Origin of the sequence: Acinetobacter pittii (assembly GCF_022449185.1) — a bacterium.
Taxonomy (GTDB): domain Bacteria; phylum Pseudomonadota; class Gammaproteobacteria; order Pseudomonadales; family Moraxellaceae; genus Acinetobacter; species Acinetobacter pittii_I.
Genome location: NZ_JAKUKO010000003.1, coordinates 1 through 115,343, shown reverse-complemented (window position 1 = coordinate 115,343; position 115,343 = coordinate 1). Strand labels below are relative to the sequence as shown.

General features: G+C 39.3%; 113 protein-coding genes, 1 other RNA gene and 1 pseudogene (1 of these 115 running past the window's edge). 39 read left to right on the top strand and 76 right to left on the bottom strand.

Features of this window, described 5'->3' with window-relative positions:
* The 9 genes in view from catD to ndoA are tightly spaced (at most 43 nt apart) and all read right to left on the bottom strand, a layout consistent with a single transcriptional unit that may run on beyond the window.
* Positions 1 to 790, bottom strand: partial view of an alpha/beta fold hydrolase gene (gene catD / locus MKX14_RS09260; protein ID WP_108008682.1) — the 5' portion only. Its footprint begins 35 nt before the window's first position; only the first 790 of its 825 coding nucleotides appear in the window; it begins with the start codon at positions 788 to 790; its stop codon lies off the left edge, out of view.
* A gap of 35 nt (positions 791 to 825) precedes the next feature.
* Positions 826 to 1,347, bottom strand: a complete 522-nt coding sequence (locus MKX14_RS09255) for a cupin domain-containing protein (protein ID WP_108008684.1) — start codon at positions 1,345 to 1,347, stop codon at positions 826 to 828.
* A 23-nt stretch (positions 1,348 to 1,370) separates the two neighbouring features.
* Positions 1,371 to 2,594 (bottom strand): MFS transporter, encoded by a 1,224-nt coding sequence (gene gudP, locus MKX14_RS09250; RefSeq protein ID WP_005803015.1) that lies wholly within the window; start codon positions 2,592 to 2,594, stop codon positions 1,371 to 1,373.
* A gap of 43 nt (positions 2,595 to 2,637) precedes the next feature.
* Positions 2,638 to 3,849 carry an NAD(P)/FAD-dependent oxidoreductase gene (gene thcD / locus MKX14_RS09245; RefSeq protein WP_240282306.1) on the bottom strand — a complete coding sequence of 404 codons (1,212 nt, stop codon included), beginning with the start codon at positions 3,847 to 3,849 and terminating at the stop codon, positions 2,638 to 2,640.
* 28 nt (positions 3,850 to 3,877) lie between these two features.
* The gene (gene mcpII, locus MKX14_RS09240; RefSeq protein WP_108008688.1) at positions 3,878 to 4,807 is read right to left on the bottom strand and encodes a VOC family protein; all 930 of its coding nucleotides are present in this window, start codon (positions 4,805 to 4,807) and stop codon (positions 3,878 to 3,880) included.
* A gap of 11 nt (positions 4,808 to 4,818) precedes the next feature.
* The gene (locus MKX14_RS09235) at positions 4,819 to 5,583 is read right to left on the bottom strand and encodes an SDR family oxidoreductase (RefSeq protein WP_161281796.1); all 765 of its coding nucleotides are present in this window, start codon (positions 5,581 to 5,583) and stop codon (positions 4,819 to 4,821) included.
* On the bottom strand, positions 5,576 to 6,643 hold the full coding sequence (locus MKX14_RS09230; RefSeq protein ID WP_240282305.1) for an aromatic ring-hydroxylating oxygenase subunit alpha: 1,068 nt from the start codon (positions 6,641 to 6,643) through the stop codon (positions 5,576 to 5,578). The genes MKX14_RS09235 and MKX14_RS09230 overlap by 8 nt, the downstream gene beginning before the upstream one ends.
* A gap of 16 nt (positions 6,644 to 6,659) precedes the next feature.
* Positions 6,660 to 6,959 carry a recombinase-like helix-turn-helix domain-containing protein gene (locus MKX14_RS09225; protein WP_005070730.1) on the bottom strand — a complete coding sequence of 100 codons (300 nt, stop codon included), beginning with the start codon at positions 6,957 to 6,959 and terminating at the stop codon, positions 6,660 to 6,662.
* A gap of 27 nt (positions 6,960 to 6,986) precedes the next feature.
* Positions 6,987 to 7,292, bottom strand: a complete 306-nt coding sequence (ndoA, locus tag MKX14_RS09220; protein ID WP_002117586.1) for a non-heme iron oxygenase ferredoxin subunit — start codon at positions 7,290 to 7,292, stop codon at positions 6,987 to 6,989.
* A 273-nt stretch (positions 7,293 to 7,565) separates the two neighbouring features.
* On the opposite strand from ndoA, the gene MKX14_RS09215 reads away from it, so the two are divergent.
* Entirely contained in the window at positions 7,566 to 8,378 is an 813-nt protein-coding gene (locus MKX14_RS09215; RefSeq protein ID WP_240282304.1) for an IclR family transcriptional regulator, read from the top strand.
* Positions 8,379 to 8,423: 45 nt separating this feature from the next.
* Here the strand turns inward: MKX14_RS09215 and MKX14_RS09210 are convergent, their stop codons facing one another.
* Together MKX14_RS09210 and pnuC are read right to left on the bottom strand one after the other, a co-directional pair.
* Positions 8,424 to 8,723: a hypothetical protein gene (locus tag MKX14_RS09210; RefSeq protein WP_240282303.1), complete on the bottom strand. Its 300-nt coding sequence runs from the start codon at positions 8,721 to 8,723 to the stop codon at positions 8,424 to 8,426.
* Positions 8,724 to 8,737: 14 nt separating this feature from the next.
* Entirely contained in the window at positions 8,738 to 9,319 is a 582-nt protein-coding gene (gene pnuC / locus MKX14_RS09205) for a nicotinamide riboside transporter PnuC (protein ID WP_005075405.1), read from the bottom strand.
* Between the two features lie 248 nt (positions 9,320 to 9,567).
* Between pnuC and MKX14_RS09200 the strand changes: the two genes are divergently transcribed.
* Complete coding sequence (locus MKX14_RS09200; RefSeq protein WP_240282302.1) at positions 9,568 to 10,356, top strand: crotonase/enoyl-CoA hydratase family protein; 789 nt, start codon at positions 9,568 to 9,570, stop codon at positions 10,354 to 10,356.
* A 104-nt stretch (positions 10,357 to 10,460) separates the two neighbouring features.
* Here the strand turns inward: MKX14_RS09200 and pgaD are convergent, their stop codons facing one another.
* The 5 genes from pgaD to yaeQ form a co-directional block, all read right to left on the bottom strand.
* Positions 10,461 to 10,880: a poly-beta-1,6-N-acetyl-D-glucosamine biosynthesis protein PgaD gene (gene pgaD / locus MKX14_RS09195; protein ID WP_002117522.1), complete on the bottom strand. Its 420-nt coding sequence runs from the start codon at positions 10,878 to 10,880 to the stop codon at positions 10,461 to 10,463.
* An 83-nt stretch (positions 10,881 to 10,963) separates the two neighbouring features.
* Complete coding sequence (pgaC, locus tag MKX14_RS09190) at positions 10,964 to 12,223, bottom strand: poly-beta-1,6-N-acetyl-D-glucosamine synthase (RefSeq protein WP_002117710.1); 1,260 nt, start codon at positions 12,221 to 12,223, stop codon at positions 10,964 to 10,966.
* Positions 12,224 to 12,236: 13 nt separating this feature from the next.
* A complete protein-coding gene (gene pgaB, locus MKX14_RS09185) occupies positions 12,237 to 14,231 on the bottom strand; it encodes a poly-beta-1,6-N-acetyl-D-glucosamine N-deacetylase PgaB (RefSeq protein WP_240282301.1) in 1,995 nt (664 codons plus the stop codon).
* Between the two features lie 242 nt (positions 14,232 to 14,473).
* A complete protein-coding gene (gene fbp, locus MKX14_RS09180; protein ID WP_002117532.1) occupies positions 14,474 to 14,812 on the bottom strand; it encodes an FKBP-type peptidyl-prolyl cis-trans isomerase in 339 nt (112 codons plus the stop codon).
* Positions 14,813 to 14,899: 87 nt separating this feature from the next.
* The gene (yaeQ, locus tag MKX14_RS09175) at positions 14,900 to 15,430 is read right to left on the bottom strand and encodes a YaeQ family protein (protein ID WP_108008704.1); all 531 of its coding nucleotides are present in this window, start codon (positions 15,428 to 15,430) and stop codon (positions 14,900 to 14,902) included.
* Between the two features lie 189 nt (positions 15,431 to 15,619).
* On the opposite strand from yaeQ, the gene dctA reads away from it, so the two are divergent.
* Positions 15,620 to 16,882, top strand: a complete 1,263-nt coding sequence (gene dctA / locus MKX14_RS09170; RefSeq protein WP_240282300.1) for a C4-dicarboxylate transporter DctA — start codon at positions 15,620 to 15,622, stop codon at positions 16,880 to 16,882.
* Positions 16,883 to 16,927: 45 nt separating this feature from the next.
* Here the strand turns inward: dctA and MKX14_RS09165 are convergent, their stop codons facing one another.
* Positions 16,928 to 17,926 (bottom strand): CobW family GTP-binding protein, encoded by a 999-nt coding sequence (locus MKX14_RS09165; protein WP_240282299.1) that lies wholly within the window; start codon positions 17,924 to 17,926, stop codon positions 16,928 to 16,930.
* A 500-nt stretch (positions 17,927 to 18,426) separates the two neighbouring features.
* On the opposite strand from MKX14_RS09165, the gene MKX14_RS09160 reads away from it, so the two are divergent.
* Complete coding sequence (locus MKX14_RS09160; protein ID WP_000761577.1) at positions 18,427 to 18,627, top strand: hypothetical protein; 201 nt, start codon at positions 18,427 to 18,429, stop codon at positions 18,625 to 18,627.
* Between the two features lie 131 nt (positions 18,628 to 18,758).
* On the opposite strand, the gene vdlD is transcribed toward MKX14_RS09160, so the two are convergent.
* The 4 genes from vdlD to MKX14_RS09140 all read right to left on the bottom strand — a co-directional run bounded on the left by vdlD (position 18,759) and on the right by MKX14_RS09140 (position 23,958).
* Positions 18,759 to 19,274, bottom strand: a complete 516-nt coding sequence (gene vdlD, locus MKX14_RS09155; RefSeq protein ID WP_005070756.1) for an acyl-CoA thioesterase — start codon at positions 19,272 to 19,274, stop codon at positions 18,759 to 18,761.
* 250 nt (positions 19,275 to 19,524) lie between these two features.
* Positions 19,525 to 20,139: a MarC family protein gene (locus MKX14_RS09150; RefSeq protein WP_002117499.1), complete on the bottom strand. Its 615-nt coding sequence runs from the start codon at positions 20,137 to 20,139 to the stop codon at positions 19,525 to 19,527.
* Positions 20,140 to 20,150: 11 nt separating this feature from the next.
* Complete coding sequence (locus tag MKX14_RS09145) at positions 20,151 to 22,217, bottom strand: choline transporter (RefSeq protein ID WP_240282298.1); 2,067 nt, start codon at positions 22,215 to 22,217, stop codon at positions 20,151 to 20,153.
* A gap of 118 nt (positions 22,218 to 22,335) precedes the next feature.
* A complete protein-coding gene (locus MKX14_RS09140) occupies positions 22,336 to 23,958 on the bottom strand; it encodes a BCCT family transporter (protein WP_240282297.1) in 1,623 nt (540 codons plus the stop codon).
* 264 nt (positions 23,959 to 24,222) lie between these two features.
* Here MKX14_RS09140 and betI point away from each other — a divergent pair, with 264 nt between their 5' ends.
* The 7 genes from betI (at position 24,223) to arcD (ending at position 33,214) form a co-directional block, all read left to right on the top strand.
* On the top strand, positions 24,223 to 24,846 hold the full coding sequence (gene betI / locus MKX14_RS09135) for a transcriptional regulator BetI (protein ID WP_213067234.1): 624 nt from the start codon (positions 24,223 to 24,225) through the stop codon (positions 24,844 to 24,846).
* A complete protein-coding gene (betB, locus tag MKX14_RS09130) occupies positions 24,839 to 26,311 on the top strand; it encodes a betaine-aldehyde dehydrogenase (protein ID WP_240282296.1) in 1,473 nt (490 codons plus the stop codon). The genes betI and betB overlap by 8 nt, the downstream gene beginning before the upstream one ends.
* Before the next feature lie 95 nt (positions 26,312 to 26,406).
* Positions 26,407 to 28,065: a choline dehydrogenase gene (gene betA, locus MKX14_RS09125; protein ID WP_240282295.1), complete on the top strand. Its 1,659-nt coding sequence runs from the start codon at positions 26,407 to 26,409 to the stop codon at positions 28,063 to 28,065.
* A 510-nt stretch (positions 28,066 to 28,575) separates the two neighbouring features.
* A complete protein-coding gene (gene mqo, locus MKX14_RS09120; RefSeq protein WP_240282294.1) occupies positions 28,576 to 30,216 on the top strand; it encodes a malate dehydrogenase (quinone) in 1,641 nt (546 codons plus the stop codon).
* Between the two features lie 91 nt (positions 30,217 to 30,307).
* Positions 30,308 to 30,778: a hypothetical protein gene (locus tag MKX14_RS09115; protein ID WP_240282293.1), complete on the top strand. Its 471-nt coding sequence runs from the start codon at positions 30,308 to 30,310 to the stop codon at positions 30,776 to 30,778.
* Positions 30,779 to 30,995: 217 nt separating this feature from the next.
* Positions 30,996 to 31,874, top strand: coding sequence for a homocysteine S-methyltransferase family protein (locus MKX14_RS09110; protein ID WP_014206015.1), 879 nt, complete (start codon positions 30,996 to 30,998; stop codon positions 31,872 to 31,874).
* Between the two features lie 5 nt (positions 31,875 to 31,879).
* Positions 31,880 to 33,214, top strand: coding sequence for a basic amino acid/polyamine antiporter (gene arcD, locus MKX14_RS09105; protein ID WP_002117544.1), 1,335 nt, complete (start codon positions 31,880 to 31,882; stop codon positions 33,212 to 33,214).
* Positions 33,215 to 33,269: 55 nt separating this feature from the next.
* On the opposite strand, the gene MKX14_RS09100 is transcribed toward arcD, so the two are convergent.
* Together MKX14_RS09100 and MKX14_RS09095 are read right to left on the bottom strand one after the other, a co-directional pair.
* Positions 33,270 to 35,183 carry an alpha/beta fold hydrolase gene (locus MKX14_RS09100; protein WP_240282292.1) on the bottom strand — a complete coding sequence of 638 codons (1,914 nt, stop codon included), beginning with the start codon at positions 35,181 to 35,183 and terminating at the stop codon, positions 33,270 to 33,272.
* 149 nt (positions 35,184 to 35,332) lie between these two features.
* Complete coding sequence (locus tag MKX14_RS09095) at positions 35,333 to 36,040, bottom strand: YoaK family protein (RefSeq protein ID WP_014206013.1); 708 nt, start codon at positions 36,038 to 36,040, stop codon at positions 35,333 to 35,335.
* A gap of 321 nt (positions 36,041 to 36,361) precedes the next feature.
* On the opposite strand from MKX14_RS09095, the gene MKX14_RS09090 reads away from it, so the two are divergent.
* Positions 36,362 to 36,637: a hypothetical protein gene (locus MKX14_RS09090; protein WP_000061143.1), complete on the top strand. Its 276-nt coding sequence runs from the start codon at positions 36,362 to 36,364 to the stop codon at positions 36,635 to 36,637.
* Between the two features lie 2 nt (positions 36,638 to 36,639).
* Here MKX14_RS09090 and MKX14_RS09085 read toward each other — a convergent pair whose 3' ends face one another.
* The 9 genes from MKX14_RS09085 to cynR all read right to left on the bottom strand — a co-directional run bounded on the left by MKX14_RS09085 (position 36,640) and on the right by cynR (position 47,123).
* Positions 36,640 to 37,080, bottom strand: a complete 441-nt coding sequence (locus MKX14_RS09085; protein WP_064784303.1) for a YbaN family protein — start codon at positions 37,078 to 37,080, stop codon at positions 36,640 to 36,642.
* Positions 37,081 to 37,107: 27 nt separating this feature from the next.
* Positions 37,108 to 37,707 (bottom strand): biliverdin-producing heme oxygenase, encoded by a 600-nt coding sequence (locus MKX14_RS09080; protein ID WP_080759544.1) that lies wholly within the window; start codon positions 37,705 to 37,707, stop codon positions 37,108 to 37,110.
* A 32-nt stretch (positions 37,708 to 37,739) separates the two neighbouring features.
* Positions 37,740 to 38,660 carry an energy transducer TonB gene (locus MKX14_RS09075; RefSeq protein ID WP_240282291.1) on the bottom strand — a complete coding sequence of 307 codons (921 nt, stop codon included), beginning with the start codon at positions 38,658 to 38,660 and terminating at the stop codon, positions 37,740 to 37,742.
* A 10-nt stretch (positions 38,661 to 38,670) separates the two neighbouring features.
* The gene (locus tag MKX14_RS09070) at positions 38,671 to 40,161 is read right to left on the bottom strand and encodes a surface lipoprotein assembly modifier (RefSeq protein ID WP_430622874.1); all 1,491 of its coding nucleotides are present in this window, start codon (positions 40,159 to 40,161) and stop codon (positions 38,671 to 38,673) included.
* 78 nt (positions 40,162 to 40,239) lie between these two features.
* Entirely contained in the window at positions 40,240 to 41,031 is a 792-nt protein-coding gene (locus MKX14_RS09065) for a Slam-dependent surface lipoprotein (RefSeq protein WP_002041986.1), read from the bottom strand.
* Between the two features lie 190 nt (positions 41,032 to 41,221).
* Positions 41,222 to 44,395, bottom strand: a complete 3,174-nt coding sequence (locus tag MKX14_RS09060) for a TonB-dependent receptor domain-containing protein (protein ID WP_275891836.1) — start codon at positions 44,393 to 44,395, stop codon at positions 41,222 to 41,224.
* Between the two features lie 138 nt (positions 44,396 to 44,533).
* Entirely contained in the window at positions 44,534 to 45,550 is a 1,017-nt protein-coding gene (gene fecR, locus MKX14_RS09055) for a FecR family protein (protein ID WP_240282290.1), read from the bottom strand.
* On the bottom strand, positions 45,551 to 46,072 hold the full coding sequence (gene fecI / locus MKX14_RS09050) for a sigma-70 family RNA polymerase sigma factor (RefSeq protein ID WP_081404649.1): 522 nt from the start codon (positions 46,070 to 46,072) through the stop codon (positions 45,551 to 45,553). It lies immediately after the preceding gene.
* A 136-nt stretch (positions 46,073 to 46,208) separates the two neighbouring features.
* Positions 46,209 to 47,123, bottom strand: a complete 915-nt coding sequence (gene cynR / locus MKX14_RS09045) for a LysR family transcriptional regulator (RefSeq protein ID WP_240282392.1) — start codon at positions 47,121 to 47,123, stop codon at positions 46,209 to 46,211.
* A gap of 156 nt (positions 47,124 to 47,279) precedes the next feature.
* On the opposite strand from cynR, the gene MKX14_RS09040 reads away from it, so the two are divergent.
* From MKX14_RS09040 to MKX14_RS09025, 4 genes are all read left to right on the top strand, one after another.
* Positions 47,280 to 48,224: a dihydrodipicolinate synthase family protein gene (locus MKX14_RS09040; RefSeq protein ID WP_240282289.1), complete on the top strand. Its 945-nt coding sequence runs from the start codon at positions 47,280 to 47,282 to the stop codon at positions 48,222 to 48,224.
* A 172-nt stretch (positions 48,225 to 48,396) separates the two neighbouring features.
* Positions 48,397 to 49,782, top strand: a complete 1,386-nt coding sequence (locus MKX14_RS09035; protein WP_240282288.1) for an MFS transporter — start codon at positions 48,397 to 48,399, stop codon at positions 49,780 to 49,782.
* Between the two features lie 79 nt (positions 49,783 to 49,861).
* On the top strand, positions 49,862 to 51,208 hold the full coding sequence (locus tag MKX14_RS09030; RefSeq protein WP_240282287.1) for an OprD family outer membrane porin: 1,347 nt from the start codon (positions 49,862 to 49,864) through the stop codon (positions 51,206 to 51,208).
* Between the two features lie 636 nt (positions 51,209 to 51,844).
* On the top strand, positions 51,845 to 52,129 hold the full coding sequence (locus MKX14_RS09025) for a hypothetical protein (protein ID WP_240282286.1): 285 nt from the start codon (positions 51,845 to 51,847) through the stop codon (positions 52,127 to 52,129).
* Between the two features lie 272 nt (positions 52,130 to 52,401).
* On the opposite strand, the gene MKX14_RS09020 is transcribed toward MKX14_RS09025, so the two are convergent.
* The 7 genes from MKX14_RS09020 to MKX14_RS08990 all read right to left on the bottom strand — a co-directional run bounded on the left by MKX14_RS09020 (position 52,402) and on the right by MKX14_RS08990 (position 56,046).
* Entirely contained in the window at positions 52,402 to 52,887 is a 486-nt protein-coding gene (locus MKX14_RS09020; protein WP_032052509.1) for an NF045616 family extracytoplasmic (lipo)protein, read from the bottom strand.
* 73 nt (positions 52,888 to 52,960) lie between these two features.
* Positions 52,961 to 53,404, bottom strand: a complete 444-nt coding sequence (locus MKX14_RS09015) for a hypothetical protein (protein ID WP_032013107.1) — start codon at positions 53,402 to 53,404, stop codon at positions 52,961 to 52,963.
* Positions 53,405 to 53,429: 25 nt separating this feature from the next.
* Positions 53,430 to 53,912, bottom strand: coding sequence for an NF045616 family extracytoplasmic (lipo)protein (locus MKX14_RS09010; protein ID WP_125518748.1), 483 nt, complete (start codon positions 53,910 to 53,912; stop codon positions 53,430 to 53,432).
* A gap of 49 nt (positions 53,913 to 53,961) precedes the next feature.
* The gene (locus MKX14_RS09005; protein ID WP_240282285.1) at positions 53,962 to 54,420 is read right to left on the bottom strand and encodes a hypothetical protein; all 459 of its coding nucleotides are present in this window, start codon (positions 54,418 to 54,420) and stop codon (positions 53,962 to 53,964) included.
* Positions 54,421 to 54,426: 6 nt separating this feature from the next.
* The gene (locus MKX14_RS09000) at positions 54,427 to 55,059 is read right to left on the bottom strand and encodes a hypothetical protein (protein WP_000506972.1); all 633 of its coding nucleotides are present in this window, start codon (positions 55,057 to 55,059) and stop codon (positions 54,427 to 54,429) included.
* A gap of 1 nt (position 55,060) precedes the next feature.
* Positions 55,061 to 55,600 (bottom strand): PAAR domain-containing protein, encoded by a 540-nt coding sequence (locus tag MKX14_RS08995; RefSeq protein ID WP_005803094.1) that lies wholly within the window; start codon positions 55,598 to 55,600, stop codon positions 55,061 to 55,063.
* 17 nt (positions 55,601 to 55,617) lie between these two features.
* Positions 55,618 to 56,046 carry a PAAR domain-containing protein gene (locus MKX14_RS08990; protein WP_016141971.1) on the bottom strand — a complete coding sequence of 143 codons (429 nt, stop codon included), beginning with the start codon at positions 56,044 to 56,046 and terminating at the stop codon, positions 55,618 to 55,620.
* 341 nt (positions 56,047 to 56,387) lie between these two features.
* Between MKX14_RS08990 and MKX14_RS08985 the strand changes: the two genes are divergently transcribed.
* The 3 genes from MKX14_RS08985 (at position 56,388) to MKX14_RS08975 (ending at position 58,562) form a co-directional block, all read left to right on the top strand.
* Entirely contained in the window at positions 56,388 to 56,876 is a 489-nt protein-coding gene (locus MKX14_RS08985) for a hypothetical protein (RefSeq protein WP_068561986.1), read from the top strand.
* Between the two features lie 128 nt (positions 56,877 to 57,004).
* On the top strand, positions 57,005 to 57,532 hold the full coding sequence (locus tag MKX14_RS08980; protein ID WP_240282284.1) for a hypothetical protein: 528 nt from the start codon (positions 57,005 to 57,007) through the stop codon (positions 57,530 to 57,532).
* 205 nt (positions 57,533 to 57,737) lie between these two features.
* Positions 57,738 to 58,562: a TIGR02391 family protein gene (locus MKX14_RS08975; protein ID WP_240282283.1), complete on the top strand. Its 825-nt coding sequence runs from the start codon at positions 57,738 to 57,740 to the stop codon at positions 58,560 to 58,562.
* Between the two features lie 18 nt (positions 58,563 to 58,580).
* Here MKX14_RS08975 and MKX14_RS08970 read toward each other — a convergent pair whose 3' ends face one another.
* The 5 genes from MKX14_RS08970 to MKX14_RS08955 are packed head-to-tail and all read right to left on the bottom strand — an operon-like array spanning position 58,581 to position 61,976.
* On the bottom strand, positions 58,581 to 59,144 hold the full coding sequence (locus MKX14_RS08970) for a hypothetical protein (RefSeq protein WP_240282282.1): 564 nt from the start codon (positions 59,142 to 59,144) through the stop codon (positions 58,581 to 58,583).
* Between the two features lie 21 nt (positions 59,145 to 59,165).
* A complete protein-coding gene (locus MKX14_RS08965) occupies positions 59,166 to 60,215 on the bottom strand; it encodes an RES domain-containing protein (protein WP_240282281.1) in 1,050 nt (349 codons plus the stop codon).
* Between the two features lie 12 nt (positions 60,216 to 60,227).
* On the bottom strand, positions 60,228 to 60,962 hold the full coding sequence (locus MKX14_RS08960) for a sce7725 family protein (RefSeq protein ID WP_275891834.1): 735 nt from the start codon (positions 60,960 to 60,962) through the stop codon (positions 60,228 to 60,230).
* Positions 60,959 to 61,138 carry a sce7725 family protein gene (locus MKX14_RS18240; protein ID WP_275891833.1) on the bottom strand — a complete coding sequence of 60 codons (180 nt, stop codon included), beginning with the start codon at positions 61,136 to 61,138 and terminating at the stop codon, positions 60,959 to 60,961. The genes MKX14_RS08960 and MKX14_RS18240 overlap by 4 nt, the downstream gene beginning before the upstream one ends.
* A complete protein-coding gene (locus tag MKX14_RS08955; protein ID WP_240282280.1) occupies positions 61,104 to 61,976 on the bottom strand; it encodes a sce7726 family protein in 873 nt (290 codons plus the stop codon). The genes MKX14_RS18240 and MKX14_RS08955 overlap by 35 nt, the downstream gene beginning before the upstream one ends.
* A 562-nt stretch (positions 61,977 to 62,538) precedes the next feature.
* On the opposite strand from MKX14_RS08955, the gene MKX14_RS08950 reads away from it, so the two are divergent.
* The 3 genes from MKX14_RS08950 to MKX14_RS08940 all read left to right on the top strand — a co-directional run bounded on the left by MKX14_RS08950 (position 62,539) and on the right by MKX14_RS08940 (position 64,285).
* Positions 62,539 to 62,994: a hypothetical protein gene (locus tag MKX14_RS08950; RefSeq protein ID WP_240282279.1), complete on the top strand. Its 456-nt coding sequence runs from the start codon at positions 62,539 to 62,541 to the stop codon at positions 62,992 to 62,994.
* Positions 62,995 to 63,101: 107 nt separating this feature from the next.
* Positions 63,102 to 63,440, top strand: coding sequence for a hypothetical protein (locus MKX14_RS08945; RefSeq protein ID WP_240282278.1), 339 nt, complete (start codon positions 63,102 to 63,104; stop codon positions 63,438 to 63,440).
* Positions 63,441 to 63,580: 140 nt separating this feature from the next.
* Positions 63,581 to 64,285, top strand: coding sequence for a hypothetical protein (locus tag MKX14_RS08940; protein WP_240282277.1), 705 nt, complete (start codon positions 63,581 to 63,583; stop codon positions 64,283 to 64,285).
* Between the two features lie 145 nt (positions 64,286 to 64,430).
* Here the strand turns inward: MKX14_RS08940 and MKX14_RS08935 are convergent, their stop codons facing one another.
* The 11 genes from MKX14_RS08935 to MKX14_RS08885 all read right to left on the bottom strand — a co-directional run bounded on the left by MKX14_RS08935 (position 64,431) and on the right by MKX14_RS08885 (position 76,784).
* Entirely contained in the window at positions 64,431 to 64,736 is a 306-nt protein-coding gene (locus MKX14_RS08935) for a hypothetical protein (RefSeq protein ID WP_240282276.1), read from the bottom strand.
* Between the two features lie 259 nt (positions 64,737 to 64,995).
* Positions 64,996 to 67,215 carry a DUF3631 domain-containing protein gene (locus tag MKX14_RS08930; protein ID WP_240282275.1) on the bottom strand — a complete coding sequence of 740 codons (2,220 nt, stop codon included), beginning with the start codon at positions 67,213 to 67,215 and terminating at the stop codon, positions 64,996 to 64,998.
* Between the two features lie 145 nt (positions 67,216 to 67,360).
* On the bottom strand, positions 67,361 to 67,726 hold the full coding sequence (locus MKX14_RS08925) for a hypothetical protein (RefSeq protein WP_240282274.1): 366 nt from the start codon (positions 67,724 to 67,726) through the stop codon (positions 67,361 to 67,363).
* Positions 67,727 to 67,988: 262 nt separating this feature from the next.
* Positions 67,989 to 68,207, bottom strand: a complete 219-nt coding sequence (locus MKX14_RS08920; RefSeq protein ID WP_240282273.1) for a transcriptional regulator — start codon at positions 68,205 to 68,207, stop codon at positions 67,989 to 67,991.
* A gap of 119 nt (positions 68,208 to 68,326) precedes the next feature.
* Positions 68,327 to 69,121, bottom strand: coding sequence for a hypothetical protein (locus MKX14_RS08915; protein WP_240282272.1), 795 nt, complete (start codon positions 69,119 to 69,121; stop codon positions 68,327 to 68,329).
* A gap of 1 nt (position 69,122) precedes the next feature.
* On the bottom strand, positions 69,123 to 70,349 hold the full coding sequence (locus MKX14_RS08910; RefSeq protein ID WP_240282271.1) for a tyrosine-type recombinase/integrase: 1,227 nt from the start codon (positions 70,347 to 70,349) through the stop codon (positions 69,123 to 69,125).
* Between the two features lie 178 nt (positions 70,350 to 70,527).
* Positions 70,528 to 70,887, bottom strand: a transfer-messenger RNA (tmRNA) gene (ssrA, locus tag MKX14_RS08905).
* A 160-nt stretch (positions 70,888 to 71,047) separates the two neighbouring features.
* On the bottom strand, positions 71,048 to 73,033 hold the full coding sequence (gene ggt / locus MKX14_RS08900; protein WP_240282270.1) for a gamma-glutamyltransferase: 1,986 nt from the start codon (positions 73,031 to 73,033) through the stop codon (positions 71,048 to 71,050).
* Between the two features lie 304 nt (positions 73,034 to 73,337).
* Positions 73,338 to 74,861 (bottom strand): DHA2 family efflux MFS transporter permease subunit, encoded by a 1,524-nt coding sequence (locus tag MKX14_RS08895; protein WP_240282269.1) that lies wholly within the window; start codon positions 74,859 to 74,861, stop codon positions 73,338 to 73,340.
* Between the two features lie 6 nt (positions 74,862 to 74,867).
* Positions 74,868 to 76,019 (bottom strand): EmrA/EmrK family multidrug efflux transporter periplasmic adaptor subunit, encoded by a 1,152-nt coding sequence (locus MKX14_RS08890; protein WP_086400205.1) that lies wholly within the window; start codon positions 76,017 to 76,019, stop codon positions 74,868 to 74,870.
* A 267-nt stretch (positions 76,020 to 76,286) separates the two neighbouring features.
* Positions 76,287 to 76,784, bottom strand: a complete 498-nt coding sequence (locus tag MKX14_RS08885) for a thioesterase family protein (RefSeq protein ID WP_002121786.1) — start codon at positions 76,782 to 76,784, stop codon at positions 76,287 to 76,289.
* 142 nt (positions 76,785 to 76,926) lie between these two features.
* On the opposite strand from MKX14_RS08885, the gene hemB reads away from it, so the two are divergent.
* Both hemB and MKX14_RS08875 read left to right on the top strand, forming a co-directional pair.
* Complete coding sequence (hemB, locus tag MKX14_RS08880; protein WP_004794101.1) at positions 76,927 to 77,940, top strand: porphobilinogen synthase; 1,014 nt, start codon at positions 76,927 to 76,929, stop codon at positions 77,938 to 77,940.
* 25 nt (positions 77,941 to 77,965) lie between these two features.
* Positions 77,966 to 79,099, top strand: a complete 1,134-nt coding sequence (locus tag MKX14_RS08875; protein ID WP_240282268.1) for an NAD(P)/FAD-dependent oxidoreductase — start codon at positions 77,966 to 77,968, stop codon at positions 79,097 to 79,099.
* On the opposite strand, the gene yfcH is transcribed toward MKX14_RS08875, so the two are convergent.
* Together yfcH and MKX14_RS08865 are read right to left on the bottom strand one after the other, a co-directional pair.
* Positions 79,073 to 79,978 (bottom strand): TIGR01777 family oxidoreductase, encoded by a 906-nt coding sequence (gene yfcH, locus MKX14_RS08870; RefSeq protein ID WP_240282267.1) that lies wholly within the window; start codon positions 79,976 to 79,978, stop codon positions 79,073 to 79,075. The two genes, MKX14_RS08875 and yfcH, sit on opposite strands and share 27 nt — an antisense overlap.
* Positions 79,979 to 80,064: 86 nt before the next feature.
* Positions 80,065 to 80,514, bottom strand: coding sequence for an ABZJ_00895 family protein (locus MKX14_RS08865; RefSeq protein ID WP_002121708.1), 450 nt, complete (start codon positions 80,512 to 80,514; stop codon positions 80,065 to 80,067).
* 380 nt (positions 80,515 to 80,894) lie between these two features.
* Here MKX14_RS08865 and MKX14_RS08860 point away from each other — a divergent pair, with 380 nt between their 5' ends.
* Entirely contained in the window at positions 80,895 to 81,272 is a 378-nt protein-coding gene (locus MKX14_RS08860; protein ID WP_001091952.1) for a VOC family protein, read from the top strand.
* A gap of 61 nt (positions 81,273 to 81,333) precedes the next feature.
* On the opposite strand, the gene MKX14_RS08855 is transcribed toward MKX14_RS08860, so the two are convergent.
* Positions 81,334 to 81,807 (bottom strand): OsmC family protein, encoded by a 474-nt coding sequence (locus MKX14_RS08855; RefSeq protein ID WP_240282266.1) that lies wholly within the window; start codon positions 81,805 to 81,807, stop codon positions 81,334 to 81,336.
* Between the two features lie 164 nt (positions 81,808 to 81,971).
* Here MKX14_RS08855 and sbcD point away from each other — a divergent pair, with 164 nt between their 5' ends.
* Positions 81,972 to 83,240 (top strand): exonuclease SbcCD subunit D, encoded by a 1,269-nt coding sequence (gene sbcD / locus MKX14_RS08850; RefSeq protein ID WP_240282265.1) that lies wholly within the window; start codon positions 81,972 to 81,974, stop codon positions 83,238 to 83,240.
* 9 nt (positions 83,241 to 83,249) lie between these two features.
* Positions 83,250 to 86,846 (top strand): AAA family ATPase, encoded by a 3,597-nt coding sequence (gene sbcC, locus MKX14_RS08845; RefSeq protein ID WP_240282264.1) that lies wholly within the window; start codon positions 83,250 to 83,252, stop codon positions 86,844 to 86,846.
* A gap of 200 nt (positions 86,847 to 87,046) precedes the next feature.
* On the opposite strand, the gene yggS is transcribed toward sbcC, so the two are convergent.
* The gene (yggS, locus tag MKX14_RS08840) at positions 87,047 to 87,739 is read right to left on the bottom strand and encodes a YggS family pyridoxal phosphate-dependent enzyme (protein WP_240282263.1); all 693 of its coding nucleotides are present in this window, start codon (positions 87,737 to 87,739) and stop codon (positions 87,047 to 87,049) included.
* Positions 87,740 to 87,865: 126 nt separating this feature from the next.
* Between yggS and pilT the strand changes: the two genes are divergently transcribed.
* On the top strand, positions 87,866 to 88,903 hold the full coding sequence (gene pilT, locus MKX14_RS08835; protein ID WP_002121749.1) for a type IV pilus twitching motility protein PilT: 1,038 nt from the start codon (positions 87,866 to 87,868) through the stop codon (positions 88,901 to 88,903).
* A gap of 19 nt (positions 88,904 to 88,922) precedes the next feature.
* Entirely contained in the window at positions 88,923 to 90,041 is a 1,119-nt protein-coding gene (gene pilU, locus MKX14_RS08830; protein ID WP_060465360.1) for a PilT/PilU family type 4a pilus ATPase, read from the top strand.
* A gap of 69 nt (positions 90,042 to 90,110) precedes the next feature.
* Here the strand turns inward: pilU and fur are convergent, their stop codons facing one another.
* Positions 90,111 to 90,548 carry a ferric iron uptake transcriptional regulator gene (fur, locus tag MKX14_RS08825; RefSeq protein WP_016141990.1) on the bottom strand — a complete coding sequence of 146 codons (438 nt, stop codon included), beginning with the start codon at positions 90,546 to 90,548 and terminating at the stop codon, positions 90,111 to 90,113.
* A gap of 111 nt (positions 90,549 to 90,659) precedes the next feature.
* On the opposite strand from fur, the gene omlA reads away from it, so the two are divergent.
* The gene (gene omlA / locus MKX14_RS08820; RefSeq protein WP_002121740.1) at positions 90,660 to 91,058 is read left to right on the top strand and encodes an outer membrane protein assembly factor BamE; all 399 of its coding nucleotides are present in this window, start codon (positions 90,660 to 90,662) and stop codon (positions 91,056 to 91,058) included.
* A gap of 64 nt (positions 91,059 to 91,122) precedes the next feature.
* On the opposite strand, the gene MKX14_RS08815 is transcribed toward omlA, so the two are convergent.
* The 10 genes from MKX14_RS08815 to yiaD all read right to left on the bottom strand — a co-directional run bounded on the left by MKX14_RS08815 (position 91,123) and on the right by yiaD (position 101,118).
* Complete coding sequence (locus tag MKX14_RS08815; protein WP_240282262.1) at positions 91,123 to 91,437, bottom strand: RnfH family protein; 315 nt, start codon at positions 91,435 to 91,437, stop codon at positions 91,123 to 91,125.
* Positions 91,437 to 92,504 (bottom strand): hypothetical protein, encoded by a 1,068-nt coding sequence (locus MKX14_RS08810; protein ID WP_240282261.1) that lies wholly within the window; start codon positions 92,502 to 92,504, stop codon positions 91,437 to 91,439. Before MKX14_RS08810 ends, MKX14_RS08815 begins: the two co-directional genes overlap by 1 nt.
* 153 nt (positions 92,505 to 92,657) lie before the next feature.
* The gene (locus MKX14_RS08805; RefSeq protein WP_002121698.1) at positions 92,658 to 93,113 is read right to left on the bottom strand and encodes a bacteriohemerythrin; all 456 of its coding nucleotides are present in this window, start codon (positions 93,111 to 93,113) and stop codon (positions 92,658 to 92,660) included.
* Between the two features lie 241 nt (positions 93,114 to 93,354).
* Positions 93,355 to 94,203 (bottom strand): class II glutamine amidotransferase, encoded by an 849-nt coding sequence (locus tag MKX14_RS08800; RefSeq protein ID WP_133482292.1) that lies wholly within the window; start codon positions 94,201 to 94,203, stop codon positions 93,355 to 93,357.
* Between the two features lie 107 nt (positions 94,204 to 94,310).
* Positions 94,311 to 95,093, bottom strand: coding sequence for a GNAT family N-acetyltransferase (locus MKX14_RS08795; RefSeq protein ID WP_016144532.1), 783 nt, complete (start codon positions 95,091 to 95,093; stop codon positions 94,311 to 94,313).
* A 122-nt stretch (positions 95,094 to 95,215) separates the two neighbouring features.
* Entirely contained in the window at positions 95,216 to 96,121 is a 906-nt protein-coding gene (argB, locus tag MKX14_RS08790; RefSeq protein WP_002121716.1) for an acetylglutamate kinase, read from the bottom strand.
* A 15-nt stretch (positions 96,122 to 96,136) separates the two neighbouring features.
* The gene (gene algC, locus MKX14_RS08785) at positions 96,137 to 97,555 is read right to left on the bottom strand and encodes a phosphomannomutase/phosphoglucomutase (RefSeq protein WP_240282260.1); all 1,419 of its coding nucleotides are present in this window, start codon (positions 97,553 to 97,555) and stop codon (positions 96,137 to 96,139) included.
* 200 nt (positions 97,556 to 97,755) lie between these two features.
* Positions 97,756 to 98,208 (bottom strand): dUTP diphosphatase, encoded by a 453-nt coding sequence (dut, locus tag MKX14_RS08780; RefSeq protein ID WP_002121799.1) that lies wholly within the window; start codon positions 98,206 to 98,208, stop codon positions 97,756 to 97,758.
* Positions 98,209 to 98,231: 23 nt separating this feature from the next.
* Positions 98,232 to 100,271: a UvrD-helicase domain-containing protein gene (gene rep, locus MKX14_RS08775; RefSeq protein WP_005070868.1), complete on the bottom strand. Its 2,040-nt coding sequence runs from the start codon at positions 100,269 to 100,271 to the stop codon at positions 98,232 to 98,234.
* Positions 100,272 to 100,464: 193 nt separating this feature from the next.
* Positions 100,465 to 101,118: an OmpA family protein gene (gene yiaD, locus MKX14_RS08770; protein WP_009390536.1), complete on the bottom strand. Its 654-nt coding sequence runs from the start codon at positions 101,116 to 101,118 to the stop codon at positions 100,465 to 100,467.
* A gap of 246 nt (positions 101,119 to 101,364) precedes the next feature.
* On the opposite strand from yiaD, the gene yihG reads away from it, so the two are divergent.
* The 6 genes from yihG to MKX14_RS08740 all read left to right on the top strand — a co-directional run bounded on the left by yihG (position 101,365) and on the right by MKX14_RS08740 (position 105,728).
* On the top strand, positions 101,365 to 102,291 hold the full coding sequence (yihG, locus tag MKX14_RS08765; RefSeq protein WP_005803140.1) for an acyltransferase: 927 nt from the start codon (positions 101,365 to 101,367) through the stop codon (positions 102,289 to 102,291).
* Positions 102,292 to 102,307: 16 nt separating this feature from the next.
* Complete coding sequence (locus tag MKX14_RS08760) at positions 102,308 to 103,354, top strand: hypothetical protein (RefSeq protein WP_016802722.1); 1,047 nt, start codon at positions 102,308 to 102,310, stop codon at positions 103,352 to 103,354.
* A 120-nt stretch (positions 103,355 to 103,474) separates the two neighbouring features.
* The gene (gene minC / locus MKX14_RS08755; RefSeq protein ID WP_240282259.1) at positions 103,475 to 104,203 is read left to right on the top strand and encodes a septum site-determining protein MinC; all 729 of its coding nucleotides are present in this window, start codon (positions 103,475 to 103,477) and stop codon (positions 104,201 to 104,203) included.
* A gap of 66 nt (positions 104,204 to 104,269) precedes the next feature.
* Positions 104,270 to 105,082: a septum site-determining protein MinD gene (gene minD / locus MKX14_RS08750; RefSeq protein ID WP_002121719.1), complete on the top strand. Its 813-nt coding sequence runs from the start codon at positions 104,270 to 104,272 to the stop codon at positions 105,080 to 105,082.
* Between the two features lie 2 nt (positions 105,083 to 105,084).
* Positions 105,085 to 105,357 (top strand): cell division topological specificity factor MinE, encoded by a 273-nt coding sequence (gene minE / locus MKX14_RS08745; protein ID WP_000896934.1) that lies wholly within the window; start codon positions 105,085 to 105,087, stop codon positions 105,355 to 105,357.
* 83 nt (positions 105,358 to 105,440) lie between these two features.
* Positions 105,441 to 105,728, top strand: a complete 288-nt coding sequence (locus MKX14_RS08740) for a PA4642 family protein (protein ID WP_002121755.1) — start codon at positions 105,441 to 105,443, stop codon at positions 105,726 to 105,728.
* 41 nt (positions 105,729 to 105,769) lie between these two features.
* Here the strand turns inward: MKX14_RS08740 and rhtC are convergent, their stop codons facing one another.
* On the bottom strand, positions 105,770 to 106,390 hold the full coding sequence (gene rhtC / locus MKX14_RS08735; protein WP_240282258.1) for a threonine export protein RhtC: 621 nt from the start codon (positions 106,388 to 106,390) through the stop codon (positions 105,770 to 105,772).
* Positions 106,391 to 106,541: 151 nt separating this feature from the next.
* Entirely contained in the window at positions 106,542 to 109,595 is a 3,054-nt protein-coding gene (gene ftsK / locus MKX14_RS08730; protein ID WP_240282257.1) for a DNA translocase FtsK, read from the bottom strand.
* A gap of 269 nt (positions 109,596 to 109,864) precedes the next feature.
* Between ftsK and trxB the strand changes: the two genes are divergently transcribed.
* The 3 genes from trxB (at position 109,865) to MKX14_RS08715 (ending at position 112,500) form a co-directional block, all read left to right on the top strand.
* Entirely contained in the window at positions 109,865 to 110,812 is a 948-nt protein-coding gene (gene trxB / locus MKX14_RS08725) for a thioredoxin-disulfide reductase (protein ID WP_002121722.1), read from the top strand.
* Between the two features lie 122 nt (positions 110,813 to 110,934).
* On the top strand, positions 110,935 to 111,666 hold the full coding sequence (aat, locus tag MKX14_RS08720; RefSeq protein ID WP_005070905.1) for a leucyl/phenylalanyl-tRNA--protein transferase: 732 nt from the start codon (positions 110,935 to 110,937) through the stop codon (positions 111,664 to 111,666).
* Positions 111,667 to 111,684: 18 nt separating this feature from the next.
* Complete coding sequence (locus tag MKX14_RS08715) at positions 111,685 to 112,500, top strand: arginyltransferase (protein WP_004703325.1); 816 nt, start codon at positions 111,685 to 111,687, stop codon at positions 112,498 to 112,500.
* On the opposite strand, the gene rimI is transcribed toward MKX14_RS08715, so the two are convergent.
* From rimI to MKX14_RS08695, 4 genes and pseudogenes are all read right to left on the bottom strand, one after another.
* Positions 112,486 to 112,947, bottom strand: a complete 462-nt coding sequence (gene rimI / locus MKX14_RS08710; RefSeq protein ID WP_141314916.1) for a ribosomal protein S18-alanine N-acetyltransferase — start codon at positions 112,945 to 112,947, stop codon at positions 112,486 to 112,488. The two genes, MKX14_RS08715 and rimI, sit on opposite strands and share 15 nt — an antisense overlap.
* A 107-nt stretch (positions 112,948 to 113,054) precedes the next feature.
* The gene (locus MKX14_RS08705; protein ID WP_002121736.1) at positions 113,055 to 113,930 is read right to left on the bottom strand and encodes a metal-dependent hydrolase; all 876 of its coding nucleotides are present in this window, start codon (positions 113,928 to 113,930) and stop codon (positions 113,055 to 113,057) included.
* A 234-nt stretch (positions 113,931 to 114,164) separates the two neighbouring features.
* The gene (locus tag MKX14_RS08700; RefSeq protein ID WP_133482286.1) at positions 114,165 to 115,046 is read right to left on the bottom strand and encodes a metal-dependent hydrolase; all 882 of its coding nucleotides are present in this window, start codon (positions 115,044 to 115,046) and stop codon (positions 114,165 to 114,167) included.
* A gap of 204 nt (positions 115,047 to 115,250) precedes the next feature.
* Positions 115,251 to 115,343 (bottom strand): annotated as a pseudogene (locus tag MKX14_RS08695) (hypothetical protein); the annotation flags it as partial.

Below are 115,343 nucleotides of genomic sequence, written 5' to 3'. Positions count from 1 at the left end.
TAAATGCTTGCGGTTGGTCGACATAACTTAAATGTCCTGCATCTTCTATGACGAAGCGCTGTTCCAACTGCAATTCCTGAGCAAGCTCTTGTATACCTAACGCAGGAGTGATTTGATCTTGCTGCCCTGCAATGACTGTGCATGGGACTTTTAAATCGGTTAAGTAATTACGTATTTCGTCATATGCAAGTAAGTACGATGCATGTGTGAAACCTTTTAAGGTCAACTGCTGCATCACCTCTGAAACTAAAGCTAAGGCTTGTGGCTCTTGTTTATAAATCAAATGAGGTCCACGGCTTTCGGCCATGCCTTTAGCACCGAGTTCTTTCAACATTTTTGGTCTTTTTTCAAAAACCTGAATTTGTGTCTGCTCATCGTGGCGTTGGTAGCCTTGAGCTAAGTTAGCAACAATCAAGTGTTTCACTCGCTCTGGGTAAAATGCAGCAAACGCACTGGCCTGTAAGGCACCTAATGAGTGTCCCACCACTATTGCTTTTTCAATTTTTAAAACATCGAACAATGCTGCCAAACGCTTTGCGTAGTCGGTCGCATTGGGCTGATCAGTTAAAAGTTCATCTGATTTGCCATAGCCTGGTGCATCCCAGGCAATGACATGAAAATGATGAGACAACACTTCAAGTTGGTTTACCCATGAAGCAGAACCTGAACTAATGCCGTGCAACAGCACAAGGTACTCGCCCTGACCGGCTTCCCGATAGGCTTGCTGCTGGCCTTGAACAGTAACGGTTTTCACCGGAAATTCTGCTAACTTTTCAATGAGTGTCATCATTTTCAATTCTTTCCTTCATTCACTTCATCAAACAATTAACGTTTGATTTGAGACAACGGATGCTCTGGTGGATAGTTCGGAATGGTTGGTTTACCTGTTCCCAACATCACACACATCAAGGCATCTTCTTGACCTGGGTTAAACAGACCACGGTAAATTCCCGGTGGAATTGAAATCAGGTCACGCTCTTTTAAACGGGTTTCAAATTTTTCGCCGTTGTGCTCAATGAACAAATCAATTTCGCCGCGGAGCATAAAGAAAACTTCTTCAACATCGTGGTGAATGTGCAAAGGACCTTCACACTGTGGTGGCAGAACCATGGTTGAAAACGTGAAGTTTTCTGCTGGAACGGTGTTACCGTCATTTGCAACACCTGTTGCACCCGTACCCATGTAACGCATTTGTGCACGGCGATATTTCGGGTCGTAATCTGCTTGGAACTTCAAAGCATCGAAGTCATATTTACGTGTCTCAAAGCGAGCAATACGTGTGTTTAACCAATCTTCTAAAGAAGCACCCTCTGGTTGTTCCCACGATTCGAATTGTTGTGTAGTCATTTTTTAAACTCCTATACAGTGAATTAATAACGTTTTAAAAGAGGAACCAAGAACAACGACCCAATGACAGCGACAGCAGCCAAGAAGGTAATTCCTAAATTAAAACTATGTGTTTGCATCACGATGTAACCGATAAGAACAGGCGCAATTGCACTTGCAAAATTGCCTAACCCGTTAAATATTCCACCCGCTGTCGCACCTACATTTGAGGTCGTGACTCTTGCAAGCAGAGCGAATACCGCAGCTACTCCAAAACCCCATGCCATCGCGCTTAAAGACATGGCAGCAATAATCAATAATGGCTCAGTCATAATGACCATCACATACATGAAGATGCCCGCGAGTAATAAACCGCTAAATACTTGAATTGCGCGGCGGCCTAACTTGTCAGATAAAAACGCACCGATAATTTCGCCAATTAACATGGCAATGAACGGAAAGCTTGAATACATCCCAAACTCTTTGAGATTGAATCCTTTGTCTTGCATTAAGTAAGAAGGAACCCAGCTGTTTAAGCCCCACAAATACGTCATCAACGCAATGTTAAAGAGACAAACCAACCAGAATGCGCTGTTGCTGAGCAGCAATTTAGTATTGGCAATATGACCTTTGAAATTAGTGCGTTTACTCTCGCCCTCAATTTCAACAGTTTTCTTGAGCTGCAAGTTACGCAGACCAAAAACAATGCTAAAAATCGCAATCAGGGTTAGCGCAGCCATCACAAAAAAAGTGGTGTGCCAGTCGTGGTGAGCTAAAACATTTGCAGTGATCGGGAACCCAAGGAATGCACCTATCGGTGTTCCAAGTAAGAACATGGTAGAAGCACGTGCCTGCTGACGGTCCGTATAAGTCTGCTTAACAATGGTGTATGCCAAGGCAAATAACGGGCCTTCTGCTAAACCAAGCAGTACACGTAAAACCAACATGCCTGAATAACTGGTGGTGAACCCCATACAGAACATGAGTACGCCCCACGACGTTACGCTCCAGAACAGCATTTTCTTTGGGTTAAAGATGTCACCCAAAAAGCTTAGAAAGACTGATGAAAAACCATAAGCAAGTAAGAAACTTGTCATGAGCCATCCGAGCTTGGCCTTATCTTCAGCAATTCCCATTGCACTTTGAAAATGAGGATCTGAAAATAAAACCGCAATACTAATCTTGTCGAAAAACGCCAGTACCACACACACCATAAGGACAAAAGCAGGTACCCAATGCTTCAATCCACTTTTTTCTTCATTACTCATGTGTCATTCCTTCGATTTGGTAATGAGAACCAGATTTAATGTTTTACGGTTTTAACTTCATGACATTAAATTCAGCATCTGCTAATAGTTTTGGATCTAAAACGGTGTTGGCTTGCATCCAACGTTTTGCCAGTTTGATCAGTTTAGAATCATTAATAGCAATCATGTTGAGCAAACGATTTTCATGGTCCAGATATAAATAGCTCACCTGATCTTCCCCACCTTGGCGAATGACTATTTCCTTCGTTTTTTCAGGTTGATACGTACCTAAAATCTGGATATTAAAGTGATATTGATCTGACCAAAGCCATGGAATATCGCTATATTCAGTTTCAATGCCGAGCATCGACTTTGCTGCTGCAATCGCCTGATTTTGAGCATTTGCCCAAGATTGAATGCAATAGCCCAAACCCGGATGAATCGCGACGTCACCTGCGGCATAAATGTTTTGATCTGAAGTTTGCCCAAAACAATTCACCACAATGCCATCTTTCACATCGAGACCAGCATGTACACCTAACTCTTTGGCAATTTCAGCGCCTGCACCTACCACGACACAGTCAAATAACTGACTATTTTGAGGATGGTTCACCACTTCAACTTTCTGATTCGGCGCTTCAACTAAATGAAGGCTCTTGCTGTCTAAATGAATTTTTGTGCCTTGGGTTTCATGCATATTTTTTAAAAATGCAGAAACTTCCGGACTCACGCTTCTTGCACATAAGCGGTCGCCATACTCAAAAATATGAACATCTTTACCTTGCTTACGTGCAGTTGCAGCAATTTCTAAACCAATCCAACCGCCGCCGATCACAGCGACATTTTTGGCATTCTTTAAAATTTCAGCCAAACGCTCACAGTCATGCACATTACGTAAAGTCACAACATTTGGAATGAACTGCCATGTATTGACGGGTACACGCGCACGGCTTCCAGTTGCAATCAGCAATTTGTCATACGGCAAAACCTGACCACTTTCTAAATGAACCTGTTTTTGCTCACGATCGACTTTTGTCGCAATTTCCGGTTTATGCCATTGAACGTTGAACTCTTGAACCTGTTCAGGAGAGAACAGATTCAAACTTTCATACGTTGCTTCTTTTGAAAGTACTTGCTTAGACAGTGGCGGACGTTCATAAAACACTTGATCTTCATTTGAAACCACGTGAATTTCACCCACATACCCATTTTGACGCAAGGTACTTACTGCCCAACCCGCTGCCTGTCCGGCACCTACAATTACGATCTTTTCCATAGCCATCTTCCTTGTAAAGCAATACCTGTTAAACAGGCTTCACCTGACGGCGGGTTGTGTCATCAAGACCACCCTCAATCGCCCATTCAGTGAAAAGCTCTAGACGATGTTCTTCTACACGTGGTTGCCATTCTTCTGTCAAATAATCATCGTTGGTGTAGTATTCAAATGCACCACCTAATGGTGAGTTGACGTACCAGAAATAAGCAGAAGAAATTGGATGACGTCCTGGTCCAATAAAGGTTGACCACTCCGAACGATTCATATTTAAACCGCCCCCAATCACTTCATGGATATCACGAACGACAAATGCAACGTGATTTAAGCCAGCAGGTTTATTTGGAACACTGAGCAAGAATAAATCATGGTGATAACCTTCACCGCGGCAACGTAAGAATGCACCGCGATTTTTGTAAGCATCAGATAAATGGAAACCTACTTTCTCGATATAGAAGTTTTCAGTTGTTGCCAAATCCGGTGTGAAGAACACCACATGTCCAATCGCAACAGGTTGACCTTTTTCATAAACAGGACTTGCTGCATTCACACGTTGAATGTTGCCGTATTGGTTAATACCTTCCGTTTTAAGTTCAGGTACTTCTTTAACAAAACTTTGTTCAAAACGAATGGTCATGCCATTTGGGTCGATACACTCAACTGTATTTTCAGTACGTTTAAAACCTTCTACATTGGCCAAACGAGCTGCCAAGTCTTCAAGGTCTTGAGCACTATCAACGCCCCAAGTCACTTCACGTAAAGTTGAACCTTGTTCAATAGCAGTCGGCAAACGCTCATCATCACAATTAAATAGATAAATCTTGCTACCATTTTGGGTTTGGTAAAGATCAGTACCTTCAATATCCGAAGTACTTTGGCTTAAACCAAAATCTGCCAAAAACTTGTTTGAAGCGGCTCTATCTTCAACTCCAAACTTTAAAATCTCGATCCCTGTAATCATTTGACTACTCCTTAGTTAAAGACAAAACCGCCATTGACCGGAATATTTTGACCTGTCACAAAAGAGGACAAATCCGACAGTAGATACAATGCTGTTCCATTTAAATCTTGTGGAAGTTGCTGACGTTGAATCGCTCTTCCGTTGACATATAAATCGTGACGTTCTTGAGGCACATACTCGGTTGCTTCAACCAGAGTAAGGCCCGGTGACAATGTGTTAACGCAGATATTGGACTGCCCCAACTCTCTTGCCATTGAACGCGTCATGGCAACAATTGCACCTTTACTTGCAACATAAGCCATTAGATTCGGTGCGCCCCAAAGTGCTGTATCGGAAGCAACATTAATGATCTTGCCTGCAGCCGATTGCTTTAAATGGGGAACGCATGCCTTACTGATCAGCCATGTGCCTTTCACATTAATATTCATGACCCGATCCCAAAGTTCAGGATCGTAATCAATCATATTTTTTCCACCGACATTGGTCGCCAGTGCCGCGCAATTCACAAGGCCATCTAGTCCCTGTAATACTTCAACGCTTTTTGCAACAGCATTTTCAATAGAGTCTGCATTGGCAAGGTCAACGGTGACAGCATGAACGTTTAGTCCTTGTTGTTGTAACACTTGTGCTTCTTGTTGCACCAAGTCAGACAAAATATCTGCCATCACAACTTCAGCACCTGCCTCGGCAATGGCTTGAGCGAAATCTCTACCTAAACCACGCGCAGCACCAGTCACTAAAACTTTTTTGCCTTGCAACAACGCTACATTAGCCATGAGCTTCTTCCTGCATCTCGATACGGTTTGATGCATTTAGTGCAGCAATTTTCTTTAATTGCTTCTCAGCTTCTTTTTTCATTAAACGGCGTAAACGTGCAAGACCAACATCATGTTGATAGAGAAACTCTTTTTCACGCGCATTTGGCGCAAGATTTTCTAAAATAATTCGGTCTTGTTCCAATACATCCCAATGCAATTGTTCTAAGTGATTGCGATATAAGAAACGCCATACATTACGTTGCCAACCACTCACCTTACGGCAGCGCCAGAAAAATACGCGAGTATTGTTGGCATCAATTGGCGTTGCATAACCCACAATCCAGAATTCACCACCTGGGCCAAATTGTTTACGGTATGGAATTGAAAGACGTAACCAGCTTGCACCTGTTGAACCATATTCAACCCAGTCAAAGTTCACACCTGTTTGACCTTCTTTTTCAAAAACAAAGCCATTATCGGTGGTACGGTGCTTCATCTCTGCAGTACGTTCACCATCTGCCATCGAGTGCGATGTCGCATGTAAATAGGTCCCGTGCATTGGGTCCATCACATTATCAATCGCGTATTGATGGTTTACTTTCCAGTCTGCTTGGCAAAGGAACGCACTCCACTCTTCACTTGCGAGTTGCTCTGGGAACTCAAGCGGTGCTGGTTGTTCATTTGCATCAATACCAAACCAGATGAAGATTGCGCCATGTTGCTCAATTACTGGATAGTTCTTTAAACATTTAGTTCCGGTCATTGGACATTCATGAACCGCTGGCACATCAGCAACTACACCATCAGCACGAACTTCAACACCGTGATACCAGCAAGCAACTCGGTCGCCTAAGTTCCAACCAAGGGAAAGACGAGCACCGCGGTGTGGACAGCGATCTTCAAGTGCATGAACCTGACCTTCGGCATTACGCCAAACCACGATATTTTCGCCTAAACGGGTAATTCCAACTGGATTAGCAGCGACTTCCCAACTTGCTAAAACTGGATGCCATTGGTCACGTAAACCAAGTTCTAAATATTCTTCAGCGCTTTGTGAAGTTGATACGATTGCGTTCATTTTATTCTTCCCTGAATCAATAACCTAAACGTTGCATTTCTTCTGTAAAGCTTGCAGAAGTCCATTCATCACCAGATTCACAGCGGAAACCCTGTTGATTAAGTGCAGAAACAACGTCATCTAACTCTGTTGCGCCCGCAGAAAATGCCTGAATCAAGTTTTTTACAAAATCCTGTTCATAGAGAGTTGGTTCTTTATAACGTGTTTGCCAAACCAACAATTCAGATTGACCTGGAATTTGAATATTGTTGATACCTGCTTCGGTTGCCGGCGTTGCATGAATCCAGCTTGCCAACTTTTCATTAAATGTCTTCATTGTTCTGCTTCCTTGTACATGTGAGGACTAGAGTTGAATTTGAATATCCTGTCCTTCAACACGAACTGGGTACGTACATAGGTTTCTACACCCGGGTCCACTTTTTAGCTCACCTGTCTGAATGTCAAAAATTGCTTCGTGCAATGGACATTCAACAGTCTGATCTTCGATAAATCCTTCGGTTAATAAGGCATACGCATGAGGGCAAACATTTTCGATAGCAAAGTAATTTTCATCGACGAAAAATACGCCTATTTTTTTCCCTTCAATTTCGATGGCTTTCGGCTCATCTTCGCTAACGTCACCCTGCTGACAAACTGAGATCCAACTCATATCTTGCGCCCTCATTTTGTTTTATATACAAAACATAATTTAATTTTCAAAACACAAGCTAAGCATAATCCCCTTGATCATTTTTTGTCAAAGTAAAAATAAATATAAAATTCATTAGTTTACTAATTTTTAAATATTTTGTTACGTTTCAAGAAGGAAACAAAGTTTTAAATATAAAAATTGTTTTATGCATTTTTAACAATTACAATAGTTATAAAATAAAGCAGCATGCCCCAAATTGAATCATGTTTTATTTATAGGAAAATGACACGAATGAGCATAGCAATTGATGAAGATTCGCAAGAATCGGAAACAACAAAAAATGATGATCGATATTTAGTTCCCGGACTTGTACGGGGTTTAGCTATCTTGCAAGCATTTAACCAACAAGCGCAAGAAATGACCATTACAGAAATTGCTGAAATTTTAGAAGTGAACCGTTCTAGTGCATTTCGTCTGATCTATACACTCGAATCTTGTGGCTATTTAAGAAAAGCATCTCAAAAAACTTATGCCCTCGATTCTAAAGTGATGGAGCTTGGTTTTAACAGTTTATCTAAGCTTTCATTACTCGATTTATCGACACCTTTAATGAAAGAACTACGTGACCAAACCAAACTTGCCGTACACCTGACCGTTTTAGAAGGTACTCATATTGTTTTTGTAAATAACGTTCAATCTATGGGAACGTTCACGAGCAATATTAATTTAGGAACTCGCTGGCCTGCCCACGCAACCGTGATTGGTCAAATGTTATTGTCAGATTTACCAGAGACAGAAGTACGTCAACGTTACCGTAACTTTAATGAGTGGGATAGTTACTCAGAACTTACTCCAACCAGTTTGAAAGCACTCTTACAAAAACTAAGTTATGTAAAAACTCAAAAGTCGATGGTGAGCTGGGGCCATTACAACCATGATATGGCAGCCTGTGCAGCTCCTATTTTTAAACAGTCAAATGGAAAAATGGTGGCAGTTCTTTCAGTCAGTTGCCCTATTACCACCTACGATGAAAAAACCTTTAAAGAAGATATCGCAAGTTTAGTGATTGAAACAGCAAATAAAATTTCCAAATTTATTTATTAAAAAAAGCGACGTTAAGTCGCTTTTTTTGTACTTTTATTTCTTCAATTAAAAGTTACTTTCAAATACTTTCCCATTCATATCCTGAAAAATAAGTATCGAATGATGCTCTTTAATATCAAACTTTAAGTACTGCTGTCTAAACTGCACCACTGCATAAAACTCTTCAGCACCGTCATCTAAACCAGTCGCAGAAATCTGGCTGCCTTGAGGGAAATCCTTGAGCCATGCAGCGTTATAAAAATCCGATACTGAATTAAAATCTATATATTTTGCAGGCTCAGCTATAATTTTTGCAGCAATTTGATCAAACTGTTGTTGTTTATAGGCCTCTAAGCTCAACAACATGATCACACTCCCAATTAAAGCTGGTTTGAGGCTAAAAGCTGTTTCTTTTTAACCTTTTCCCATTGATACCAACCATAAGCTGCCATCAAAACAAATGCTGCATACAAAGCGGCTGTTAAAAATAAATCTTTATAGATGAACATACCGACATAAATAATATCGACAAATACCCAAAGTATCCAAGTCGCAATATGTTTTCGGCTGGTCCAATACGTTGCAAGTAAACTAAATGCGGCAAGTTGTGAGTCGAGCATAGGCACTGCTGCATCAGTAAAGTTTTTAAGAATTAAGCCAAAAAGCAAGCCACCTACCGCGGCAATGATCATTTGAAAAATTGCAACTTTAGGAGCTATTGGCTCTATACGAATGTCATGATCTTGCTGCTTTCCTTTGAGCCAGTAGTAAAAGCCATAAAAATTTACGACCATAAAAAAGAACTGCAAAATCGTTTCGCCATATAGCTTAAATTCGTAAAACAAATAGGCATATAAAACAAAGGCAAAAAAATTAAACAGCCAACACCACATATTACGGATTACCGTTAATCCGACTCCAATCAGGCTAATCAAGACTGCAAAGATTTCTAGAGGTGACATAAAAACAGCTGCTTATTGAGATCAATTTGACGAAGTATTATGAGAAAAATATAAAGCGAAGCAAACTGCTAATTTAAATAAATGATGCAAATTGGCATTGTCTGAGGTTTTATTCTTTTCTAATGTCATCGATTTATTGCAATGCACAGACAAAAGAAATACTGATCGAGTCGCAAAACAAATTATATTTGCTAGTTTTTAAACGATTGTTTAAAACATGATTAAAGACAAATAAAGAGCATGACAATATGTCAAATCAAGAAGGAAAAGTCAGCCGTGAAACTCGCGGACATATTTTTTTAATTGGCCTAGATCGGGCAGCAAAACGTAATGCTTTTGATAGTCACATGATCAAAGACTTATCACTAGCGCTCACCGAATATGAAAATAATGATACCCTGCGCTGCGCTGTTATCTTTGCTCATGGCGATCATTTTACAGCTGGTTTGGACCTAGTTGAGTTACAACCTAAACTCGCTACAGGTGTTTTTGATTTTAGTGAAAATGAGATTAACCCTTGGGGCACAATAGGCCGAAAGCTCAGTAAACCTTTGATTGTGGCAGTACAAGGTTATTGTTATACAGCTGGTATAGAACTATTCCTCAACGCAGATATTACGATTGCGAGTGAAAATACACAATTTGCTCAAATGGAAGTTCAACGTGGCATCTTACCTTTTGGCGGAGCTACTGCGCGTTTTACTCAAGCCGCGGGTTGGGCCAAAGCCATGCGTTATTTACTCACTGGTGACTCTTTCGATGCAAAAGCAGCATTTGACATGAACCTGATTACCGAAATATGCCCAGATGGTTCTCAGCTCAACCGTGCAATAGAACTTGCTGAACATGTTGCGCAAGCTGCTCCTCTTGCTGTAAAAGCGACCCTCGCCTCTGCTCGTGAAGCTATTAACGAAGGGTACGAGGTTGCCTTTAAGCAATTGCAAAGCTATCTTCAACCATTGCTCACCACAGAAGATGTTCAAGAAGGTGTTTTTGCCATGTTGCAAAAAAGACCTCCTGTTTTTAAAGGGAAATAATATCTGCTCAAGCACTGTGCTCTACAGTTTAAAACTTATGGATATACTGAAATTAGCTTAGAAAAAAAGCCCACATGATGCGGGCTTTTTTTCATTAATCTTCTTTATTCAACTCTAACGATTTTACCTAATTCATCATGGTGAACGACTGTAATTTTCTGACTACGTCCCTGCTCAATTTCATGTTCAGGTAAATCAAAATAGCGCGCATAATCATCCGTCTGTTTTGCTTTAAGTGCATTACCACCAACACGATGCTCAGGCAGCACATGACTCCACAACAATAAGCAAATTGCACAGGCAATTAACGCAGTAATGCCATGTTCAATACCTAAACCAAAGGCACTAAACAAACGGTGAACCAAATGTGTTTTTTGGAGCTCAGCTAAAACCCAGATCAGTACAAATGGACGCCACAGCAACAACCAAACCGCCCACATCATGGCTGTGCTTGTTGTAGAAGCATAGCGCTTATGCCATGGTAATTGACGGCGTAAATCAATAATCAACGAATTTGTCTTCATTTCTCTCTTTACCTAACGAAGTGCTGTGGTTTTCCCCAGACATCAATACAGCACGATCTTTAAAATCTCATGACTCTTGCATTTCATCCACGAATGCCCCGATCCGGGCTCACCCAACGCGCACGTTTCTCATCTCCACGTTTTAAAACTTTTGGAAATGCCACAATAGTTGCCGAGATGGTGATTAGCCAAAAGACCAATGGATACCAGATCATCCAGAAATAGTTTTTTCCTAGATGTGGTTCATAACGACTATCCATCCATTTGCTTAAAGCAAACTGAATGAGACAGGTTGCCCCCAATAAAATACCGCTACCATACGGTAAAAATGGAGAGCTCACAACGGCTAAAGCAGGGACCGGTAAAATAAAATGTACCAACCATAATAAAGCCATCGCGAGCATTAAATATGACCAAACTAAGGTTAAGCAAAGCTCAAACATTAATGGCCATAAAAAATTTAGTTTTGGCTTAGTGAACACATCAATATTTTTAATTAATACCTGTGCCCCGCCCATAGCCCAACGTAAACGTTGTTTCCACAAACCGTTTAAAGTTTCAGGCATTAAAATCCAGACCAAGGCATTCGGTTCAAAACGAATGTCCCAGCCTGCACGCTGCAATTTCCACGTAATATCGATATCTTCAGTCAACATATTTGGTGACCAATAGTCCACTTGGTGAACAGCGCTCTTACGAAAAGCGGTAATTACACCCGATACGGTAAATAAGCGTCCAAAGGTACGTTGTGCACGTTTAATCATGCCGACAATCGAAGAAAACTCACCGACCTGAATACGCCCTAATAAAGTTGAGCGAGTACGGATACGTGGGTTACCCGTCACAGCTGCAACTGTTGGATTTTCCTGAAAATGACGAATCATCCACTTTGCTGCATGAGGATCAAGTAAAGCATCCCCATCAATACCAATTAAAAACTCGGCATCGGTCATTAAGCTTCCGGCTTGCAACCCCATCGCTTTACCTTGATTTTGAGCCAAATGAACAACACGGAGTTTTTCATGTTGTGCTGCTAAACGGTCGAGTACCTCGCCTGTATTGTCCGAGCTACCATCATTAATCGCAATCACTTCAAAATGAGGATAGTCCAGTTTTAACGCATGGCTAATAGTTTCTTCTGCATTATCCCCTTCATTAAAACAAGGAATTAACACAGCGACTTTTGGATAACTCTCTAATGGAGCAGGTTGATCGTAAGGCGGAGCCTGACGTTCTTTCCAATAGAAAATGATCGCGCCAATCATCCATAAATACGACATGAATAATGGATAATAGAAAACGAATTTTAAGGCATGCGACCATATTGCAGCAAAGATTGTCATGTTCTAGCCTCGACTACGGCACAAGACGAGATGATTTTTCAGCAAATGCTTTACGCATCACATCAACATCCGGATGATCTTTAATTGGGTCATCTGGATAATAAGCCACGTGCATTGCACCTTGCTGATAAAGAGAATGAATTGTTGCGGCCATTTCAGTTGAAGGTACCTTTTCGTTTTTACGCCAGTCGGTTGCCTGTAATTCAAAAACGGTTTTCTTAATACCATTTGGATATTGTTTCACGCGATCAACCATATCTTTATAGAATTGATCAGAGTTATCGACCTGTTCCATATAAGGCATTGCCATAATAGCCGTAAAGTCATAACGTCTTAACGATTCTTCAAGCGATTGTGAATACCAGTTTTCTGCATATGGTTTTAAAGCAACTTGTGCGTATAAGTTACGTGCGGTGAGCAAGAACGGTTCATATTGTCGCACGTCATCAACGAGTTGCATTGCAAAATCATCTAGATATTTTGTCTTATATGCCGTCCATTTTTGCAAATCTTGATCATTATCACGGATTTTTGCCAAATCTGTTGGCAAGCCTTGTTTTGCATAGGCTTTTAATGCATCTGGGCTTGCATCTTCATAGTCAGATAAGGTGACATCATCATGGAATAAAATTCCGTTAAATGAAGATGACTTAGCCAAATCTTGATAAATCTCACGAATAGTTTGGCGTGCATCGGCTGAGAATGGACTTAAACGGATATATCCCATGTTGAGGTGTTCACCTGTTTTTGCTTGCTCCGTCACAACCAAATCTTTAGAAACTGGATCAGTTTTTGGTAGTTCCCATGCCAATAAAGGCATCCACGCGTAAATACGACTTACAGGCGTACGCGTTTGAATTTGCCATGCTACACGGTTAAACAAGTCGGCACGCATTGGAATATGGCGGTTTGGGAAATACACCATATCAGCAGAGCCATTCGCATCTGGATCTGAAAATGCTTGTAAATAGACAGTATTTACACCCATCGCATTAATTCGGTCTAACAAGTGACCTAAATTACGCTCTTGCTGTTTCGGGTCCGGATCATAAATATAGTCCAGATCGATATGCATAATTTTTTGCGGACGATTGTTATCCGTTAAATTCAATTCACGATTTTTAATTTCTTGAGCCAAATCATCAGTCGTCATATCGCCTTCTACCAAAATACGGCTCATATTTTGGAGAGATTGTTTTGCATGGTCTGCCCCATCATCAAGTGTAATGGTAATTGGCATACCAAGCTTTTTAGCAATCTGAACTGTTTGCATATTATAGCGACCATAAGGCCATACCATAATACGTGGTGAACGTAAGCCATGTGCTTTAAGTAGTTCGTTATTTTTCTTTAAGTCGTTATAAATACGTGCCTGATATTGTGCATCGTTCTCGTAAGTTTGAGTTTTTACATCATAAAAACGAGTAGTTGCAGCAGGTTCAGAGTTACCTTGTGGGTTGCCTGTAATACCGCGGTGCAAATGATAGCTATGGTTGGCGATCTCAACAAAGCCACTATCTTGCATTTCTTTCAGCTCAGGCCAGCTTAAGATTTTATCGCGTGGAATTTCTTCCCCTGAAAAATCGACTTTCTGCCCTGCTTTTGGTTCTAACCATGAACCTACTACTGCAAGTACTACAGGGATTTTTTTAGCTTTAATGACTGGATAAGCATTTTGATAGAAAGATTGATAACCATCATCTACAGTTAATAAAACCGGTTTTGTAGGCAGTTGAAATTTACCTTGATGAGCACGGATCAACTGATCAACCGTAATAAAATGGAATCCGTTTTTTTGCAGCCATTCAACATGCTGTGTAAATTGTTGAGTCGTCACTGCATATTGAGGAATTAAGGCATTTTTAGTATCGGTAATTTCATGATAACCAATCACCGTAAGTGTTGAAGCGTCCAGTTTAGGTGGTTTGGCTAATGCCATGCCTGACAAACCTGCCAGAGCTAAGCCAAGTGATATGTTCAACAAAGGAGATGCAAAGCGGATAATCATGAAATAGCGTCTCAATAACAATATAGATTATTTATGCGAAGTTTGTTTTAAGACGCAAAATTTTGGGAATTTGGTCTTAATGTCAGCCTGCCCATAAATGAACAGTTTCTCAGTCAGCATTTATAATCAAATAATCTGAAAATAATCTTAAATATTTAAGAAGCTAAAATATAAATTAATAATGTATTTATATTTAAAGTTCATATAAACAAGAAAGCCCCCTAAAGGGCTTTAAATTTTCACTAGTCACGAGTTTTGACATCGAATAATTCAATTTCAAAAATTAAATTAGAATTAGCAGGAATAATCTTACCCATTTTACGCTCACCATAAGCTAAATGAGCAGGTACGATTAACTTACGCTTGCCACCAACTTTCATTCCCATAATGCCTTGGTCCCAACCTTTAATTACGCGGCCTGTTCCAATCACACATTCAAAATAATTACCGCGATCAATTGAAGAATCAAATTTTGTGCCGTCTTCTAACCAACCTGTATAGTGAGTTGTAATCAAAGCACCTTTAACTGCTTCTTTGCCCTCACCTACTTTTAAATCGATAATTTCTAATTCATTTGACATGGTTTACCCCTTAATCTGAATCTTTAAAATCGCAATTGGTACTTAGTGTACCAACTGAATCTGTAGAATTTGTTGCGCTTTTCTATGTTACTGTAACTGTGTCCACACAACAGTTGCCTGACCCTTTTCACCTAAAAGTGTCCACTCGTTGTCCATAACATTTAATTGAAGCTGCATTGTACGTTCACACAGTTGTTCAAGCTCTGCTGTACTTTGAGGGGCAATTTGCCACACTTGTACGTTACTTAACGTTTTAATTTTACTGTTTCGTTTCCACCATTCTTCGACTTGTGTGCCATACACAACAAGCGCAACTGTTTTACAGCGAGCACTGGCTTTTTTGACTTTATCTTCAGACGGTAAGCCAACTTCAATCCATGTTTCTAACTGACCCGTTAAATCTTTTTGCCATAATGCTGGCTCGTCAGTTTCAAAAAGGTCTTTAGTAAACTCAAGCTCATCACTTGCGAAACGGGCAAAAGCCATCAAACGAACCATTAAGCGTTCTAAAGTTTCCGAAGGATGCAAGGCAAGCGTCAGTTGATAATCACCATAAATATGGTCATCCATATTGGCAATATTCAAGTCTGCCTTATAAATTGTTGCTTTAAGCGCCATGATTAATATGTCCAAAAATTTGGCGCTAAGGATACTCGATTTTGGATAAGAAATTATAAAAAAACTGAACAATGCAAAGCATAGTGATGTGAAATTTGCATATTCTTCCAAAACGCTCAGCTTATTTTATAGTTGGCCGACTTTTTGCTTTAGAGAGAGATATTTTCCTCTTGCTAAAATTGATGACTTATGTGGCTAAAGCTCAAGCGTAGTTTATTTTTACAGGTTCTTTGTGCTCTCTTTCTTGGGGTTGCAGTTGGAATCGGCTTTCATGATTTCTCCCTTTCTCTAAAGCCATTAGGTGATGGTTTTATTTCTTTAATTAAGATGCTTATTGCACCAATTGTATTTTGTGTTGTTGTACTGGGAATCTATGGTGCAAACGACATTAAAAAAATGGGCAAAGTCGGTGCAAAAACTATTCTCTATTTTGAAGTGGTCACCAGTATTGCCTTAATTTTAGGCATTATTGTGGCCTATGTATTTAAACCGGGCGTCGGTATGAATATCGATATTAGCCATTTAGATGCAAAAGATTTAAGTACCTATACCGAACGTGCCCACGAGATGCACACAGGTTCGGAATTTCTACTCAATATTATTCCGAAAACCTTCACTGCTGCTTTTGCAAACGGCGATATTTTACAGGTTTTATTGATCGCCATTTTATTTGGTGTTTCCCTACTTTTAATTCCAAAACATTTAGGAGAGCTGGTACGTCAAGCGCTTGAAGCTTTTTCAGAAGTCTTCTTTAAAATTATGGGACTTATTATTCGTTTAGCTCCAATTGGTGTATTCGGTTCAGTGGCCTATACCACTGCCAAATTTGGTTTAGATTCACTCTTACAATTGGGTTATTTGGTTTTACTGTTTTATGCAACCTGCATTTTATTTGTCGTTATTGTTTTAGGTTCAATTTTAAAACTTGCCGGTTTCAACATTTTCAAATTTGTGGGTTATTTTAAAGATGAACTCGCTATTGTTTTAGGTACAGCTTCTTCAGACTCTGTTCTTCCTCAAATTATGAAAAAACTCAAAAATTTGGGAATTAAAGATTCAACTGTCGGTTTGGTGATTCCAACTGGTTATTCATTTAATCTAGATGGCTTTTCAATTTACTTAACTTTAGGCGTGATCTTTATTGCGCAAGCCTGCAATATTGATTTGTCTATGCATGACTTATTGGCTATTTTGCTGGTTTCGCTCATTACATCGAAAGGCGCTCACGGTATTCCAGGCTCGGCTTTAGTTATTCTTGCAGCCACACTTTCAGTGATACCAAGTCTCCCTGCAATTGGCTTAGTACTTCTCCTTTCAGTCGACTGGTTTATTGGAATTATTCGTGCCTGTACCAACTTAATCGGTAACTGTGTCGCGACCGTAGTGATTGCTCATTGGGAAAAAGATATTGACCATGCGCAAGCTAAAGCTGTGTTAGATAGCAAACCTTAATCCCACTCGTCAGAGAACATTGAATTACTTTTGGTTTAATGTTCTCTATTCTTCAAGCTGACAAGCAAGTAACGCTGTTTCAAAAGCCAACCAATCGTGATTATGTTGGCTAATGATCTCAATCCGGTTATCAATACCCTCTTCGCCCGACTTATAATTAAACTGATCAGGATTAAAGTTAAAAACCTTCCATCCTTGATCTGTGTTAAAAATTCCCTTAATTCGAAGCCAATCCTGCTGCGCACATAATAGGTCTAGCAAAGCATAAAAATCGAATTTCCAGCGCTTAGGTAATTTCCAACCAGCCACAATATAACCTTGTGCCGACTCGACATAATAATAAGGTAATTGATTAATTTCCTTTGCGACTTCGGTTTCAGTCATTTGCTTTTGAAGTTTCAGTAAAGGTTGTATAGATCGCTCGGTTAAACGAGTAGCTATATCAATTTTATTTAACGCTAACTGACCATGTTCAACGTTAATCCACTCTTGGTGATAAGGCTGGTATTCGTCTTTTAATAACTCAAGCGCTTGATCATCTTCAAAAGTCATCACATCAGTATGTGATACCACCACAATTTGGGCAGCTTTTAACTGATCTTCATAAAGGTTTTGTTTAACCCAATTGGTATCGTGCAAACGACTACCATCTACCACCGTAATCAACGCCCGCATAGCTAAACTACTTTGCCAATGAGGTTCAGTCAGTTGGTCAAATAACTGAGAAGGATGCCCAAGTCCAGTCGGCTCAATAAAGAGTCGATCTGGCTTTTGTTCACTCAATAGACGTGCTAAAGCAATATGCATAGGCAATTGACTGCTACAACATAGACAGCCCCCTAATAGCTCTTTGACCGCATATCCTTCATCTTGGGGTAAGAGTTGTTGGTCTACTCCAATTTGCCCAAACTCATTCATTAATACAGCCCAAACCTCATCTTTAGGCTTTTGGCTTAATAAATGCTGTAATAATGTGGTTTTTCCTGCCCCTAAAAAACCAGAGATAATATGGGTGGGAACAGTTTTTGGGGCTATCAGTTTCACAAGCGGCTCAAATCAACAAGGTTTAAAAAACTAAGAAAGATATATCACTGTTTAAATCGCATGAAAATGATTTTTCACTTTGAAGATATACTTTTCAATTATCAGGCTAAAGCTCTCAATTTGTGACAGGCATCTCATCAATTATCTAAATTAACTCTTAACATCTAAAATTCAAACGAAATATCCTATTTATTCATATTCACAATTCATGCCAAAGTGTTAGGTTTACGTAACAAAGTTGATCTTTTTTCATTCGATAAGAAATATTTTTTCACATTTTAAGGTGGATTTAAGCTCTTTTATTTTACAGATTGCTCACATAAACGACCCGTATATTTCATATTGTTAAGATAGCCGTAATAGATTGTTAAGTTAATTGATGTAATTCGAAGCTCAGCTTAGCATGTGTCCTAGCTTAGTCATTCAGCCATACAGGTTTCAGGTATGTATGAACGATTAGGTTTAATTTATTTTTAAATGAAATTTAAGGATGCCATAAAATGAAATTAGCTAAAACTTTACTCGCTACTACACTTGCTTTAACTGCTGCTTCAACTTTTGCTGCTTCTAAGCACGACCAAGCACATAACACTGCTGGTGAAGAAAAAGTTGTTGTTTCAACTCAAGAACAAGCAAACACTGCAAATGCTGCATCTGATGCTGTAGGTTCTGCTTCTGAAGCTGCTCCTGCAACTCGTTAATTCTCTCAGCATTCTCCTCCAAGCTCAGAGATAATTTTACTGAAAGGAAATATGGACGCTGAATTTTAGTAAAGAAAAGAAAGGATCGAACCATGCTGCGGTTCGGTCCTTTTTTAATTCAATTTGTTTTTTTAAGAAGTTTTCTTATACATGCTACAAGATGGATTATGGTTTTCTTGCAGACGTAAAACCTTACGGTGCTCAGCTGCTTCAAAGCGGCAACGTTTCCACTCAGTATTGAGATTTAATTGAGGTACTTCACATGGCTTGCCCTGTTCATCAACAGCAACCATCGTGAAATAACAGCTATTGGTATGGCGCACTGTCCTCTTCTGGATATTTTGCGCTTCAACACGGATTCCGACTTCCATTGAAGTACGACCTACATGGTTCACACTTGCCAAGAAGGTCACCAGCTCACCTACATAAATAGGTTCTTTAAAATTTACTTTATCTACAGATAAAGTCACCACGTAGCCACCCGAATAACGACTTGCGCAAGCATAAGCGACTTGGTCTAGTAGTTTTAGAATCGTACCACCATGAACATTACCTGAAAAATTTGCCATATCAGGCGTCATCAAAACTGACATCGTCAATTCAGACTGATCATCAGTTGCTGTGGTCATTTCATCTAATGTAGGCATAGCTCAACTCTGTCTTAAAACAAGCTCAGTCAACATTATGGTTGATAATTCACAAAAAAAACATGCTTAAATCCACAACATAGCATTGTATTTTTTAATATCTTTGATTGTTTTTTAAAATTTAATTTTTTAAGACACTATTTTTAAAGTTATTTTTTAAAGCTGTTCTATTTATCTTAGAGTTTTTTAGAAGATGCTATGCCATTTTATTCCATGTTCAATGGCATAGCAGGTTGTTATGAGTGACTTGCTATACTTTATTAATGACGCCTGTCACACCATTAATGATCATATCAATGGCGATCGTACCAATTAATAAAGCAGATAAACGCCCGACAATATCAAAATAGCGGTCAATATGTTTGGCATGTTTATAGCGTAAATGATCATGTGAAAATTTCATCAAAATCAAAATACTGCAAGTTAAAAATAAGGTGAAAGCAATCACTAGGGCTGCTTCACCAATTGACATTTCAATCCCTGTGACTACCGCAGCGCTAATAGTCCCTGGACCGATCATAAACGGCATGGCAATGGTACCAGCCAGATGTTCTGGAGCACCACGCATTTCTCCAATGGTGTCGGCACCCTGAAACACATAGCGGTAGCCAATCACCAAAAAGATAAGACCTCCAAAAATCTGAAAGGCTTCAAAACGTACATTCAGATATTTACTAAAAATTGTTTCGCCGCCCCATGCAAATAGCATGAACACGACAAAAGCAATCAAACTTCCCTGAATCAGTGCTTTATTAAACACCTTAGCTTCTGAATGGCGGATCAGGCCAATCATATAAATGCTCATTAAAAATGGATTGAGCAACGAGAAAAATAAAGCAAAAGAATGTAGATAAGGAGAAGCCATACATTTTCCTCTTAAGCTTGTGGATCTGGGAACAATGGACGATTCCCGGGGCTAATACGATTAATATGTAAGAATGTCATATGTCTTTCATATTTATCTAAAATATCGTTAATGACCTGTTCTTTACTGTAACCAACCAGGTCGTTATCTTGAGAGCCATCATAAAGATAGGTTTCAAGTCGGAAATAGAACTGTTTGCCTCGTTTCACTCGCTGACTGAAATTCGGCGCGCTATAGCGTACAGGCCAAATCTGATAAACAAAGTTTTGCTCTTCTTCCAAATGGATAGTGAGATCTAGATGGTAAAGCGTATCTTCATCTTCAAGCGGGGTTTGCTGTACATCCACATTCATGCCCTGCTTAATCAACTCATCAGCAACAGCCTGAACAGCTGGCAAACACACCGTATCTAGCATGCGCTGTGTTTCAGTGGTTCCCGGATGATGCATGACTCGAGTTAAACGCTGTTTCCAGTTCAGAATATCAACGTTCCCTACCACTGGCGCTGCATTCATACTTCGACTGGCATGCCTGTAATCTTCAAGTCTGAGCGACTTATAAAGCCCTGCCATCACAAGGAACATCACAAAACTAAACGGCAAACCCATAATAATAGTTGCATTTTGCAAGGCGGTAATGCCGTTGGTCATGAGCATGGCTAATGTGAGCAAACCAATCGCCACTGCCCAAAACACGCTTAACCAACGAGGAGCATCATTATCAATATGAGTAAGTTTAGTCGTGAAGTTACCTAAAACGAGAGCTCCCGAATCGGCAGAAGTCACGTAGAACAAAAGCCCTGTTACGGTGGCAATTGAAGCGATAAAGGTAAAGCCCGGATATTGCGCTAACAGATCATAAAAACCATGCGCCGGATTTGCTAACACCGTCGCTGCTAAGGTTTGATTGCCTTCAAAAATAACGCTGTGCAATGCGCTATTACCAAAAATAGATAACCATGTAAGTGTAAATAGAAGTGGAATAATTAAGGTACCGCAAACAAACTCACGAATGGTACGCCCTCTTGAGATACGTGCCAGAAAGAGTCCTACAAATGGAGACCAAGCAATCCACCACGCCCAGAAGAAGAAAGTCCAACTACTCATCCATTCTTTAGGCTGTTCAAAAGCAAAACTTTGTAAAGCTAAAGCAGGGAAACGAGTTAAATAGTCACCAATATTTTGGACAAGGGCATTGAGTAAAAACTCTGTATTTCCCAAGAATAAAATAAACAGTAAAAGCCCAATCGAAACATAAATATTAATTTCAGATAAAATCCGCAAGCCTTTATTGACCCCGGATGTCACCGAAATAATACTAATACCCACCGCAACAGCAATCAGGATAAATTGCATCCAGATATTTTCTGGTAACCCCAATAACACATGTAGGCCATAATTCAGCTGTACTACACCAATCCCGCAGGTCGTTGCAATACCAAAAATTGTACCTATCACGGCAGCTGTATCAACACTATGCCCAATCGCACCATTAATTCTGTTCCCGAAAATTGGGTAAAGTGCAGAACGAATGGTAAGCGGCAAATTATAACGATAGCTGAAATAGCCAAGTGCCATACCAATCAAGGCATACATACACCAACCAGTTAAACCGTAGTGAAACAATGTCCAAACCATACTTTGGCGTGCTGCTTCATAAGTTTGACCTGCTCCGACCGGAGGTTGCATGTAATGAGATAGTGGTTCAGCGACCGAGAAGAACATGAGGTCGATACCAATACCCGCAGAGAACAACATGGCAGACCAACTCAGTAAGCTAAACTCAGGCTTTGAATGCTTAGGTCCTAATTTGATACTGCCATATCTTGAACAGGCAATAAAAATCACGAAGGCCATATATAATGTTGCAGCCAGCAGATAGTACCAACCAAAGGTTGAAGTTACCCACTGAAGCACAGCATTCATGACTCGATTTGCAAAATCGTTGAACAAAAACGTGACGAGGGAAAAAATTAAAATAAGTACAGCTGAAAAATAAAAAACCACACGGTTGAGCGGGTCTTTTTTAGATTTAGATAATGTTAAATCATCAACTGCTCTTGGATTATCTGTTGCCATACAATCCTCAAGGAATAAAATAAAAACAAAATATTTAATTTCGTCTTTTCACTCTTATTTAAAACAATGAAAAGACGACTTTAAACGGAAAATAATATATAGATGTGATCAATTGAGACTATAAAACCTCAGTCACTTTATTCTGGTCACAATTCGATGGGACCGAAATGTCTTTTGAAACAGCTAACTGTTTTTTCACTAATTGAGGGTCAAAATCATCTTGCTTTAAGGCTTTGGCTAAACCAAACATATAAAGCAAAATAATAACTGAAAATGGTAAACCACATAACACCACAGCACTTTGCATAGAGCCAAAACTACCGGCTAAAAGCAAGCCAATACTGACAATGGTAATTACCACAGACCAAAAGACGCGTAACCAGATCGGTGAATCACTATCATTGGTGCCCCCTTTGGAGGACAAATTAGCGATCATTAGTGTACCAGAGCCAACTGGGGTCAAAAATAAAACGAAACAAATTACAACAACAATACCCGCAACGTAAGGATTAAACGGCAGATATTCGAGTAATTTAAATAAAGATAATGCTGGATCAGTTAAAACCATATCACCTAATACTTTCTGTTTTTGCTGCAAGATTAAATAAATTGCAGTGTTTCCAAAAACCGAAATCCAAGCCAGTGTAAAGCCGAGTGGAATCAGGCATACACCTAATACAACTTCACGAATGGTACGTCCTTTTGAAATGCGGGCAATAAACATACCGACAAAAGGCGCCCAAGCAATCCACCAAGCCCAATAAAATACAGTCCACGAACCCAACCAACCACTGGCTTTTTGATTGTACAAATACATATCAAAACTTTTACCCATAAAATTATTGAGATAATCGCCCGTATTTTGCACAAGACCATTTAATAAATGGTTTGTAGGACCTGTTAAAAATACAAATAAAAGTAAGATATAGAGCAGACGTAAATTAATACGCGACAACCACGCCAAACCTTTTTCAATACCCACCACTGTCGTAATCGTGGCAACGAACATCATGATGAGCACAGCAGTAATTAAGGTCGCAGAGTTATCTGGAATTTGCGGAAGTAAATAACAAATGCCCGATACCAGCACTAATGCTCCGATTCCCAAGTTGGTGACCAAGGAAATAACCGTTGCTAAAATTCCAAAGCCATCGACAAAGTCACCCACTAAGCCATGTACTCGCTCTCCAAAAATTGGGTAAAGCGCCGAGCGAAGTGCCAATGGTAAGTTTTGTCTGAAAGCAAAGTAACCTAAAGTAACTCCGAGCAATGCATAGAGCACCCAGCCATGAATCCCCCAATGCAAAAAGCTATAAGTCATCGCATTACGGGCTGCCTGAATCGTTCCTGCCTCGCCTTCTGGTGGTCTTAAGAAATGGTCAACCGGTTCGGCCACACCATAATAAAGTAGCGCAATACCAATCCCTGCCGAAAACAGCATTGAAGTCCAAGCCAAATAACTAAACTCAGGTTTGTCGTGGTCTTTTCCTAAAGGAATCTGCCCTACTTTCGAAAAAGCGAGCCAACCAACAAAACCCAGACACAGCACAATAACCAGCATGTAATACCACCCAAAAAAGTGATTTACCTGCTCTTGCACATAGGTCAGCCAAAACTGACTTTTTTCTGGAAACAGCACAAATAATAGGCCAAAAATGCCGATACTGATTGCTGAACTCCAAAATACGAAATGATTTAACCGAATATGGTCTGAAGAATATCCATCACTTTTCAACACCATCTTATTGCTCCTTGCAATCGGTGTATTTTTCTCAAAATAACGTAATAAGTAATGTACTTATGCGCATCATCCTATCCTTAAGAACCTTTGATTTCACCTCTTTATTTTTAGAAGCTTGTTCAAAAATTCATTGATTTTTACATATCATACTTTTTATTGATTGAACGTTCAATCAATAAAAAGTATGATAAAAAAGTGTTATGATGCTCTGCAAGTTAACATGCTGAATTTAAAGCACCCGTAAAAGTGCTGATGTGGACAACCATGACAAAACGCAGAGTAAAACCAGAACATGTGCGACGTGAAGAAATCATGAACGCTGCACTCGACGTAATTTATGAAGTGGGATTATCTAATACCACCATTTCACAAATTGCAAAAAAAGCCGAGCTGTCGACCGGCATTGTCAGCCATTATTTTGGCGACAAACAAGGGTTGATAAATACCTGTATGCAAGAAATGTTAAATGTTCTGCGTCGTAAAACCGAACAGTACAGAGCAGAAGCAGATTCGCATCCAGAGAGCCAGATTAAGGCCATTATCGACTCTAACTTTGACATTAGTCAGGTCAATGAAAAAGCAATGCGGGTCTGGTTGGACTTTTGGTCAGCAAGTATGCATGTACCAGACTTAAGCCGCTTACAAAAGATTAATGATCAACGCCTGTACTCCAACTTAAAATTTTATTTTCTTAAGTTAATGGATGAACAACAGGCCAGTGTTGCCGCTAGAGGTTTGGCAGCATTGATTGATGGATTATGGTTACGAGGCAGTTTAAGCCGTCATAACGAATTTGACAGCAATCTTGCTCGTTCCATTGCTTACGATTATGTACAAACGCAATTGCAATTTGCGAACAAGCCTTTGCAGGAGAGACAAAATGAGTGATGTACAAGTTCATCAATTGTATATCCATGGACGCTACGTTAAAGCAACCAGTGGTAAAACATTTAATAGTATTAACCCTGCCAACGGCGAGACAATCGCGACTCTTCAACAAGCTTCTGAACAAGATATTGAAGCTGCTGTACAAAGTGCCCAACAAGGACAAAAAATCTGGGCTGCCATGACTGCCATGGAACGTTCACGTATTTTACGTCGTGCTGTCGACATTCTTCGTGAACGTAATGATGAGCTTGCCCGTCTTGAAACACTCGACACAGGTAAAGCTTTTAGCGAAACATCTACAGTCGATATTGTGACTGGCGCAGATGTACTCGAATACTACGCAGGACTTGCAACCGCTATTCAGGGTGACCAAGTTCCACTTCGTGAATCAAGTTTCTTTTATACACGCCGTGAACCTTTAGGGGTAGTTGCTGGTATTGGTGCTTGGAACTATCCAATTCAAATCGCTTTATGGAAATCTGCCCCTGCCCTTGCTGCCGGCAATGCCATGATTTTCAAGCCAAGTGAAACCACTCCACTCACTGCATTTAAACTTGCAGAAATTTATACAGAAGCTGGCTTACCAGACGGCGTATTTAACGTGGTGCAAGGTGCTGGTCGTGAAATCGGTCAGTGGCTCACTGAACATCCTGTGATTGAAAAAATCTCATTTACTGGTGGTGTGGAAACTGGCAAAAAAGTCATGGCAAGTGCTGCTGGCTCTACGCTAAAAGAAGTGACCATGGAACTCGGTGGTAAATCTCCATTGATTATTTGTGAAGATGCCGACCTGAACCGTGCAGCAGATATTGCCGTTATGGCGAACTTCTTTAGCTCAGGTCAGGTATGTACCAACGGTACGCGTGTATTTGTTCCAAAATCACTTCTAGCCGACTTTGAAAAAGCGGTTGTAGAACGTGTAAAACGTATTCGCATTGGCGACCCAATGGCTAAAGACACAAACTTCGGTCCACTCACTAGCTTCCCTCATATGGAAAAAGTGTTGTCTTTCATTGAGTCAGGTAAACAACAAGGCGCTAAAGTGTTAATTGGCGGTGGCCGCGCAACTGAGGGCGAACTTGCCAAAGGCGCTTATGTACTACCGACTGTATTTAGCGACTGCACTGACCAGATGGCGATTGTTCAAGAAGAAATTTTTGGACCTGTCATGAGCATCTTAAGCTATGAAACCGAAGAAGAAGTCATCCGTCGTGCTAACGACACCACCTTTGGTTTAGCTGCCGGCGTGGTTACTCAAGACATCAGCCGTGCTCATCGCATTATTCACCAAATTGAAGCTGGTATTTGCTGGATTAACACTTGGGGCGAATCGCCTGCCGAGATGCCAGTCGGTGGCTATAAACAATCTGGTGTAGGCCGCGAAAATGGCTTGACCACGCTTGGGCACTATACCCGTATCAAATCTATTCAAGTTGAACTTGGCGATTATCAAAGCATTTTTTAATGCCTCCATCGCTTTAAACACGTCAACCTAAATCACATATGCCGAGCAGTCTTTATAGATTGCTCAGGCAAACTGTTAGTAAAAAAAGGATAGTTATGAATATTAAAGAATATGATTACATTATTATTGGCGCAGGATCTGCCGGAAATGTACTCGCTGCGCGTCTTACTGAAGACAAAGATACCACCGTTTTACTCTTAGAAGCGGGTGGACCAGATTATCGCTTGGATTTCCGTACACAAATGCCGGCAGCTTTGGCCTACCCTCTTCAAGGCCGTCGCTATAACTGGGCCTACTTAACCGACCCAGAACCACACATGAATAACCGTCGTATGGAATGTGGTCGTGGTAAAGGTTTAGGTGGTTCATCTTTAATTAACGGCATGTGCTATATCCGCGGTAACGCAATGGATTTAGAGCAATGGTCAACTCATAAAGGCCTTGAAAACTGGTCTTATGCTGACTGTTTACCTTACTACAAAAAAGCCGAAACTCGTGATATTGGTGGCAACGACTATCATGGTGATAGCGGTCCAGTATCCGTTGCTACACCTAAAAATGGCAACAATGTACTGTTCCATGCCATGGTTGAAGCAGGTGTACAGGCAGGTTACCCGCGTACTGATGACTTAAACGGTTACCAACAAGAAGGCTTTGGTCCAATGGACCGTACGGTAACCCCTAAAGGTCGTCGCTCAAGCACTGCACGCGGTTATTTAGATATGGCAAAAGGTCGTCCAAACCTCACTATCTTGACCCATGCTACAACCAATAAAATCTTGTTTAATCAAAAGCAAGCGATTGGTGTTGAATACATTATTGGTGCTGACCAAAACAACTTACAACGTGCATTGGTTAAACGCGAAGTATTACTTTGCGCAGGCGCAATTGCGTCACCACAAATTTTACAGCGCTCGGGTGTGGGTCAAAGTACCTTCTTAAAATCAATGGACATTGATGTGGTTCAAGATTTGCCGGGTGTAGGTGAAAACCTGCAAGACCATTTAGAAATGTACTTACAGTATAAATGTAAGCAACCCGTTTCTTTATACCCTGCTTTAAAATGGTATAACCAACCTGCAATTGGTGCCGAGTGGTTATTTAACGGCACAGGTATTGGTGCAAGTAACCAGTTTGAAGCAGGCGGATTTATTCGTAGTTCAGATGAGTTTACATGGCCAAATATCCAGTACCATTTCTTGCCAGTTGCCATTAACTACAACGGTAGTAATGCAGTGAAAGAACATGGTTTCCAAGCTCACGTCGGTTCAATGCGTTCGCCTTCACGCGGCCGTATCAAACTTAAATCGAAGGATCCGTTTGAGCATCCAAGTATCTTGTTTAACTACATGTCGACCGAACAAGACTGGCGTGAGTTCCGTGATGCAATCCGAATCACTCGTGAAATCATGCAGCAACCCGCGCTTGATCCATATCGTGGTGATGAAATTAGTCCGGGCAAACATTTGCAAACAGATGCAGAGCTTGACGACTTTGTTCGTAACCATGCAGAAACAGCTTACCATCCTTCTTGTAGTTGTAAGATGGGTGAAGATGAAATGGCTGTTGTAGATGGTCAAGGCCGTGTACACGGTATGCGTGGTTTACGTGTAGTTGATGCCTCAATCATGCCGCTCATTATTACCGGTAACTTAAATGCAACCACCATTATGATTGCCGAGAAAATTGCAGATCAAATTCGTGGACGTGAAGCGCTACCACGTTCAACTGCACCGTTCTATGTAGCATCATAAAATCTCAAAGGGCATATTTCTTATGCAGAGATATGCCCTTAATTTAATACTTATAGAACCAATATTAATAAGAACAATGTATGACAGAAAATGAGCGCTTACGAGCAGCTTATTTACATAAATATGATATGAAATAAAAATTAATCGATTTTTATAAGCAAATATTCTTCAAATGATTTAACTTTAATCAAATTAAAATTATTAATTTAATTTCAAACACTTATAAAATAACAATCAACTTAAATTGTCTTATCAAAGCTCAATTTGGTTAAATATAAATCATATTTATGATTTTGATGAACCCCATTTATTATAAAAATTGTCTTGTCAATGCAAAATTAGTCTAAAATATAGAGTGTTTGCGATAATCCCAAGTAGTTTTTATTTTTTTCGAAGTTCTCTAATTTTGAGAATTTACTTTCGCATTTATATCCTTTTTGTCTGGATACGCTGTCTAGGTTTCCTCACACCTTAAGTGACTCAAATAACTTATTTTAAGGTCCCCCTTACATGAAAAAGTTTTTGAAATACCTTCTGGTATTAATCATTCTTATTTCAATTGCAGGTATTGCGTTCTTGTTTAGACCTACAACGTCAAAACAAGTTGAAACTGCAAAAGATGAGCCAGTAGTTGATGCTGTTCTTGTTGGCGGCGGCATCATGAGTGCCACTCTCGGTACTTATTTCACTGAGCTTGAACCAAACTGGCAAATTCGTATGTTTGAGCGTCTTGACCAAGTTGCTCAAGAAAGTTCAAACGGCTTTAACAATGCCGGAACAGGCCACTCTGGCTTTATGGAAATGAACTATACCGAAGAGAAAAACGGTAAGATGGAAATTGCCAAAGCTGAAAAAGTTGCTTCTCAATTTGAAGTTGCTAAACAGTTCTGGTCATATCAGGTAAAACAAGGCGTTTTAGCTGAACCGAAATCATTCATTAATCCAGTTCCGCATATTGCTTTCGTTTGGGGCGATAACGTTCAATTCTTAGAAAAACGTTATGCTGCCATGATCCAAAGCCCGTTGTTCAAAGGTATGAAATTTACTGAAGACCCAGCTGTGATTAAACAATGGGCACCTTTAGTGATGAATGACCGTGACCCTAGTCAAAAAGTTGCAGCGACCCGTATGGATGTTGGCTCTGACGTGAACTATGGTTCAATCACTAAACAATTAGTGGGTCATTTAAATCAAAACCCAAATTTCAAATTACAGACATCAACTGAAGTGACTGGCATCAGCCAAAATGATGACAAAACTTGGACGGTGTCTTTCAAAAATTTGAAAACTGGTAAAGTAGATCACGTTAAAACACGTTTTGTATTTATCGGTGCAGGTGGTGCAGCAGTTAAATTATTGCAACTTACTGGTTTACCAGAAGCTAAACAATATGCTGGCTTCCCTGTTGGTGGTGAGTTCTTAATTACTGACAACCCAAAAATTACTGCTGAACACACAGCGAAAGTATATGGCCGCGCTGAACTTGGTGCGCCTCCAATGTCTGTACCACATATTGATACACGTTATATCGACGGTAAAAAATATGTATTGTTTGGCCCATTTGCAACGTATTCAAACAAGTTCCTGAAAAATGGTTCTCAGCTTGATTTACTTGCATCAACCAACAAAAACAACGTTTTACCAATGACGACTGTTGGTTTAGAGAACCTTGATCTTGTTAAATACTTGGTTAGCCAAGTCATGATGTCAGATGAAGACCGTCTCAATGAACTTCGTAAATACTACCCAGATGCGAAAGCTGAAGACTGGCGTTTAAGCCAAGGTGGTCAACGTGTTCAGATCATCAAGAAAGAACCGGGTAAACCTGCAACACTTCAATTCGGTACAGAAATCTTTGCGTCTAAAGATGGTGCTGTAACTGCATTGTTAGGTGCATCGCCGGGTGCTTCGACTTCTCCATACATCATGCTTAACTTACTTGAAAAAGCTTTCCCTGAGCAAACTGAAGGTAAGTGGAACCAAAAGCTTCATGAAATTGTGGTTTCTTATAAGCAAGACTTGAGCAAAGACCCTGTGTTACTCGACAAAGTTCGTCAGTACACAAGTTCTACGCTTGGCTTGAACTATACATCTCCATTCAAAGCTGCAAACGATGAAACTGCTGCTGCCCCTGTTGCAAAAGCAAACTAAGTTTGACGATGTATAAATAAAATTCCAAAAGGATGAATTTCGATTCGTCCTTTTGTTTTTTAAGCCCTCAGTTGAGATATTTAGATTCACTATGATGCCTTTAAACCCATCTTCTCACGTCTTATCATTTGGTTTTAAGCTCGTGCTTTTTTTGCTGCTGGCTTATCTTTTGCTAAGCGGTTTTTATATATGGATGATTGGTGGTACAGCAATTTACATCAGCTCAGCCGTACTACTTGCCATCACCGCTTATGCATTTAAGCTCGGTAGATATCAAAAGCTATGTGCTGTTTTAAATCTGCTGATGGGTGCAGTAGCGTTATATTTCAGTACTGCTCATTTATTTTTCTCCCCTGTTCAATTCTTTATATTTTTACCAGCCTTATTTTTTGTACTATTAGCTTTTGCTCGCCTAGAAAAAGTTCGTCGCTTATCTAAGGTTTTATTATTCATTAGTTTATTGATTTGGTCAGGCATACATTTTATGCAACTTGAACAACTTAAAGCCTATTATAAAACGCAACACACTGGTGAAAGCTGGCAACAATTTGGCGCGTTATAAGATCATTTTTTATTCAATATGTTCAAATAAATACCTCATCTTTTTCACGTGAAGTTCATCAGTAAAACTGAACATCGTCTACAGAAATCCTCTTAAGAAAAAATATTCATAACAATCTAATTTATTTAGAAATATATCGAGCATATTCGCGATTGAACACAATCCATCTACACGCTAGATTAACTCAAATATTTTTTCTCCCTTTATGTTGTAATTTATGAAGATTTTAGATGGCGGTTTAGGCCGTGAATTGGCCCGTCGTGGCGCTCCGTTTCGTCAACCAGAGTGGTCTGCGCTTGCACTCATTGAAGCACCAGAAACAGTAAAAGAAGTACATCTCGATTTTATTAATGCGGGTTCAGAAGTTATTACGACTAACAACTATGCTGTTGTGCCATTTCATATTGGACAAGAACGCTTTGAAACCGACGGTGTGCGTTTAATTAAAGTTGCGATTGAACAAGCAAAAAATGCGGTTAAAGAAAGCGGCAAAAATGTCAAAATCGCAGGCTGCTTACCACCGTTATTTGGTTCTTATCGTGCTGACCTGTTCCAACCTGAACAAGCTAAAAGCCTTGCTGAGCCGATCATTAACACATTGGCACCAGAAGTAGATTTCTGGCTCGCTGAAACCCAATCGTGCTTAAAAGAAGTCGAAACAGTTCATGCTTTATTGCCACAAGATGGTAAAGACTATTGGGTGTCATTTACGCTGCAAGATGAAATTAAACAAGAACAAGCCCTACTTCGTTCAGGCGAAAATATGCAACAAGTGGCTGATTTCATCAAACAATCCAATGCCAAAGCAGTGTTGTTTAACTGCTGCCAACCTGAAGTGATCTTGCAAGCGATTAATGAAATTAAAGGACTCATTCCAGAGTCGGTGCAAATTGGTGCTTATGCCAATGCTTTCCCACCGCAAGATGAAAGCGCTACTGCCAACGATGGTCTGGATGAAATTCGTAAAGACTTAGACGCTCCAGCTTATCTTGGGTTTGCCAAGCAATGGCAGCAAGCAGGTGCAAGTTTAGTAGGCGGTTGTTGTGGTATCGGGCCAGAACACATTGCTGAACTTTCACAATTTTTTAAAGAATAAATACCATGTCTGCTGCCAAAATCGGATTATTGTCTCTTACAGCGCTGGTCTTTAGTTCTATGGTGGGGTCAGGCGTCTTTAGCCTCCCCCAAAATATGGCTCAAGTTGCCAATGGTTCTGCCCTTCTAGTCGCATGGCTCATTACTGGGGTCGGTATTATTTTCTTGGCCCTCTCATTGTTGCATTTAACGCGTCAACGACCAGACCTTGACGGCGGTATTTATAACTATGCGCGAGAAGGCTTTGGGGACCTGATCGGGTTTTGCTCAGCGTGGGGCTATTGGTTATGTACTACCATTGGTATTGTCGGTTATGTGGTGATTGCCTTTTCAGGCGTCGGCATGTTTACCGACAGCAAAGACCATATTATTTTTGGTGAAGGTAATACACTCTACTCTCTGATTGGCTCAAGCATTTTTGTATGGCTAGTGCACTGGTTAGTGAGTCGAGGTATTAAAGAAGCTGCGATTGTGAATTTACTGGCAACTATTGCCAAAATTATTCCAATGGTAGTTTTCATCTTTTTCACATTTATTGCCTTTAAGTTTGATTTGTTCAAACTCAACTTACATGACTTTTCTTTGCAAGTTCCACTTTGGCAGCAAGTGAAAGACCTGATGCTGATTACCCTTTGGGTATTTACCGGTATTGAAGGTGCTGTAGTTTTATCATCGCGTGCAAAAAAACGTCATGATATTGGTAAAGCAACTATTTTAGGTGTTTTGCTTGCATTAAGTTTTTACGTGATGGTGACCGTATTGGCTTATGGTGTAGCAAGTCGTGAAGCGCTTGCAGGCATGCATAACCCATCAATGGCGACCATTTTGCAGCAACTGATCGGCTTGCCGGGTACTATCATTATTACCATCGGGCTGATTATTTCTGTTGCATCGTCTTATTTAAGTTGGACTTTATTTGCCACTGAAATTCCATTTCTGGCTGCAAAAAATGGTGCTTTCCCGAAATTATTTTTAAAGAATAATCAAAATAATGTACCAATCTCATCACTTTGGCTGACGACGCTTGTGGTACAAGGCTCACTCATTGCCGTGTATTTTTTCAATAAAAACTACACTCAGCTTTTATTGATTTCATCGGTCATGATTTTGCTACCTTATTTTCTGGTATCGGCTTTTTACCTTAAAGAATCCATTCGCCATAAACGCACGCCTCATATTGCGATTGCAAGCGTTGCTTCAATCTATGCGCTTTGGTTGCTCTATGCCGCAGGACTAGACTTACTACTCTTGTCTGGTGTGTTGTATTTGGTCGGCTTGGTTATTTTTTCAATCAGCTACTTTGAGCATAAAAAATCGCTCAAACAAAATCAGCTAAATTAATTATTTCAACCACTGTTGACCTAGTTCAGCAGTGGTTTTCTAAGAATAAAACTCTCTACTTTGAAAGCTGCGACTGCTTTAAATGCAATCGTAAAATACGGCGTAATTCTAAAATTGCCTCAGGGCTAGTTTGAATTGAATGGCCACCTTTAATAATCAGCTCTGACTGCTCCCCACCCAAATGCGAACTTTGATAAGGCACAATTCCATCACTGCTTTTTAACTTATCAGTTGTCCCATTAATATTACCCATAATTGAGTGATAGACCACTTGTGGCGATGGCTGAATGGCTTGAGTCAACTGCATGAAGTTAGAAGAGCGACTTAAATTACTCGCCCCATTTTCAATTAAGCCTTTTCTGAGTTTTGTATTTTTCTCGTCTCTCATTTCAACTGCAATAAAAAAATCAGCAGGTAAGCGAATAATACGGCGGGCAATTTGGGTAAACCATCGGTCAGCATAGTCAGTACCATGATGCGGTGCCGAAACAAAAACAACTCGATTAAAATATGGCAAAGCCTTGAACTGAAAACGCTCACGAATGATCGGATTTTCTTTTAAACGATTTAACTGCGCTTCATTCATTTTTTGCATGGCTTGCTCTGAAACATCGGCATTACTCACCAATAAACGGCTAATCACGCCGCCCATACTATGCCCGACCAACACTGCATCGTGTGCAGCATAGCTATCTTTCGCAATGGTTTGAAAAGCCTGATTCAACAATGAATAAATCTGAAAACGACTTTCAAAAATCGGCATATTGGTTGAATAGAACACCTGCCAAACCTGATAGTTTTTCCTTAATTCAGCATCGCCCATAATGTCATTGGTTAGGCTCACCCATGCCTCTGGGCTACTTGCTAAACCATGAACAAACACAATAATTTTCTTATTCGGGTTAAAGGGCTCCAGCATATATAAATGCGGCATGATTAAATTGGCTTCTTTATTAATTAAAGACCAATAACCTGCTGCACCTAAATTATATTTCGACAACCAAAGCCCATAAGGAGCCGAATAGTTTGCAGTCAGTGGATAGTCCACACCTTCAATTTTTACACGGTCTTGTCGATATGGATCGAACATTGAAATTTCTAACTCTGCCCCTGCAATGACCTGATCAGCTGTGGCTTTTTGTTTTGGGTATGCAACCGCAGTAGCTGGAAAGAAGCGTGGTAAATGAATATTAGGGTTGGCTTGGTGAGCATAAAAATTATCGGGGTCTAAAATGAAGCCGTGATTCACATCATTTTCTTTACGCCCAACAATAAACTCTGCTCCCAAACCATCCTTACGGTTGACGGTATTAAAACCGGAAAAGTTCATGTTATAGCTGGAGCGAAAAGTATCGACTTCAATTTTTTGTACATCTAACGCGTGGTCAAAATTGACGTGGTACTCATGCCCATCTGCTTTCAGCAATGGTGGAAAGCGATGCGTATTTAAATGATTAAAATACGTAGTCATGAGCTTTGATAAGGCGACGTTATAAAAAATACGTACCTGATTTTGGCGATGGTCAAACACCCGATCGAACGGCGACTCTTCAGAGTCAAATAAATAGACATAACTATAGCGTAAGCTTTTATCGAACAGTGCTAACTCTTGCTCAACGCAACTGTTACTTTTATTAATGACGTTACACTGGCTACTACGCCCGACATCTAAAGCTTTTGCCAAGTAAATTTCACTCAGCGCGGCATAGCGTTCTTCTCGGCTACTATTTTCGGACAGGCTCTGAATTTTCTTTAAACAATCATCAAAATTTTGTAGGCAAGTTTTTTCATCTTCTTTGACCAAATACAGTAAGTTTTGGGTTTGATGGCTTAAGGTGCCATCGGTCAGAATACTTTCATTCTTACTTTTTAAAGCATTGCTTAAATTACTTTCTTTTAAATGAATGACCTGACAACCACTGAGCAAAGCCATTATTGTTATCATTGAATAATGGTAAGACTTTGTCATTCTGCCTTCCTTAATCGAATGTATTCCCCATCTGGTCATTATGCCTGTAAAGCAGTGAACGAACAATTTCGACTCCGCTTTCGTCTTCCTTTATTTCAAAAAAAAGCCTGAACTCATTTTAATTCAGGCTAATTTGTTATTTTTTTAAATCAAGCTTGGTTGAACTTTTGCTGTGAAGCTAAATAAGAGAAATACAAAATGGGTAAGATAAACGGCGCTACACTCCAGAAATCAAAATAGACATAGAGGATCGCTCCCAAGAAAGCACCAATCACAAAACCAATTACAATACTGGCACTTTTTAGAAAGCTGGCCCGATTGGCTGCATTATTGTTTTTAAGTAAGTTGGCAATATCAATCCCAAGCTGGGTAGTGTTGCCTGTCATCATAGTGCTTGGGCTAATATTTTTAATAAGGGTTTTGCTTGAAGTATTACGAATAGCCAAAGCAATTAAACCCAGTCCTCCTGTTACTGCAACTGTTAGCGCATCCGGATCTTTAAATGGCTCGAAGTAAAGCCCTGCCACCATAAAGGCACATAGAAAAATAGCTTCAAATAAAAATAAATAAGACAGCGTTTTGTGCTTGACCTGACTGCGGTCAATCAACAGTTTGGTAATGACAACAGTCAAAATAAATAGTGGAATTGCTGCGAGCTTTATCCATAAACCAGAGCCACCTTTAACCCATGCTGCCCCTGCCAACACTAAGTTTCCCGTCACATGCGCGGTGAAAAAGCCAAACAATGCAATAAAGCCAATAGTATCAATTGCTCCACCCACCATGGTAAGTAAAACAGGATCTCGACATATTGCCCAGGTACTTTCTGTGTCTTTTTTAATTGGGGTATCTGTCATAAAAAATATCCTGTTAAATTAAAACTTTAAAGCAAGCAAGTTGTATATAAATGATTTAAAAATGAATAATACTAAAGCGTTTATGAAAGCAAAAAATCATGTAAAAAAATAGGGTGCGTAATGTCGTAACACTGTCTTTAAAATGGCAACAATCAAAATTGACTATTTTTAAAACACTAAACTGTTCTCCTCCTCAAATCAATTTGACCTCCAAAACTGTTCTAACTATGATGAAGCCGCTAGTTGACATCAACTGGTTTTGGACCTGAAAAAGTTATGCCAAAATATGGATAATCAATAACAACAATCACGAGTAGATATATGTCACTTTATAATTTTTCAGTTTTTTTAGGGGGATTATTATTTGTATCTGTTGCCTTCGCGGGTCAAAAAAACAGTCCTCATCGTGATTTCTATTTGAAATGTATTGCTGCTGGTCACAGCCGTGCAAGCTGTACATGCATTTATCATCGTTTAGAACGCCAATACTCCCCTAAGCTCATGCATAAACTTGGAAGTTTGAGTTTACAAAGTCCTGAAATACCGCGTGATTTTGTAAAATCCATGATGCGTACCATGCAAAAATGCCAGTCATAATTTTATTTTTTAAGCCACATCCACGCCAATACCCCAGCCATACATAAAATTGCTGGATAGACAAACCACGGATGCGGAATGGTCCAAATCATCAGTCCCGCAGCCAGACTCATACTTAAGGTCGAGATGTATTTCGCCTTTTTGGGAATACGACGATGTTCTTGCCACTCACGAATGAGTGGGCCGATATAGCGATGATTTCGAAACCATTGATGGAGTTTTTCAGAACCTCGAGCAGCAAAGAAAACCGCCAAAATCATAAAGTCGACAGTGGGTAAACCCGGAATAAAAATACCCAATATGCCAAGCGCAATACACAACCAAGCCAAACCAATAAACACCCAACGCGCCCACATAGAACGGGCAAGCTTACTGACTGGTTGAGCAGGCGCTAACGACTGCTCATGTTTTACCATAACATTGACTTGATTGAGTTTGTCCATATCGGGTTTCCCTTTATCCACTTTTTACTATTTCAATTCATCAAGCTGATCAAGCGCTTGACCAAAATATCCAAAGGCGTCTAACGCTCCTTGAACGACTCGGTCTTGCTGGGTTTGGTCAAAGCCTGCTTCATCCAGTGCTTGTACAAAACGTTTCCAGACTTTCGCGCGCCCTTCGGGATAGGCCGCTAAATTACGTGCAGCAAACGTTTCAGAAAAACCCAAATGCTTTTGAGCTTCTTTAAATAAAAATGCAGCTCCTAAGGTTGAACCTTCGGACACATAAATCCAGCCTAAAGCTTCGGGTAGTTGTACGTTTTCACTTTGTAATTGCTGTTCGTTGGGTTGAATACCTAAATCATTTAAATCGGCAAGTGCTTGTTTTGAGCGGCCACGAATGTCTAAGTCCGGAATCAGTCCAGCTACACCCTCTTTCTCAAAAAGATGTTCAATTTCACGCTGAAAGTAATATTGAGACAAAGTAAATTGCGCGTATTTTTCTTTACTTGAAAACACCTTTGCCTCTGACATTAATTGATGCATACGTTCGTGTTCAGCAGCAGTTTCTTGTTTCAAACGTAAAGACAAACTGTTGCTAATAATTTGTTCTGTAGATGAATTCATCATCTTTCTCCTGCAAAATGGATATTACTCATCGGTTAGCGGCCCCGATTGAGTTTGAGTTGGACTGGAAAATCCACAACAATGGTCACGGCTCGACCGTTAATTTTGTGGGGTTTAAATCTAGATTTACGTACAGCTTGTATGACCCGTTCATCAAGGCTTTGAATGCCCGAACTTTGACGTAATTGAATGTTGATTGGCTGCCCTTTTTCATTAATGCGAATCCGAAGCTCAACCAAACGATTTTGTTGTTTTAACTCACGGTCATCGTAATCAAGCCCGCCAAAACTCAGCACATCCACGCTACTCACCTGAACAACGTCATCGTGTTCAACTTGAGTGCTAGGGGCTTTGGAATATTCTTGCTGCGTTGCAGGTGTTTTAACACCGCCACTTTTAGTCTCGCTATTGGTATTTTGTGGCAACTGCTCAGTTTGCGTTTGTTCAAGGTCTGTTGAATTGAGTGGTTTATCGGTATGAGCCACTCGCCTTTCTGTAGGCTGCGTTGCTTGAGACGAAGCTAAATTATTTAAAGTCGTTTTTGGTTGTGCTTGCTGTTTGTCATTTAAATTATTTTGCACAACTTCTTTAGAAGCAGTTTTTGACGCTAATGTTTGAACATTTGTAGGCGAGTTTTTTGGCTGATCGGGCGCATGAGATACCGAACTGTTTAAAGTAGATTGAGGCGTTACACTATTTTTAGGTTGGCTTTCAGTCTTTTCAACCGATGGCTTTTTAGCAGGTGCCAATGACACAAAACTTACTTTTAATGCATCTAATTTGGGTGTTGCTTTAAAAGTATATGGTTCAATTAAATGAATCAGCATCCAGACAGCAAACACATGCAGACCAATCACCACCACTACGGTTAAGCACTTATAAAAATGCTTTGGACCTTGTAATAAAGGCAACATAACCATCGGCTTATGTGTAGGGAATAAAGATTTTGATTTCATGACTTATTCCCTAAAAATGATGCTCAAGCTTGAGACTAATGTTGTGTTTATCGTAGGAATACAGCCAATCGACATTGCTTTTATTATGGTTATAGCGATAGGTTAAATTAGGCGTCATGCCATAAAACTCAAAGCGCGGCATTTGCACAACAAAGGTATAGTTTTGTTCAAAATCATGACGACGAGCTAAGAAAGTTTCTGCGTATTTATCAAACAGGCGCCAACGATAAGAACTCAGCAAAGTGGTGTTAAATCCTGTACTCCAAGATTTGCTTAAGCCCAATCGCACACCTTGCTGTTGGTAGGCAGCCATGTATTTTTCTTGGGTCGAATGGTCGAGCACATCTAGACCACCAAAAAAAGTCCACTGGTCTGGAAAAATCTTCCAGAAAGTAGCAAAAGCTGAGCTTTCTACCCCATCTAGGGTTTTGTATTTCTGATAATTTAAATCTTTACTCTCAGCCTCAAGCTTGAAAGCTTTATCTGCCGAGATAAAATGCATCCATTCGGCACGCGCCCCCCATGCATTGTAAAGACCATCATTGCCATAACGTTTATGTTCAAATAGCGGACTCACCCCAATTTGATTTTTTAAGTCAAAGTAGCTGTAGCCTGCATTAATGTTGATGGTAGATTCATTAAATGTCGCGTGGTCGTTATAGAATTGTCCAAACGCCAGCGCACGTAAAGCCACGCCATGATGCCCCTTAATCGCATAGCGTTTAATCAGACTGGCTTCGTAATCTAAACCCGTTGCCGACTCAGCTTTAGGAGTTCCACGAGTAACTTCCCTAACTGGGATAATATTACCTTCACTATCTCTGCCATAAAGTGTCCATGTTTTGCTTTGTTCAGACGAACTATTTAAATTACTGACATAGGTATAACCCGCTGAAACCGAGCCTTGCCAAGAGTCTCGTTTTTTTAATGCTTGAACAAAGGTATTCACTGTTGTTAAAACCCCAGATGGAATTACCGCAGGGTCACTTTGTTTCAGTTGGTCTTGAATGGAAATAAAAAGGCGTGCTGCTTCCTTATTCTTCTGTTGTTCAAACAGCACGCGCGCTAACTCAAGTTCACAAATTAAATTATGAGGTTGTTGTTTTAGGCTGCTTTGAAATTTTTGTTCAGCCAATTTCAGTTGACCCTGAGAACGTGCAACTGCCCCTTCGGCAAAGTCGGTTAAAGCCCGATCGTAGCCAACATATTTTTTATAATGTTCTAAATAAACCGTGGCTTTGAGCCACTGTTTTTGCATGACTGCCAAATATAACGCCTTGGCAAGATCATTCGGGTTTTGCTCAACACTGTATTCTTGTCCATTAATTTGAAGTTTTGGTAATTGCTCGGTACTACGAATGGTTCCCTGCTCGTGAAACTGGCGCTGTTCTTGTAAAAGCGTTTGGTCCAAGCTTTGATTGAGACGAAGCTGTGTGTCTTCGTCGGCATATAAAAATGGACAACTCAACAATGTCAGACAGCACAAAAGCGTTCGTTTCATAAAACAATAAACCTGAAGCAACCAAGCAAAAGCCAAAAAACAAAAGGAACCTACATGTGTAGATTCCTTTTGCATTCATTAATTTTTAGCACCACCAAAAGCAGTGTTGTAAGACACGTTATCAAACTGGGCAATACCCGCTAAAGCCGAAGCATTTGCACCAAAGAATTGACCTTGAACCACACCAGAGTTGTCGACACCAGCCGTACCGTTAGCCGTTGCCAAACCTGCAAATGCAGCAGTACCCGGGTTAAATGCCACACCATCGAGGCTTAAGGATGAAACAGCCGTACCTGTTCCGGTAAGTGTTCCTTCAAGTGTGCCCGCGCCATAATTTGCGGTGAACGTACCGCTTAACAGATTGCTTCCAGAGCCGTTAATCCCTGCAACGGTATAGGTTGCAGTACCCGCGGTTGGAACAGTGGTATTGGTGTTATCACCCGCGTAGTAAACGGTATGGCTCGCGCTTGCCGGCGTGTCGCCCGCTTTCCACCATTCACCAAAATAGACTTCCTGTGTGCCCACCTGACCAAAGTTAAAATTACCTAATGCACTGTGTGAAGGTGGCATTGCAGACACTGGAATATGCGAAATATTAAAGGTTTTGCTGCCAACCGTTACATTGGTGTTACTCGTTCCCTGAGCAGCAAAAGCCTGAGCCAAACCTTTTAACGAACTAAAACCTGTAAAAGCGTTATATGGCGCACCCGCAGCTTGAACCGACACCGCTGCTACACCACCCGGATGGCTTGCATTGGCAGCAGCACCGATTTTGATATTACTTTCATTACTCGAAATACCATCAATTCCTGCATAAGCAAATGCAGTTGAACAAGCAACGAGACCCAAGAACAATTGAGAGATTTTCATTTGTTGTTACTCCATCTTTTTAAAACTAAGTTATTGTTTAATTTAAAATAACGATTTCGCTATTTTTAGTTTATTGAGTAGGCCCAGCTGAAAACCTACTCGGCTTTTTGTAAATAATAATCATTTAATCTTATTATTTACCGTTACCTGACTCCCCTTTTATGTATGTATAGAGGGAATCAAATTCTGTTTAAAATTTGGTGGTCCAACTAATTTTCATCGTTCGGCCGGGTGCGGCCATGGCACTACGAGTTAAAGGATCGATATAAAACTGGTTAGAAAGATTACTGCCGACAAACTCAACTGTGTTGTAGTCATCAACCTGATAACGCGCATAGGCATCAAAAATCCACGTGTCATCCCAAGCCAAAGGTACATTGAGGTAATAGCCTTTATTAACGCTAGCATCATTGTTTTTGCGTAGCGGGCTTTCATAAGCTTTATAGAATGTTGCGCGTGCACCGAGCTCTAACTTTTCATCAAAAAAGCGTGCGCCAAGCAAACCGTGGAAACTCAGTTCAGGAGTGGCCATTGTTACCAAGTAGCCATTTGGGAAACCGTCATCGACACAACGCTGATACGGTTCGCGGAACTCAAGGCCCTGCTCGGTTTGAACCGTGCCGCCTAAAATCATTTTGTTAATGGCACTATTGGTGTCACATACTTCATTTTTTAAGTTATAGGCCACGCTCAAGTCTGTGAAAAAACCGCCATTATCAAAACGACTTTGTAACTCTAGACCTGATAGCTTTTGCTCATCCATATTGGTAAAAATAAGGTTTTGGTCACGCTCAATCACATTTTTGGTTTTGTTGTAGTAATAGGCGAGCTTAATGTCGGCATTGCGCGCTGTGCTAAACCAATCACGCATGTCATAGACATACCCTACTTCGTAGTTAAAAGCGTGTTCAGGTTTGATTGCTTGATATGGCAACATCGCAGAAAAACCGACAGTGCTTTCAAACAAACTTGGTAAGCGGTATTCCTCTGCATAGCGTGCATAGATTCTGCTGTTTGGCGTAAGGTGAATTGAGGCACCTAACTGCGGTGCCCAGCCGCTATCTTTAACTTTGTCGGCAGACTCAACTGGAACTTGGTCTACCACCGACATAAAGTTCCCGCCAGTTACGACGTACTTTTGGCCAGAGGCATTGAGCTGGTTTAAAGGATTATCGGCAAGCGACAATTGTCCATTTGCATCGGCTTTCCAGCTCAGCGTATTTTTCTGTGACCAGATCATGTTATACAACGTGCTCTCTGATGCAGGTACAGTGTCGAGCTGCCCATCCCACTCAGGATTTTTTGTGGCATAGCGCTGTTTTAAAACATTGATTAAACGCTGCTGAGTCGAGGTGTAACTCTCAGGCATGGTCTGATATTCAAAGGTATATTCTTTAAGCCTACTTTTTTTGGTAAAAAGCGGATTTAAACTCGGGTCAATCTCGCTCTGCAAAGACTTATTTAAAAAGTCATCAACAGCCCAATACGAACGATAACGCATGCCCGCATCAAAACTTAACCAAGACAGCGGTCGATAATTAAAATTAAAGTCGAACGTTTTTTCCTCACGGCGCCCTGCCCGTGGCAATGCTTGATAGAGCGAATAACTTGGGCCAAATTCACCATACACATCGTCAGATGTTAATTTTTCTTTTAAGAAACTTCCGCCGAGCGTCAAATCAAGCTGGTCTAATAAACGGGTTTTATTACTGACTGTAATACCCTTACGCGTATTGTCAGAATGGCTTATTGCCGTGTTAATAATGGTGTTATCTCGAAAATCGATTGTGGTTGGCCATCCGCCACGTGTATAGGTCTGGCTTTCGGTGTCGGTTTGCCAAATGTTGGCATAGAAATCAATCCAGCGATTATTCTCAGGCTTAAACTTATATTCGAGGCTATAGGCTTTAGAGTGAATATTGCTTAAAGGCCACTGCGGAACACCCAAGTCAGGCGTAATGCCCCAAACAATTCGAGATGGCATAATTTCACCAAAAATATTTTTGGTATCTCGGTAAGTCAGTTTAAGAGTCTGGCTATCGGTTGGGCGATAGGTCCCTTTTAATAACCACGACTCCATATGACTTGAAGTGTTAGGAACTTCATCGCCCGGTTGATAGGCATAGGCAAAGTAAGGAATAAAATCGAGACTGCTGTCTGGCGTCGCTCGTTTATAGTAGCCCGCGCCATGTGTGCCAGAAAAATAGTTGCCGCGCTCACGTACTGCATAAACAGCCAATAAATCAAATTTATCTTGCTTGGTGGCAATTGCCAGTCGGCCCGCTAAGTCATCGCCCGAAAAATGAGAGTTATCACTTCTGGTACGGTTCTTTTTATAAATATCGGGGTCATATTTGGCCCCATTCATGTCAATCCAAGGCGTTGTGTCATCGTAGTTTTGACCCACTTTACTCATGTCTGGCAAAGATGGATCGATTGAGTTAGTTGAGCCTTCTACTTTTAACTCGGCACCAAAAGACTTACCCGGACGAACAATATCATCGGCCTCTAGCGTTTTAACGACTACACCACCACCTACAGAAGTTGTGGTATTGCGCTCTAAAGATGGGCCTTTAATGACTTCAATGCCTGCAATCAGATTGGGGTCGATATAGTTTCTGTTATTTACCCCGTTGTAGCCACGCCACACGGCAATCGACTGCTCGGTGCCATCAATGGTTAAAGGCACACGACCAACACCCTGCACACCACGTACACTTGGGTCGAGTGCGCCACTATTGCGAGCATCGCCGCTATAGACTCCCACCATGCCTTGTAAAACATCGGCTGGGTTGGTTCCTTTAAAGCGCTCGACATAGTCTTTGCCCGCATAGACCGAAGAGCGATTTGCATCATAAACTTTGTTATAGCCTTCGGTGTCACGGTCTTCTTTGCCATACACCACAATTGGGGTGAGTCGTACCGATGCATCTTCTTCAATGACGGTGCTACTTGGCGGCAGGCTAGCGGCCTGAACCTTAGATGAAGTGACGCGTGGTGTAGATATTTTGCTGAGTGTGTAGCCCTGCCCAACTTTTACAGCATTAAATTCGCTTGCTTTTAAAAGCTGCTCAAAACCCTGTTCGACTGCAAAGTTACCTTTTAAGCCTAGGCTATGAAGCCCTTGAAGTTGCTGGGCATCCATTGCAATTGAAGTACCCGATTGTTCGGCAAACTGGTTGAGTACGTTAGCAAGACGGCCGGCAGGAATGTTATAGCTTTTAACTGCGGCTGTTTCTGCATAGGCCTGCTGCATAGGCAGCGTAACAAGCCCACCCATCGACACAGCATGTATGGCAAACGCCAGTGTTGAAAATCGAAAAATCGATCGATTCCGCTTTTGCCCTGTTCCCGCTTTTTTCATTTGCCAGCCCCAGTAAATCGTAATAAGAATCATTCAATAAAACTAATTAAAATGATCCATATTTATTGCTTCTACTTACTATGACGAACGACTTTCAAAAAAGTGGAACCTAAAATTGAAAATAAATTTAATTTTTTATTATTTTAAAGAAACCATGACCACAAACGGCGTGATTTGCTTAATTTTCAGGTCAGGAAAAACCGTAGCTAAAAGCTTAAGCGATTCTGTAGTTTGGTCTAAAGGCAACACAGCATTGACTCGCACATGTTGCAGTGCCGCATCATTAAAAATAATTTTGCCTTTGTAGTTGCGGTCTAACTCTTGTAGCACTTGATTCAACGGTAGGTTTTCTACCATAAGCTGATGCTTTTGCCATTTTTGTTGTTCGTTATAAACATTCAGTGCAGGCAGTTTTTGCACGCCATTTTTGTCCATTTTAATGGCTTGCCCTGCTTCAACAATAGCCTGACGAGTCGCATGCAATTGGGTCGTTTTAACTTGCGTGGCTTCTACTTTTACCTTTGAGTGCAACATATTGAGTTCAGTTGCCGAAGGGTCATAGGTTACGCTAAAAGCTGTGCCGAGTGCCTGAATTTGCCCATGACTGGTTTTGACCAAAAACGGTCTAGTCTTATCTTTGGCAACATCGACATAAATTTGACCTTGCACCAACTCAACCACTCGCTGGTTGGTTTTAAAATCAAGATTAACTGCGCTTTTACCACGTAAAATTAAACGTGAACCATCTGGTAAGGTTTGCGTGGTCCACTGCCCCGATTGCCCTTGAATGTCAGCAGTCACATAGGCCATAGTGGTGTCAGTTAAATAAAATAACGCCCCACTCATGGCAACAAACACAATGGCAAAAGCTGTTCCTGCACGTAAATGTTTATAGGCTTTGCCTGAGTTTAGGCCAGCTTTAAGAGCAACTTTTGTGACTTTTTTATGTCCGCTGGTTTGGGAAAGTTTTTGAATTGATCCAATACACTGTTCAATATCGGCAGCCACTTGACGGTGTTGCTCACTAGTTTTTTTCCACTCTTCAAATTTTTGATTGGCGGTTTTTCGTGAGCTTTCATCATCCGAACTCAGTTGAACAATCCAATGCGCGGCTTCTTCAACGAGCTGGTGATGTTTGCTTTTGTCCATGGCCATTTAAATACAAGCGTCCATGTTTTGTCTGTTTTGGTAGCATTGGATTAAACAACTTGCCAAATATTTTTGAATCATTTTGGTCGATACATTTAAACGCTCGGCAATTTCTTTATGGGTATAGCCTTCAAGATAATGCAAAATAAAAGCTTGCTGTGCTTTTTCAGAAACCCCTTCGAGTGCTTTGCAAAGCTGGTTAATTGCTTGAATAATTTGCATTTGGTCTTCGGGTGAAGCCACCGCATCAAGCATATATTCCATTTGACTCAAGCCATCTAAATAAGCTTGTTCAATGCGTTTACGGCGCACTTGGTCAATGAGTAGGTTTTTAGCAATCGAGGTTAAATAGGCACGCGGTTCCTTAATGCCGAATAGCTCGTCACGCGTTTGTAATAGTTTAATAAATGTGTCCTGAACCAGATCTGCGGCCTGATCAGTATTACCTAATTTTTGTCTCAACCATTGGTGAAGCCAGCTTTGGTGACTTCTATATAACTGATCTACAAGCAAAGAAGTTTTGTTCACAGCAATTGGACTCAAAACAAGGAACTCACAAATGATAATAATTATCATTTAAACAAGTCAAGCAATAATTCAAGTAAAACTTAAATCACTATTTAATAAATTGAATTAATTGCCCGCTCGCTTTGCTGCACTTCTCTTAAAGCAACTCGGCCAAATTCCTAATTTCTTCCATCACCGCTTTACATGCAGGCGTTAAATAGCCGTGCTTAGAAATAGACAAAGAAATATAACGCTTGAGTGCGGGATTAATAATTTTTGCGGCTTGAATTGAGGTGTATTGGCTGGCCTTTTTTAACGCTTGCGGCCCCAGCATGGTGTACATGCGAGACTCTGAAACCAAATGAGTTTGTAAACTAATCGAGTCGGCTTCAAACACAATGTTTAGTTCTACCCCATTTTCATAGGCCATGTGGTCTAAAAAATTGCGCCAGTTACTTGGCCTGCAAAACGTGACCAGTGGTAACTGACTTACATCTTTAAAGTCGACTTCATTGGCCTGAGTGAGCGTGTCTCCTTCACAGCCCACCAAGTAAGTATCGGCTTCGGTAAGGTAAACATCGCCTTGTTTAGGTGTCGGGTTAAACCGATAGAGTATGGCTAAATCAACGCTGCCATCTTCCAGCCATTTTTCTAAATGCACCCCTTGCCCTTCACGCACCGACAGTTTAATTAGGGGATATTTCTCTTGAAGCACTTTATAGAGAGTCGATAACAACGGATGCGCTGTAGATGGCAAACTGGCAATGCGAACCGTACCAATTGGGGTATCGGTCGAGTGCAAAATTTCATTATTGAGTTGGTCGGTTACGTTTAGCCATGAACGAATTTTAGGAAGTAAATGCTGGCCTAAATCGGTGAGTTCTACGCCGCGTCCAGTTCGGTTAAACAAACGACCACCACATTGCGCTTCAAGCTCGTTCATTTGCCGGCTAATTTGCGGTTGGTTGGTGTTATGCAGCATGGCGACTTTGCTTAAGCTACCGAGTTCCACCGCGTCTAAAAATATTTTCCATAATTCATCGATTCTTCCTAAATCGTAAATAGGCAGCATTTTGAGCCATACATTTTCAGTATAACTGAAATTCAAGAATTGGTAATTCCTACATAGCTCACCTATTTCTATACTCCAATCATGTTCTCTACAACACGATTTAAGTCAGATTAAGAACCAGAGAATATTTAATTACACTGTATAGGAAGTACGATTATGAGTTTAGATTTACGTGGATTAACCCCAGCACCTGTGACTCCTTTTACCCGTGACGGACAAGTAGACCATAATGCAATTCAACGTTTAGGTTCATGGTTAGGCAGTATTGATGGTGTGAAAGGCTTGGTTGTTCTTGGGCATGCAGGTGAAGGAACATTCTTGTCGCAAAAAGAACAAATGCTGGTCATCGAAAGCTTTGTTAAATCGGTAGATGATAAAATTCCGGTAATCGCAGGGATTACACTCGAAGGTACTTCGGTTGCAGCAGAAGAAGCAAAACGTGCAGTGAGCGCTGGCGCTTCGGCAGGTTTGATTTACCCTTCACATGGCTGGTTGCGTTTTGGCTATCAAAAAGGCGCGCCACAAGACCGCTATAAAGCGATTTATGAAGAAAGTGGTTTGCCATCTATTTTATTCCAATATCCAGATGCAACGAAGGCCACTTACGACCTAGAAACTCTACTCGATATTTCTGCACAGCCAGGTGTGTTTGCCATGAAAAATGGTGTACGTAACATGCGCCGCTGGGATGTCGAAATTCCGATTATTCGCCGTGAACGTCCAGACTTACAGGTGTTGACATGCCACGATGAATATTTGCTTCACACCATGTTTGATGTAGACGGCGCTTTGGTTGGCTACGGCAACATTGCCCCTGAACTTTTAATTGAAATGATTAAAGCAGGCAAAGCCAAAGATTACGCCAAAGCACGTGCTATTCACGACCAATTATTACCAGTGACTCGCAATGTCTATCACCGCGGTTCACACATGGAAGGCACAGTCGCGCTTAAACATGCACTGGTTGCTCGCGGAATTTTGGACCATGCCACTGTGCGTTCGCCTCTGCTTCCACTGGCAGATGGTGCTGAGCAAGAAATTCATGATGCAATGCGTCAAGCTGGAATTGGCAAGGTCGATTTAACCCAAGCCGTTGCTTAAATTCTATTCGGGCTAGCATGTACGCTAGCCTTTTTTTCCTGTACGCTGCCTGAGGCCAAACATCGGGCATGTCTCTTAAAAACAATAATAAAAAGCATGCAAACTGTGGTGAACAGGTAGTGCGAAATAGAACAAAAAAACTACGAGGAATGTAGTAATAAGGAGATAGAAGATGACAAATCTAGCGGATGTAGAACAAATTAGTCATCATCAAAAAAATGCGGAAATTATTGCAAGACTAGAAAGACTACCCGTCACTGGTCGATTGCAATTTATGCGTATTACCATTGGTATAGCGACCTTTTTTGACGCTTATACTGTTCTAGCGATTGCCTTTGCCTTGCCCCAACTTATTACCGAATGGCACCTGACGCCTGCCTATGTCGGTGCGATCATTGCCGCGGGCTATGTCGGGCAACTGGTCGGTGCGATCTTCTTTGGTTCACTTGCTGAAAAAGTCGGTCGTTTAAAAGTGCTGTCTTTTACCATTTTACTGTTTGTGGCAATGGACATTTCCTGTCTGTTTGCGTGGAGCGGAATGTCGCTGTTAATTTTCCGTTTCTTACAAGGTGTTGGAACAGGTGGCGAAGTGCCAGTTGCAAGTGCCTATATTAATGAGTTTATTGGTGCAGAAAAGCGCGGTAAGTTTTTCTTGCTCTATGAAGTTTTATTCCCACTCGGTCTTATGTTTGCAGGCATGGCGGCATTTTTCTTGATGCCCATTTACGGCTGGAAAGTCATGTTTATTGTAGGCTTAATTCCATCTTTACTGGTCATTCCTTTACGGTTTTTCTTGCCTGAGTCACCACGCTGGCTTGCTTCAAAAGGCCGCTTTAATGAAGCCGATCAAGTCGTCAAAAGCTTTGAAGACGGTGCCATCAAAAGCGGTAAAACTTTGCCTGAACCTGTGGTTAAAGAAATTAACCCTCAAGGCATGGCAAAAACCGACTGGCGCGAGCTGTTCCGTGGCATTTACCGCAAACGTACCTTTACCCTATGGGGCATGTGGTTTTGCGTATATATGGTGAACAATGCCATGGTGACTTGGCTGCCATCTCTCTACAAACAACACTTTGGTCTGTCGCTTCAAACCAGTTTAGGTTATGGCTGGATTACCTCAGGCGTGGGTGTGATTGCCTCTATTATCTGTGCGTTAATGATTGATAAAGTCGGCCGCCGTCCTTGGTACAGTGCAGCGTTTTTCTTGGCGATTATTCCACTCATGAGTCTCTCGGTTTTAGGCGCAAAATCGGCGATGGAAGTTGTAATTTTCGCAACGATTAGCTATGCCATTTTGCAAACTATTTCATTCTCTTTATACCTTTACGCTGCCGAACTTTACCCTACTCGCCTACGTGCGATGGGCATTGGTTTTAGTACCGCTTGGCTCCGTGCCGGCTCTGCAATTGGACCGGTTATGGTCGGCCTCGTGGTTGGTGGCTATGGCATTCAATATGTGTTTAGTGTGCTTGCCGTTGTAGCGCTCATTGGTGGCCTTGTGACCTTCTTGTTTGCCATTGAAACCAAAGGCCAAGTGCTCGAAAAACTCTCTCCTTAATTCATCCATTTCATAAAAAGCTTGCCTAACCTCAGCGTTAGGCAAAGGGCTTATTCATGCTTAAAAAAAGGAATTTAAAATGAATAAATATTTGCTATGGGGCTGTATTGGTTTAGGCAGTGTGAGCAACGCTTATGCAGAGCTTCCTCAAGAATTCGGCAAGTTAGAATTAAAACTCAACACCCGTTACTGGAACGATGAAGGCACTGCCCACCCTACGCTTGCCAACCCTTCGCCTTCATCGAGTGAATATGAACAAAGTGCGTTAGGGCTTGAGTTAAATTATCAGTCACCTTACATGTGGGACTGGCTTGGAGTAGATGGTTCACTCTATGCTGTCACCAAGTTATTTGACTCTGGCAAGCCTAGCGCTCAGCTTTTAGAAGTCGAAAATAACGGCAAGCTTGATCAAAACTTTGCGACTTTTGGGCAGCTCTACATCAAAGCAAAACTGGGTGATAAAGGCGAAATTAAGTTAGGCCGCCAGTTGCACGATTCACTGTTACTTAAAAGCACTAATAACCGCGCGGTGCCCGATACTTTTTCGGGTGCGAGTGGTCAGTTTCAATTGAATGATCAGCTACAAACTTACATGGCTTACTATGACCGCTGGAAACCGCGTAGCATGGACTCTTTTGAAAAACTGGTGACCGAAAATGACGAGCGAATTGATTATGTCGGTTTGCTCGGTGCCAAGTATCAATACAAAAACTGGAGCTTGAATGCCGAATATTTAAATAGCAAAGATTATTTAAAAAAGTATGGGGCGATTGCTCAATATAAATTGCCCTTGCATGGCTTAATGTGGACATTTAACACAGGTGCTTTTTTCTCGCGTGACGATGGCAAGCTGTTTAAATGTGGTGCCGAAACCGAGCTGGACTGTGTCAAAGGTCAAGACATTAACAACCGCGGGAATGGTTATTTTGTCGATGTAAATGTAGCCAAGAATAATCTCGAAGGTGGCATTGCCGTTTCAAAGTTTGATGGTTTTTGGATTGAAGATAACTTTGCCGTCCACTCTGCCCGCAACTCGGTTTTAACGCAAGATCACGGCACCAACCCGTTTCCGACCTCTGCGACCATTGGCCCTGACTTTACCAATAACGATGAAACCGCCGTTGCCCTTCGCTTGAAATATAACTGGAAAGACTACGTGAAAGGTTTAAAAACCGAAGCGAAGTATATTTATGGCTTTGGCGCTCACCAAAGTAACATTAGCAGTGATATTGAGGGTAAAGAGCGTTACTTTGACTTTACGGTAAGTTATACCTTGCCATGGATGAAAAACTTAGATGTGCGTTATTCATTTTTACATTATGAGTCAAAGTTTGAAAATGCAAACGTAGGTGAAAAAATAAATGGTATGACCCGTAAAGATTGGGATCAGCACCGTGTATTTATTAATTACCGTTATACATTTTAATAGCAGGCTAAACGTTTAGTTTAACTTTATTATATTTATTAATTCACCGATTTAAATCGATAAACTTTTGAGTTTAATTAAAATATAAATTTATATTTTAATTTTTTATAATATTTTATTTAAATTGAATTGACCTGTTAAAAACTTATGATTATTATGGTCCCGCTGGCCTACATTGCCAGTCGGTTTTAGCAGACCGTAGATCCATGGCGGGTTATAGTTCCACTATAAGTCGTTAGACCCTTGCGTCCCTTTTCTTTGCGGTAGGACGGGAGGGGGACGCGCTCGCGCGTGCTGGTTCCTTGGATCCCAGTCTGCTAACCCCCTTTCGTTCTACCACCATAATCAATTGACGGTGATTTTTGGTGGTAGGGCTCCATAAATTTTAAGGAGTTAACCATGACCTTTTTTAGATTAATCCCCTCTCTCTTATAAACTTTTTATTTATTTAAAATTTGGGTTTTCTATTATCTAAATTTTAAAATTTATAAATTATTTTTATTTTAAAATTTAAGTCATTTTATTTTATTGTTTTTATAGGCGGGTTAACTATTACCTTTAAAAATGATTTTAAAACTTAAAATATAGCGGTTTATTTTTTCTCATTGATATATCCCCAATCATTACGAGAATAATATGAAATTTTATAAAACTATTTTGGTTTTAGCCCTTATCGTCGGCGATTACAGCGTTTCGGGTTGTGACCTCCACACTCAGCAGGATTTTGAAAAAATTTGCCTGTCTGGTGGGCATACCCAAGCCAGTTGCGACTGTATTTACCAACGGCTTGAACAAGTGTATTCGCCTAAGCTCATGCAACGCCTAGAACATGTCAGTTTGCAAAGTCCTGCTCTCCCACAGGACTTTGCCCCTACTTTTTTTAGTGTGATGCGACGGTGCGATAAAGAAGACATGGGCTAAGCGTTTGGCTTAGCTCCCTTATCTCTGTGTCGCAATGGTGGATGACTTTAAATCAGCGCAAAAAATTAAAGTTCTGTTGTGGCACGGGGGCCTGCTTATAAGAGAGTTTGGTTCAATTGTATCTTTCTCCCATTTCGACTACTCGAAATGAACTAGATTCGATCAATTGTGTGTCAGACTATAGAATAAAAAACTCTTCACTTGTGGAAATGAAGAGCTATAACTGAATACATATATAGTATCCAAAATCATCTATGATCTCTTTAAGTGTTTTAATTTAAAAAATTAATTACCCAATAAAAGAGATTTTTTAATTTAGTCCAAAGGCCATTACTAGAGTAATCATATTGATTAATGCCACAATATATACCTTTATCAAGGTCTGCTTCAGCTTCTAATAATGTTATGTGACCTTCTGAAGTCTTATTTACGCAAATTCTTTGTGTATATGATTGGTCTGTTTCAAGAACAACATCATATGGAAAAGGCTCTTTAAATTCAGAAGATTTAATTTTAATACAGTTTTCTTCAATAATAGGCATTTTAAGATTCAAATAAGTTTTTGAATATGAAGAGTGAAAAGCATTAATTCCATCTACTTTACCCATATAAATTAAAGTCTGGTTTCCATATGCTTTATCATAACCCCCTTTTGTAAATACACACACATTATTGTTTTTAATTTTTACATATAATGTTGAACTGGGAGAAGCACTAACAGAACCACTCATAAAAATCAGTAAATACAATAATTTAATGCAAAGTACTTTTAATGTAATCCCCCCACTACTAGGTCTGAGGTTAAGCATCTGCGTAGTTTTATTTACAGCATTATAAATCATGGCATTTTTGAATAAATGTATTAGTGTTCTCACTTTTCTGTTCGGTAAGAACCTTATCTTTATACAAACAAAAACCTATAGTAGTGAATCCAACACTAGTGTTATTTAATCCTTGTTCTCCTAGCAACATATAGTAAGCATGTTTTTCTACAATTTCATTTGATTTATAGTTCTCCAAAATAATCTCTTTCATTTCTTTGTCAATTTCTTGAGAAACAAATAGTCGTTTGTAAGTCATACCATCTGATTCAAAGTTTTCATAGTCATTAATTTCATAATGATATACCAAAACTTTTTTATCTGTCGGGAATGAGAAATAGAGATTTCCTTCATTTTTATAAATAACAATATCGGTTCTTGTTCTGTTATAGCTTGTACAACCCATAACTAGAAAAGGAATAAATAAAATAAGAAACTTATTAAGTGATTTCATATAAAATACTTTGAATTTTAAAGCTCTAAAATAAGCTAACTAACCAACAATAAAGATTTTTTAATTTAGTCCAAAGGCTATTGCTAGAGTAATCATATTGGTTTGTGCCACAATATGTACCTTTTTCTAGATCTGCTTTAGCATCTAATAATACAGTTTTTCCTTCGGAATTTTGATTTACACATATTCGTTGATTATACTCTTGATCAGTTTCAAGCCAAATCGAATAGGGCAAATTCTCTTTAAACTCTGATTTATTAATTTTAATACAGTTCTCTTCAATAATAGGCATTTTAAGATTCAAATAAGTCTTTGAATAAGAATCATGAAAAGTATTAATTCCATCCACTTTTCCCATGTAAATCAAAGTTTTGTCATCCGGTGTTTTATCGTAATCTCCTTTTGTAAATACACAGACATCATTGTCTTTAATTTTTACATATAGGGTGGCATATGGAGAGGCGTTAACAGTACTACTAATAAAAAGTAATAAATATAATAGTTTCATTAAAATTTTATCTTGTTAATAATAAATGATTACTATCAGGGTTAAAATTTTATTTATCTTTAGCATGACATTTTTCTATAAAATCTGAATCCTTCTCTCGGCTACTTTGTAATAGCACACTATTTCCTTTTATACAGAAACCTAGAGATTTTAGTCTAGCATTTAAATCATGATCATTTTCTTGAGTCATAACATAAAAATAAGCATGATCTGGTATAATGTTGTATTTTGAAATATTTTCTATTTTTATATGATCAACTTCTTTGTAGTATGAGTTTTCTAATACTTTTCTATACTCTGTTGGTCCATTTTGAGTTGAAAAATTATCTTTTTCAAAATCTTTAATTGCATAATTTTTAACAACGATTTTATTTGGGAAATTGATAACTAAGCTATCATGTATCAAGCTTATTTTAAATTCTTCATTCTTATTTTTATTGAGCATAAAAATAATTGAAATTAAAAATAATGTTACTAAGACATATCCAACAATTTTTTTCTCTTTCATATCGATCTACTTAATTACTTCTCTTATTTTTGCTTCATAGACTGCTATTGTAGCCTGTAAGTTATTTCTATCTATATTGATTAAGTTTTTTCTACTAATAGCCTGTAAATTATTTGTTTTTAATGCCCAGTAATCTGCAAAAATTTCTGCTTGTGACTCTAGGTTGTAATTTACAAATTTCTTATTACTCTTATATCTGACATAGTCAGCCACAGTGTCGGCATTATGTATATTATATTTATATGGGTCCTTAAAAACTGTACATGCCTGTGCTATTCCCGCACTTATAAGTACTCTATTCTTTCTTTGATGTTGCCAAACATGCCCCATTTCGTGAATAAATAAATGTTTATAGCTTATATCTTCCTTACTATAATCCAATAAAAAATGTTTGGTTGGAATGAAAATATGTCCATTTGGAGTCACAAAAGTATCTTCATTCTGTAAATCAAATGGAAAAAAACTACCTTCTATAATTGTAACTTTAGAATAATCTATTGTATTTTTATAGACTAATTGGCATAACTCAATTTCCCCTGCTGTTAAAGTTCTCGTCCTTAATTTCAATTTGGCTAAGCTATCTTTCTTATTATTAGTAATTATTTTATCTAAATTATTTTCAAGAATACTAAAGCCCATTTTACTCTTCTCCATCTAAATCTGAGAAATATTTAATTTTGTCTTTAAAAAAGATTTCAAATTCAGAAACCTGTGCAGCATTCTGAGTTTCAAATCTTTCTGTTTTGCCATTAGAATCTAAAGTTCCCTCAATGACCTTTTCTCCAACTTTAAGTCTATAGCCTAATCCTGCAAAAAGCTCTGAAAAACTGTTATTGATTTCTACTTGAACTTGCTCATCAAATTTTTTATTAATAGATGAATCTTTTTGGTTGTCCTTTCCAGAATAAGGACTACCACTCTCTCCTACAACATGAGACTGTTGTGGTTGAATCGTTGCACCACATGATAATTTATCACCCACATATGCTACTGGTTTACCATCAAAAATCACATGGTCATGACTTTTAATAACTACTGACCAACACCTGCATTTAGGGCACATATGACCATCACCAGCTCTAACAAACAAGTTTCCCATCTGAGAACTTCTCGATTGTGTAGATGGAACAACTCCACCATGATCAGTAATAGCGTTGTGAATCGCAAAACCTTTAGCCATAGCCTACCCCTTAAAAATTAGTCATGACTCAAAAAGTTTTGAGGTAAGGCCTGATCTTTGTAAATTCTAATCGCAATAGTATTATTCGGACTCTCAATAATTTCATCCCCATTTTCTAATCGACTGCCCACTAGAGCTACCGGTGATCCATCAACAATACATGCTGTACCAGCACCAGAGATGATTTTGGAGGTTGTGCCATCTGCATAAATAACTTCATCTCCAACACGGGCAATAGATAATCCTTTAATTTTTGTATTAGTAGAAGATACATTAACTAAACCATCGTTCTGAGTTTTAGCACCATGTACAGCCACGTAGTAAATAATATGAGGTTTATTATCCCAATAGAGTTTTTCAGCATTAGAAATCTTTTGAATATCATTTTTTGAAAGCTTTTCTAATTGTTCAATAGGAAGGTCTTGTAAAAAAATAGGACTTGTCATTATAGTTCCTGCTCTAATTTTCAATACAATAATATCAAAACTTACTTAAACTAAAAAATAAGTTATATGTAACCATATAGGGTTAATATCTTAGAAAGTTATTTAAAATTTCAGAGTAAGTCATCTTTATGTCAATAGAAGATTTCTTTATGAAAGACTCCTCTTTTAAGAGATATCTTTTAATTAGTTTAGCCTATTCATGTTAATAATCGACCATACCTATTAATGAGGATATATAAAAAAGTATTTAATTATCCGTATGATAGTGCTACCGTATCACAGTTTATACAACAATATCAATATACACCGCCGCTCAGTAGTTTCTAGTCACGAGTAATAATATGAAGAAAACGATATTAATATTTTTAGCACCGCTTCTTTTGGTTGGCTTCAATGGATGTAAAGCATCTGAAAAAGAGGATGTAGATACATTTATTCAAAAGGACTTCAAGAATTACGTTACTGATAATAGAAAGTTGATTTTGGAAGCCAATAAAGACGTAAAACAAGAACCAGCTCTAAAAGAGATCATTTTCAAAAATACTTTTGTAAAAGTAAGAACTGCACAAAGTCTACTGAATGATGAGTATGGTAATTGGTTAACTGGCTTAGATAAAAATAAGTTTGACTATACCGATCTCAACGATGTCTGTTGGCTGACCGTCTACATGCAAAACTATATAAATAATACGGATGAGCGATATAAAGCCAATATCACCGAAGACACCAAGAAAAGTGTTAAGCAACTATACGAAGCAAGAAATGAAATTATCAAGCTAAGAGATAGCAAAGAAAAATCTCTAGCAACTTTTCAGCAAGTTTGTAAATAGTTGAAAATATTAATTAAATATTACTATATAAAGCTCCAATTAAAAGGAGCTTTATATAGCTAATTTTATAAATTAGTTATAGCTAAATCTAGTTATTCCCTGCCTGAATAAGAAATGGTTAATTAATTGTGAAATCTAAACTTTGTATTATTTTATTGTCTCTTTTAACGGTAGCATGTAGCCAAGTCCCCCCTCAAAAACATGGAATTACTGAAGCTGATGTAACCCAAGCAAGCGAAGCATCACTCTATGCCCAGTTTAATCAGCTTTATTACACAAAATTCTTATATAAAGCAGCATACAATGAAGTTAACAAGGTAACTCAAACTAATGATCAGTTGCTAAGTTATGCCACTTTTTTAATGTATGCAGTCAATACAACTTACGATTCTTTAGACATAAAGCTTAATGATGATCTAGATTTAATGGCTTCGGGTCAAAAAAGTAAGATGTCAATTGATGCTTTAGATTCATTATGTGTAAGTAATAAATACATTGAAAAATATATAAAACTTAAAGAAAAAAGCGGAAGTAAGATATCAGCTAAAGCTAAAGAACTTTCAAAAGAGGCTCTGATACTTCAACCCAAAATTGAAAAAATCATTATGAAAACTGATTCGCCGTTAAATGATATTGAATGTAAAAAATTGATCTAAGCTAGAAAAAGCCCTGATTATTCAGGGCTTTTTCTAGAGAGAATTAAAGTTCTGTTGTGGCACGGGGGCCTTGGGAGGAATGTGATCGTTCTAAATAAATTAAGATTTAAAAATTACAGTGAACTCATATTTTCCATAAGCTATAGATTTTTAATAAATTATATTTCATTATTCATTCTACATTTAACAACTACTAATTATTCAAATGTTTAAAACTGAAAATTATTATCACGTAGAGTATTGGGGAAATCAGGGAATAACTCAAACCTGTCTAATGAGTCTTTGTAATTTGATTCAAACTCATTCAGATTTAACCTATGCTTTGCTTCTTACCAATGAGCAGACTCATGCCTTTATTATTAAAGACGAAAATGAGAGCTTTTATGTAATACGCTCAGGTTTTACCTCAGGATATATGGGTGAAGGCCCTAGAGGCTTAGCAACAGCACTAACATTATTAAAAAGACATGAGATAGAAACTGAAGAAATATTGGTAAGTTCAAAAATTTTAAGAAAGACAAACAATTCAACTTTAAATGACTCAGAAATTGAACTTCTATTTAAACAAGAAATTATCCGCCCAATTAGACTACACGATTATATCTATCCATTTACAAAAGAAGTGGTAGAAACTCATAAGTCTAAACGTTACTATCCTCTGGAACTACCTTATTCAATTTTAGATGATAGAATTTTTGACCTTGCTCTACTTTTTAAGCAAGATCCTGACTCTGCTCTTCTAAAAGCTTATAAACGTCTAGAAGATATTATTAGAGATCGTACTGACTTAACTGAACATAGCAGTAAACTATTTTCTCAAGCTTTTAACTCTCCAAACTGCCCTCTTACATGGAATTTAACAGATAAATCCGAAATTATTGGTCGAGCGAACATATTCATTGGAACTTATCAAGCTTTCAGAAATGCTCGAGCACATCGCGAAAAAGAAGAAAATATAATACAACAATATCGAGAATTTTTATTGATTAATGAGCTTTACCAACTTGAATCAGAGGCAATTAACACATAAATAATTTAAATTAAAAATTTATACTTTGATAAGAAAATATACTGGCTTATAGGTATCACCATATATATAGTGTTTTTTATTTTTTCTTACTTGTCTTACAAAATCATAAAAATTTGAAAACTTAAAGACAATACTTTTCTCTATTAGATTATAAATATCATTTTCATTTATTATTAAACCTTCTTCCTTAATACATGATACAGGAATGTAATAACCTTTATTTTTTACTTTATCCAACTCAACCCATAAACATTTTCTCTCAGATAATTCCCAAATATTATTTGCTAATGGGCAACCCAATATAACAGGAACTTTAATCATTTTTGCTATATTAAAAAAGTCCTCCAACTCATCATTAAATGTAATATATATTTCATTATTATATAATTTTGGCCTACGCGGGAACATAATTAATACATGAAAATTATCATCCTCATGAATTATTCTTGATAATTTACTAAATTCACGAGAAACCCAAGGAAATATAGGGGACACATGCTTATATTTTTTTTGTAGCATTTCCACTAAATTAGGTACTAAATAGTACTCTGCTGTATGTTCATTAATATAACTAGCAATCATTTTTAACAACTTCTATTAAAATCATTTTAACTCAAAAAAAGTATGCTCAATATTTGAGACTGTAATATATTTAATAGAAACATCATCAACTAAATTCTGATCAAATAGAACAAGATTAATCCCACTACCAAAAGAACTATTAAATATTAACCCATTAAATCCACAAATAGTTTTAAAATATTCACATAAAAACTGGGTAGGTATATAATCTAAATGACTTCTATTTGGAAGTACAGGTTTAGAAAGTTCATTCGCAAAGATTTCTAAAAGATCAACGTAAATTAACGTATCTGTTAAACTCTCACTTTCTTGTATCAAAAATGAAGCTTTTTTTCTTGGGCATGTTAAATCTAGTATAGAAAGTCCAGCTTTTAATCGAAATACTGCTAGATTTATCAAACAACCATTACTAGGACGTACCTCAGCTACACATGTTTTTTCATTTTCAGCTAAATATAGATAAGGGATACCTATAGGATTCGCTCTCCCAGCTGTTACACTCAATGAAGGAGGCGCTTTCATATCCTTTATAGGTAATTTTTTATCATTAACTCTAGCTCTAAAAAACGATCTAGTATCTGAATAAGTTTTAGTTAAAGATTCAACAAGCACATTAAATACATTTGCTTTAGGATTATCACTCTCCTCCACAGAGGTGAAAATTTGTTTATATAACTCAGTTTGGGGGAAAAATCTATTTTTTGTTTTTATTTCTTCTGAAAATGCTTCCCAACCAAGCTGTATATCCTTTGAGTCAGGTATAATATACTTCTTCTCAAGTATTTCTAAATGATCAGAAATAATATCTTTAAATAAAACATATTTATCTATAACTTGATCTTCAAAAAAATAAATCTTTTTTTCTAATATCTCAAATAGACTTAATCCTGTTTCCCCAGACTCTAATCCAAAATCAAATTTTTCAATAAAATCAAAAACCAATTTTGGACTAATAGTATTTATATTTTCAGATTCACAATAATTACAACTCCCTCTAAAACTTCCTTTTTCATTTATAAATCTAGCTATATTTTTTTCTGTAAAACAGTTTGGACAACAGAATTTTTCCATACTATTTTTTCTCTAAAAATTATTAATCAAATAATCATTTATTGTTTCTATATGATGCATTATTGAAATTTTCTTAACTTGTCCCAAACCGGGGAAATGTTTTTCCTCATAAATTTTTTCAAATTGTTCAACACCATTTGTATGAACAAATTTAACTATTCCAATATTTTTATCTTGAATAAACTTTTCTAAAGCTTCAATAAATTTTTTACCTGGATTTGCAGGTGTATCATCAGATTTAGAAGAATAATGCCTGATAAAAGCTTCATCAAACTTATTAGAGTTAATATAAGTTATATGAATAGTTACAACATAGGCTGGACCACCGGACTCACTATACTCTTCACTAATAATTGTATAATCACCAAATCCAACTACATTTCTAATATCTCTATAATAAGTATGTAAAGATGAGAAAGGTGATTCATCAGGATAATCTGCATTTCTTTTTTGTTTTTTAAAAAAGTCGTCATACAGAATAACATTTGATAATCTATTAATCAGATTTGGTGCAGTTGTTGAGCTTATAAAAGTTAATACAGCTTTCTCAGATTCAGCTATGATTTCATGGTTTAGCCCATCAATTAAGAAAAAAGCATATCTATCAACTTTGTTAATAAATTCGGCTATCTCATCAAAATTATCTTTAATCGCAAAAATAGGTAAAAAACGTAAATCTGATTCATTTTGAAGTTCATCGAGAATAAATTGTGTCTTCCCCTGTAATTCACCTACTGTTGGATTCAAAAAATTAAAGGCTCTATTTCCTTATCATTTAACTCTTTAATTGTTCTAAACAATGGAGATAATGTACTTCTGACAGGTTCAATAACCGGACAGAACTTTTTATCAATTGATAAATTAGCAAGATCTCTCAATGCTAAAAGTTCATTTAATTTTCCTCTTAAAATTGGATAATACATTAACTTCATCCTTATTCTTAAAACATTCAATTAGTCTCATTTCTTGCTTTTTATTGAATTTATAGCTAATAGCCGCATTTGCTAAAGACTTAGGTAAATTCGCTATTAGTATGTCATTATTTTTTCTATATTTCTTTAAAATTTCGATAAAATAATAATTTATTTTTTTATCATCTTTAAAATCGATAATTCTTTCCAAACATTTATCAAAAATTTGAGTATTAGGAGCTTCAATTTTTTCTCCCCATAAAGATTGGGCGAGCTCAATGTACTCATCCTTTCTCAAGGATTGCATCATTAATAATTTATTAATATTGTCATTTCTAGCAATAGGTTTACGGATTTCTTGAAATGTTAATTTATTTGATAACAAAATTATTCCTATATGTTCAGGAATTTTTTTTATTTCATCTATATGTTTATAACTACAAACGATATTTACTTCATCAAATATTTGACAATATGAATAAAGTTGCTCATTTAAACGAACTAAAGAATCATAATCCGTTTTTATCTCATAGCACGTTGATTTCCCATTTAAAATTACGCAATCAGCTTTATTCTTTCCAACTCTAAACTCAGTCAACATCGTGGCTGTATTTAATGAATGCTTACCAAGTAATATTTTATTTGCAATAAAATTTTTATAAATATATTCATTAGGATAATTCTTTGTAAGAATTTCAAAAGATTTATCAAATATATTTGCTAAAGTTAAATCATTATTATTAAAGAAATTTTTTCTTATTTCATAAACATGAGACAAATCTCCATCAGCAATATCATTTAAAATATTACTATTAAAAATTTTTGCTAATATTTGATAATCTAACTTCATGCATATTTTCCAAAAAGTGTATAAACAAAACTTATAATTTCAAATAGCAAGGTCTAGTTACTACTTTAACAACTTAAGACACACTTTTTAAGTGTTTTCTTGACACTCCACCTAACTTGCATTAAGAAATTTAATAGTAATATTTCCCTCTTTCCACGATTCTAATCTTCTGACGCATTTAGCATTAATAATAAAGATGGAGAATATCAACTAAACTCTAAAGACCTCGTTAAATTAAACTTTTTAAATCCTGTCAATAAAAAAGCCACTTATATTAAGTGGCTGATTTATTTAAAGTATTTTGGTGGGATGGCGTCAATTGAACTAATAAAATAACTATTTGATTAATATACTTATATTACATCATAAAATATCAAAAGATACAAATAGTGATACAAGACAATATTTGTTAGAGCTTATCATTTCAACTTATTATTATTTCCCCCTCTCCAAATAGCTAAACTACAGATCACCCCTTAAAGCTTACTTTCTGTACTATGTAATGGTACTGTATAGCCATTATTATTTTGAACTTTATCTCATAAACATAAAGGAGAAAAGAATGCGCCTCATTTTACTAACTCTTATAAGCACACTAATTGTCGGTTGCTCTACTTCATATAAGGAAGCTAGCGGAATTGGAAATTTAGGAGTAAAAGCAACAATTATTGATGATAATGTATTTGAAGTAACGTCACGCATCAATAAAAATACACCTCCTTATCTACGTAGAGAATACTCCATAAAAAAAGCTGCTGAAACTTCATTAAAACTTGGTTGTACATACTTCGTTGCTGTTGGAAACATTAGACAATCATTCTCTCAAACGCCTGAAAAGATTAGTTCAGGGCTCCAAAGATTAAATAATGGTGCTCTAGTGTACACTTCGAAAACAGGTACACAATATAATGTAGTCAACCCTAATGGCATGGTAGTTAAATATGTCTGTTTCAATGAGAAACCTGAAGCTGTTCTTCCAGGTTTAGTATTTAACGCGAAATACATATTGCAATCCTGAACTAGCATACAATTTATCTAATTATGACAGTGGCTGTGGCTGTTCACGCCACTAATTTTAGTAAATTTCTTGATCAAACAAAGTACCTTTTTTCAGGATTAGTAATTATGAAAAAAATAGTCGTTTACGGCCTTTTATTTTCAGTCTCTATGCTTGCAAATGCATTAGGTCCAATCAATGCATATGATGCGAAATTATATGTAGGGAAAACAGCTACAGTCTGCGGCAAACTTGTAAACGTTAAACCATATAAGAGTCATCTGTTCATAAACTTAGAACGTTCATACCCCCACCAACCATTTTATTTCTATATTGAGAAGTCAAATTCACAGCAAATAACCCAAGCGATGAATAAACTTGGTACAAAAGTCTGTGGCACCGGTCTTGTTGAGAGCTACAAAGGTCGAGTAGAAATGCAGAAATTATCTGTAAGTGAGTTATTCTAAAATAAAATACCCATTAAAAAATTATTAAAAGTATAGCATTAGTAATAATTTGAATTAGCCTTGAATTGGAACGGACATTGGTTTCATCTACCAGTTCGCTGCCATACAGGTAGCCTAATAGAAAATTATAGGAAAATATTATGAGTAGGATTAGAACTACATATGTAATGCTAACTACTATGTTAATACTAATGAGCATATGTATAACGGCTTGCGGAAAAGGTGGAAGTAGATACTCAGATGCGTACGGGGATGACCCACAAGCAGAAGAATATATATATGAGGATGATAGGGACTCTAATATTGATGAAAAGGCAGTAGGCGAATCTGACTACGCTACTACTGATGCTGTATCCCAGGCAACAAATACTCTCTTCGATTGGCGCCCATTAAAAGAATATTGCGTACAACATGGGCTTAAGATTGAGAAAGTACGCAGTGATCAATGGGGTTATGTCAATTCATACCCAGCGGCGGCTTGGCAAGCCGTGTATAGCGTAGATATTAGTAATCTAAAAAGCTATACGCTTCCAGCTCCTGTGGAACAGCCTGTTATGACCATTGACGAAAACACAATCCCCAATCCTTATGTGAAGCAACCTATACAGGATAAACAGAAGGAACAACAGGAGCATGATATAGAGCAGCTTCGCGTCATGAAAGCAGTACAATCAGCAAAAACAAATTTGTATTATGACCCGAAATACGAGGAAATCGTTGATGCCGAGATCCGAAAAGATCCTCTATGCCGCCCTTACAACCCTGCAACAGATATGCCAGCTCCTTCATACTGTAGAGACGTTAAAATTCTCGGCGTAGCTGGTACCGATAAATCAGCTGAATGACTTAAAATAAGGTAGTCCCCCCCAGAGGGGATCTAGGGGGCCCCGCCTCCCCCAAATTGTAAAGGGGGTAAGTGAAGTAGAGACTCCCCCCTTTTATTTTTACCAGCGGATATTCAAAAAAATGAGATATCTGAATATTCCCTCCTTAAAGACTGAGACATTTATCTAGCGGTTCGACACAACGTTTTCTATCCACGTATGTCTCTCGGATATAGTCTGTCATGAACAGATAGTCCATGAGGAGATCTATGCGTTCCCCGCCTTTTTTGCGGATTGAGTTTGGACAACTACGTTGCACAGCAGCATAAGGTAGGACACTCAACTTACGTTCTTTACAATATTTTGCTATCCATCTCGCAAGTAATTCCATCTCTAACTCAACTTGTGCTTTGACAACACCGCTACGTTGCTGCTTGTTTTCTTGCTCTACAAGACCCCGTAAAAAAGTCATGATTAAGCCTCCTAATTAAAAATAGTGAGAAACCGATAATGAAAAAGAAGATAGATGAACTATAAAAATAATGTCTTCAATACTGTTTCCTTCCCTCCTTAGGGGTTTTTATCCGTCACAACGTAACACTTGTTTATAATCAATAGCTTATATTAATTTTATCCGTCACAAAACTAATGAAGTGTGACGGATGATTTTATTCTAACTTATTGATTTATAAATGTTGTGACGTTGTGACGGATAAAAAAAGGGGGGCGTACTAGACAGCTAAATAACTACTAAAAGCATCTTTAAAATCGCTAAGTGCATAGCCTTTACATGTAGCTTTTCCCGTTGTACTTTTTACACGTATAGTACAAGGTTTTATGTGAAAGCCTTTTAAACGAGTTGCAAGTTGACGGGGTGTGATGTATTTGCCGTAGTCGTATGTCTTCCATCGTGAATCATTATCCCGACACAATTCAGCAATGAGATCTTCTGTTGACATACGATCTACATCACAGTTGTCAAACACCTTCTTAATATCTGCAAGAAGTTCTTCACCTGTACTCAATGTGTCAGGTTCAGTGTTATGCATGGTAAATGCACACTTACGTGCTTTCATATCCCAACCACATCCAACACAATCTGCAATAGCAAAGAGTGGCTCCCAATTATCTTGTGCACGATCATTGAGCTCATCAAGCGCAATGGGTTTTGCCTGCTTAAGAGCATTTAGATTATCTGATGCCCAACGATTTAACTTCTGGCGTAACACTACAAATACTTCATCAGGGGCATGACGCAGGCGTTCTACATATTCTCCCTTTTTCTTTCGTCGTAACTCTAACAGAATAGAACGATCTTTTAGAGTATCTGGTAAATGTCCAATACCACTGATGGCTTTAGCCCCCCACACATTGAACCTACCAATCTTATGGTCATCACCAACAGTACGATATACAAAAGAGGAATTCCTATCATGCCCGCCGTTTAGAATCCCCCGAAGTTCTTCATTATCTTTAATGAATGTATCCGCTTCATCAATCAGTAAAGTAGGAGTGTATTCTGAGATCATTCTGAATAAAGCGGCTGTTGTGATACTCACTACAGTTTGGGGGCGCTTTACTAAACGTCCTATAAGTTGTAAGAATTGTGACTTACCACATCGTTTCTCCGGAGCTGTAATACAAGCGATAGGAGCAATCTTCATAGCATCAATACACCATGTGAATACAATCCATAACGCTGCTGCCGTAGCGATGTGAGACTCTAGCACAATATACTTTTTTATGAGTCCTTCGATCTCATCTAAGAGGGCAGCCCCCTCTACAGTCTCATGCCAGAGATCTTCCTCCTCAAAGATAACATCCCTCACATCTGTCTGACGGTGTTGCTTCACAAGCTCATCAAGCCTTGATGCTCGTATGCCTAAACGCTTTGCTTCACCTTCCCGATTAAGCTCGTACTCCAGCATACTAAGCTCTGCTAGTTTTTTAATCTCAGCCATAGCTGTATGCAGATCTACTGGAGGAACTCCTTGTGAGTCCTGTACATTTTCTGGTGTTGAAATCTGTCCACTAGATAAACTATTCCCACTTGCGCGTTTATGCCCATGCTGAGCAGCAAGATGATAGATGGTCCCTAATGTAACCTGATCATACCCATCTAGAGAGTCCCACGTTCTTTGTTGCACAGCAGGATCATACTTGTCAGAGGTGCCTGACCATGAAACCCAAATTTCATAAGCATTCTCAAAGTTAGAAGTCTTCAGAGCCATCCCAACTTTTAGCCAGACATCTCGATCATCATTAGGAATAAAAGATAATGCAGCCTTTATATCAGTCACATTAGAGTGTGATGCGTATAGTGCCTCCCACAAAAATGTTTTTTGCTTAGCCTGTTTAATATGTGCAGGCATTTCACCCAAATGCAGAGTGTGAGATGTTTTCGATTTCTGCGCAGCTTTGGAGTCTTCGGACTTCGTGTCTGTCTTAGGGACTAAAGACAAGACAAAATTTCTTACTTGGAGTGCTGTGTAGTAGTCACCAATATGACAGATGTTTGTGAGGAATGGTTCATCCTTCTGATGCCAGAATCCAGCCACACGCAAAACACGAGAAGGGTCACAGATCTTCTCATCACTTTCCAATGCCATTGCAATTCGCTGCTGTAGAGGTCTAAACTCTGTCAAAGAGATTTCCCCTACGTTGAATACCCAATAGGCATGATGTTTACCAGGACTGCTTTCTATAATCATATTTGGTGGTAGACTTAGGCTTAGTAACCATTCAACACGTTGACTGTCTGGAGCATCGAAGTCTGCACTTAAAGCCCGCACACGGATAATATTGTCAGACTTCCTTCCCTTCAAATCTGTTTCATTCACACAGACAAACACTCCCGATCCCGATGTATTTAGCTCAGTCAGTGTGGCTATACATTTGTCTAAATGCCCATGCAAAATTCGGGGGCTTTGTCCTTGCCCCCCCTCAGGCAAAGTCTGAAATGTATAAGCGCCATCGCCATGCAAGAAATGCAGCATGGTATATGCATCTTGTACATGAGGTTCCTTAAAACTAGACATGAGTTCTCCTAGCCCGCTATGGAGTACATCGCAGGTCTTTATATCTATGAATTAAAACTTAACGATTAACGAGGTATGTAAGAAGAAGGTCTGTATCGAGTGGGTTCAATAGGATACTAAGCTCATCGTCATGTTTAATATGCTCAAAGACTGACGCTCTCAGTACCTCCCAGAACAACCCTCCTTCAAGTGCAGAGATTGCTGTACCTGAGGATGTTTTTAGGCCCTCTATACGCTGATGCACAACACACTCTAGGCATACTCCATTTAAAGCTTTCATAAACGCTGGGCGGTACCGGGCTTCAATCACATGTAAGTTTTCCACAAAAGTAATAGCATAGATGGCTGTCAACTCACACAAATCAACATCTAGTAAACGAGCGTCCTCTATAGGATAGACATTGGTATCTGCATTCTTACTCATCCGATGTAACACAGGGAGAATAGTTTTGAAGACTGCCTCAACAAGGTGAACCTCTCTTGGGGCGATCTGACACCCACGCTTGTGAATGAGGTTGAGACATACGTAGTAACATGCTCTACAAGATGTACACTGCTCTCCTGACTTCTCATCGAAAACACTGCGTATCCATGCGTATTGTTGCCGATTTATTCTTTTATCTCGTGGAGCCATATTATTAAATGCTGCTAGAGCTTCTGTATGGCTTTCATATTTCTTATCCATGTTACTCCTCCATACCAGATGAAGCCTTTGCATTTGCCCATGCCTGTAACTTAGCATAATGGAAATACACATAAGACTGTCTGGATGTACCATCTTTCATCGCACAGGCTGCAAGCGCTGCATCACGTTTCATTAATTTAGAAAGTCCATCTCTGGATAAACCTAAAGCTTGGCATGCGTCGTTAAAAGAAATACGTAGTGGTTGGATTATCTCATTCATATAAAGCTCCTTACAGATACAAACTGCTGAATCATTTGATATGAACTATGAAAACCTAAAGTACAGGCTGGTGACAAAAAGATAATTAAAGATAATTTTTGAATCCCTGAATTATCTTTTTACTTATTATATTTTCTAGTCGGTATCCCCTTCTTATCTTGATATATTTTACGTAGTTTCCCCCTATCGTTTTTAATCGCATTCCCTACTGGATCCTCCGCTGCATTATCTCTCTTTTCTTCACCCAGTTTTGTTCCACACAGTCCAGTATAGATATCATCATCATCCAAATTCTTTTTTACTTTATCCCAAAGTTTTTGGGCCCTTTCCCGGTTTGGAAAATACAATCCCTCTACTTGTTCATACTTTTCATATGAGTTTCCTGCCACCCTTACCATATGGCATTTCATAATATCAATCCGTTTCTCTACGTCGGTTCTATTATCAATTTCTGAGATTCTCTCACATAACCCTACCTCAAAGACCTCCTTACAATTAAAGAACTCTTCTGTCCTCCAAGAGTACCCACTACTATTCAAACACAGGCCTAAAAATGCTCTCAACTTATGCTCAGCCTCTCTATCAGACAGAGATGTATCAGCTGCTAACTCCTCTATTTTTTCTTCTAAATCATCAGAGGTTGTATTACCCACCACAGAAAGTTGTTTTAGTGTGCCACTAAGTCTTAAATCTTGTGCAACCTCCATAAAAGTTTTATCTTGGTATAAAGCAAGAAGATCCAAAGCCTGACATATAGGAATGAACTCATCTTCCTTAAGCCATTGAGTATCTGATCTAAGGGCTTGCTGTCTCCTCCATAGCTCAGCCCATTCTGGTTCTGCTGTTATCTTCACCCCCGCATCCCATGTAATAAGCTTAATAATGCCATCATCCTGTAGAATAGTGTTGGACATACTACCCTCTCTTAAATTGAATAATTTGGTCACCCATCAACTGCTCTAAATGGTCGGCATACCATTGCATAATGTACTTTCGGTCATTCAAATATTGAGCTTTGTTATAGACACCTGCTACACCATCTTTTACGTGGGCAAGTGCTGCCTCAATGTGTCTTTCATCAAAACCCTTATTATTGAGTAATGTACTTGCTATGTGTCTAAACCCGTGTGGGGTCTGTCTACCTTCATACCCTAAACGCCGTAATGCCATAATAAAAACCGTATCTGATTTAGGTTTATGGCTATTTGATCTACTAGGAAATAAGTATTCAGATCGACCACTTAAAGGTTTCAATTCATGGAGTAGTTGCACCGCTTGAGTCGATAACGGAATAATATGCTCACGGCGTTTTTTCATGCGTTGCTCAGGAATATTCCATACAGCATTTTCTAGATCAAACTCCGTCCATGTTGCCTCCCTTAACTCACTAGGTCGACAAAACAATATAGCCAATAGCTTTAACCCGATACGACTATCAAGCGTTGGGTAGTTGTCTATAGCCCTTAATAATTGTGGTAACTCTTTTTCATCCACATGTGCCATATTCTTCTTTTGGCCTTGCTCTAGGAATTTCTGTAGTCCTTCAAGCGGGTTATAATCAATACGCCCAGTTACTTTGGCATAATCATAGATATCTCGGCACATAGCACGTATGCGATTTACCTGCTCAAAAATCTTATGCTCTTGTTGTATTCCTTTTAGATGGTTCATCCATTCAATCGGGCGAATTGTCGTATAAAGCCGTTTGCCAAAAGTAGGAAATATATGTTTTTCTAATGCCCCTTTGTTTCGGGTCATCGTATTTGATGTCCATCTATTTTGCTTAGTGTTTAACCATTCCTTAGCCAACACTTCAAAAGTAGCATTGTTATTTTCTAGTTCTTTCCGCTTACGTTCCTGTTTAGTAATTACTGGATTCTCTCCTTTCCCTATATCAGCAATTAATTCCTGTGCTTTCTTTCTTGCTAGCTTACCTCCTATTTCAGGATAACCACCAATACCTAGCCATGACCATTTACCATCAGGCTTTTTATAACGTAGTTGCCAAGATTTATTACCATTTTTTTGTACGAAAAAATACAGGCCATTACCATCAAGTTCTCGATAATCCTTTAATTCAGACTCAAGATTAGACAATACAGTATCAGACAGTGGACGTCGTTTTATTTCTGATCTTTTCATTCCTTGTATCACAGCGGTTTCAATTATTATTTAATGATACAAGTAGTGATACACATGCGACAATATTATACAAAGTTATATTTAGTTATATAGAGGCATAAAAAAAGGCTTAAACCCTTACGGTTCAAGCCTTTTCACTTTATACACTGTTATGTAACAGCATATAAATTTAAGTATTTGGTGGAGATGGCGGGAGTTGAACCCGCGTCCGCCAGCACTACGCTCGAGAATACTACATGCTTAGATATCGTCTATTGTTTTAACACCAAGTGACCCGACGAACAGGGTACAAGGTGCGATCCTCTAAGTTTGGTATAAAGCCCCGAGGCTTGACTCTATACGGACTTGTGTGCGTGCGCTACGGTCGGGTTCCTAAACCACAAGTATTCTAGGAAGCGGACAAACTGCCCTTAGGCAGCTAGAGCGTAAGTTTCGTCGTTTGCGACTATTAAAATGCAAATTTTATTTACGAGAGAAAATGCGCTCTCGGCATGCATCTATGAGTTTCATCACCAGCGTCGAAGCCAATAACATCCCCATGAATGTCTGAACATCATAGCATAACTAAAATAAAATGCTGTGCAATTTATCAACAGTCTGCTACTGATGAACATATTTACATAATGGAGAGCCTTTTGTTTTTTTCAAGGGCCACATAAAAAAGCTGCCAAAAATGACAGCTTTTTTTAAAGTTGGGTCTATAAGGCTCCATTGCCTAATACAATACCTTCACGGCGAGGGTCTACCCCGCCTGCGTATTTACTTTGATTATTTATATTTACTTTCATAATCGTTGAAATACCACTGGTTTGCGCAGTGTTAGAGATGCCATGCCCTTTTGCTTTTAAGCCTTCAATCAGGTCAACTAAAGAAAGCTGTACATTCGAGCTATCAATATTGGTGTTTTTGCTATTGGTCGCGCCAAAGTTAACAAGCGAAGTCGCCTGCTGTGCATTTAGGTTCCAGTCCAATGCACCCACCAAAGTTTTAATCACATATTGAATGATCGTACCGCCACCTGGTGAACCTGTTGCCATATAAAACTCATCTGGCGTGATGCCTTTAAACACTAAAGTTGGTGCCATAGTACTGCGTGGGCGTTTGCCCCCTTCTACACGGTTGGCAACCAGTGCCCCAGTGCTGTCATAAGGGTTCGCGCTAAAGTCAGTTAACTGGTTTGACAGCAAGAAACCATCCACCATGTGGAATGAACCCATGCTCGATTCAACAGTCGATGTCATTGAAACCACATTGCCATAGGCATCTACAATCGTGAACTGCGTTGTACCGTGTTCAACAGTAGTATCCACACCTGCCGTTGTATTGAAATTACCTGCTGGTGCTACGCCCATACTTTGGTTCGGGTTAATCAGTGCTGCACGTTGTTTTAAGTAGTTTTTATCAATAAAACTTGGAATACCCTGTGCTGGTAAACGCACAAAGTCGGTATCTGCCACATATTTATCGCGGTCGGCGTAGGCCAAACGCTCTGCTTCAGACACTAAATGCACGCCCATCACATCAGGTACACCGCCTTCATTTTCAGGGTTTTTAGGTGGGTACAGCGACATATCAAAGTTTTCTAAAATACCTAGCGTTTGTGCAACTGCAATCCCTCCCGAAGATGGAGGTGGCATGGTACATACATAGTAACGGTCACGGTACGTTGTACAAATCGGGTCGCGTTTTTTAACCTCATAGTTCGATAAATCCTGCAAGGTCATCAAACTTGGGGTAATTGGAGTTTTTGCTGGGTCGTCACCCACGGTTTGCCCTGCTTTTGCCACAATGGCTTGCGCAATTGGACCAGTGTGCAGTGCGTTTGCCCCTTGTGAAGCGAGTGCTTCAAGTGTTCTGGCATAGGCTTTATTAGTCATGGTCTCGCCGACTTTACGTGGTGATCCATCTGGGTAGAAATAAGTCGCCATTGCATTTGCATCGAGTGCTAAATTACTCGCATTGCTTGCAATGGCATCTGCCAAACGCCCCGGTATGCGAAAACCGTTATCAGCCAAACCAATCGCTTCACCAAAAAGCTGTTTCCATTCAAGCTTGCCATGTTCTTTTTGTGCTTGTTCAAGCAAACGCATCACACCTGGCACACCAATCGAGCGACCACTACGGCGCGCACTTGGTACAGGCGGAGGTGAATTTGGGTCATATATATTTTGGCGAATTAAATAATATTCGTTGGCTGCCGCTGGAGCGGTTTCACGGCCATCATAAGCCGTGACTTGTTTGGTTTTGGCATCGTAATACATCATAAAGCCACTACCGGCAATGGTACTCGACTGTGGTTCGACCAAACCAAGCACGGCTTGTACTGCTACGGCTGCATCGACTGCACTACCACCTGCTTTTAAAACATCACACCCTGCTTTTACCGCAAGTGGCGTGTTTGCCACCACCATATATTTATCTGCGTATTTAACCGTGTTACCGAGTCTATAACCCGATGCACCCTCTGGCGCGGCGGGGTCACCATTTTGGTTTGAACCGACCACCACGCTTGAACCGTCTTGTGCCAGTTTGCTACAACTGGTCGGGTCATTATCTACAATTAAATTGGGCGGGGTTGTATTTGAATCATCCTTGGGCTGATCTGACGAGGAGTCATCTCCACATCCTTGTAATAAACCGACTGCTAATAAACTACTGAACAAAAATGAATATCTTTTATTCACATGATAACTCCAATATATACGCCTGCCTATCCATGCAATTGCCATGCAAGCTTCTTTGTTTTCAGGTCTTCAGTTTTTTAATCTTTGATAAAAATAAAGTTTTAATAATATTAAATGATTGAGGGTATTTATTCTGTGCCCTGCGTTATGCCTCCTTGTTTGTTATCACACTCTTTTATAACTGATTTGCCCAATTCTGGCATGCTTTATTTCTTTAAATACAGGCAAAATCTGCTATTTATAAACTCGCTCATTTTGTAGTTGGCCTAAAAAAAAGCACCTCCGAAGAGATGCTTTTTGATGTTTAGTGAGAAGGCATGCCACTGACCTGTTTGGGTTTTGGACACAGCCAAATGACCAACCCTGCAAAGACAAACACAATCGCAAATAGCAAAAACACATGGTTTGCCGACATGGTAATGGCTTCTTTATCGACTAGATTTGAAATAATGCCTAAAGTCGAATCAGCCGTAAAACCATTTTGCAAAAGTGTGTTTTGTACTTCAGTCGTATGTAGGTTTGACACCATTTCACTACGGGCAACTTTGGCATGATCGTCCCACACTGTCACCGCAATTGAAGCACCAATCGCCCCTGCCATGGTTCTTAAGAAGTTCATGAGGCCCGCAGCAGATGCAATTTCGTGCTGGAGTACCGAACCGAGTGCAATATTCGACAATGGAATAAAGAAGAACGGTACAGCAAAACCTTGCAGGATTTGTGGCCAAGCCAGCGCCATAAAGTCGGCATCTGTGGTCCAGAATGCCCGCATTAAGGTCACACCACCCAGCAAAATCAGACCAAAACTCGCTAGTGCTCTTGGGTCATGTTTGGTCGAAAGCTTTGCCACAATCGGTGACATGGTCAAACTACCAAAGCCCATGGTTGCAGTTAAATATCCGGCCCATGTCGCAGTGTAGGAAAGGTTCATTTGCAGCCACTGCGGAATCAGTACAATGCTGCCAAAGAATGCTCCAAAGCCGAGCGACAAGGCCAGTACTGAAATTGCAAAGCCCCTATGCCTAAAGACTTTGACGTCTACGACGGGGTGTTTGTCGGTCAACTCCCATATGAGGAATACCACAAAGCCAATGGCGGCAGTTAAAGCTAAAACGATAATGCTGGTGCTATTAAACCAGTCGCGTTCGTGCCCCAAATCAAGCATGAGCTGTAGCGCACCAATCCACAGAATTAACAGACCTAAACCGACGGTATCGATTCTTAAAGAAATCGTTTCTGTTTCGGCTGGTTTAAGCAAACGGATTGCCGCTAAAACACAAACAATGCCGACCGGAATGTTAATAAAGAAAATCCAGTGCCAAGACAGGTTATCACTAATCAGACCACCCAAAATTGGTCCTAAAATTGGACCAACGACGGTCGTCATTGCCCATAGGCCCATCGCCTGTGCATGCTTTTCTTGAGGGAAAATACGCATGAGCAAGGTTTGACTGAGTGGCATAAGCGGGCCACCGCAAAGACCTTGTCCAATACGGAAAAACACCAGCATCCCTAATGAGTTTGCTAGGCCGCACAAGAAAGAAAAAATGGTAAAACCAATCAGGCCAAAAATAAAAACCCGAACGGTTCCAAAGCGACCCGCAAGCCACCCTGTTAAAGGTACACAAATCGCTTCTGCAACAGCATACGACGTAACAACCCATGTTCCTTGTGTACTTGAAACGGCAAGGTTACCGGTAATATGCGGTACAGATACGTTGGCAATGGTCGTATCGAGCACGACCATAAAGTTCGACAAGGCAATAACAAACGCTGCCAGTATTAAACGGCCACCGCTTAGTTCGGCAAAAGGTGTTTGCGTTTTCATAAGCGTTTACTTCGCAGATAAGTCGACTTTTGCTTCCATCGACAAGCCAACACGTAGTGGGTGTTCAGCAAGTTCTTTCGGGTCAAGTGCAATACGAACCGGTAAGCGTTGAACCACTTTAATCCAGTTGCCTGTTGCGTTTTGAGCCGGAATTAAGGCAAAGGCAGAGCCTGTACCACCAGAGAAGCCCATCACTTTGCCGTGATATTCAACGTCATCACCATATAAATCTGAAGTAAGCGTGACTTCCTGACCCGGACGGACTTTTTTCAACTGACTTTCTTTGAAGTTCGCATCTACATATAAATCATTGAGCGGTACAATCATCATCATGCTGGTGCCCGGCGCAACACGTTGACCCACTTGAATATTACGGCGCGTAACTACTCCATCAACTGGTGCACGAATCACGGTACGTTCCAAATCAAGCTGAGCTTGTTCAACATGTGCTTGTGCAACTTGTACATCAGGTGTCGAAGTTTCGCTTACACCCTGAATTAACGCTTCATTTGCAGCTAAAGTACTTTCAGCAGCTTTACGGCTCGAAGAGGCTTGCGCTAAACCAGCTTTGGCAAGCTCTAGCCCCGCTTTGGCTGTTTCAACTGCACTTTGTGCTTTAGTGAGCTCTTCTTTAGACACTGCACCAGAGGCAGCAAGCTGCGCACGGCGGTTTAACTCTAAAGCAGCTTTGTCATAGTCTGCCTGTGCTTGGGCAACTTGTGCTTTGGCACTGTTAATTTCATCAGCACGCACCACAACTTGAGAGTTTAAAGAACTACTGTTTGCCGCAGTTTGTTTATATTGGCGTTTTGCTTTGGCAAGTTCTGCCTCAGCTTGAGCTAATGCAATTTTGGCATCACGGTCATCAATACGAACCAGCACGTCACCACGATGTACAGTTTGGGTATCTTTTACGACAACTTGAGCGACCTGTCCGCTTACCATTGAAGTAATTTGCGCGGTTTCTGCACCGACATAGGCATTATCCGTACTCACGGAATGATTTAAAAATAATGCCCAGATTGCATACAAAATAGCGGCGATCAATAAAATCAGCGCAAAAAAACCAAGAAATTTTTTGCGCTTGTTTTGATTGTTTTCATCCGAGGCAGATGTTGTTGGCACTGTTTCTTGTACATTGCTTTGTGCATCAGTCATGGTATGTTCCTAAAGATGAGTTGGCTTTGCCATCAATCTCGCACTACACCTTGTTATAGAGTTTTTATTTTTCTATAAACAAGACATACCGCATTGTCAAAGGAGCTAATTTTAACGCTAAAACCTCATAATATGAGAATAAAAATTTATAACTCATGCGTTCGTTCTAATTAAATTAATGTTTATCTCAAAGTTTTTGTAAAAATTTCTGCTTTTTATACACTAAAAAAAGCGCACTTGGCGCTTTCAAAGGGTTCAATTCATTGCTTAATAGGCATATGAAGCAATGCCGGCAGCAATCGCTTTATCTTCATCATTGACCATGGTCATGCGCATGGTGCAGCCCTTACGACCTAAACGTAATACTTCGGCACGTGCAATAAAATATTTACCACGCCCCGGTGCTAAATAATCTACACGCATGTCGACTGTTGCCAAACGCGACACTTGCTTAATGGTTTCAGTTAAAGTTTCGGGAGTTGAACGGCGATATAGGTGTTCCATTGCCACAATTCCACCAATACTATCGAGCAAAGTTGCAGCAACACCACCATGCAAAATCTGAAATGCCAAATTGCCAATCAGGTTGGGTTGCATCTCGATATAGCCTTCAATGTGCCCGTCCACCACACGCATAATCATTCCACTATGCTTAAAAAAAGGAGAGCTATTAAACGCCTTACATAATTGGTTGAGAACCACAGTCAGGTCAGTTTTTGCACCTAAATGGATGTTCCCAGTCCAATTTTTCTTTTCTTCACTCATATGTTGCCTAAATTTAAAAGCATGATAAACGCCCATAATTTTGTACAAATACAGCATTATGGGGCTACAATACAGCAGTCGGTTGACAGTAATGGAATATCCGCCAACCTATCCTAGTGTAATACCGAACATCGAGATTGTTATGACTTATACGTTCAATCGTCCTGCATTTCCAGCCACTCGCATGCGCCGTATCCGTAAAAATGACCAGTTGCGTGCGATGGTCAGCGAAACACAGCTCACTACCAATCACTTGATTTATCCAGTATTTGTATTACCGGGACAAAATCAGACCCAAGATATTCCAAGTATGCCGAACATTCAGCGTTTGTCGGCAGATTTGTTACTGAAAAAAGCTGAAAGACTTCTGGAATTGGGTGTATCAAAACTGGCTCTTTTTCCAGTTACCCCTCAAGAAGATAAAAGCCTCACCGCAGAAGCTGCATGGCATGAAGATGGTTTAGTACAAACCACATGTCGTCTGCTTAAAAAAGAATTACCAGAAATGGTGTTAATTACTGATGGTGCCCTCGACCCATACACCACGCATGGTCAAGACGGCATTATTGATGAAACTGGCTATGTACTAAATGACGAGACTGTAGAATGCTTGATTAAACAAGCCTTAAGTCACGCCGAAGCAGGTGCCGAAGTGATTGCACCAAGTGACATGATGGATGGCCGCATTGGCGCGATTCGTCAGGCTTTAGAAGCCAATGGTCACATCTACACCAACATCATGGCCTACTCTGCGAAATATGCGTCTAGCTTCTATGGTCCGTTCCGTGATGCTGTTGGCTCTGCATCCAACCTAAAAGGTGGTAATAAATATAACTACCAGATGGACTTTGCCAACCGTGCCGAAGCATTACATGAAATCGCGCTTGATATTCAAGAAGGCGCCGACATGGTGATTGTAAAACCGGGCATGCCATATCTGGATGTGGTACGTGAAGTGAAAGATACCTTTGGTGTCCCGACATTCATTTACCAAGTGAGTGGCGAATACGCGATGTTAGCTGGCGCAATTCAAAATGGCTGGTTATCAGACTCTGTGATTTTAGAATCACTCATGTGCTGCCGCCGCGCAGGTGCAGACGGGATCTGGACTTACTTTGCAGAAACCGCTGCTGAAAAACTCAAGGAAATGAACTAAGTTCGCAGAGAAAGGATAACACTGCATGCATATTGCAATCATTGGCGCGGGCATAAGTGGATTAATGTCTGCGCTGGAGTTGGTTGAACAAGGCTGTAAAGTCAGCATTTTTGATCAACAACAAGCGGGACAAGCAGCCTCTTGGGCTGGCGGAGGCATTCTCTCTCCGATGTACCCGTGGCGCTATGTGCATGCAGTGAACCAACTTGCTCAATTTGGCAAAGCCTCTTATCAAGCATGGAACCAAAAACTCTACCCTGTTACAGGGATTGATTTTGAAATTCATGACACAGGCATGCTGATTTTTGATGAAGAAGATTTTGACGTTGGACTTTCCTACGCCGAGCAGCATCAAGAACCGATGCAGCGCTGTGAATACTTACAACGAGATGCCTTAGAACAAGTAAATCCTCATATCTCCGATCAGTTCCAAGAAGCCATTTATTTCCCTGAACTGTCTAATATTCGTAATCCTCGCGTATTACAGTCCCTGATTAGCTATTTAAAGCAACATCCGAATGTTGAGTTTTTTGAAAACACTCCTGTTAAAAAACTGATTCAACAAGGTGATGCCATACAAGCACTCCAAACCGAAGATGGTCGCAAACATACAGCAGACCATTTTGTAATAACTTCAGGCGCTTGGAGCCATTATTGGAACTCACAATTACAACTCGACATTCCAGTCGAACCTGTGCAAGGTCAGATGCTATTATTTAAAACCCCTGCTCACTGGCTACCGACCATGTGTATGAATCGAGTGATGTATCTCATTCCACGTATGGACGGTCATATTGTGTGCGGGTCAAGCATGGCACATCGTGGTTTTGACACCTCTACCGATGAAACTACGCAGCACAATATTTTAGAAGCGTGTTTAGAAATGGTGCCTGAACTGGCCGATTTCCCGATTGTACATCGCTGGGCAGGACTCAGACCAAGTTCACCAAATGGCGTTCCGTACATTGGCAAAATGCCTGAAATGGATAACCTGTGGGCAAACTTTGGTCACTTTAGAAATGGTTTGTGTATGGGCGCAGGTTCTGCACAATTGCTTCGTCAGCTTATGCTAGGTCAACCAACATTAGTTGATGCCAAAGCATATTCCCCAGAGCGTTTGCAAAATAAAATCTTAGCCCGAGGCGAGTATATTCTCTAAAGCTATTTTTAACTGAGGATAAGCAAACTCAAATCCTTCTGCTTGTAAGGCAACGGGTTTAACGTATTGCCCATTCAAAATCAATTGCGACTGCTCTCCTAACAAACAGCGAAAAACTGTACTAGGCGCCGACAACAGTGGTTTCTTATTCAAAACTTTGGCAGCTTGTTCAACAAATACCTTTTGGGTCACACTTTCTGGTGCCACGACATTGTGAATTTGAGCAGATTGAGGATGCTTGAATATAAACTCAATTGCGTTTAATACGTCTTCAATGTGTACCCAAACCACAGGTTGACGGCCATGACCAATTTGACCGACTAAATTGAGTCGAATAGGAAGCAACATTTTAGGCAAAATGCCACCGCCCTGCCCAAACACTACACCTAAACGAATAATTTTAGTATTTTGCTGAGAGTCTGCTAACGCTGCGCGTTCCCACTCTTGGCAAAGCTGAGACATGAAAATGGGCTGTGGTGAACTTTGTTCTGTACACACCTCTGCCCACTTTTCTTGATCATCTATTCCGTAATAGCCAATGGCCGAACCAGACACAATTACTTCCGGAAAAATTTCAGACTGCTTGAGCCATGCATACAGTTTTCGGGTTGTATTTACACGGCTTTCAATGAGTTGTTTTTTACGTGACTCGGTCCAACGTTTCTCGCCAATATTTGCGCCTGCCAAATTCACCACATAGTCAATTTGACGGGTCGAAATATCTTCAAACTTTTGTACCCACTGCAAGGCAGGATGGTCAGATGCCTTTCCAGCCTGCCGTGTCACAGCAATCACGTTATAATTTTTTTGTAGCAGGAACTTAATTAAATGCGTTCCGATAAAACCACTTGCACCTGTAATTAATACATTCTTATTCATATTTCCTCCTAAGCTGAGGATTCAAGTTTTATTTAATTGTATAAGACTCATTTATATTTAATCGTATGAGTTTTCGTAGTGATCTATTACACGTTAAACATTTTGTCAGCCATTCGCTGTGCCTGCTTGCCATAAAACCAGTAGGTAATTAAATAAAGCGGAATAGCTAACATTAAAAGCATAATCACCATAATGCTTAAAAACTGAGGCTGTTTGAGGTAAAGCATAAAGTTCTGCAAAATCTCAGGGTCTTTTCTGGCAAATAAAAACAGACCAAATAAAACACCACACAAGTTATAGCCCCAAAAAATCAGGGTAAAACCCAAAGTAAATTTCTTTTTTTCTGGTACAGTCGGGGCACGGCGTTCTTTCTTTAAAAATTTAAATAAGACAAAAATCATTGCGCCTAAATATGGAACGGCTGTTAAAATACCACCTACACTCGCTGGTAATAGTGCTGCAACCACACCTACAATTAAGGTAAGTACGATGCATAAACCAAAAAACCAGAGAAAGTAAGAACGTAATTTGGTCATATTTTTGCCTAATTTATGGGTTCAAAAAATAATTATAAATTTTTTTCGATTTTTTTTCATTTTTCTGTCAACCAATCCTGATCTCTTGACGTTATATAGGATAACAAGGTCGCAGCAACCGAATACTTCCTTTGCACGGCATCCGCAAAATTGTTTCGGTGACCTTTCATTACGACTCTTTCCTTCCTTCGGATTAGGTTTTGTTAGCAGCCGAAACCCTTGATGAAGTTTTTGACCGACGATTCTCTCATCACTCGAATCGTCGGTTTTTATTTTCTGGTACTTTCATTTATTTTACGCTCACCATACACAATAGTGCTTTCGTGGCGATAAAGGCTATGCTTATACTTTTTGCACCATAAAAATATGATTTAAATAATATGAACACTATTGCCTATTTTGAAATCCAGTCTTCAAACCCTGCCCGCGATGCGCAGTTTTACCAAGCTGTGTTTGGTTGGCAATTTAAACTCGATGAAAGCTTACCGATTGAATATTACCGCATAGAGACACCTTCAATTATGGGTGGGCTATTAAAACGCCCCGCTCAAACACCTCCAATGGAATATGGCACCAATGCATTTACCTGTTCGGTTCAGGTCGAAAACTTCGATGAAGTGGCTGCAAAAATTTTAGCGCAAGGTGGCATTGTCGCAATGGACAAATTCGCTATTCCGGGCCGTGCTTGGCATGGTTACTTTGTCGATTTAGATCACAACGTTTTTGGTATTTTCCAAGTCGATGAAAATGCAGCTTAAAGATTTTATTTATTTTTAATGTATAGCCACCGCCTTTTTATCGGTGGCTATTTCATATTGTTTATTCAGCAAAGTTAAAACTTGCTTCACATGTAATTGGAAAATTCACCGAATTGGCAATCATGCATTCATGATGTGCTTTTTCATGCAGTTTTGCTGCAAGCGCTTGGTCAGCACCTTTTTCTAAAACAACTTCTGGTCTTAAAATAATTTGGGTAAAGTGGCCGCGTTTAACTGGATCTGCATCTTCCATAAAACCAAGTGCATGGTCGACATAACTCAGCACATGAATATGATTGACTGCACACAGATGTAAATACCAAAGCTTATGACAAGCTGAAGCTGATGCAACCAATAAATCTTCAGGGTTCCATCTAGTCACATCGCCTAAATAGGCTGGGTCTGATGAACCTTGAATTGTGGTTTTTTGCGGATGTTGAATACTAAAGTCTCGTTTATATGAACGATAAGATGAAGTGCCTGTACCCGTATTGCCTTCCCACTGTATTTTTACTTCGTATTCGTGAATGGTCATTTTTTTCTCAAAGTTCATGGTTTGAGTCGATAGTAACAAAGCGGCGTTTAAAGTGAAAAATTTAATTCAAGTTTCAACTTAGGCTTAAATAACGAGCACTTTAAAATGTCTTGATAAAATCTCCTGCCAATTTATGCTAACGTATCTGTGTTTATTTTGGCTTGATGTCTGTTTCTATGTCCGTACATTTTCTACATACTTCTGACTGGCATTTGGGGCAGTTTTTTTATAATCATTCACGCCACTACGAACACCAACAATTTTTAAGCTGGTTACTCACTCAAATTCAAGAAAAACAGCCACACGCCCTACTCATCGCCGGCGATATTTTTGATGTGATTAACCCCGGTTCTCAAGCACAAAAACAACTCTACCAATTTTTAGCAGATGCTCATCGGCTTGCGCCGCACATGCAAACACTCATGATTGCGGGTAACCATGACTCAGGCTACCGTATTGAACAGGTCGAACCACTCTTAGAAAAATATAACGCAAAAACCGTGGGCGTGGTTCGCTGGAATGAAGATAAAACCTTAGACCTCGATCGACTACTTTTACCTATCTATAACCAAAATCAAGATATTGTGGCGTGGTGTCTTGCCCTACCTTTTTTACGTTCGGCCGAAATTACGGGTTTTAATGAACATACCACTAACAGCAAAAACGCGATTGCCTATTTGCACCAGCAGCTCATTGCTGAAGCCAAACGTCGCAAGACACCAGACCAAGCCCTAATTTTGATGTCACATGCTCATATGCAAGGTGGGGAAACATCTGACTCTGAACGCCCAATTATTATTGGTAACGAAGAGGCACTTTCAACGACTTTATTTGAAGATGCTGTCGACTATGTCGCTTTAGGGCATCTACATAAACCACAAAAAGTAGGTCAACCACACATTCGTTATAGCGGTTCACCCATTCCGCTTTCTTTTAGTGAAATTAACTATAAGCATCAAGTGGTTGAGGTCAAAATCGACCCTTCTCAAGACACAGACAGTCGTTTGCAATTTGAAGCTGTTGAAATTCCGCGTTGTATACAGTTGCACCGCATTCGTGGTGAATTAAATGAAGTGCTGCAACAACTCAAAGCCTTGCCAGACGGCGTGATTGAGAATATTGACCACCGTGAATATGTCGATATTGAATATTATAGTTTAACGCCACCACAGCCTAATTTACGTCAGCAGTTTGAAGCAGCCCTACCACCTGACCGCTATCGTTTAGTACGTATTTCACGTCAATATGTAAATAAAGACACCACCGATTCAAATACTACTCAGCAAATCGCACTTGAACCACCAACACCAGAAAAACTTTTTCAAAATATCTGGGAAAAACAAGGTTACAACGCAGATGATGCCGTCTTAAAAGATTTTCTAAGCCTAGTACAAGAAGCACAAAAACATCTTGAAAATGATGCAACCCCTTAAGGATATGTCATGAAAATTTTATCCATTCGAATAAAAAATCTGGCATCTCTTTCTGATGAACACTTTATTGATTTTGAAAGCGCGCCTCTCGCCCATGCAGGTCTGATTGCAATTGTAGGGAAAACAGGCGCAGGTAAGTCAACCATTTTAGATGCCATGTGCCTGGCTTTGTTTAATCGGGTTCCACGTCTAAAAGACAGCGACGGCAAATTAAAAGATGTTGATGGTTCCGAGTTACTGACCAATTCGCCTTTAACTGTTTTACGCCGTGGTACAGGACATGGTTTCGCTGAGCTTTGCTTTATTGCACAAGATCAAAAGCGCTATTTGGCTCGTTGGGAAATTAAACGTGCGCGTGAAAACCCAAGCGGTAAATTACAAAGCGTGCAACGCCATTTAAAATGCCTGACCGATGGTGTCGTGCTTGCCGATAAAGCCAAAGCAGTTGATGAAAAAGTTAAACAAATTACACAGCTTTCTTTTGAACAATTTACGCGTGCCGTATTACTTGCTCAGTCAGAAGTGACCGCGTTTTTAAAAGCACGAGACAGCGAACGCGGTGAGTTACTTGAGTACCTGACCAACTCCAGCATTTTCGCCAAAATCGGTGAATTGGCTTTTCGTAAAACAGCCGATATTGCAAAGCAGCGTAAACAGCTTGAAGAGTTTTTAGGACATATCGAAATTTTGTCTGATGAAGATATTGCTGCATTTACCGAACAATACCAGCAAGCCGAACAAAATCATCAACAGTTAGAACAACAAAAAAATATCTTAGACAAACAACAACAATGGTTTGAGCGTAAAGCGAAACTTGAGCTAGAAGTTCAAGCGAAACAACAACAGTTTCAAGCACAGCAAAATCATCATCATCAATTGGCTGGTGAGCGTGAGCAATTAAAACGACTCGAAGTTTTCTCTGAAATACGCCCACAAGTTTTTCAGCAAGCTCAAAATTTACAAGCCCTACAACAACTTGAGCCGCAAATTCAGCAAGCACAAACCAAGTTTAATGATTTAGTACAAATTTTTGAAACGGGACAAAAACAATATCAAGTTGCAGAACAACAGCTCAAACAAACGCTCGATTTTGAGCAACAGCATCAACAAGCTTTAAATCAAGTTCGACAGTCCATTCAAGAACGTGCTTTTATTGCTGATGAATATAAAAAGTGCAAAGAAAAGAAAAATGTACTTGAGCAGAAACTCAGTCCAGTGCAACAACAGCAAAACGCTATACAACAGCATATTGCACAACTTGAGCAGAACAAAATTCATTTACAACAGCAGCTGCTCCAGACTCAGCAATATGCTGTATTAGATAAGGGTCTTTCAGCACATCTACATCAGCTTGGGCAATTTATTCAAAATTACCAAGCAATTGAAGAACAGCTCGGTAACCCTACCCTTGCTCGCCAAAAGCTATCGGAAGCTAAAAGTGAACTCGAACAACTCACAGCTTCACTAGGCACCATTGAACAGATTGAGTTAAAGCTTGAACAACAGCGTAAAGATAAAGATCAGAAACTTGCTCAAATAACGCAGTTAGATCTGATTCAACAGAAAATAAAAATTTATCATGAGCTATATGCTGAGCTTCAGCAATTCTCTGAAAAACAAACTCAAGTCTCAGCCCAAGAACAGCAGCTTAAAACCGTTTGCCAGTTAGCTGAACAAGACTACCAAACAGCAAAAACTGAACGTGAAAAGTTACAGTACATCCTGCAACAGCAGCGTTTACTACACACCGAAAATATTGAGCAGTTACGTGCGAATCTTAAAGAAGGTGAAGCGTGTTTAGTGTGCGGAAGCACACATCATCCCTACCGTGTTGATGACAGTGCAGTTTCCAAAGCTTTATTCGATTTGCAGCAACAGCAAGAGCAACAAGCTATTGCACTCGAGCAAAGTAAATTTAATGTATGGCAAACCCAACAGCATACCTTCACCCAGTGTCGTGCCGAGCTTGAGCAAGTTCAGAAATATCTAGCTCAACTTCAGGCAAAACAAACAAACTTACAGCAAGAACTTGAGCAAGCGTTTAACCTCAATCAGTTACAGATTGAGCTTAATCAAGCCCCTGAACAAATCTTGCAAACACTTAATGAGCTGAGACAAGCGACGCAAACTGCCATAAGTTCATTTGACTCAGAAAACTTGCGTTTAACCCAAGCCATTAAACAAAACAATCAACTGGTTCAATCTATTCAGCGCAATGAAAGCTTGCTCAATACGGCACAGCAATGGCAACAACAAGTTCAACATATTGTTGAGTGTTTATCTGAAGCCGAACAGCACGCATGGCAGCAGTCGAGTAGCCAAACGGCTAAGCAGACTTGGACTATTCTTGATGCACGCGCTAAGCAGCTTGAGCAACAAGAACAGCTTTCACAGCGTTTTGAACAGCAGCAACAAGAACTTAAAATGTTAGCTGCCAATCTTGAACAAATGGCCAAGCAAATTGATGAGATCGATCAAAATCTCCAAGAGATTACGCTTAAAGGCCAACAAAATAATGAAAAAGCGGTGTCGCTCATTCAGCAAATGACGGGCCTCTCTGATATTAAACCGCACGAATGGCTAATTGAGCACGACGCTAAACGTCAGCAACAACAAACAGCGTACCACGAAGCTAAACAGCGTTTCGAACAAACCAGACAGCACTTTGAACAGCAAAAACAGGCGCTCGGTCAACTCAAGCATCAACATCAACACACTGCGGAGCACCAACAGCAGATTGATGACCAAATTCAAAACTGGTTAAAAGCCCACGTTGATTTTCAAGCATCTGATCTTACAGCGCTCATGCAAATTAATTCCGCCCAAGAGCAAGACATTCGTAACCGTCTTAATCATGCCGAGCGTTTATTAAGTGAAGCTTCTTCTGCCCTTAAGACCATGCAAGAGCAATTGAACGATCACTTACAAACTCAGCCAGATATTGAATATGAAAAGCTTGTTAGCCTTATTCAAGACAATATTGCAGAACTCAAAGCCCAGCTTGAAGTACGTGATCGGCTTAAGCTTAAGCTTGAAGTCCATCAGCAAAATCTGGCTAAACAGCAACAATACGCTGAGCAAATTCAAAATATTCAGCAAGAAGAACATCGCTGGAGCAAAATTTCAGGTCTGATTGGCGATGCTAAAGGTAAAGAGTTCCGCGACTATGCCCAGCAATATCACCTAGATATTTTAGTGGAACATGCCAACCAGCAACTGGCAATGCTGTCTCAACGCTATACGCTAAAACGCCTAGATCAGTCTCTAAGTCTTGCGATTATTGACCATGACATGGATGGAGAAACCCGCTCTGTTGCTTCTTTATCTGGCGGTGAGTCGTTCTTAACTGCCCTTGCGTTGTCTTTAGCGATTGCCAATATGGCCTCGGGTTCAATGAAAATTGAATCGCTGTTTATTGATGAAGGCTTTGGTACTTTAGACGCCTCATCTTTGCACATGGTGATGAATGCTTTAGACCAATTGCAAAATCAGGGACGCCAAGTCATTCTCATCTCACACATTCAAGAAATGCATGAGCGTATTCCTGTACAAATTCAGGTAAAACCACTCGGCGCGGGTGCAAGTACTATTGAAGTCGTAGGTTAAAACTAAAAAGCCCCGACATCCTGTCGGGGCTTTTTTAGATTCTGCGTTGGTATAACTCCTGTCGTACCTGTATGCATCCATTCATCACTGTTTATTGTTATTCTTAGAAACATCCTGTTTCCTGATGAGTTCATAATACGAAAAAAGCGTTGTCTGCCATAGCCGCAAAAGGCCGCAGTTTCTGTAAGATAAAGCTTACATCACCCTTTTTGCGAATAGTCTCTAGCACCAAATAAGGCTGTTCCTACACGAACCATGGTTGAACCAGCCGCAATTGCAGCTTCTAAATCACTCGACATTCCCATACTTAAAGTATCCCAATCTTCTGGGTGGGTATGTTGGTCTTTCACAGCATCAAACAAGGCTTTAGCATCTGCAAAAGCGGCAGTATTGTCAGGCGCAGGAATGACCATTAAACCGCGTAACTTGATTTTTGGTAATTGACTGATTTTAGCAACCAGCTCGGCAACTTCTTCTGGTGCGCAGCCATCTTTACTGTCTTGCCCATCAATATTTACTTGCAAACAAATATTAAGTGCTGATTGATCATTACCACGCTGGTTAGATAGGCGCTCGGCAATAATTAAACGATCTACACCATGTACCCAATCAAATTTCTCGGCCAAATGCTTCGTCTTGTTGCGTTGAACATGACCAATGAAATGCCATTCAATGTCTAAATCCTGTAAAGCTTCGATTTTTTCTAAAGCTTCTTGCAAATAGTTTTCGCCAAATGCTCTTTGCCCTGCTGCATACATTTCACGCAAACTTTCACTTGGATGTGTTTTCGATACGGCTAAAAGTTGCACAGTTTCAGGCGCACGTTTAGCATGTCCACAAGCACTTTGGATTTGCTGTAATACGTGCTGACGCGCATCTTGCAGGTAATTCATTGACAAGGTTCTCATTTTCAAAAAACTTTTTTGCTTCTCACCTAAAGCGAGGTGTTGGTAAGCCTCGGTGAAAGCCGTATATTATTCTACAAAATAATGACATATTTTGATTTACTTGGGGAAATTATGGATATTACAGAGCTACTCGCCTTCTCTGTGAAAAATGGCGCGTCCGATTTACACCTATCTGCTGGCATGCCACCAATGATTCGCGTTGATGGTGAAGTCCGTCGCATTAACTTACCTGCTCTAGATCATAAAGATGTTCATCGTTTGGTCTACGACATCATGAATGATAAACAGCGTCGTGACTACGAAGAAAAACTCGAAACCGACTTTTCTTTTGAAGTGCCCAACGTTGCTCGTTTCCGTGTAAACGCATTTAACCAAAACCGTGGTGCGGGTGCAGTGTTTCGTACCATTCCGTCCAAAGTACTCACCATGGAAGATTTAGGCTTAGGACAAATCTTTAAAGACATTTGTGACTATCCTCGCGGGATTGTACTGGTGACAGGTCCAACAGGTTCGGGTAAATCAACGACGCTTGCAGCGATGATGGACTACATCAACGAAAACCGTTATGACCACATCCTAACGGTTGAAGACCCTATCGAATTTGTACACCAATCTAAGAAATGTCTCATCAACCAACGTGAAGTGCATCGTGATACACACGGCTTTAATGAAGCGCTACGTTCGGCACTACGTGAAGACCCAGATATTATTTTGGTCGGTGAGATGCGTGACCTCGAGACTATTCGTTTAGCTCTTACTGCTGCCGAAACAGGCCATTTGGTATTTGGTACGCTTCATACCACTTCTGCTGCAAAAACCATTGACCGTGTGATTGACGTATTCCCAGCCGAAGAAAAAGATATGGTTCGGGCCATGCTCTCTGAATCATTACAGGCTGTTATTTCACAAACCCTGCTTAAAAAGAATGGCGGCGGACGTGTCGCAGCTCATGAAATCATGATTGGTATTCCTGCCATTCGTAACTTAATTCGTGAAAACAAAGTCGCGCAAATGTACTCAGCCATTCAGACTGGCGCAAATCATGGCATGACCACCCTCGACCAAAGCTTAAAAAATTTGGTGTCTCGCGGTGTGATCAGCCCTCAAACAGCTCGTACTGCTGCCAAACAGCCTGAATCATTCCTATAAAAATAACTAGAGAATAAATATGGATTTTAATGACCTGCTCAACCTGATGGTTGAAAAAAAATCATCCGACCTCTTTATTACAGATGGCGTTGCACCATCGATGAAGATTAACGGGCAAATTGTTCCCATTTCAAAAAATAGTCTTTCAGGCGAAATTATTGGACAACTATTACATTCCATCATGAGTGAAAAACAACGCAAAGAATTTGCTGAGACTCGTGAATGTAACTTTGCCATTATGAACCGTGATAAAACTGCCCGCTTTCGTGTGAGTGCTTTTCAGCAACGCGACATGCCAGGCATGGTATTACGTCGAATTGAAACTAAAATTCCTTCAATTGATGACTTGCAATTACCACCTGTGCTTAAAGATTTATCGATGACCAAACGCGGCATCATTATTTTTGTAGGGGCAACAGGTACAGGTAAATCGACTTCTTTAGCTTCAATGATTAGCTATCGGAACCATAACTCTAAAGGTCATATCATTACCATTGAAGACCCGATTGAGTTTATTCATGAACACGCTGGCTGCATCATTACTCAACGTGAAGTCGGAATTGATACAGACTCATTTGAAATTGCCTTAAAGAATACTTTGCGACAAGCACCCGATGTAATCTTGATTGGTGAGATTCGCTCTCGTGAAGTTATGGACTACGCGATTGGCTTCGCCGAAACAGGTCACCTTGTATTAGCCACAATGCATGCGAACAACGCCAACCAAGCACTTGACCGTATTATTCACTTCTTTGAAAGTGACCGTCATAGCCAGCTCTACATGGATTTATCACTTAACTTAAAGGCCATGATTGCACAGCAACTTATTCCAACGCCTGATGGTAATTCGCGCCGTGCAGCGATTGAGATTCTCATTAACTCCCCATTAATTTCAGACTATATTCGTAAAGGTGAAATTCATGAAATTAAAGATTTAATGAAACGCTCACGTGAACTCGGTATGCAAACTTTTGACCAAGCACTGTTTGATCTTTATAAGTCAGGCCAAATTACCTACAAAGATGCATTAAAACATGCCGACTCACCAAACGATTTACGTTTAACAATTAAGCTTGCCGAAGAAGGTCCTGATCAAATTGCAGGCACAAATCAGCATCTAACCTTCGACCGACAGTAATTTCTTCATAAAAAAAGGAAGGTTAAACGTAACCTTCCTTTTTTATTTGTTTTCTTTGTGTGAAAACGATTATTTCTTGCGCAGCACTTCCTGACATTCAGGTTCGTTACAGTAACCGTAGAGGTTTAATGAGTGACCCGTTAAGGTAAACCCATGTTGCTCTGCTACAGCATGCTGTTCTTTCTCGATAATATCATTAGTAAATTCAATAACTTTGTTGCAATTATGGCAAACCAAATGATCGTGGTGATCTTCTTGCATAATTTCAAAAACAGAATGATTGTTTTCAAAATGGTGGCGCTGAATGATACCCGCAGCTTCAAATTGTGTTAACACACGGTAAACTGTCGCAAGGCCGACATCTTCCCCTTGTTCTAACAAAGTCTTGTAAATATCTTCAGCGCTAAGATGATGTTGTTTTGAATTTTCTAATAATTCCAAAATCTTAATTCGTGGAAGGGTAACTTTAAGTCCAGCTTTGCGCAAATCTTGATTGGAAATAGGCATGAAAAAAGGTCTCTCAACAAATCTCAAGTTGGAATAGGCAATAGAATTTAGATGAAGTATGATCTATCCTTTGATCAAATGCATCATAATTTATTGGGATAGTGTAGCAAAATGCAAAAACTCGTGCTGACGTTATTAGTCACTTCACTCCTTGCTGGTTGTTCAATCTTTGGTGTGTATAAGGTTGATATTCCTCAAGGGACTCCATTGACCAAAGCTCAAGCCTCTCAAGTACAAGTCGGCATGAATTTCCAGCAAGTGCGTTTTTTGCTTGGTAGTCCAACAGTGACTGATCCTCTAAATCCTCTACGTTGGGACTACATTTACAACTATATCCCGGGAACTTATGCTAAAAAAGCTAAAATCCCCGCAGCACATGGTCAGCATTTAAAAATTTACTTTGATGGCACTGGCACAGTAACTAAAATTGAAGGTTTAGAAACTATTCCAGAATCGCAACCAGGTTTACCTGCTTCTAAAGAAGCGATTTTAACTGCACCACCACTATAATCGTTTTTTCTAATAAAAATAAACCCCTCAAGTGAAATACTTTGAGGGGTTTTGTTTATGGGGCTTATTGCTTAAAGCGATTACTTTTAATATATCGCCCCACAGGGTTTTTCTCGGCGCGTTTACGACGTATATCTTTTGGATTGATCGTTAAAGGTCGATAAACCTCAACTCGATCACCAGCTTGCAAAATCGCATGTGCTTCAACTTTTGCACCAAAGATGCCAAGTTGTAATGGCTCAGGCAAACTGACCTGTGTCTGCAAGCCACTCACCTCAACTGCTTGTAATGCAGTCATACCAGCTTCAAATGGAATAGCAACTAAAAACTGTTGCTCTGGGGCTGCATAAGCAACCCACACTTGCTGAGCTTTTTCCATCAGATCATTTGTCCAATTACCGCAATCATGGCAATGACAATTGAAAGCGGCAATACAATACGTACCGCAATGCGCCATAAGTTATAAAACAACTCATTGCTAAAATTCATAGATTTACGCAAATGGCTAATTTTCATAATCCAGCCAGCAAAAATGGCATAGATCAAGCAAATGAGTAATCCCCAAAGCATCAAAATCAGCGTAAAGATGTTATGAAGCTCAGGCACAGCCCAAACAGCAATCGCTACAACAATAATCACCCACTGTAAAATAGACATGAGCTGACGCTGAGCAAGCTGCTCTCTAGCCAATTGCACAAATAACGCTGTTGTCATTACTGCGGTAAAGATCCAAGTAAAAACAGGAAGCTGTGCTTGTAAAGAAAAGAAACCAAAGGCAATCACAGCAATTAACTGAGCTAACCAAATTGGAAGAACAGTTTTCGTTGCACCTTCTTGCGACTGAACAGCACCTACACTATTTTGCCAATAAAGCCCTAAGCCTAATCCACTTGCAACAAGTGCAAGTACAGTTGCATTACCCCATTCTTTAAACTCAACATTGGTCCAATGCCAAGGCTGTAAAGTCGTTCCCATCGTGTTAGCTAAAACAAGAGAAGCAATTACACCAACCGTCATCAGTAAAATTAAAATCTGACGTGGAATAAAAGATAAAATGAGAGCTACAACAGCAAGGCCAGCAAAAATAAGTTGTCCTGAAACACTATTATTAAGTTGTGTAATCAATAAATTGCCAGCGGTACTTAATACATTACCAGCTAAAAATGGAATAAAAATAACTGCAAGCCAGCCAACCAAACGCCATTTTGGGGAACTATCTGCTTCACGAGTTAAACTTGATAAAGCATTTAAGGCTGTAGTCTTCGACCGTTTTGCTAAGGCAATTTCCAAATAACAAACTGGTAATGCCAATAACAACATTGTGCCTAACCACAATAACCAGAAATCGAGTTGACGATCAATCTGGATACCCATCGTGGGTGCCAATGTCGCCATAATGATGAAAGATAAGCAAAACGCCATCAGGGGCGATAACCATCGTGACATAGGTATGTCCTGCATTATGCATTCCTTGAAAAAGACTAGAGATATTTTGCCCGTGTCATGCTTGAAAATCAAAGTTTGCTCAATAAAAAAAGCAAACTACCGAATTGATAGTTTGCCGCGCTAACTGAAATTATGAGTTATTTTTATTTCAGGTTATGAGAAAAACCGAGCAAACCAGTTTTTCCCTTTTTTCTTTTCTTTTTCTCTAATAATTCCCATCATATTTTCTTTTACTGCTCCTACATAATCGGCATCATCATGTTGAATATGGTTAATTAACCATTTAGCCAAAATTTCTTGTAATTCTGCTTCAATCGTGTGTCCCATTTCAAAACGTTCACGATATAACTCTATTTTTTTAATAAACAAATCATGTACACGTTTATGAGGTACACGATATTTATAATCAGCTTCCTCTTGCAAACTTTCTTCGAAAGTAAAATGTGATTGCGTATAATCGATAATATTGTCTAGAACATCTTTAATACGACGTCTATCCTCTTCATCTTTTACATCATCAATTTCATTAATATAATCAAGTATTCGTTTATGTTGCTCATCAATAACATCAATACCCGTATTATATTCTGAAGCCCATTTCATTTTCATACATCTCCCCAATGATGATTAATGATCGTTGCATAAACTCTATGATATATTTAAAGTATATAAATAAAAACAAACCTATTTTGTCGGCTTTAGTGTATAGAAAATTAAACTTAATACAAGTATTTGTTTTTTATAATTTTATATAAAATTAACCAACTAAACTAATAAAGTATTTTTTAAACAAACTATTTTATTGTTAAATGATAAAAATATATAAATATTCTTATTAATATATTTTATATTAATACTGATCTGCACGTGTAATACGTTTTAGTTCAGGATTTTCCTGTTCACGTTTTAATCTTTCAACACAAGTAAGAGAATTTTTAATCGGCTTTCCATGTTGAAATAAAATCATTTCACCAGGTTGATAAGCTGTCCAATTTTCATTATGTGTTAAAGGTTCAGTTGTTATTACTGCCACGCGGTCTTCTGGAGTAGTTACTTGGCTAAAATCGACTTCGACATCTAAGTCGATTAAATGAGCATGATTAAATGGGTATTCACGAACGAGCCAATGTAATTTAGTAATGGCATAACTAAATAATGCCTTGCCATTCGATAAGCAATAATTAAATGTGCCGTATTCCGCAATTTGTGGAGAAATCTTTTCTAATACTTCAAAGATTTGTTCAAGACTCGGCTCTTCATAACCAAATACTTCAACGAGTTGATCGAGCAAATAACAAAATGCCCGCTCACTATCGGTATTACCTACTGGCGTGAAACGTCCACTTAACGGCGGATTAAAGTCATGTAAATCGCCATTATGAGCAAAAATCCAGTGTCTCCCCCACAACTCTCGAATAAAGGGGTGAGAGTTTTCTAAAGTGATTTTACCTTGGGTAGCCTTGCGGATATGAGCGATCACGTTACGTGATTTAATAGGATAATTACGAATGAGATCGGCAATTGGAGACTCAACTGCTGATTGGTTATCAACGAATAAACGGCACGCCTTATCTTCGAAAAATGCGATGCCAAATCCATCACTATGATCTGAGGTAATTCCTGCACGCTGTGAAAAACCACGGAAAGAAAAAGTGATATCCGTTGGTGTTGCACAATTCATTCCTAATAGCTGGCACATATCGCTTTTAAACTACTTCTAATTACCCCATCTGCTCTATTGTGCATGAGAGTAAAAATGCTTGCAAATCTCAATATGTGCTGGCTATTACAAAATAGGAAATATGATTAACGCTGCACCATTTTATTCATCACAAATGAAGTCGCGACTTTATTCACCTCAAGAAATACAAAATAATCCAAACAGTTAAACTCTTCATCAAAAAAAGCCTGTTTCGATAGTTTTGACTGCATGCTCAGATACATTTGGAATAGCTTTGGCATACGTTCATCTTGTGGGAAGCTAAACTCAGGATATTCAGGTTCATAGATTTTTTTTGAACGGATATCAATCGTTTTACTTTCTGATAGCTGCTGAATCTGGCGATGCGTGTAGTACGCTCTAGCCAAATTATCTTGCAAATGAATACTGACACAGCCCATTAAATATTTAGCACGCATTGACCATAGCACTTTCGGTGCAAGGTTTAACCACAGCATAGATAACGCTTTACCATTACGAAAGCGAGGATGTACACAGGTACGGCCTATTTCTAACACATTTGGAAGATGCGATAGCTGAGGAACAATATCAAACTCATGTGCACTATAACTCTGTGCTATTTCGTGGCCTTGAAATAGTTTTAGACGCGTATACGCTACAATTTCTCCAGTCCACTTTTCACGCAATACCGCATGTTCACAACCAAAATCGTAAATATCTTGGTCTAAGTTATCTTCAAACTTGATTCCGAATTGTTGACTAAATTGTTGTGCACGAAACCGTTGTACATCTTGTAATTCTTTTAAATTATCAACCCACTCAAAACGAAATTGTGTCTGATTTATTGCTTTATGACGATTTAAAGGTAAAGTCCAGGTTTGGCGATATTGATTAAATTTTTCTAGCATAATGAACGCTCCTAGTGACACTCCCTACACTAGTCAAAGCTCATGACAAAAAAATGACCAAATCAAAATGGTATAAAAAAAGACCACCTAGGGTGATCTTTTTATTGAGAATAATGGATTTCTTAAGCTGTTTTAGTGCGGTTAGAAATCAGCGTTCCAACACCATGATCAGTGAAGATTTCAAGTAATGTGGCATGTGGCACGCGACCGTCAACAATATGGGCACTCACAACCCCGCCTTTAACAGCATCAAGCGCACAGCCTACTTTAGGAATCATACCGCCATAGATCACGCCTGTTTCAATGAGACGATCAACTTCTTGTGTCGTAAGGCCAGTTAACAGATTTTTATTTTCATCAAGCACACCACTAATATTGGTGAGCAAAATTAATTTCTCAGCGCCTAATGCTTCTGCAACCTTACCCGCAACTAAGTCAGCATTAATATTATAAGTATTGCCTTCTTCGTCTACACCTAGTGGCGCAATAACTGGAATAAAGTCACTTTGGGTGAACATTTCCAATACATCTGTTTTAACGCCCGTCACTTCACCAACCATACCCAAGTCGATATGTTTGATAGAACCATCTTCTTCCTGCTTTTCCATAAGCAATTTACGGGCACGAAGTAAATTACCGTCTTTACCTGTTAAACCAATCGCACGTCCACCATGTTTATTAATTAGATTAACGATTGATTTATTTACGCTACCGCCCAACACCATTTCAACCACTTCCATGGTTGCAGCATCAGTTACGCGCATACCGTCAATGCGGTCAGATTCACGGCCTAACTGCTTTAAGAATGAGTCCACTTGTGGTCCACCACCGTGAACAACAATCGGATTTAATCCTACAGTTTTAAGTAAAACGATGTCTCGGGCAAATGAACTTTCAAGCTCAGGATCAGTCATTGCGTTGCCACCGTATTTCACCACCAGCGTTTTACCAGTAAAGCGTTGAATATACGGCAAAGCTTCAATCAAGATTTTTGCTTTGTCGACACCGATATGCTGATGTTGTGGCATTACGCCTCTCCTTACTTAGGCCTCTGAAAGTTCTTGTGCAATTTGCGGATAGTGTTCTTGCAACATATCTACAAATTTTTGCTGGATTTCCTTTAATCGTAAAGGATTATCTGCATCAAATCGTACTGTAAAGTATTCACCAGTATTTGATGCTCGAATAATGCCAAAACCATCATCAAAATCAAGACGTACGCCATCAATTTTACTAATACGCGCCCCTAAACGATGACTTAAAATCTCGATATCTTGTAATACATACTTTGGATCAGACTGATAAGTACCAATATAGGTATCTTCTGTACAACATCTTTCTGGATAAGGGGCAAATAATTCAGAAATTGTAGCGACATCAGATTGGGTAAAATACTCCATTACTCGTAATGCAGCATACAAACCATCGTCGTAGCCAAAACCACGGCCATCATTAAACACATAATGACCTGCATATTCTCCACCAAAAATGGCACGGCCATTCGATTGAGATAAATAAGCCCTTAGGAAACTACTTCCCGTGCGGATCATTTTTGCTTTTCCACCGAGTTTCTCGACTGTATCTTGCACCATACGTGAGCATTTCACATCAAAAACAATTTCTTGCTCAGGGTGTTGTTCTAAGCACATTTGCGCAAAAATTGATAATAAACGGTCTGCTGTCAATATCTGTGCTTTTTCATCGACTAAAACAACACGGTCTCCATCACCATCCAAAGCAATACCAATATCAGCCTGCTGCTCGACCACGGCTTTTCGCAAGCTAATTAAATGAGCTGCATGTGATGGATCTGGTGCGTGATCTGGAAACTCACCATTTGGATTAGTGCGTAAAGCAATGACTTCACACCCCATTTTTTCTAAGATTAGCTTTGAACAATGCCCAGCTGAACCATGTAAACCATCTAAAACAACTTTTAAAGGACGTTTTAACTGAATATCTTTAAAAATAGCTTGTTGGTATTGTTGGCAAAATTCAGCTTTAAATTGAGGTAAGGTTAACTCAAGTACAGAAATTGAATGGCTTGGAACGTAAGTTTGGGCTTCTTCACCAACCTGCTGAATCATTTCAGGAGACGGCGGTTCACCCTTTAAAATCCACTTAATACCATTGTCAGATTTTGGATTATGGCTTGCTGTCACCATAATGCCATTGCCACCAAAATCTCGTGCAATGTAATACATCATTGGTGATGAACAGCAACCAATATTAGTCACTTTTAAACCTTGTTCTATTAAAATTTCTTCAATTAAGTGTGCATAAGTCGGACTTGTGAGACGGGCATCATAGCCAATCACTAATTGAGTTTGTTTTGCTTGTTTGTATTGTTGTGCCAATCCGTAGGCAATTGAACGGACAACGTCCGTGGTTAAGTAAGAAAGTTTGCCTCTAATATCGTAAGCACGAAAAATACTTTTTGGAAATGAGTGTCTTACATTCATAGCGTATCTTCTATTTAAAGATCAATTCGATCTATCGCAAAAACATAGATTATTCAAAATTTTTGAAAGGTTTATTTGCTAAATTAAGTTAAAAAAATATGAGTAAAGCGTGTTGTAATATAATCCATTGTAACATTCAAGATATAAAAAGAAACGCCTGTTCAACAGGCGTTTGATTTTCGTTAATATTTTAGAAAAACTTACTGTTTACCTGTATGACCAAAGCCACCAGCGCCACGTAAAGTTTCTTCAAATTCTTCTACTTGCTCAAATTCAGCTTGTACGACTGGCACTAAAACGTACTGTGCCAAGCGCTCACCTGGTTCTAGACGGAATGTGGTTTGACCACGGTTCCAAACAGAAACCATCAATTCACCTTGATAATCCGAATCAATCAAACCAACTAAGTTGCCAAGCACGATACCGTGTTTATGACCTAAACCTGAACGCGGTAAAATTAAACCAGCAAAATTTACATCATGAATATAAATTGCCATACCTGTTTTAACTAAAACAGTTTGTCCTGGTTCAATATCAATTGCTTCATCTAAACAGGCACGTAAATCTAAACCCGCTGAACCTGCTGTTGCATATGAAGGTAATGGCCATTCTTTACCTAAACGCGGATCGAGCAATTTCACTTGAACTTTCATGGGATTTCCTAAAAATTAAAAAATTAACGCTTTAATAAAGCTTTTAAATTTGCCAGATATTGTTGAGCCTGTTCTTTAGGGTCAACATTAGCCGCAATTTTCTTTTTACGCCCTAACCACTCGAGCTCATCTTGTGGAAGCTCATCAAGGAAACGGCTAGGCGTCATCTGTTTCATCTGTCCGCCATTTTTGCGCTGTTCCGCTAAAGTTAAAGTTAAACCTTGGCGTGCACGTGTAATTCCCACGTACATGAGACGGCGCTCTTCCTCAATGGTTTCTGCTGCAATCGAGTTCTTGTGAGGCAATAGTTCTTCTTCAAGTCCCATAATGTACACATATGGGAATTCCAGACCTTTTGCTGCATGCAAAGTAAGAAGGTTAACTTTGTCTGTATCTTCTTCTTCCTGCTGCTGTTCTAACAGATCGAGCAAAACTAGTTTTCGGATAACACTTTCAATATTCTTTTCATCAACATCTTCAGCACGATTAATCAGATTTTGAATACTGGTAAATAAGTTCTCGATATTATCGAGTTTACTTTTCTCTTGTGCAGGTGTTGCTGACTGTTCTCGAACGTAATCCATATAACCCGCTTCATTCATCATTTGACGAACTTTAGGCACAGGCTCATCATCTTCTAACAATTCACGCGTAAATGTCGCGATAAAATCTGCAAACTCATGAAGCTGTGTTTCTGCCTTTTTAGGAAGCACCATGCTTAAACGCTGGTCAGCAGAAGCACCGAGTAAAGACAAATTATTTTCTTGCGAAAATAAACCTAGTTTTTCAAGAGTAACAGGGCCAATCGCACGTTTAGGCGTATTAATAATTCGTAAGAAAGCACTGTCATCTTCTGGATTAATAATAAGACGCAAGTAACTCATCACGTCTTTAATTTCTGCACGCGCGAAGAATGATGTACCACCGGAGAGTTTATACGGAATTTGCATTTGGCGAAGCTGGGTTTCTAATACACGAGCCTGAAAGTTCCCGCGATACAACACAGCATAATCTTTCCAGTTCTTACCGTTCATTAACTTATGAGTCAATAGGTCTTTTACCACGCGCTCTGCTTCATCATCATCATTACGACATGTAATGATTCGGATGACTTCCCCATGCCCTTTATCACTCCACAATTTCTTGTCAAAAATATGTGGGTTGTTTTGAATCACGCAGTTGGCAGCTTTTAAAATACGGCTGGTCGAACGGTAATTTTGTTCAAGCTTAATAATATGTAGATTTGGGAAATCTTGTTTAAGCAATGCCATATTTTCAGGCTTAGCACCACGCCATGCGTAAATCGACTGGTCATCATCACCTACCGCGGTGAACTGCCCCATTACACCAACTAATAGTTTGACCAAAATATATTGGGCCGTGTTGGTATCTTGATATTCATCGACTAATAAATAACGGACACGATTTTGCCATTTGTCACGTACTTCTGCATTTTCTTGCAATAAGCGTGTTGGCATAACAATCAAGTCATCAAAATCGACAGCATTGTAGGCACGTAAATTACGTTCATAAAGTTGATAGAGATGTGCAAACTGGACATCTTCTGGTGTTTCACAAGTCGAATGCGCTTGTTCTGGCAAAATCAGATCGTTTTTCCAATCTGAAATTTTCTTCATTGCTTTAGCAATTAATTCTTTGCTCTCTGCACCCGATAAATTGTCGCGATGCATCAAGTCCATCAAAATACGTTTACAGTCATCTGCATCCAAAATCGAAAAATTAGCTTTTAAAGGTAAATTTTTAAGTTCTAAACGTAAAAGGTTTAACCCAAAAGTATGAAAGGTAGAAACAGATAAACCTTTTGCTTCCTCACGTGATAAAAGCTTAGTCACACGCTCTTTCATTTCACGTGCAGCTTTGTTTGTAAAGGTCATCGCAGTTATACGATGTGCAGGAATACGGCAATGTTGCACCAAATAGGCAATTTTACGCGTAATTACCGATGTTTTACCTGAACCAGCGCCAGCAAGCACCAATAAAGGGCCCTGAGTATATTTCATGGCTTCTTCTTGCTTGTTGTTCAATTGACTGGCAGATGACATCGTGTATTACCTCTTAATTTTTCGAGCATGATTATAGTCATCTCTTTTTTAGAATCCCAATAGTAAATCTACGGATATGTATAAATGATGTCTAATAATGCAATTTATGCGCCGCAGAATGTCGTGATTATTTCTTGTACTGCACCCATAAAAAAACCACCCGAAGGTGGTTTTTGAAATAATAAACTAGATCTTATTGTTTAGCATAAATGCTGATTTCTACACGGCGGTTTTGTTCACGGCCAGATGCAGTTGAGTTATCTGCGATCGGGTTAGATGAACCATAACCTTGCGCGTCGATACGGCTAGCAGATACGCCTTGGCTAGCTAAATAACTACGTACTGATTGAGCGCGTGCTTGTGATAATGGAATGTTGATAGAATCATTACCAGTGTTATCAGTATAACCAGTTACAAGAATTGCACTCTTGTTATCTTCAGCCAAAGTTTGAGCCACTTTGTTCAAAGTTGCGTAGAAGTTTGGCTTGATGTTTGATTTGTTTGTATCAAAAGTAATGCTACCAGGCATGATCAATTGAACAGAACCATCTGGGTTACGGCCAACGTCTACACCAGTACCCGCCATTTGTTGACGTAATTTTTTCTCTTTCTGGTCAAGGTATACACCACCAGCAGCACCAAGAACTGCACCAATTGCCGCAGCACGATTGTTTTGACGGCTAGAGTTTGCATTTGATTTAGAAATACCATAACCAGCTGCTGCACCAATTAAAGTACCTAATGCGGTTTTATCGTATTCAACGCCACCAAGATTATTACCAGTTGTTTGACAACCAGAAAGAACTACTGCTGCCCCTACCACTGTTGAAATAACTAATGCACGCATTGCATGCCTCCTCACTTTGTGTGTTTTGTTGTCTGAATGAATAATGAAACAAAAAGGAAGTATAAAACATTGATATTTTGTTAATAATAAATAGTTTAGTTATGTTTTTGTAATATTTTGATGCACTTTAAGATGCTAGCTCATCACAATTTCTTCATTGTTGTCTAAGATAACGTTGTATTTCATATTATGACAGTTATAGTTGAACAACTTTTCTATGGATTTGAGACATTCGGGGTCTTTTATATGTCAACTGCACCCAATAAACAATCTGCGCTAAAAAAAATTACACGTGGACTCACTGTAGGTACAGTCATTACAGGAAGTACTTTTTTTCATGGTCCTCCTGTTCTTGCATTAGGTCTGACCAAGCTATTAAAAAAATCATCAAAAATAGATGAGACTAATATTCAAATTACAAATAGCTGGCTAGGGGTAAATAATTGGCTCATTGACCATGTTCTACCCAATCTAAAATGGGACATTACCATTGATGAAGGACTTGATCTGAATATGCAAGGTCGTTATTTAATGACCTGTAATCATCAAAGTTGGGTTGACACGACTGTAAATCAATATTTTGGTTTAACCCGTATGCCCCTTACCCGTTTCTTTACTAAATGGGAACTCATCTTTATTCCTTTTGTTGGGCAAGCATTTAAAATTTTAGGCTTCCCAATGATGAAGCGTCACACTAAAGAACAGATCGCTAAGAATCCTGAACTTAAAGACCGTGACATGATGGAAGCACGTAAAGCTTGTGAGCAGCTTTTAAGTCAGCCCTTCACCCTATTAAATTATTTGGAAGGGACTCGTTTTACTCAAGAAAAACATGACCAGCAAAAATCCCCTTATAAGCATTTGCTAAAACCCAAAGCAGGTGGCTTGGCGCTTGCATTAAATATCTTGGGTGACAAAATCGATGCCCTAGTTGATATGACCATCGTCTATCCTGATGGGGTACCGGGATATAGCGATTTCTGGCTTGGGGATGTTTCTAAAATTGCGGTTAACTTACGTAAAATTGAAATTCCAGACTGGGTACTTGGCGGCAACTATGAAGATGACGCGGCTTATCGTGAACGTTTCCAGCAATGGGTTCATGACATCTGGACTGAAAAAGATCAACTTATTGAGCAAATGAAATCTCAATATACCACTGCAAATATTTAAGAAAGCACCCGTTATTATGCAAAACAGTTCTGGGAAAAAAACGAAATACCATCATGTAGACCCAAACAGCCTTTCATTTAAGCTGTTTTTGGTCTACGACATCTTTATGGTGTTTATTATCATTTTTAACTTGTTCTGTCTTGCGACTAATTTCTTTTTAATGAGCAGTATTGGGGCATGGTTCTTTGAACATATTCACTTGCCCCAAGTACTCAGCTTTTATCGTACTTCACTACATCCTTGGGTGATTACGTCAGAAGCTTGGTTTATTGGTTTTTTAATTATTGAGCTGGTTGTACGCTGGGCTATTGCGATCATCAATAAGCACCATAAGCGTTGGTTCTTTTTTCCTTTTATTCACTGGTATGAAATTTTAGCTATTATTCCTCAGCTCCGTTTTTTACGTTTATTCCGCGCTGGGATTATTGCTTACCGTTTACATGAGTTGGGCTATCCAGTTGTTCCTGAAAGCTGGCGAAAAACTGGGCTATTTTATTATCGCGTCGTAATGGAAGAATTATCTGACCGCGTTGTAATTACCGTGATTGATGGTATTAGATATGAACTTGAAACCAGTTCTAGCCATAAACAGATTATTCACGACTTGGTTAATCATCATCGTGAGCAATTTACTGTTGCTCTAACTGCATTATTACAAGAATCTTTAGCCACCGCTTTAAAAGAACAAAAGCCTGCCATTACAAAAGGTGTGGGCAAAATTGTAGATCAAGCCATTATTGATACGCCTGAGCTAACTCAATTATTACGATTAATTCCTTTAGTCGGGGGCCGCATTGAACAGCAAATTCAAAGCATTGGTCAAAGATTAGGTGAAAATATTAGTGCAGGTTTAATTGAACCTTTAATTGAGGGCTCACCAAATAGTCCGAACCCTACTTATCAATTAATTTCTCAAAGAGTAAGTGAAATCAATATTAATAATCGTCAGCTTGAGCAATTGGTTGAATCTGTCGTGTTCGAGACACTGGAGTCTGTACGTAAACAAGTCAAGGTCAAACAATGGCAACAAACCCTTGCGGAGTATGATCGAATCAAAGAATAAGCATTTATTTAATTTTTTATGAATCACGCTAGAGAATTGGCACGAATTGTTCTAGCATTTGCCCTATTTACAATAAACTTAACGATATTACAGCTCGTTTAACGCCTTGAAGGAAGACTTATGGCTGATATACGGATTACCGGCAGAATGGTTAACTTTAGCAGGATAACCTTCGATACCAATGATCATGATGTGATCCGCCAGCAATTATCAAATATTTTAAATGAAGGTTCCTATCAAGGAACTTTAGTGATTATTGACAGTACAGTTGAGCAAGAGTTAATTGCATTGATTCAACTTCTGGTGAGCTTGGGTTTACAACCAATGGCGGTAATCGACGGTATTTTAGGAGATGAAGCTCGCGCTATTCAATTCCCTGTTTTACCGGCGGATCAACCCTTACAACGCATTAAAGCGACAGCTGAACAAGTGGCTATTGTGGAAAAACCTGCTACAGCTTCTGCCTCGTCTTCAGCAGAAACAAAAAAACCACTAAACAAGATAGCGGTCGCTCATATTACCTCTTATCATGATGAAATTTTGCGTACAGGCCAATCCCTTGTACAAGATAACGGCGATATTATTTTAAAGGCTGGCATGAATAGTGGTTCCGAGGTGATCGCTTCAGGAAATATACATATTTATGGCACAGTTCGTGGTAGAGTCATTGCTGGTGCGGGCGGGCACGCAGCTGCACGTATTTTTTGCCAATCTTTAGAGGCTGAGCTCGTTTCCATTGCAGGAACGTATTGTGTCGCAGATGATATCCCTAAACATGTGGTAAAAAAACCAGTACATATTTATTTAAATGAAAAGCAAGAGCTTGAATTTGAAGCTCTAGAACTTTAATTTATTAAGCAAATCACCAAAAAACAGCCCTTTTAAGGGTGTATGACCATAATAGGAGTGGATTCGGTGGCCAAAATTGTTGTCGTAACATCAGGCAAAGGTGGTGTAGGTAAAACTACAACGAGCGCATCTTTTGCAACAGGTTTAGCCCTTCGTGGTCATAAAACTGTTGTGATTGATTTTGATGTAGGCTTACGTAACCTTGATTTGATTATGGGTTGTGAGCGTCGTGTTGTTTACGATTTTGTTAATGTTATTAATAACGAAGCACGTCTGCAGCAAGCCCTTATTCGCGATAAAGATATCGAAAACCTTTATATTTTACCGGCTTCACAAACACGTGATAAAGATGCGTTGAGCGACGAAGGTGTTGCTCGTGTTATTGATGAGCTATCTCAAGAATTTGATTACATCATTTGTGACTCACCTGCAGGGATCGAGCGTGGCGCGATTTTAGCCATGTATCATGCAGATGAAGCAATCATTGTAACAAACCCTGAAATCTCTTCAGTACGTGACTCTGACCGTATTATTGGTATGTTAGATAGCAAAACCAAGAAAGTTGAACACAACGAAGGGCGTATACGTAAACATTTATGTATTACACGTTTTAATCCGGAACGTGCTGACCGTCAGGAAATGCTGACAATTGATGATATTTCTAAAGATATTTTACGCGTACCGACATTAGGTGTTATTCCAGAATGTCCAAGTGTATTACAAGCATCAAACGAAGGTAAGCCAGTTATTCTGTATTCAGAAACTAAAGCTGGTCAGGGGTATGATGATTTGGTTGCACGCTTCCTTGGCGAAGACCGTCCTTATCGACACATCACAGCTCAACCTAAAGGCTGGTTAGCACGACTATTTGGAGCGTAGATATGGCAGGATTCTGGAGTAAATTATTTAGCAGCGAAGAAAAACCATCAAGTGCTCAAACTGCCAAAGATCGTTTGAAAGTTATTGTTGCTTCTGAACAAGGTTTAGGCCGCCGTTTAAGCCAAGACAAAATTGATCAGATGAAAAAAGAAATCATGCAAGTGGTTAGTCGTTATGTTAGCGGTGTAGGTGAACAGCATATCCAAATGCAAGTTCGCTCTGAAGCTAATATCGAAATGTTAGAAATGAATATCAATTTACCTGAAGAACGATAATTCTATTTCTGACTATTCAATAAATCAGAATCAAGGCAAAATAACGCAAGTTATTTTGCCTTTTTTAAAATGAGGAGATTGTCATGGCATTATCACAGCCAGCAACTTTCAATGAAGAATGGTCCGATGAGCGTGTTTTTGCCTACCTCAACCAACTTCCTCCAAGTGGTGTGAATGCAGATTTTCATGTGCTCTACCATGCATTCAAACATATGCGTCCAACAGACTATGAGCGTCTTTTAACTCAATTTATTGCAGACGGACGCGATATTAATGCCAAAGACCCTGAAGGCCAACGCATCCATGATGTAATTGCTAAGTTTCCGCGTCAATCAGCACCATTTTTAGAAGTTCTAGCAAAGTTTGCTTAAAAATAAAAAGCCTCTTAAAGAGGCTTTTTTCTTATCTAAACTTATCGATTACCAATCAGGAAAATACCAAATACGGTAAAAATACCACCCGAAATACCATCAATCCATTTTGAAAAATTACGATAAGCTGCTCTAAAACTTGGTAACGAGAAAATAAAAGTCACAAAGCAGAACCATAAAATTGTTTCGACTGTGACAATAATAAAGAGTAGCCAGTGGACCTGATCAAGTTGAGGATTAGCTAAAAATAAAGAGAAAACACTACCAAAATAAATAACAGCTTTTGGATTTGATAAATTGGTTATCAAACCTTTAATAAAAAATAAGTAAGGTGCTTTTGGGAGCTCAACAGCAACATTGCCCTCTTGCTGATTTTTTGAAAAAGCCGAACGTAACATCTGATAGCCCAACCAACACAGATATAAGCCACCCGCAATGAGCAATCCTTGCTTTAACCAAGCCATTTTTTCAAAGATAAGATTTAACCCCATCAGTGCCAAACAAGCCCAAAACATAGCACCTGCCGTTATACCAGCAACGACCAGCATAGCGTCTTTACGAGATCGACTAATGGCGGTTTGAGATACAAGAAAAAAATCAGGCCCAGGAGTGATAAGTGCACAAAAGTGAATAAAGGCTAACGTAATCAGAGCTAATAACATATCTTTCTCCTGATCTAATTCATTGTTATTTATTTAGGGAAAATACATTAGCATTTTTTACTAAACGATAAAATCTTTAAGTCACTTATAAATAGGTTCACTTTTATTTAAGTTATAAAAAAGCCTCCGAAGAGGCTTAAATTATATTGGCTTAAACTAGAATATCCCGCTTACCATTAGGACCCATTGAGCTCACAATGCCGTTCTCTTCCATTTGATCAATAATACGAGCAGCACGGTTATAACCAAGGCTAAATTTACGCTGTAGCGAAGATGTAGACGCTTTTCGAGTTTCTAATACGAATGACACACATTGATCATAAAGAGCATCTCGGTCAGAACCGCCCTCACCCTCTTCAAAGCCACGTGACGCTGGCTCTTCATCAAATGGAGTCAAGATTTCATCAATATAATCTGGCTCGCCACGTTCACGCCAAGCATCACAAATACGGTTTACTTCATCATCACTAATGAAAGCACCATGCACACGTTCCGGCTCAATTTTACCAGGGCCTAAGAACAGCATATCACCATGACCTAACAAGTCTTCTGCGCCACCCGCATCTAAAATAGTACGTGAGTCAATTTTACTGTTTACACGTAGTGCTACGCGCGTTGGAATATTGGCTTTAATCAAACCGGTAATAACATCAACAGATGGGCGTTGAGTTGCAAGCAATAGATGAATACCAGCAGCACGAGATTTTTGCGCCAAACGGGTAATCATTTCTTCTGCTTTTTTACCCACTTGCATAATCATGTCGGCGAACTCATCCGCAACAATGACAATAGATGGTAATGGCATTAAACGAGGTGCACGTTCTTGTGTCGCTGAATCACTTGGCTTCCAAGTCGGATCAATTAAGTCTTCGCCATTCGCAATCGCTTCTTCAACTTTACGGTTGTAGTCACTTAATTTACGAATTTTTAGGAACGACATAAGCTTATAACGGCGTTCCATTTCATTCACACACCAGTTCAAAGCACTTACCGCATCTTTCATGTCAGTAACAACTGGAGTTAATAAATGTGGAATATCATTATAGTTTGCTAGTTCGAGCTGTTTTGGATCGATTAAAATTAAACGTAATTGGTCAGGCGTATATTTAAGCAACATCGATAAAATCATCGAGTTGACCGCAACCGATTTACCAGAACCTGTGGTACCAGCAACCAGCATATGCGGTGCTTTCGCCAAATCAGTGAGTACAGGGTTACCCGAAATATCTTTACCCATAGCCATACTAATTAATGCACTTGGGTCGCGATATGTTGGAGTTTCCAGTAGCTCAATCAAACGTACCATTTCACGGGCACTGTTTGGCACTTCAATACCAATGTATGGTTTACCAGGAATAACTTCCACCACACGTACAGATGCCATCGACATTGAACGCGCCAAGTCACGTGAGATATTCGTGACCTTAGAAGCTTTCACACCGGGTGCCAAATCTAACTCAAAGCGAGTTACAACTGGCCCTGGTTGAGCCTCTACCACCTGTGCTTTAACGTTAAATTCTTGCAATTTAATTTCAAGCAATTCAGACAAACGTGAAAGTTGGTCTTCAGTAAAGTTGACTTTCTTATTTGGATCGACCTTATCAAGTAGGTCAAGGCCCGGTAAAGTTGGCAAATCCAAACGCTTTTTAGCAACTTGCATTGCACGAGACATTGGGCGGCCTGATGCGTCTGTTAACGGCGCATCAAAATCGAAATCGTCTTCATCAAAATCAGCATTTTCCTGCGGTTTTCCAGCAGTCTCCTGCCAAGCTTCGATAAACTCTTCTTTTGAAAGTTTGTCGGCCTGAATAGTCGTTTGGATAGGAGCTTTTACAAATGCTGAAGATTGCGCATAACTACTTGCTCTCACAGGTTCAGTTGGAGCAATGTCTTCATCTATTAATAAATCATCAAAATCTTCAAAGACTAGTTCGTTTGCTAAATTTTTAGGTGATTGATTTAAATTTGAAATATTTGAAGATGTTTCATTCGCAATATTAACAGATTGCGAAGTTGGTTCGGCTTCTACATGGTGATCTTGAACAAACGGTGTATGCACATCTGTTGCAGTTTTACTATTTGGAACCGCGGCAAGCAACTCATCAAAAATCTCATCATCATTCCAATCAAGACCATGTAAGTCTTGTTTTGATGATGGTTGATTTTGATTTACTTGAGAAATTGTTTGCTGGAATTGCTCATGAGCAGGAACTTGCTCTATCTCTGTCGAATCATCAGCTGCTCTTAAAAGTGCATCAATTTCTTGCTTATGACTCGCATCATCACGTTGTAAAGCACGCCATACTTCGCCAGTCGCAACTAAACGTTGGCTATCTCGTTCAAGTTTATGGGCCTGTTCAAGCGTATGCTCAAAGTTCTGAGTATTTGCAACTGATATATCTGCAACTGGTTCAGGTCGGCTCTGCTCTTTCGCTAGCACATCTGCAAATAAGCGCTCAGCAACCGCATCATGGCGCGTTGTGGTGGATTGCGGTTGAGCTGTTTCAGATTGAGCTGATTCTTCTTTCTCATCTGAAGCATTAGCATTCGTTTCTACATTGTCAGCAACTTTAACCGCGGCTGCTTTGTTGGTAGGTTGAGTTGTTAAGTCATAATCCGATTCATTCGGAGATACGTTCTTATAAAATAAATCTTGTAAATAACTTGGTGTAGCTTTGAGCGTAACCCATGTTTTACTCCATTGCACCCCAAATGCAAGAGTAAACAACACGACCCCGAAAACCAGTAAAAATAAGGTTGCACCGTAAATTGTTAACAATTGAGATAGGCTTTGACCTAACTCATAACCAATAATTCCCCCAGCTGCATTATCTAAAGTATCTGCCGGCACATTCCAGTGTAAATAAAGTAAGCTAGATACAACTAAAATTAAGAAGAATTGTGCAGCATAACGAAATGGGCGGTTTAGGAAACTACGTGGCCACCAAACCTGAATTGCTTCAATGAAAAGGAAAATTGGAATAAGCAAACTTGCCCATCCTAAAAAACCAAACAGCAAATCTGCAATCCATGCGCCAGCAATACCACTTGCATTGGATACTTGCTGAGTATCACTGGAAATATGCATCCAGCCCGGGTCAAATGGTGTATATGTTACTGTTGCCAGAAACATATAAATACCAAAAGAAACCAAGAATAATGTCATCAATAAGCGCTGTGCATAAACACTTGACACCGCAGTCATATACTGTCCTGTAACCCATTTAATTATTGGTTTAGAGATGTGAAGAACTATATTTTAGATCTTCAACGAATGAACTTTATATTATGCACCTGTTCTTACAAAAAAGGTGCATGATTCTTTACAGTTGTTGTTAACATAAGGCACTTCTATATTGTTATATAACTTAATTCGATTGACCTGATCAATATTATCCACATTGATTTAACGCTATTGGTCGGCAAATTCACGTATAATTTTCAAAATTCTCGATATAAATAAGGATACCCTCAATGAGTGCTCGTCATTCTCGGTTAATTATTCTCGGTTCTGGTCCTGCAGGTTATAGTGCAGCGGTATATGCAGCACGTGCAAACCTTAAACCTACTTTAATTGCAGGTTTACAACTAGGTGGGCAGCTTACAACAACAACCGAAGTTGACAACTGGCCGGGCGATCCTGAAGGTTTAACAGGTCCTGCATTAATGGATCGTATGCAAGCACATGCTGAACGCTTTGGTACAGAACTCGTCTATGACCATATTAACGAAGTGGACTTAAATGTACGTCCTTTCGTTCTTAAAGGTGACATGGAAGAGTACACATGTGACGCTTTAATTATTGCAACTGGTGCTACAGCTCAATATCTTGGCCTAGAGTCTGAACAAAACTTTATGGGTCAAGGCGTAAGCGCATGTGCAACATGTGATGGTTTCTTCTATAAAAACCAAAAAGTAATGGTTGTAGGTGGTGGTAACACTGCTGTTGAAGAAGCACTTTATTTATCAAATATTGCTTCACATGTAACTTTAGTACACCGCCGTGATACTTTACGTTCTGAAAAGATTTTGCAAGATCATTTATTTGCCAAAGAAAAAGAAGGCAAAATCAGCATTATCTGGAACCACGAAGTTGAAGAAGTATTGGGTGACAATACTGGCGTAACTAGTGTTCGCCTTAAATCAACTCAAGATGATTCTAAGCAAGACGTAGAGGTTCATGGTCTATTCGTAGCAATTGGCCACAAGCCAAACACTGGAATGTTTGAAGGCCAATTAAACTTACGTGATGGCTACATCCAAGTGCAAAGCGGTACCTCTGGTAATGCAACAGCGACTTCTGTAGCTGGTGTTTTTGCTGCTGGTGACGTCGCTGACAGCATTTATCGCCAAGCGATTACTTCTGCTGGGTCTGGCTGTATGGCGGCTCTAGATGCTGAAAAATATCTAGATAACCTTTAATTAATAGATTTCTAGAATTTTAAAACAGCCGTTCTTATAACGGCTGTTTTTTTAGAATAATGACTAGCTGACATATATTAATTTTTATAGCATAACCTTAAAGCTCATCTTATTTTATTTTTATGAATACACTTCCACTTTCCCAATTCATTTTTCCTGATCCCATTGAGGCCGATCCAGATGGGCATGGTTTAATTTGTATCGGAGCGGACCTCTCCCCTTCTACCCTATATGAAGCATACACCCATGGTCTCTTTCCTTGGTTTAATGAAGATGAGCCTATTTGTTGGTGGAGTCCAGAACCCCGTTGCGTGATCTACCCTCAAAACTACAAGCCTAGCAAGTCATTACTGAGAAATATGAAAAAACATGACTATGCAATTACGGTTAATCATGCCTTTGAACAAGTTATTCGCTCTTGCTCTTTGCCAAGAAGTTATGCAGACGAAACCTGGATTAGTGAAGATATTATTCAAGGCTACTGTGAGATGTTTAATGCTGGTTATGGTTACAGTATTGAAGTATGGCAACAAGAGGAGCTTGTAGGAGGTTTATATGGTGTTACGATTGGTAAAGGGTGTTTTGGTGAGTCAATGTTTAGCAACGAAACCGATGTTTCAAAAATGGCTTTTTATACATTAATGCTCATTGGACAAGAAAATCAGCTACCATGGATAGACTGCCAACTCGTAAACAGTCACTTAATTAGTCTGGGAGCCAGTACACTTTCTCGTCAAGACTACTTAAAATCGTTACAAGATGTAATTATTCACCCCTCTATCAATTGGAAAAAGTATCAAGAACGTGTATTTTCAAGTAAAACAATAGCATTAGATGCAAAATTAATGGAATGATAACAGGAGGGACCAATCATGAAATCATATCACCCGAAGTCCCTTTTAAATGATCTGCAGTATTATATTACTCCACCTCATGATTGTAGCTATCTAGAAAATAAATCAGCACGCATGGTGTTTTTAGACCCCATCCATCGAATTGATGTGGTCACTCTTTCAGAACTTTCTCGTTTAGGCTTTCGCCGTAGTGGCGACTTTGTTTATCGCCCTGAATGTCACCTTTGTAGACAATGTTTGTCTTGTCGTGTTCCAGTTGCCGATTTTCAAATGAATAGCATGCAAAAAAAAGCATGGAAACGAAATCAAGATCTCACCATGACTGTTCTGCCTACGCGACAAGCAGCACAAATTCATTATGATTTATACGAACGCTATATTAATGAACGCCATGCAGATGGTGATATGTTTCCACCGAGCTTAGATCAGTTTGAAAAGTTTTTAGTACATAGCTGTACAGATAGTTTTTTTCTTGAGCTTTGGAAAGACAATCGTCTCATTAGTGTTTCTACTTGCGATTTAATGGATGATGGACTATCGGCTGTCTATACATTCTTTGATCCCGATGAGCACCGCAGATCACTTGGTGTTTACTCTATTCTTAACCAAATTGAATATGTGAAATCGCTCGGTTTAGAATATCTCTACTTAGGCTATTGGGTGCCGCATTCGGCCAAAATGAACTATAAATCGCAATATACACCTTTAGAACTTCTGCTCGATGGGCAATGGCGCCGTTTAAACAGATCATTATCACCAGAGGAAATTCAACAGCTAGGTACGTCTCTTATGACCACGTTACCTTCTGAATGGAATAATTTAATCATTAAATAAAGATGCGAAATCATCTGTACAGGTTTTTACCATAATGACCGCATGTTCGCGCCCGCCATCTTGGGTAGGATAATAATTGCGACGCAGATCAATTTGGTGAAAGCCTGTTTTTTCATATAAACCGATGGCAGCTTTATTACTTTCACGGACTTCTAAAAAGATTTGTACTGGCTGATTTTCTAATTTTTCAATTGATGCACTTAATAACTCATATCCTAAACCCTGCCCTTGCATTTGAGGATCAACGGCCATGAGTAACAAATTAGCTTCATCTAAAACAGGCTGTAAAATACAAAACCCAACGACTCTGTTTTGTGACTCAATCACTGTACATTGATAAGAATTCAAAGATTCAATAAATTGCTGTCTTGACCACGGATGTGTTTGTACTGATTTTTCAATTTGAACGACAATATCCACATCAGTGTTTTGCATAATACGAATCATGAGTTTCAGCGCAATGAAGATTCTAAAGTAGTGCGTATTATAAAAACTTCCCACGAAAAAACGAGCAAAAAAAAGGACAATTGAGTTGTCCCTTTTTTCTGTATTTTTTAAAGACCTAATTTTTCACGCCAAGTTGCTAGCAATGCTGTGGTATCCGAATCATTTGGATGAAATTTTGGTCTTAAAAAATCAAGTAACTCTGGAATTTGACGAGTCATAAAACCTTTACGACCATACATGAATTTAAGCATGTACTTCGTATCTTTCCAAGTTAATTTATCGTCAGTCTTGAGTAACTTAGCAGTAAAATAAGACTGAGTTGCAAAGATTAATGCCATTGCAATAATCAAGGCGGTTGAACGCATAAAATAAGCTTTCGGACCTTGTCCGTACATACTTGTATACACATCAAATGCCACAGCTTTATGTTCATTTTCTTCAACTGCGTGCCACATCCACAAATGATACATGGTGTCATCTTGGAACATGGCCTGAATTTCAGGGTTTTGTAAAAGTTCAGCTGCAATGGTCGATGTAAAATGTTCTAGTGCACATGTTCCAGTCAAATCAATCATTTCTTTGGTATAGCCAAAAGGTTTCATTAATTTGGTTACAACAGCTGTACCCATCTTAATGACTTTTCCTGTTTGCTTTTCCATATGACGCACATCATAACCATAAGCCTGTGCTGAAGCATTAAATGCTAAATGCTCTTTGGAGTGCATCGCTTCTTGACCAATAAAAGCACTAATTTCTTTTTGAAGATCTGGATCAGCAAGCTTTGGATCATTTCGAACAGCACGCGTACTATTTACAAAGAACTGCTCACCTTCTGGAAAAAGGGCCGATAATGCTGTCATAAAATGTGTTAATGCTGCATCATAATTTGCCCAATAACGTGGGACCTGAGCAAATTCAAAATCCATACGACGCACAGGGAAACTAGCGCCAGCACGATTGGAAATATTTACCTTAGCATTCATCTCAGACTCCTTTTAAGTGAATAGCTAATTCACATATAACTTTATTTATTTTCTTAATATTTATAATCATACGTCTTTCGATGTACCAATTAAGTGCAGATGAGGACAGAGAAATATCAGATGAGGTCATTCATAGACACATAAAGGTGCAATATCTGCTCCACGATCTCTTTAATATAGTTATAGAAAAATAAAAAGGGCCACTATCGGCCCTTTATAAATTATGAATTAAAACTATAAACCTAATTTTGCTTTCCATGTTTTCAATAGACCAACGGTATCGAGGTCATTTGGATGAAAGCCAGGTTTAAAGTAAGCTAACATTTCTTTAGCCATACCACTAATAATACCTTTAGATGGGCTATATCCGTATTTATAAATTACTGATAGTTCATCTAAATTCAACTTGTTGTCTTGCTTTAATAAACGAAGCACAAAAGATGACTGAATCAAAAAGATTAAAGTCATAGCAAATACTAAAGAACTTGTACGTAACGCATAGGCTTTTAGACCTTTACCAAATACACCTTCGTACACGTCATAAGCTACGGCTTTATGCTCATTTTCTTCAATCGCATGCCAATACCACATTGTTGACATTGTCTCATCTGTCATAAGCTCTTGAATGTGCTTATTGACCAATAATTGCGACGCAATAGTAGCGGTAAAATGCTCAAGAGCCGTTGTAGCAGTCAAGTCAACCATTTCTTTTGTCATACCGAAAGGTTTGACAATTTTTACAAAAGTTTTAATGGCTGTTTGAATTGCCGTATCGGTAAATTTCTCTAACGTTTCTACATCATGGCCAAACTTTTGAGCAGAAGCATTGAAGTTTACATGCTCTTGAGTGTGCATTGCTTCTTGCCCAATAAAAGCACTAATCTCTTTTTGGAGTACTTCATCATCTTTAATAGCTGGATGATAACGTACTGCACGTACACTATCTATAAAGAATTTCTCACCAGCCGGAAACAATGCTGACAAAGCTGTCATAAAATGTGTGAGTCCAGCAGAACCATTCATCCAATATTCTGGTACATCATTAAAGTCAAAATTCATACGACGTACTGGAAAGCTTGCACCTGCACGATTCGTAATATTCACTTTAGCATTCATACCCAAAGCTCCTTAGTAAGTAACCCTAGTTACTCAAACTTTATTGTTCGTTTTCTTGATTCTTATCATACAAATTTAATAAAAAGGATTAAGGGGAAATAAGGACATTGAAATATCAGTTAGGGCCAGCCTTTATAGTGATTGTTAGACAATCAAATATAAAAAAAGCGCTCTAAAAAGAGCGCTTTTTTTCACTGAAAGTGATTATGCAGTTACTTTCGCAACAACACCAGCACCTACAGTACGACCACCTTCACGGATCGCAAAACGTAGACCTGGGTCCATTGCGATTGGGTG

Bases quoted from the DNA above. Each gene is read 5' to 3' on its own strand.
- MKX14_RS08800 (WP_133482292.1), bottom strand. From the start codon at position 94,203: ATGTGCCAGCTATTAGGAATGAATTGTGCAACACCAACGGATATCACT.
- ftsK (WP_240282257.1), bottom strand. From the start codon at position 109,595: ATGACTGCGGTGTCAAGTGTTTATGCACAGCGCTTATTGATGACATTA.
- MKX14_RS08940 (WP_240282277.1), top strand. From the start codon at position 63,581: ATGAGTAGGATTAGAACTACATATGTAATGCTAACTACTATGTTAATA.
- MKX14_RS08740 (WP_002121755.1), top strand. From the start codon at position 105,441: ATGGCATTATCACAGCCAGCAACTTTCAATGAAGAATGGTCCGATGAG.
- pilT (WP_002121749.1), top strand. From the start codon at position 87,866: ATGGATATTACAGAGCTACTCGCCTTCTCTGTGAAAAATGGCGCGTCC.
- MKX14_RS08860 (WP_001091952.1), top strand. From the start codon at position 80,895: ATGAACACTATTGCCTATTTTGAAATCCAGTCTTCAAACCCTGCCCGC.
- aat (WP_005070905.1), top strand. From the start codon at position 110,935: ATGAATACACTTCCACTTTCCCAATTCATTTTTCCTGATCCCATTGAG.
- betA (WP_240282295.1), top strand. From the start codon at position 26,407: ATGAATATTAAAGAATATGATTACATTATTATTGGCGCAGGATCTGCC.
- MKX14_RS09005 (WP_240282285.1), bottom strand. From the start codon at position 54,420: ATGAAAGAGAAAAAAATTGTTGGATATGTCTTAGTAACATTATTTTTA.
- MKX14_RS09255 (WP_108008684.1), bottom strand. From the start codon at position 1,347: ATGACTACACAACAATTCGAATCGTGGGAACAACCAGAGGGTGCTTCT.
- MKX14_RS09030 (WP_240282287.1), top strand. From the start codon at position 49,862: ATGAATAAATATTTGCTATGGGGCTGTATTGGTTTAGGCAGTGTGAGC.
- MKX14_RS08855 (WP_240282266.1), bottom strand. From the start codon at position 81,807: ATGACCATTCACGAATACGAAGTAAAAATACAGTGGGAAGGCAATACG.
- betI (WP_213067234.1), top strand. From the start codon at position 24,223: ATGACAAAACGCAGAGTAAAACCAGAACATGTGCGACGTGAAGAAATC.
- pnuC (WP_005075405.1), bottom strand. From the start codon at position 9,319: ATGTCACCTCTAGAAATCTTTGCAGTCTTGATTAGCCTGATTGGAGTC.
- MKX14_RS09140 (WP_240282297.1), bottom strand. From the start codon at position 23,958: ATGGTGTTGAAAAGTGATGGATATTCTTCAGACCATATTCGGTTAAAT.
- algC (WP_240282260.1), bottom strand. From the start codon at position 97,555: ATGAATGTAAGACACTCATTTCCAAAAAGTATTTTTCGTGCTTACGAT.
- trxB (WP_002121722.1), top strand. From the start codon at position 109,865: ATGAGTGCTCGTCATTCTCGGTTAATTATTCTCGGTTCTGGTCCTGCA.
- MKX14_RS09150 (WP_002117499.1), bottom strand. From the start codon at position 20,139: ATGGCTTCTCCTTATCTACATTCTTTTGCTTTATTTTTCTCGTTGCTC.
- sbcC (WP_240282264.1), top strand. From the start codon at position 83,250: ATGAAAATTTTATCCATTCGAATAAAAAATCTGGCATCTCTTTCTGAT.
- MKX14_RS09060 (WP_275891836.1), bottom strand. From the start codon at position 44,395: ATGAAAAAAGCGGGAACAGGGCAAAAGCGGAATCGATCGATTTTTCGA.
- fecR (WP_240282290.1), bottom strand. From the start codon at position 45,550: ATGGCCATGGACAAAAGCAAACATCACCAGCTCGTTGAAGAAGCCGCG.
- MKX14_RS08805 (WP_002121698.1), bottom strand. From the start codon at position 93,113: ATGAAAATGAAATGGGCTTCAGAATATAATACGGGTATTGATGTTATT.
- MKX14_RS09200 (WP_240282302.1), top strand. From the start codon at position 9,568: ATGTCAAATCAAGAAGGAAAAGTCAGCCGTGAAACTCGCGGACATATT.
- MKX14_RS09070 (WP_430622874.1), bottom strand. From the start codon at position 40,161: ATGAAACGAACGCTTTTGTGCTGTCTGACATTGTTGAGTTGTCCATTT.
- MKX14_RS08935 (WP_240282276.1), bottom strand. From the start codon at position 64,736: ATGACTTTTTTACGGGGTCTTGTAGAGCAAGAAAACAAGCAGCAACGT.
- MKX14_RS09225 (WP_005070730.1), bottom strand. From the start codon at position 6,959: ATGAAGACATTTAATGAAAAGTTGGCAAGCTGGATTCATGCAACGCCG.
- MKX14_RS09235 (WP_161281796.1), bottom strand. From the start codon at position 5,583: ATGGCTAATGTAGCGTTGTTGCAAGGCAAAAAAGTTTTAGTGACTGGT.
- pilU (WP_060465360.1), top strand. From the start codon at position 88,923: ATGGATTTTAATGACCTGCTCAACCTGATGGTTGAAAAAAAATCATCC.
- pgaB (WP_240282301.1), bottom strand. From the start codon at position 14,231: ATGATTATCCGCTTTGCATCTCCTTTGTTGAACATATCACTTGGCTTA.
- MKX14_RS09230 (WP_240282305.1), bottom strand. From the start codon at position 6,643: ATGAACGCAATCGTATCAACTTCACAAAGCGCTGAAGAATATTTAGAA.
- vdlD (WP_005070756.1), bottom strand. From the start codon at position 19,274: ATGCCTACATTAGATGAAATGACCACAGCAACTGATGATCAGTCTGAA.
- MKX14_RS18240 (WP_275891833.1), bottom strand. From the start codon at position 61,138: ATGTATTATCCAATTTTAAGAGGAAAATTAAATGAACTTTTAGCATTG.
- MKX14_RS09115 (WP_240282293.1), top strand. From the start codon at position 30,308: ATGATGCCTTTAAACCCATCTTCTCACGTCTTATCATTTGGTTTTAAG.
- fbp (WP_002117532.1), bottom strand. From the start codon at position 14,812: ATGTCAAATGAATTAGAAATTATCGATTTAAAAGTAGGTGAGGGCAAA.
- MKX14_RS08970 (WP_240282282.1), bottom strand. From the start codon at position 59,144: ATGATTGCTAGTTATATTAATGAACATACAGCAGAGTACTATTTAGTA.
- arcD (WP_002117544.1), top strand. From the start codon at position 31,880: ATGTCTGCTGCCAAAATCGGATTATTGTCTCTTACAGCGCTGGTCTTT.
- MKX14_RS09000 (WP_000506972.1), bottom strand. From the start codon at position 55,059: ATGGGCTTTAGTATTCTTGAAAATAATTTAGATAAAATAATTACTAAT.
- hemB (WP_004794101.1), top strand. From the start codon at position 76,927: ATGACTTATACGTTCAATCGTCCTGCATTTCCAGCCACTCGCATGCGC.
- MKX14_RS09100 (WP_240282292.1), bottom strand. From the start codon at position 35,183: ATGACAAAGTCTTACCATTATTCAATGATAACAATAATGGCTTTGCTC.
- thcD (WP_240282306.1), bottom strand. From the start codon at position 3,849: ATGGAAAAGATCGTAATTGTAGGTGCCGGACAGGCAGCGGGTTGGGCA.
- omlA (WP_002121740.1), top strand. From the start codon at position 90,660: ATGCAAAAACTCGTGCTGACGTTATTAGTCACTTCACTCCTTGCTGGT.
- rep (WP_005070868.1), bottom strand. From the start codon at position 100,271: ATGTCATCTGCCAGTCAATTGAACAACAAGCAAGAAGAAGCCATGAAA.
- MKX14_RS09210 (WP_240282303.1), bottom strand. From the start codon at position 8,723: ATGTTGTTGAGCTTAGAGGCCTATAAACAACAACAGTTTGATCAAATT.
- MKX14_RS09110 (WP_014206015.1), top strand. From the start codon at position 30,996: ATGAAGATTTTAGATGGCGGTTTAGGCCGTGAATTGGCCCGTCGTGGC.
- MKX14_RS09160 (WP_000761577.1), top strand. From the start codon at position 18,427: ATGAAATTAGCTAAAACTTTACTCGCTACTACACTTGCTTTAACTGCT.
- fur (WP_016141990.1), bottom strand. From the start codon at position 90,548: ATGCCTATTTCCAATCAAGATTTGCGCAAAGCTGGACTTAAAGTTACC.
- MKX14_RS08760 (WP_016802722.1), top strand. From the start codon at position 102,308: ATGCAAAACAGTTCTGGGAAAAAAACGAAATACCATCATGTAGACCCA.
- MKX14_RS09025 (WP_240282286.1), top strand. From the start codon at position 51,845: ATGAAATTTTATAAAACTATTTTGGTTTTAGCCCTTATCGTCGGCGAT.
- MKX14_RS08715 (WP_004703325.1), top strand. From the start codon at position 111,685: ATGAAATCATATCACCCGAAGTCCCTTTTAAATGATCTGCAGTATTAT.
- MKX14_RS08885 (WP_002121786.1), bottom strand. From the start codon at position 76,784: ATGAGTGAAGAAAAGAAAAATTGGACTGGGAACATCCATTTAGGTGCA.
- minE (WP_000896934.1), top strand. From the start codon at position 105,085: ATGGCAGGATTCTGGAGTAAATTATTTAGCAGCGAAGAAAAACCATCA.
- MKX14_RS08895 (WP_240282269.1), bottom strand. From the start codon at position 74,861: ATGAAAACGCAAACACCTTTTGCCGAACTAAGCGGTGGCCGTTTAATA.
- MKX14_RS09065 (WP_002041986.1), bottom strand. From the start codon at position 41,031: ATGAAAATCTCTCAATTGTTCTTGGGTCTCGTTGCTTGTTCAACTGCA.
- MKX14_RS08875 (WP_240282268.1), top strand. From the start codon at position 77,966: ATGCATATTGCAATCATTGGCGCGGGCATAAGTGGATTAATGTCTGCG.
- MKX14_RS09075 (WP_240282291.1), bottom strand. From the start codon at position 38,660: ATGAAATCAAAATCTTTATTCCCTACACATAAGCCGATGGTTATGTTG.
- cynR (WP_240282392.1), bottom strand. From the start codon at position 47,123: ATGCTGCCTATTTACGATTTAGGAAGAATCGATGAATTATGGAAAATA.
- MKX14_RS08910 (WP_240282271.1), bottom strand. From the start codon at position 70,349: ATGAAAAGATCAGAAATAAAACGACGTCCACTGTCTGATACTGTATTG.
- MKX14_RS08965 (WP_240282281.1), bottom strand. From the start codon at position 60,215: ATGGAAAAATTCTGTTGTCCAAACTGTTTTACAGAAAAAAATATAGCT.
- rimI (WP_141314916.1), bottom strand. From the start codon at position 112,947: ATGATTCGTATTATGCAAAACACTGATGTGGATATTGTCGTTCAAATT.
- MKX14_RS09015 (WP_032013107.1), bottom strand. From the start codon at position 53,404: ATGAAATCACTTAATAAGTTTCTTATTTTATTTATTCCTTTTCTAGTT.
- MKX14_RS08945 (WP_240282278.1), top strand. From the start codon at position 63,102: ATGAAAAAAATAGTCGTTTACGGCCTTTTATTTTCAGTCTCTATGCTT.
- yiaD (WP_009390536.1), bottom strand. From the start codon at position 101,118: ATGCGTGCATTAGTTATTTCAACAGTGGTAGGGGCAGCAGTAGTTCTT.
- mqo (WP_240282294.1), top strand. From the start codon at position 28,576: ATGAAAAAGTTTTTGAAATACCTTCTGGTATTAATCATTCTTATTTCA.
- betB (WP_240282296.1), top strand. From the start codon at position 24,839: ATGAGTGATGTACAAGTTCATCAATTGTATATCCATGGACGCTACGTT.
- dut (WP_002121799.1), bottom strand. From the start codon at position 98,208: ATGAAAGTTCAAGTGAAATTGCTCGATCCGCGTTTAGGTAAAGAATGG.
- MKX14_RS09145 (WP_240282298.1), bottom strand. From the start codon at position 22,217: ATGGCAACAGATAATCCAAGAGCAGTTGATGATTTAACATTATCTAAA.
- MKX14_RS08915 (WP_240282272.1), bottom strand. From the start codon at position 69,121: ATGTCCAACACTATTCTACAGGATGATGGCATTATTAAGCTTATTACA.
- yihG (WP_005803140.1), top strand. From the start codon at position 101,365: ATGTCAACTGCACCCAATAAACAATCTGCGCTAAAAAAAATTACACGT.
- MKX14_RS08925 (WP_240282274.1), bottom strand. From the start codon at position 67,726: ATGAGTAAGAATGCAGATACCAATGTCTATCCTATAGAGGACGCTCGT.
- rhtC (WP_240282258.1), bottom strand. From the start codon at position 106,390: ATGTTATTAGCTCTGATTACGTTAGCCTTTATTCACTTTTGTGCACTT.
- MKX14_RS08865 (WP_002121708.1), bottom strand. From the start codon at position 80,514: ATGACCAAATTACGTTCTTACTTTCTCTGGTTTTTTGGTTTATGCATC.
- argB (WP_002121716.1), bottom strand. From the start codon at position 96,121: ATGCCACAACATCAGCATATCGGTGTCGACAAAGCAAAAATCTTGATT.
- MKX14_RS08975 (WP_240282283.1), top strand. From the start codon at position 57,738: ATGTTTAAAACTGAAAATTATTATCACGTAGAGTATTGGGGAAATCAG.
- MKX14_RS08920 (WP_240282273.1), bottom strand. From the start codon at position 68,207: ATGAATGAGATAATCCAACCACTACGTATTTCTTTTAACGACGCATGC.
- MKX14_RS09095 (WP_014206013.1), bottom strand. From the start codon at position 36,040: ATGACAGATACCCCAATTAAAAAAGACACAGAAAGTACCTGGGCAATA.
- MKX14_RS09085 (WP_064784303.1), bottom strand. From the start codon at position 37,080: ATGGACAAACTCAATCAAGTCAATGTTATGGTAAAACATGAGCAGTCG.
- MKX14_RS08950 (WP_240282279.1), top strand. From the start codon at position 62,539: ATGCGCCTCATTTTACTAACTCTTATAAGCACACTAATTGTCGGTTGC.
- mcpII (WP_108008688.1), bottom strand. From the start codon at position 4,807: ATGATTACAGGGATCGAGATTTTAAAGTTTGGAGTTGAAGATAGAGCC.
- MKX14_RS08815 (WP_240282262.1), bottom strand. From the start codon at position 91,437: ATGGAAAAAGCTCAGCAAGTGTGGGTTGCTTATGCAGCCCCAGAGCAA.
- MKX14_RS09080 (WP_080759544.1), bottom strand. From the start codon at position 37,707: ATGATGAATTCATCTACAGAACAAATTATTAGCAACAGTTTGTCTTTA.
- gudP (WP_005803015.1), bottom strand. From the start codon at position 2,594: ATGAGTAATGAAGAAAAAAGTGGATTGAAGCATTGGGTACCTGCTTTT.
- yaeQ (WP_108008704.1), bottom strand. From the start codon at position 15,430: ATGGCGCTTAAAGCAACAATTTATAAGGCAGACTTGAATATTGCCAAT.
- dctA (WP_240282300.1), top strand. From the start codon at position 15,620: ATGTGGCTAAAGCTCAAGCGTAGTTTATTTTTACAGGTTCTTTGTGCT.
- MKX14_RS08810 (WP_240282261.1), bottom strand. From the start codon at position 92,504: ATGTCACGATGGTTATCGCCCCTGATGGCGTTTTGCTTATCTTTCATC.
- sbcD (WP_240282265.1), top strand. From the start codon at position 81,972: ATGTCTGTTTCTATGTCCGTACATTTTCTACATACTTCTGACTGGCAT.
- MKX14_RS08890 (WP_086400205.1), bottom strand. From the start codon at position 76,019: ATGACTGATGCACAAAGCAATGTACAAGAAACAGTGCCAACAACATCT.
- MKX14_RS08990 (WP_016141971.1), bottom strand. From the start codon at position 56,046: ATGACAAGTCCTATTTTTTTACAAGACCTTCCTATTGAACAATTAGAA.
- minC (WP_240282259.1), top strand. From the start codon at position 103,475: ATGGCTGATATACGGATTACCGGCAGAATGGTTAACTTTAGCAGGATA.
- MKX14_RS08955 (WP_240282280.1), bottom strand. From the start codon at position 61,976: ATGAAGTTAGATTATCAAATATTAGCAAAAATTTTTAATAGTAATATT.
- MKX14_RS08705 (WP_002121736.1), bottom strand. From the start codon at position 113,930: ATGAATGCTAAGGTAAATATTTCCAATCGTGCTGGCGCTAGTTTCCCT.
- pgaC (WP_002117710.1), bottom strand. From the start codon at position 12,223: ATGACAATCTTTGCTGCAATATGGTCGCATGCCTTAAAATTCGTTTTC.
- MKX14_RS08995 (WP_005803094.1), bottom strand. From the start codon at position 55,600: ATGGCTAAAGGTTTTGCGATTCACAACGCTATTACTGATCATGGTGGA.
- MKX14_RS08700 (WP_133482286.1), bottom strand. From the start codon at position 115,046: ATGAATGCTAAAGTGAATATTACGAATCGTGCAGGTGCAAGCTTTCCA.
- MKX14_RS09090 (WP_000061143.1), top strand. From the start codon at position 36,362: ATGTCACTTTATAATTTTTCAGTTTTTTTAGGGGGATTATTATTTGTA.
- ndoA (WP_002117586.1), bottom strand. From the start codon at position 7,292: ATGAGTTGGATCTCAGTTTGTCAGCAGGGTGACGTTAGCGAAGATGAG.
- MKX14_RS09040 (WP_240282289.1), top strand. From the start codon at position 47,280: ATGAGTTTAGATTTACGTGGATTAACCCCAGCACCTGTGACTCCTTTT.
- MKX14_RS08795 (WP_016144532.1), bottom strand. From the start codon at position 95,093: ATGCTAGAAAAATTTAATCAATATCGCCAAACCTGGACTTTACCTTTA.
- pgaD (WP_002117522.1), bottom strand. From the start codon at position 10,880: ATGAAGACAAATTCGTTGATTATTGATTTACGCCGTCAATTACCATGG.
- yggS (WP_240282263.1), bottom strand. From the start codon at position 87,739: ATGAATTACCTGCAAGATGCGCGTCAGCACGTATTACAGCAAATCCAA.
- MKX14_RS08985 (WP_068561986.1), top strand. From the start codon at position 56,388: ATGAAGAAAACGATATTAATATTTTTAGCACCGCTTCTTTTGGTTGGC.
- yfcH (WP_240282267.1), bottom strand. From the start codon at position 79,978: ATGAATAAGAATGTATTAATTACAGGTGCAAGTGGTTTTATCGGAACG.
- MKX14_RS09035 (WP_240282288.1), top strand. From the start codon at position 48,397: ATGACAAATCTAGCGGATGTAGAACAAATTAGTCATCATCAAAAAAAT.
- MKX14_RS09215 (WP_240282304.1), top strand. From the start codon at position 7,566: ATGAGCATAGCAATTGATGAAGATTCGCAAGAATCGGAAACAACAAAA.
- MKX14_RS09010 (WP_125518748.1), bottom strand. From the start codon at position 53,912: ATGAAACTATTATATTTATTACTTTTTATTAGTAGTACTGTTAACGCC.